Below are 111,641 nucleotides of genomic sequence, written 5' to 3' on the forward strand. Positions count from 1 at the left end.
GAAGCCGGATTCGAACCCCTTCTCCCGGTGACGGAGAAGGATGTCTTTCAGTTCTGTGAACGGCTCAGCTGACGTGAAGCCGATCTTATCTATACCGAGGGACGGCGCGGCTTCCACGATCTCTTGCTGTAGTTTTCTAATCTCTGTCTCTGATGCTGCGATGATGGAAACCGCCAAAACACCCTCACCTCTTTCATCTGTTCGTATTTACCTTACAGGTCTGCGGCCATTGAGAATGGCCACAGCACATACTCGGCCCGGCCTTGAATCAGGCTGGCCGGAACTTCCCCGAACCTGCGGCTGTCCGCACTCGCCGCCGCATGGCGGTTATCGCCCATCACGAAGACGCGGCCCTCCCCGATCTGCATCGGGCCGAAATCGCCGTCCTCGATGGGCGAGTCGGTATACGGCTCGTCGACTTTCTCGCCGTTCACATACAAAGCGCCGCCTCGGCCTTTCACCTCGTCGCCTCCAACGGCTACCACCCTTTTCACCAAAAAAGGATGGTGGGTAAAGGCATACTCCTCCGTCTCCTTCAGGATGACGATTTCACCGCGTTTAGGCGATTTGAAGTACGTAATCGCCTTGTTCACAAACAGCCATTCTCCCTCTTGCAGTGTTGGATCCATCGAATGTCCCCGAACCGTGGACAAGTTAAATCCGAATTGATGCACAAGAATAACGACAAGAAGAGCTACGAGGATGGATTTCGTCCAATCCCACAGCTCATGGGTAAGGCTCTTTACCTCTGTCTGTTTGACATTCCTGGACTGTGAAGCTGCTTGATTGGATTCATTACGGCCTACAAAGAAGCTCATTCATGCTCCTCCGTTCTTTTGCTTTTCCCACTGCTCGTAATAATGCATGACCAAGTCATCTTGAAATGGCGGCTTGTCCGTACTGGCCAGTTCCAAAATGGCGGCAAGCCCATCCTTCACTTTTGACTCAACAAGTGTTGAATAGTGATAATTCAGTTTATGACGTTCATATTCATCTTCATCTACAATATGCACGGAACGATCCGGCATTCGAATGACATCAAGGTCGTAGTCGATATAAGTAAGCACCTGCCCCGTCACATACATAGGAGACGCTACGTTGCAATAATATCTGACTCCAGTATCTTCAATAAGGGCAACAATATTAAACCATTGCTTGGGAATAAAAAAAGAAACGCCCGGAATACGGCTGACCCATTCCTTCCCGTCAGCTTCCTGAATCTTCGTCTGGCTGTTAATAAACACCATCATGTCTTGCTGGAGATGGTCGGCATGCATGACGTGCGGCGGCACTCGCCAATTCGTGAGCCACATCCGGTGTAAATGTCCGTCATGTTTGAAGCTTTTTATCACATACGGCGCGAAATTATCCATGTCTCAAAGCTCCTCTATTGATAGCTGCCGATAAGTTCCCCTATTATATAGAAAAGCATATCTGACCCCCAAATGCAATGGCGGCACAGATATGCTTCTCTAGCTTCAAATCTGTTCAATTTCACTCTCGTCACTGCCGTGACTACACGCTGACTTTCTTCACAATGCTCAAACGATGCGCAGCACGCGAAAAATCAGATGTACTATAACCCGCCGACTCATACACAGGGAGTACGACTTCATTATGGACGTCTACCGTTACCATAATTTTGTTCACGTTCCGTTGGAGGAACCTCATTTTCATCGCTTCGATCAAAGCTTTTCCGATACCTTTACGCTGATACTCTGTGGCAACTGCAATCCGATAGTAATAGCCATTGTTGTTATCGATGGTGCCAATAATCACGCCCACGATTTCTGATTCTTCTTGTGCAACCAGCACAAGCTCCGTATCCCAAGAAAGTTGACGAGCAAATGCTTCCATCGTTTCCTCATAGCAGATTTCCGACAAAACATCCTGTAAAAGTGATGTCACCGAAGACGTATCACCAAGCTGAAATGAACGAACATGCATACGGTTCTCTCCCAATCCCCTATTCATTTTCTAGGATTAATTTTATGGTAATTTAGTAAATACGACAAAAAAGGACGGAATCCTGCTGAAAATGTGTTAAAATTCACAAAAATCTTTGTTTTTTTCTAAAAACCTCTTGAAAGCGCTTAAATGCAAGCGTTTTCAACAAATTGCGCGTTAAGCATTCCGCCAGCCGCAACAAATAAAAGCCTGACGGATGAAATTCCGTCAGGCATCGATATTAGCTGCTAGGTAGCTTGCGACTCTTTCACTACCGCTTGCGGACCGCGATATTTGTAGAAAAATGCCACACCAATCAGGGCAAGCCCATTGATGGCAAAAACGAGAGGAATTCCGATCCAGCCGCCCAAGAAGCCGCCGATGATCGGACCGCTCATCGTCCCAAGCTGTGTAGCGGATTGGTTCAAGCTGAAGGCCCTGCCCCGAAAGCCGGGATCCGTAAATTTCACAATCAAAGCATTTAACGCCGGATAGACGGCTGCGAAGAACAGCCCGTAACTAAACCTCAATATGCCGAACGCCAGCAAATGATGAGTGCCCAGCTGCAGCAGATTGCCTATGCCTCCGCCTAACAGCCCGATGAACAACGTTTTGGAGTAGCTGATCTTTTGCCCAAGCTTGCCCCATCGAGGCGCGGCTATGACAGTGGCTACGCCAACCGCTGAGAAGATGATGCCTGAGCTTAGCGACGCCGAGCTTTGGGTGCCCCCCATTTGGAGCACATAGATGGTAAGCAGCGGCTCAACAATCATGACCGAGGTAGCCACCAGCATAGTGACGCCAAGGATCATCATGAAGGATCGGTTGTGCGCAGCCGATTTCAAGTCATCCCAAACGCTGGAACGCACGGCGGAGCGGTTGAAGTTTTTTTCCTTGGCCCCGAATAGGCCGATGAAAGCCGCCACCAAGACGACACAGCCGGAGACCAGAAAGGACTCCCTGTTCCCTACCCAATGGCTGACAAAACCGCCAACCAGCGGGCCGATCACGCTTCCTGCGGCTCCTGCGGTAGACATGACGCCAAGGGCATAACCGACTTCTTTCTCCGGAGTGTTCGTGGCAACCAGCGCAATGGACGCCGGAACGAAGCCGGCAAGCAGCCCCTGCATGATGCGTACAACTAAGAACAGATACGGATCATGTACGAAAAACGTCGCAAAATAAAGAACGCTTAAACTGAACCCTGAACGAATGAGCATCGGTTTGCGACCATATTTGTCAGCAAGCGATCCCCAGTAGGGTGCAATTAAAGCGCTGGCTAGAAAAGTAATGCCAAATGTGATACCCGACCATGCTTCGAGCCCTTTATCAATCCCAAGCTCCGTGTGCAGGAATATCGGCAAGAATGGAACCGATATGGTGTAGGCCATCCCGCAGAAAAAAACGCCGATCCATAATGTAACCAGATTTCGCTTCCAAGAAAATTCCATGTCATTTCCCCTCCTAATGCTTCTTTCTGCACATAAGTGCTCGTTCATTTCTCTTTCTCTCTCCCGATAACCGCGAAACGATAACCTTATTTTATCATCTTTCTCCCGATATTAGAAATTTTAAATCAAGAACATAAAAAGCCTAACGGTTTAGACACCGTCAGGCATTATATTTTCAGTGGCTCCTTGCTGCATATCCTCTCAATACTTTCTCTGTCGCATGATGAACAATGATGTACAGCGTAAACACGACAAGATAAACAAATGGTGAATACCACAGCTTCCATCCATTAAACGTAAAGACGTGACAAAGGCAGGCTAACCATTCAAAAAACACGGATACCCCCGAGAATAAGCCCACATAAAGGATTCGGACTATGCCTTTTAATTGCCATTTATCATAAAAATACAAAAAGATGTAGGTATACGGAGGATAGTTAAGATAATAAATGACAATGTCCATCACCTCATACTTGGAACTATCACTGACATCATACATATCGAAAGGTTTGACGGCAATCAATGAATCAACTGACTGTGAGATAAAAACGGTGAACACGGTATACACGGTAATCGCAACGGGAGAGAAACGTTTGGGCAGCAGAAATGCGAAGGTTACGATGACAGCGAGCGAAATCAAAGTAAACCACTCATTGATATCAAAGTGTTCAGGTGGGTAGAGGATCATGGCCATCACACTTTCCAAGCATTTTTCTGAAAACTAAACAGAAACAGGTTAACTCGAGCAAGGCGGTATACCAGATGACCATGGAATAACCGATATTCCACCCCGTTAAGGTCAGAATACCAAAGAACTGAAATAAGTGATAAGAACCGGTTAAGGCTGAAAACCAGATGCCTATATAGAGGATTTTGATCAGAAACCGTGTATTGGCTTGAAAAATAGGAACGAGCAGCCACAGGGTGCCAATCGGGAAAATAAGGATTTGATTGAGCTTATAAAAGTAAAAGGCCCAGAACGACTCTGCAAATTGTATCAATTTGAAATTATCGACAATCGCTGAATGCAGCTGTTCAATCGCAATTAAGATGACCATGTAGTACACCCATTTTTCGAAACGGTCAAACAGCTTTGGCATTTTGCCCAAGGAAACCACTGCGCCAACAGCAATCAAGGTCGTGCAAACATTTAATAAAAACACGATAGAAAAAACCTCCAATCGGGAAAAGTTTTACCTTACTATTCCCCGTTGAAGGCTCCGTATGCAATAAGCTATCCTATCGTGATCTTTCCTTCCGGGTAGCGGAAATGTTCTTTCTCCGGCAGCGGAATCAAAATGTAAGCGAGTGTAACGGGGCCAAGCCGTCCAATGAACATCAGTATAACAAGAAAGACTTTGCCGAATTCCGTCAGCTGTGAGGATAATCCCATCGACATCCCTGCTGTGGCATACGCCGATGTGACCTCAAACAATACGCCAAGAAACGGATAGCTCTCTGTTATGGTCAGAACAATGGTGGCAATGACAATCAATGAAAAAGAAAGCAGCGTGAACGTAATCGCCTTATAAATCCGATCTTTCGAAATGCGGCGGCGGAACAGCACGATTTCCTCTTGGCCCCGCATCATGGCGATCACCGCACCGACAAGGATGACGAAGGTCGTCACCTTGATGCCCCCTCCGGAGGAGCCGGGCGAAGCTCCGATAAACATCATAATAATGATGAAGAACTGCGTCGCCTGCCGCATCGATGGAATATCGATGGTGTTAATGCCTGCTGAACGCGATGAAACGGACTGCAGCAGCGAGCTGAGCAGCTTACCCATCGCGGAAAGCGGCTGCAGCGTATGCGTATTCGTGAACTCGAAGATAAGAATGACGAGAGCCCCGATGAAGATGAGCGCCGCAGAAGCGCTGAGCACCACCTTGCTGTGCAGGGTAAGCTTTTTATTCTTTGGATACGTTAGCAAATCGGAAATCACGATAAACCCAATTCCACCTAAAATGACTAGAAGCATAGAGACGATGTTCACGAAGGGATCTTCGACATAATGCATCAAACTTCCCGGCCGGTCAGGCATGCTGCCAAATAGATCGAACCCGGCATTGTTGAATATCGAGATGCTGTGAAATATGCCAAAGTATACGGCTTGGCCGATAGGCATCTCAAACGACCAACGGATTGCGTATAACACGGCGCCGGCCAGCTCAATGTAGAGCGCGTAAATCAAGACTTTTCGAACAAGCCGAACGATTCCTTCCGTAGACTCATGATTCATCGCCTCCTGCAGGATAAGACGCTCCTGGAAGGAGATGCGCCGCCGCAGAACGAGGGCAATAAGTGTGGACATGGTCATGAAACCAAGACCGCCGATTTGGACAAGAAAAATAAGTACAATTTCCCCAAAGGTTGATAAATGCGCGCCTGTATTAATCACGGATAACCCTGTTACGCAAGTGGCGGAGGTCGCCATAAATAGGGCATCGGTCCATGTCATTTGGCCCTCCCCCGCTATGGAAATGGGCAAAGACAGCAGAATCGATCCCGCGATAATGATCAAAATAAACCCGATAGCGAGCACTTGGGGAGGACTTAAGCGGAATCTCTTTTTCGAATTATGTATCATTGCGAGCAACCCCATACCTCCATACCTATAATGAGTTTGCGACAATTGTATAATTTGATAGAAGCAATGTAAAGAACTGTCAGATTAAGAGAGATTATCGCCTAGCACTGCGGCTTTCCGCCTAATTTAAATGCCGTATAGGCAGGAATAACCCCCTTTCTGGTAGAACACTTCAGTTGGAATCTTGAGTTAAGCCCTTAGCGGAGGTAGTTTTGTCCATGTCCATAGACCAAAGATTAATAAATGAATCTTTATTTATACAAGCTTTCAAATATGCTCCGATCGGCATGGTTCTTGTTTCATTGAATGGACGCTGTCTCAAAGCTAATCCGGCTATTTGCACCATATTGGGGTATTCGGAGTTGGAGTTGTCCTCCCTTACTTTTCAGGAGATCACCCATCCGGAGGACTTGATCCTTGATCTGCAATTAATGACTGAACTGCTTACTGGCAAACGGGATTCCTATCAAATGGAAAAAAGGTATATTCATAAGGACGGCCATACTGTATGGTGCCTCTTGGCTGTATCTCTTGCTCAGGATGAGGAGAGTCACAATCCGTTTTTCGTCTCTCAAATTATCGATATCAGCAATCAAAAACAAGCGGAAAACGAGCTGCGCGAGAAAGAACGCCTTCTCTATGAAAAAGACGTCCACTATCAGATCAGCATGACGAAACATTTGGAACAAATTCATGGGCTGTATCGTATGATTTCCGATCATGTTTTGGACATTATCTCCATTTCCTCACCGGAGGGCGTAACCCGTCATATTTCTCCGGCTGTTCGTAGCTTGCTAGGTTATGAAATGGATGAAATCGTAGGAACCAAAATGATGGATCTCTGGCATCCGGATGATTTGCTTGCTTGGGGTAAGCGCTGTCTGCTCGATAATCCGGATGTCAATATGTTTATATGCCGTATCCGCCATAAAGAGGGCCATTACGTTTGATTTGAAACAACGGTCAAAATGATTCGCAATAAAGAAGGCGAGGTCGAAAAAATCGTCGCTGTCGGCCGGGATATTACAAAACGCAAACAGGCCGAAGATGAGCTCTGCGCGACCAAGGAAAGACTGGAATCCTTCATCAAAAACAATGGGGACGCGATTTGGGTCATTGACCGTGACGAGAAGGTCGTTGAAACCAATGCCGCATTCGACAAGCTTTTTCAGTGGAAGTCCGAGGAAATCATCCATCAATTGCTGCCCATCACACCACCAAATCTCGCCCAGCAAACAAGAGAACTTCACGATCAGGTCCTATCCGGGCAATCGGTGATCGGTTTCGAAACGGTTAGATTGCGCAAAGACGGCTCGCTCGTTGATGTGAGCACAACATTATCTCCTATTCATGACACGACGGGTCATATTATTGGCATCGCTGGCACGTGTCACGATATTACAGAAAAGAAACAAGCCGAGCAAATGCTCATTAATTCAGAAAAACTTTCTATCGCCGGTCAATTAGCTGCCGGGATCGCCCATGAGATCCGGAATCCGATCACAGCGATTAAAGGTTTCATTCAGCTTATGAAATCAGGCGTTTCCGAGAAAAAATTGTATTATGAGATTATGTCCTCAGAAATTGAGCGCATCGAAATGATTCTCAGCGAGCTGCTGATTTTGGCTAAACCTCAGCTGATCCACTCGGATCGTAAAGATATTCGTAACATTTTATCTCAAGTAACTACGTTGCTGGAATCACAAGCGATTCTTAGTAATGTGGAAATTATCACGGAATGCGAACCCGATCTTCCCCCGATTTTGTGCGATCAAAATCAGTTAAAACAGGTTTGCATCAATTTCATTAAAAACGGCATAGAGGCTATGTCACTTGGCGGAACCCTTCTCATTCAAGTGAAAACACAGAACGAAAACAGCCTGATTCTCCGCTTTATCGATCAAGGCTGCGGAATTCCCGAGGACATTATAACTAAGCTTGGACAGCCTTTCTATACAACAAAGGAAAAAGGAACAGGCCTTGGATTCATGGTCAGCAAAAAGATTATTGAAAGCCATAACGGAACGATAAACGTGTTCAGCAAAGATAAAGAAGGAACAACCGTTGAGGTTTACCTTCCGACCTTTAATTAAAATAGAGCCATTCTGCCCATGCAGGATGGCTCTATTTCTGCTCTACCTTACTTCCCCTGCGTCCTTAAGTTGCGTATTTACATGCACATTTACTTCCGCTTTGGCAAACGCCTCGCCCCATCGATCGTCCACCTTCTTCCATGCTTCATACTGATGAGCACGTGCGAACAAGCCTAAACCGATCGGGTCAATCTCGTGCTTCTGAAACTTGTCAATGAGTTCCTTAAATTGTTTGTCCAACTGAGTCGTAATCATCTCTTCCAGCTTCTTGCCTTCCTTATCTACATCCAAAGTGAATAACTTTTCCGTCATAAAAATAGGCAGATTTAACGCGACATCAAAATGAAACTGATCTTGTGAATAAGTCACCTTCACTTTCCTTGTGAAATGCATGATATAAAAAGTGACCACTCCTTCGGAAAAAAGGTCGTCCTTGCTTTCTTCCGGCAATTGCACAGAATACGAAAGACTTCCTTCTATGCCTCCTTGAAGCAATAACAGAAGTTGATTTTCTCTCGTATTCAACTTCGCTACATATTTTCCTTTCTTATTCAGCAATGCAGTCCCCGTCGCGACAATTTCTACATTTTTGCGTAATTGCGGCAAGTATGGCGTTATTCCCTTTTCATATATCTGGGTGTGCAGATTATGAAGCGTTGTCGCCGAGATCAGATTTCTTTCTTTTGCTGTATCAATAAGCGTAGCCACATGCAGTGGAAGCCTTCGTTTATTCAAGGGCTTGAAGAACATAATGTCCTCGACAGGACCATCAACAGCAATAACCTTCGCCAAAATATTCGATTTGGAATCTCTGAAACAAATGTCCAGCATCTTAAGCCATCCCTCGTGCTCTAGAACACGTGATCCAACAAGAATACTTTGGACTTTACCGGAGCTTATTAGCGCTGAAACACGAGCATCCAATTCGTTTCTTGCTCCTCTCACCGTCTGGGAATACACCTTGCTTTGCTCATTTTTTTCCTTTGCCTCCTTGTTAAATACAGGACTTGAAGAATAGAATACAAGATTATTGTCCTTGTCCAGATCAATACCCAGCATAAGAAGAAGAGAGATGTCTTCCAAGTCAGTCCGATCATCACATCCTGGTTGTATCAACAGCACAACAATAAGGAGCAGGATTACTCTTCGAACCCGCCGCATTAATTCCGCCACCTCACGATCCAATTCTTCATGATAAGGAGTCCCCATATAAGAAAGGGAAGCAAGTACGCTACACCCACTCCAAGCTGATTAAAATACGCGATCCAAACTTTACTTTCATGCCAACTCAGATCCCAAATGAAGGTGATTGCGATCATCCCTGCCAACAGAACAATCATATGTGCATTCGTTTTCCCTTTTGCAATCAATTGCTCGGTGCATTGCACGGCAATATGAAGCGCAGGAAACCACGTTTTGCAAATGAGGAGTGTATACACAGATAAAAAAATAATATCGAATCTCTCCAGGAAACGATATTCAATGATTTTGGCAGCGGAAAGTGGTGCTAGTTGATATTGAGTGATTTCATCCGGGCTGAAGACAACAAAACAAATAATCGTCACAAACAAGTAAACCGCAAGAGTTAGGGTATTAGCGATTACCACGTTGGCCGAAGCTGTTTTCTTATTTTCCAAATAAGGGTAAAAAAACAGAACGCCTTCAAAACCCAAAAAAGAGAGGATCGTTGAGCTTACACTATGCCAGACTGGCATCCAACCCTCTTTTAGAACCGGAAGCAGGTTTATCCAATTTGCTTCCTTAAAAACATATAGCAGGATGAACGGCATCCATACAGTGCTTAGTATCACGACTTCTGCGAAGCGTCCTAAACTTCGAACGCCTCCCTTTACGACCATAAAGGCCGGCACAACAAATAACAACATAAGCACATAAGTATAAGATTGCTGCATAATCCAAGTTTTAATGATCAAAGCCATTCGGTCAAAAATTAAATAGGCGAACAGAATCATGTAGACAGCAAAAACGAGGGTCAAAAGGGTACCGGACCACTTGCCAAAGTAATGCTTCACCAGATGGATCACGGTCCCGCCAGGATATTTTTTCATGATTTGGATCATAGCCAGACTCGCCACAACCGAACATACCCAGCCCCCAAAAATCGCGATCCACCCATCCGTCCCACTAATTCCTGCCAAAGTGGATGGCATCGTTATCACGCCTACACCTACCTGCATCCCATGAATCAAAAAGATAAACTGTAAGCGCGTGATTTTGTTATTTTCATAGGTATTCCCTGTTTGTGGCATTAGCTGTCATCACCTTCTGCCCGTTTTGAGGTCATCTTCTTTTTCTGAAGAGTTCTAACGCTTTGGGGGCGCATAATCATCTTCCACAGTGGCAGACGTACAAAACCATCTTTCCAATCCCCTGGGCGTATGGGGGCAAGCGGTGAGGTGTAGGACTGGCCAAGTGACTTTAAATTAATGAGGTGCGCAATCAAAACCATGTACCCGGCTACGATTCCGACAATGCCGAAAATAGATGCAATAATCATCATAGGAAACCGGATTAACCGAATGGACGAGGCCATGTCATAGTTGGGCAGGATGAAAGAAGCCACCGCCGTAGAGGCTACGATTACGACCATAAGATTGCTGACAATGCCCGCTTGAACAGCCGCTTGCCCGATAACGATCCCGCCTACAATGCCTACCGTCTGTCCTACGGGAGCTGGCAAGCGAATGCCGGCTTCACGAAGCATTTCGAGCATAATCTCCATGATTAAAGCTTCGATAAGCGGCGGATATGGAACAACAGCTCTAAACTCACCGATAGATAAAATAAGATCTAGAGGAATTACTTCATGATTGAAGGAAATGCAGGCAATATAGATCCCCGGCAGGAAAGCGGCCACAAAACAGGCCAATATGCGCAGCAGCCGAAGGAAGGTCGCCACGGGCCAACGCATGCTGTAATCATCAATGCCTTGAAAAAAGGACACCAGATTCATAGGTGCAATCAACACGCTGGACGAACGATCGAGCACGACGCAAATTCTTCCCTGCAAAATTTGGGAGGCCGCTGTATCGGGCCGTTCCGTCGTAATAAATTGCGGAAACAAGGAGAAGGAGTTATCCTCGATATGTTCGGCAAGTTCTCCTGTATTTAATATGCAGTCTACATTTAACCCCGTAATCCTGTTCTCCAGTTCCTGTAAAAGTTCGGGCAACGCAACATCTTCCAAATATAAAAGGGAAACCTTGATTCTCGCTCTTCGGCCTATATAATACTCCTTGATTTTCAACTCCGTGCTGCTAATATACCGGCGAATTAACGCAATATTTTGAGCGTCCGTTTCGACAAATCCTTGGTGAGCTCCTTTTAATGAGGCCTCGATCTGTGAATCTGTAATCGCCCTTTGCGGCCAGCCCTGCGTATCCATGGCATAGGCATGTGGAAGCCCATCAACGAAGAGGACGCTATATCCGTGCAAGATAGAAGTCTCTATTTGCTCCCATGTCGCTATCGTGCTCATAAGTCCAAGCGTTACAGGCAGTTCACCCTCTGTTGTATCCGCATGGTGAAACATGAGCTGGCGCAAGACGTTGTTGTTGATCGCATTTTTATCGACAAGTCCGGACAGGTACACAAGTGCCGCTTGGCTATCCATTTGTTTATAAGTGAAGGTACGGACGACCAAATCTGGTGTTTTGTTAAAAAGTGCCTGCAGAAACTTTACATTCTCTGTAAGAGTCGTATGCAGCGAATTGCTCCCTGGCGTGAAATGATTGTTCTGCCCCGGTTCGGGCCCTTGAATGAATATCCGGTTCGTCCAGCGAAATAATCGGCGAACAAAACTCATCATGTACACCCTCTTACCTCATCCAATCTTGTCGTCTCATTTTCCCTTGAATTTCCACGGATTATTCATGGTTTTTTATCAGGGCCAGTGAAAATCAGCTTTTTGCGAATAGGCATGTATAAAAGGTGGAAAAATTTCGGATGTTATAGGAGGAATGCGAGGTGAAACCATGTCTACCCACGAGGAATCCAATTCAGAATATCCGCGGAAAATCCGCGACTTCCAGGTACTTAGCACAATGAAGCCCAGTGAATGGACGGAGATTGAACTCCAGAGCAGCCACAGGCAAATGAGCGACTTATCCCCTTGGCTTAATGAGCAGGGCACCCATATCCACAGTCAAATCATTCAGGAAATCGAACGTCGCGGCGTCTGACTTAGTAAACATAGATGTTGCTTTATTATCGAAATTCCTTCATAATGAAGAAGTTGAATCTACATAATTTTAGGAGGTATTTATACAATGGCACATCAACTACCAGCTCTTCCTTATGCGAACGATGCACTTGAGCCACACATCGATGCAAAAACGATGGAAATTCACCACGATCGTCACCATAACGCTTACGTGACGAACTTGAATGCAGCTTTGGACAAGCATCCTGCTCTGCACGATAAATCCCTTAATGACCTGATCGCTGACCTGAACAGCCTTCCTGAAGATATTCGCACTGCTGTTCGCAACAACGGTGGCGGACACGCGAACCACTCCCTGTTCTGGGAAGTTATCGCACCAAACGCTGGCGGAGCACCTACTGGCGCGCTTGCAGCAGCTATCGAGAGTGAGCTTGGCGGTTTTGACAAATTCAAAGCTGACTTCGCTGCTGCAGCAACAACACGCTTTGGTTCCGGCTGGGCTTTCCTAGCTGTTGACAAAGCTGGCAAATTGAAAGTATACAGCTTGCCTAACCAAGACAGCCCGATCATGGAAGGCGAAACGCCAATCCTTGGTCTTGATGTTTGGGAGCACGCTTACTACCTGAACTACCAAAACAAACGCCCTGACTACATCGCAGCGTTCTGGAACGTTGTGAACTGGGCTGAAGTTGGCAAGCGTTACGACGCTGCGAAATAAGCTAGCCATACAAGGAGCTGTCCATCGAGTAGATTTTTCTACTTGAGGGCAGCTCTTTTTTTTATTTGACCCCTGTGTGGCGACCTAGTGACATCCTCGGACATCCTCCTTTGGGACTATTAATGGTGGAAATTGTTTACGGTTTTTCGGGAAAGTAGTACGATAACGGTAACCAATATTATCCTGAAATGAGTTGAGAGCCCTGTGAAATCAATCGTCCCCCTACTTCAAAATGTTCCTCTTTTCCAAGAACTCTCACAAGCTGATTTATTAGGCATCTCGCCTTTGTTTATTGAAAAAAAAGTGAAGAAGGGCAGCATTCTATTCTTGGAAGGCGATGCAGGCGAGGAGTTATTCCTTATCAAATCGGGTGTCGTCAAAATATATCGGTTGGATGAAGCCAAGGAGATTATTCTGGCTTTGTTTCGGGACGGGGATTTTTTTGGTGAGATGTCTCTGATAAGCGCCGGTCTTACCCGATCGGCAACCGCTGAGACGCTGGAAGCCTGCACACTTTATGCGCTCAAACGCACTTCGTTCGTGCAATACATGGAAAAGAGCCCTAGGCTATGCCTAAAGCTCTTGGAAACAACGATGGGCCGATTGCGTCAGGCCAATGACCAGATCTATGATCTAACGTTTCTTGGCGTGCGCTCACGTATTATTAAAACCATTATTCGCCTATCCGAGCAGCATGGCATCCCTGCACAGGACGGTCTTCTGATTAATGTCAAATTGACGCATCAGCAGCTCGCCAATATGGTGGGCACTGTACGGGAGTCCGTTACCAAGGTGCTGCAAGAGCTCCAGGACGACGACCTCATACAAATTGATAAAAAGTTAATCACATTAAGAAATGTGGAAGCGATTAAAGCCGAAATTCGCTAATATCCGTGGATCAGGGAGCACCTACTCGTTGCTCTCCTGCCACTCTTTCATAATCCGAATGAACACATTCGGGAAAGCATACTGCTGCAGCTCATCCGGGCCTACCCAGCGGTAATGGAACGGGATCCATTCTCCCCCGTTGGTTGGGTGGCTCAAGCTAGTGAGCTTGGCGCGAAATACTTTCATTTTCCAGACAATATGGCTGAAAATATGCTCCGTATCCATGAACCACTCGCCAGGCTGGATCATGATTTGCTCTTGGTCGGCAAGCGCTTTGCGCAGCAAGTCCTTGTTCTCTTCGTCAGAGAGCCATCCCTCCGGCTCCCACGTCACATGCGGCAGCTCCCACATCCGGGCTAACAATCCTTCCTGCGGACGCTGTCTGATCAGCCATTTGCCTTCATTCTCACCCGTACCTTCGATCAAAGCCACTGCCCGCAGCTCATGACGAGGCGGTTTGGCTTTCTTTTTGATGGGCAAGCCTTCTTCCATCCCTGCTTCACGTGCCGAGCAATGGGCCATGACGGGACACGTCAAGCAGTGCGGTGACCGAGGCGTACATACCATAGCCCCAAGCTCCATCAACGCTTGATTAAAGTCACTCGCCGTTCCTTCCAGGATGAGCTCGCGCGCCAGCTTCTCCATACGGGTCCGAGTCGCCGGCTTCATGATATCTTCTTCAATGAGAAAATAACGCGACAACACGCGCATGACATTACCGTCTACAGCCGGCTCCGGCTTATTGTAGGCAATGCTTAGTACCGCTCCAGACGTATAGGGCCCGACACCTTTTAACGATGAAATCTCTTCTTTCGTCTGCGGAACGATGCCGCCATAACGCTCGTGCACTTCACGCACCGCTGTTTGAAGATTCCTTGCACGCGAATAATAGCCTAATCCCTCCCAGGCCTTCAGCACATTCTCCTCAGGTGCAGTCGCCAGGGCTTCTACCGTAGGGAATTGATCAATAAACCGATGGAAATAAGGAATAACCGTATCCACTCGGGTTTGCTGCAGCATGACTTCGGAAATCCATATATAATAAGGGTTTTTACTTCTTCGCCATGGTAAATCACGTTTGTGCGTATGGTACCAATCCAGTAAGTTTTTGGAAAAATAAAGCATTTGTTCTTGACTGTACATGAGCTCTCCTTCTCTATAGGGCGCGTTCCAGTTATAATGAATGAATGGACATGAGTCCATTATACGAGAATTGCGGAACATAAAACTAGAGGTGAATGTATGCAAAACGAGAAGCAAGTACATAAAAGGAAATTATGGATCGGCGAAGCGCGTGCTCTCCTCCCTCTGCTCTTCATCTGGGGCGCGGAGTGGATGTTCAGTGCGCTTATGGATATTGCGATCTATTGGCGCGACCTGGATTGGTTAAAACAAGCCGCCCTCCTTACCGCTGTCATAGCGAGCTTAGTGCAGCTGTGGAGCCTGCGGAAGGATTTCCGCGCTGGCGGAGAGGGCTTACAGGACCAAAGCGGCTGGGGGCATCCGGCTCTGCTGCTGCTGCCAGGCGTGATGCTGATTGCCGCTATCGCTTTGCTTGAGGCCATTGGCGCTATCGGTCCTTTATTCGCCCCTGTGCTGCGAGCTTTCATTCTCGCAATTGGATTTGTGCAGTTCGGGCTGCTGCTTGGCAGACCTTTGATTTATTTGGGACTGTGGCTGTTCGCCTTGTCCGCTGTGATGGGTGTATGGTATTTGGGCTATTCCGCCGTCATCCTCGAGGGCATGGGTGGTATCAGCCTCGTCGTATGCGGATATATGCTGCGCGTTTGGGGGCGGCAAAGCTAGGAAAGTGCAAGACATACATTCAGCGGCAAATAGGAGGACACTCACTATGAGGCAAAACAAAGAAACCATGCTGCGCACAGCATGGCGATGGAGAATCGGCGCACTCGTCCTTGCGCCGATGGTGCTCGCGTTAGCTGCATGCGGCGGGGCTTCCGGTGGCGAAGCCACACCGAAGCCTCCGGCCGCCACCGCAGCAAGCGAGAGCAACCCTGCGTTCGTGAAGGCGCAGGAGCTCTTCACAGCGAACAAGTGCATCAGCTGCCACGGCGTTGATCTGGCTGGCAGAGCCGGCGCCAAGACCAATTTGCAAAAGGTCGGCAGCCAAATGACCAAAGAACAAATTGCGAGCCAGATCAAAAACGGCGGCGGCGGTATGCCCGCTTATAGCACGAAGTTGTCCGAGGAAGAGGTCGGACAGCTGAGCGATTGGCTCAGCTCCAAAAAATAGCAGCCTTAGAGCTGCTCTACAATCGCATAGGCGGCAGCCATCGATTCCGTATGCGTAATGCTGATATGGATGCGCAGGCTGCCTATTAAGCCTGCCCGCTGCAGCGCTTCCTCGCGCACGTGGCATATCGGCTTGCCCAGTCCGTCAGGCAGCACCTCCACGTCCTGAAAGCCAATCTGCTTGCCGATACCGCAGCCAATCGCTTTCACAATCGCTTCCTTTGCCGCAAAACGGCCGGAAGCAAACTCCGCTAACCGCCCTCGGCGTTTTTGCGCAAGCTCTCTCTCCGGAGGCGTCATAATCCGCTCCAGAAACCTTTCACCCGCTGAACCTTCCAGCATCTTGCGCACTCGCGCAATTTCCACCAAATCCGTTCCGACGCCAATAATCATCGCTCGTGAGCACCACTTTTCTGCTGCGTTTTGCGTCCACTGTACACGATTCACTCTTCATGGTCAAGGGGACTGTTTGTTTACAGGGGCTATCAGTGGGCTATCAGTGGGCTATTAGCGGGCTTCCGGGAAACTCCCAAAAGACTTCTAGTTACTTCCAGGTAAGTAAGTTACCCTATTTTCAGTTCTTATGCCACGCAGGAACTAGGCGTATACTGGACTTAGATTAAAAGCTGGGAGGCCTACATAAATGAGAATCATGCCACTTGAAAAACGTGGAATATCGAACAGCCGAATTGCTTTTGGATGTATGGGCATTGGCGGGGACTGGACGGCAGCTCCCTTGACCAAGGAAGATTATATCATTGCCGAGAAAGCTGTAGAAGCTGCGCTTTCCATTGGCATCACCATGTTCGATCATGCCGATATTTATAAAAGAGGAAAGTCGGAAATTGTTTTCGGCGAAGTCCTGAAGAAAAGACCTGATCTTCGCGATCAAATCATCCTTCAATCCAAAGTGGGCATCCGTTTCCAGGATGATGTGAATCCACAGCGCTTTGATTTTAGCAAAAATCACATGATTCCCGCAGTTGATGGCATCCTCAGCCGTCTAGGCGTGGAGCATCTGGATGTTCTGCTGCTTCACCGCCCAGATCCGCTTATGGAACCGGAAGAGATCGCAGAAGCCTTCAATATATTGCGTTCTGCCGGCAAAGTGCGCCACTTCGGCGTCTCCAATATGACCGCTGCGCAAATGCGCTTCATTCAAAATTCGTTGCCGGAGCCGCTTGTGGTGAACCAGCTGGAATTGAGCCTGGCTCGCCTGGACTGGATTGAACAAGGCATCCTTGTCAATCAAAAAGCCGGCGTAGGCGTCAATTTCGCCGATGGCATCCTGGAACACTGCCAGATGGCGGACATCCAAATCCAGGCTTGGGGCCCGCTGGCCAAAGGCATCTTCTCTGGCAAAGTTTTGGAGGATGCGCCAGATAACATCGTAAAAACAGCAGCCCTCGTTAAGAAACTGGCTGCTGAGAAAGAAACAAGCTTGGAAGCCATCGTACTTGGCTGGTTAATGAAGCACCCGGCTCGCATTCAGCCGGTCATCGGCACTTCATCTGTCGAGCGTATCCATGCTTGCCAAGATGCGCTCCGCGTATCTGAAAATATGACACGCGAAGAGTGGTATACGCTGCTCGAAAGCTCACGCGGTGTGCGCGTTCCATAGGTTCGTAGGCTCGACACTCACTCTCCCATAAACAAGCAACCCCCGACCTGACAAGGCCGGGGGTTTTCATTAACGGGCTTAAATACCCGGAATCGGAATACGTTTATGCTCCGTTTTGAGATATTGCTTCTCCAGCTTCTCTTGCACAGCTGGATCAATTTGCTTGCCTTCCAAATAGTCGCTGTTATCGCCGTATGTAATGCCAAGCTCGTTCTCATCCGTCTGGCCGTCCCAGAGACCTGCGGTTGGGGCTTTGTCCAGCACGCTTTGCGGAACGCCCAGCTTCGCTGCAAGAGCTCGTACTTGCCGTTTATTCAGCGTGCTAAGCGGTGTGATGTCGACGGCACCGTCGCCATATTTCGTAAAGAATCCGGTAATCGCTTCGGAGGCATGGTCTGTGCCCACAACGATGAGGCCCAGTTCAAAAGCAAGGGCATACTGCATCACCATGCGCGTCCGCGCTTTGACGTTGCCTTTGCCGCCACGGCTCACATGCTGGTGAACGCCGATATGCTTGAGCCCATATTCGACTTCAATGGCGATTTCGTCGACAGCCTCTTCAATATTGTTTTCGATTTGATATTTCAAATCGAATGCTTTGGCCACCGCGTAGCTATCTTCGATATCTACTTGCTGACCGTAGGGTTGAAACACGCCGACCGTCTTGTACTCGGTGCCTTTCTCCGCAGTCAGCTCGTCCGTCGCCTGCTTGCACAAACCCGTCGCTACAGCGCTATCGATTCCGCCGCTGATTGCGATCAGCAGGCCGTTCGCTTTCGCGCCGAGCACATAATTTTTCAGAAAGTCCACACGTTTGCGGATTTCTTCGTCAATATCAATTTCCGGCTTCACGCCAAGCTTTGCGATAATTTCTGCTTGCAAACTCATGCCTCTCTCCACCTTTTCTACAGTGTAAAAACCAACCTTCTTTGAAATCTAGTATAGACTTTCACTCTCAAAATTTCAAAGAATAATCGCATTTTTCTGCCCATAAAAAGGAAAAGACCCGCCATGCATCAGCTGCAATAGCGAGTCATTATTCCTTATTTGCAATATTGATTGAAAGCACCGATCAAATCGCCTGCGATCATATCAGCGGAACGGTCTTCAATTTGGTGACGTTGGATGAAGTGAGCAAGCTCACCATCTTTGAACAATGCGATGGATGGGGATGATGGCGGGTATGGTGCCAAATATTCACGAGCCTTCGCTGTTGCATCCTTCTCTTGCCCTGCGAACACCGTGTATGTGTACGTTGGCAGTGTATCATTTTGAAGCGCTTTGGCTACGCCTGGACGACATTGACCTGCTGCGCATCCGCAAACGGAATTGATAACCAGCAGCATTGTGCCATCTTTGGATTTCTCCATCGCTTCGTTCACTTGCTCCGGAGTCAGAAGCTCCGTAATTCCCAGACGAGTCAAATCTTCCCTCATCGGTTTAACCATATCTTTCATGTAAGAATCAAAAGACATTGCCATATGTTCCACCCCTTAGGATTTAATAGTTACTCTCAAAACGTAATCGTTACAACTTATATTATACATCCGTTGGCGGTGAATGCAAAGTACCTATAGCCGGCTTCTGACACAAATAGAAATAAAGCGAAAGCTATTAAGCTTCCGCCTCATCCTTTTTCCTCGTACTAGAAGCCTCTCCCGGCTCAAAGGAAACATCTTTATCCGGATGCGTGAAAATCCCGCTTTGCGGCACGATGCCTTTTTCGAAATAGTCGCGATTCTCGGCGCTTTGAAAGCCGATGTCCTTATACGGGTGGACCCATTCATCGCCTGCCATGACTTCGGGATCGGTCTCAGCCGTCCACTGCTCCAGCGGGGAGTTGTCTGATTCGTATTCATGATCGCCGATGACGACACCATGTTCGTTCACGAACGCATCGCGCGGACCGCGCCCCTGCTCAAATTGCGGGAGAAAGTCGATCTCGAAAGGATCGAGATTGCTTTGGTCCTGAGCGGTTTGGGCTGTTTTCTTCGGATCTTTGCTCATGTCGACGGCCGGTTGGGTCCGTCCAGTTTTTTGTCCACGAAGCCCTCTTTACCTGCACCGGTTTGCGACTTCTCGCGCTCTTTGTTTTGCTGCTCTTGCTGGATTTGGGTCTTGGAATCGTTTTGACTCATTGCACTCAGCTCCCTTCTGCCAGTATTATGTGCCAAAGCAGGTAGAAGCATTCCAACGATGATCATGAAAAGAAAGATCAGCTGCGCCAAGCTTAAATAAAGCAGTTCAGGCTTCGCAGCGGCAAAAAAACTGGCTAACATTCCGCTGGCGCCACTGTACATCAGTGAGTATTTCAGTAAAATCCCGCTCCCGAAGCGGTTCCGACGCCCCTCATACCCAATCTGCCAAATAAGCAAAGGGAGGAGCAACAACGAGACATAGGCGTGAAAAGGATGAAAACGCGATATCGTACCTTCCACACGAATGCCCCATGGCCATGTAGTCGGCAATCCGTATCCCGGGATCAGCGCACAATATACAAATATGGCCGCAGTCAGACCAGCAGCCAATATATCTAGAAAAACGTACAGCGGTATCCGCTGTTTTCTTATTTGAACGTACATATAAACAGCAGCCAATAGCAGTCCAAGCATTATTTCTGTGCTAGAGCCTACTACCATAAGAAGTTTCAATGGACTTGTCCAGAGTATCGAGGGTTGTGTGACGATAATGCCAAGCTTCCATGTGATTAATACGATGATTGCACCAGCAAAAACGATATCATCAATCGGCTTAGACATCATGGCCTCTTCCCGACTACTTACTTGCCGCGCTGCCCTCCGAATCAACCATAAGCCTATAACGCAAGCCAAAAGCACCGCTACCAGCTTCCCTTGCAGCTGCAATGGCCCTAACTGAAATACATCCGGCATCCTATCGCCTCCCTCTCTCCATTACATCCATCGTAACGAGAGGAGACGCGATGTGCAACTATCAGGGCTCCAAGAACTGAAAGGTAAAGGAGGATTTCTGCAACTTGTCAAAACGGAAGCCTGCGGCTTTCAGCTTGCGAATCACAACAGGCAGCGCCTCTACAGTCGTGGTCTTATACGTGTTATCGTGCATCAGTACGATAATGCGCTTTTTCCCTTTGCTTGCGCTAAGCACAGAGTCGATGATCATGTCTCTATCCTGCACTGGGGCAGCAGCATCCGTCGAGCTAACGTTCCAGTCGAAATACTGGTAACCTTGTTCTTTTGCCTTGGCCGTCACCTGATTCATAATTCCCCTGCCGCCGGATTTACGGCTCACTTGATTGTTCGAACCGCCTGGAAACCTTAGAATCTCAGGTCGAAATCCGACCGTTTCCTCCAGAAGTCGATCCAACCTGCGCACATCTTTGATGAAAGCTTCTGGTGATTTATAAATACGGTTATAATCATGCGAATACGTATGATTCCCAAGTGCGTGTCCATCCGCTGCGATTTCTTTATAAAGCGATTTACCTTCACTCGTTTCTGTACCTATGACGAAGAAAGTTGCGGTTACCCCATTGGTTTTTAAAATATGTAAAATCTTCCTTGTACTATTTGACGGACCGTCATCAAAGGTCAAATAGGCGATTTTATTCCCTACCGGAGGTGGACTGTGATGTGGAGGGCCAGTATAGAAATGCCTCGTCTCCACAACCGTTATTTCTTTGTCATCATTCGGCGGGGCAGATGGGCTCACTTCTGTTACCTCACTAGCTATTTTCCCAGATAACTGTTTAGGTACTTGCGCCGCTTGCTCCGTATGTATTTGTTCGGTCCCACACCCTGCTGCACTGACGCTAATCATTAACCCTATTAAATAAACGCCTGCTCGTCGTTTCTGATCACCCATGGATGCTCCCCCTCTTCGTGCGTTTCCTGTGCCATTTTAGTATGGCTATCCGCGCATTCGACATTAAACCCAATATTTCCCGGGAAATCCGACAGGAACAGCCCCGTTTCTTCCTTTCACTCTAGTAGCAAAATAAAAAAGACCATCCACAGGTCAATTTCAACCTAAGGATGGTCCTTTTCTTGCAAACCGCTTACTCAGCAGCGCTGCCGTTTAATTTCTCTCTCAGCAGGTTCATCTGCTCATCAACCTTTGCTTGCTTCGCCACATCAACAGGTGTGTAGCTGCCTACCGTACCAGCGGGTACATATGGCTTGCGTGCGATTTCCGCTTCAACTTCCAGTTGAATGATTTTCTCTTCCATGCGTTGGAAGCCACGCGATGCGTTGCCGCTTTCGATTACGCCGTTGTAGGAAACTTGCGCCATTTGTTTTTTCGCTTTGGCAAGCTGAGCACGGGATACAAGCTCGTTGCGTTTGTTGCGCATTTTGTAGAACTCATCTTTCATTTCATGAAGCTGTTGTGTCAGCTCATCGGCATGCGCTTTGGCAGAAGCATATAAATCCGTGTACTCAACAATTTTATCTTCATGGTACAATTTTTCTTCAACCGCTTGGCGAGCGATGGCTTCTTGGCCGTTTTTGATTGCTGTGGAAGCTTTCGCTTCACGATCAGCTACTAGACGAACGGACTCCTCAAGGCGTTGTTTCAATTTGCGCTCACTTGCAATTTGCCGAGCCACTGTTACTTCAGCCTGGGCAATTTCTTGCTCCATGTCGCGCAGATACTGATTTAACATTACGATCGGATCCTCGATTTTATCCAATACCTCGTGAATTGATGCTTTTGTCATATCCTTCATTCTTGTAAATACTCCCATGGTTTACACGTCTCCTTTTTTAATATCAATTGGTTGTTGTTGTTCAAAACGAGCGACTTTAGCTCTTAGTTCTTCCACTTCTCTTTGCAGAGCTTTCTTCTCGATATCTTTCATCATTTCATCAATGTTATTGGTTTTGCTTGCCTCGTAAGGCGCGTTGTAGCCTGCATGATGCGGCGGCACGTGACCAGGGTGCGGCTTGTGAGCCGTCGTATTCCAACCACCGTTGTACGGAGGGCGGTTATACGAGCCAGCATAAGGATCAAAAGGCGGATGGTCGTAGCCAGGCTCCTTCGGAATCACAATAGCGGCGATAAAGTAGATGAAAATGACTGTTCCACCTGTGAAAAATGTTGTGATGACCACTAGCAGTCTTAGTAATGTAGCATCAACGTTCATAGCTTCGGCGAGTCCGCCGCAAAGACCAGTTACTTTTTTATCTCTTCGTGAGCGGTATATTTTGCTCATGATTGTTTGTTCCCTCCTGATTCAGCCTATTGCGTAGCGCCTCAAGCTCAGCGTCTACAGCCGGATTGCCCGCACCGTAGTAGCTTTCGCGGCCCATACGCCGTACATCTCGGAGCGTTCTTGCATGAAGCTCCATATCGGATACGCGCTCTTCCAAGCGGCCGAACATCCGTGGTGACGCATCCTGCGACACGCTGCTGCGAGCATGCAATCTCTGCTGCAAGCGAGCGGATTCCATTCGGGCCAGGTAGTAGCTGCGTTTATCTGCCACTTCTTTGTAATCTGCTTTGAGCTGCTGCAGCTCTTCATCCAAGTCCAGGATGGATTGCTTGGCTTGCTCATACAATTCGCGATATTGCTCGCTTTTCTCCTCAGCTTGCAGCTTCTCTTGAAGCACAATCCGCGCCATATGTTCTTCGCCGGCTTTCAAAGCCAAGAGCGCTTGCTGCTCGCGCTTCTCTTTGGTTTCTAACGCCGTCAGATATTGCTGCCTTAGCGAAGCTGCGTGAGTGACGCATTGCTGGTACAGCCTCTCGGATTGCTGAAGCTGTTCGCGCTGAGCAGCTAAGTATTGGTCGATCAAGCGGACCGGATCTTCGGACCGTTCCAAATGTTCATTCAGGGATGCTACGGTAATGTCTCTCATACGCCTCAATAGGCTCATCTCTCATACCACCTTTTCCACTCTGTTTTGCCATCCTATTTACACGGTTCTTCTTGTCAACATCGAAACCCCGTAACCAATCAATCCAATCGCCAGAAGAATAATGATCCAGCCGGCTAATTTGCCAACCAGGATAACACCGCCGATCCCTGCAATCAGCCAACCGAATTTATTGCCATTCTGAATGCCAATATATCCTAGACCGACCATACCAATCGGAATCAGGTATCCCATCACCGAACCGATAAAGGGTCCCATGTGAAGCCCCAACTTGTTAAGCAGAATCAGTGCGCCGAATGCGATTAGCAAAGCGGCTAAGCCTGTATTTCTTTTCATGATTTCGTCACCGCCTTTCGTTATGTGCTGTGCTCTTGTTCATGTCTTTATTCTAGGTAAAATCGAGCTTTTCCAAAACGGACCGCGGACGGTATTTCATACTAGACCTTAGTCGGGGCGCATCTACGACCTCTGTTCAGACCGGAAATATTACGGTGGCAGATAGGCTGCCGTGTACATACAATAACAAGTGATGGGGAAGGGGGCCGAACCAATGCCTTCAGTGGTCTATGGCGGTGTCAAAATTCTAAGTGTGAACTCGGGTTCGAATGTCCAGTTTGGGGATACCGCCTTAATACGGCTGTCGAGTAATTCCAAGATCTATGCGGGCGCCAACTCATTTTCTCCGGGGGATAGCTTCGGAAGTGTCCAGAATGTCCTAAACGGCAGTGCCAATACGAGTGATCCGGATCTTATTGATACGAATACGAATAATGTGGTGTAACGCACAATGAACCCGGGAACAAATTCCCGGGTTCATTTCCATTAAGCCGCTGCCCTGCGTAACAAACCATATGCTGCTAGCATATAAACAGCAACTAACGGCACCATCCACCAAAATAGCTCCAGATAATGTTGGCCGATCCATGAAAAAATACTTCCCCACATTCCAAATTGGGATAATAACATAGATCCACCAGTACCTATCAGAAAAGTTACAGCGAAAAAGATTAACATACCTAACGCTCCGAATCGCCTATGAATGCTGGAAGTAGCAAACCCCAGAAAGTACATTTGCAACAGGAGAATCAAATAAATACCGAAAACTGCAATGGGCGAAGTATCTCCCAAAAAAGCGATTTTGAAAATATGCAAACGAACTCCCCATCCACCGGTACTTTCTTCAATGAATGACAAAATCATAAGCAGGGCCGCAGTACAAATGCTGTAGAGGAAAGTCGTCAAAGCTGTTCCGACGAAGTAATCCTTCCTACGGATGCTGAGCCCCAAAGCAAAAGGGAATGTATCTTTGAGGGTTACGGCACCTGAAACTAACGTGTAAATGAATATGGAAGCAAGGCCGCCTGTGTTCATCGTTTCTCCCTCATTCAGGGATAATGCAATGAAAAAACTGATAACAAAGTTTAAGCCAAGAATGATCCATGGGACGACTAACCATGACATTTTATTCCGCATATGAAGCTTAATGACGTTACTTACTCGATTCATACCCGCTCAGACCCCTTCCCCACAAGTGGTGTACGTGTCAGATGCACAATGAGCTGCTGCAGAGATACCGGCGCAAACTCCAGCCCTAGCGACTCCGCTTCTCTCCGTTCATGATCCGTTAAAGCCCCCAGAATCGTGGCCGTTGCAGCAGCACCAATGTACTGACGCTCCAGCACTTCCTTGCCTCTTGAGAATGCGTCGATCGCCGTAGCCAACCCAGATACTGTGCAAGCGCGGCCGCGCAGCGCATCCGCATCTTCATCGAGAATCAACTGACCATTATCAATGACCAAAATATGCTCAAGCAGACGGCTTACTTCGTCGATCAAATGCGTAGACAAGATCACCGTACGCGGATACTCCGCATAATCCTCCAGCAAGCGATCATAAAATAAAGCTCTTGCCACGGCATCCAAGCCTAAATACGGCTCATCAAATATGGTTAACGGTGCGCGGCTGGCCAAACCAACCACAATCCCCACGGAAGAAAGCATCCCTCTGGACAACTTTTTCACTCTTCTTTTCAAAGGCAACCGAAAATCTTCAATCAATGACTTGGCATACGTTTCGTCCCACTCCGGGTAAAGTGTTTTGGCAATCTCCATCACATCGGCAACACGATAACCCTCTGGATATCTCTGGCTTTCCTTAATGAAGCAAATTTGATTCAAAACACGGCTATTTTCATAGGGGTTTTCGCCAAATACCTTCAACTCGCCGCTGGTAGCAAACTGCTGGGCGGAAAGAATATGCATGATTGTAGTTTTCCCTGCACCGTTTCTACCCAGTAAACCATAGATTTTATTCGCTTCTATCTTGAAGCTGACCTGATCAACCGCCGTTACGTTCCCATAAGACTTCGTTAACCCGTTCACTTCCACGATGTGGGTCATCACACTTTCCCTCCTCTTCGCACCATTTCAGTTAGCTGTTCCACCGTAATACCTAGCTTTTCAGCTTCTTTCACCATCGCCACAACATACTGTTCATAAAATAATTCTTTTCTCTTCTCCATCAGCTTCGTTCGCGCTCCCTCCGCTACAAACATGCCAATCCCGCGTTTCTTATACAAAATGCCTTGGTCCACTAACAAATTAACGCCTTTCGCCGCGGTCGCCGGATTAATTTGATAAAAAGCTGCGAATTGATTCGTAGAAGGCACCTGCGATTCTTCCGGCATTCTTGCTTCAATAATGTCATCTTCAATCCGTTCCGCGATCTGCACAAAAATCGGGCGGCTATCGTCCATCGTCAAGCCCATTTCCTCACCACCACATTGGTTAGTTACTCATGTAATTAACCATACAACCAAAGGACTTCATTGTCAACAGGCATTGCTTATTTTGGGCACCCTTTCAAACATAAATCCCCTCCAAACTGGGAATACCACTAGAAACAAACTGTCATTCAACTACTCCATGAAAGGTAATCCGCCTATGTTTTTATCTAAAATACGTCTAACTTTCGCTGCCCTGCTGCTCGTATCAACGCCAGTCACCGCCTATGGTGCGGAGTCAAGGACACAAGACGCGCAGCGTACGAGCTACCTGGCCGAAAACCAAATAAATGAGGCTCCCTCTGCCCTGCAGGGAGCCCCACTATTTTCCTTCTCCGTGCTTAGCGATACTCATATCGTGAACACGGATCAAGTATCCCAGCTGCTGCTCAGCCGCGCGCTGGCCGATCACCACAAGCTGCGCCCGGAGAGCAAGCTGCTGGTGCTCAACGGCGACCTGACGGGTGGCACCGAAGGCGACTATCGCAGCTTAGTGGGGCTGCTCAGCAGCCAGCCACATGCTCCTGTGCACGCGACCATGGGCAACCACGACTACTACGGCGTATGGCGTACGCCGGAGGGTGGCATGGATACATTGAAGATGAATCCAGCCTGGTCCAGTAAACAAGCGATCGCGTTATTCGACCGCGTGTGGGGCTACGATAAGCCGTATCACGAGCTTATCGTGGAGGGTTACCGCTTCCTCTTCCTTAGCGGGGAAGCGTATCGTGACGTGAACGCCTCCTATAAGGAGGATGCGTTCCTCTCGGCCGAGCAGCTCGCTTGGCTGCGCGATCGGCTTGCCGTCGCGGGCACGGCGGATGCCGGCAAGCCCGTGTTCGTGTTCCTCCACCAGCCGCTGCCGCAGACACTGGATGGGACAGACCGGGAGCTGGGCGTCGTCCAGCACCAGGAGCTGCGGGCGCTGCTGGATGAGCACCCGAATGTTATTTTGTTCAGCGGCCATACCCACTGGAACCTGGAGACGACCAACCAAGTCAAGCAGCTGAAGTTTCTGGCCGCTTCCAGTGCTTCCATCCGCGAGGTATGGAACGCGCAGAACGAACCGGAGACGATTGGCGTCAGCCAGAGTCTCATCGTGGACGTCTACAAGGACCGCGTGGTGATCATGCGTCGTGAGCATACGACGAAACGCTGGATTGAGCCTTCCATCGCGAAAGGCTACGACGTCAAATAAAAAAAGCCGCACTCCCATGTCCCGAATTAACGGGAAAGGAGCGCGGCTTTTTTATTTGATTAGTTCGTTGCTGCTGAAGTAGCAGCTGCTGCTTCTTCTTTGGCAGGCTTGCCTTTAGGGCCAACAGGGCCTTTTTGCTCAACTTGTTTTTTGATGCTATCCGTCATGCTGTCTTTGATTTTGCTGATCAGATCATCTTCGCTGATGCCTTTGGTAGAAGCCACGTCAGCAATGGATTTCCCTGCTTCCAGCTCCGTTCTCAGTTCATCTTGAGTAATACCCAGAATCTGTGTCAGTGCTTCAGGGTTGCCGAACATTCCAGGACCTCCAGGACCGGCTGGACCGCGGTGATCCCCGCCTCTGCCTTCAGGTCCGCCTTCCGGACGAGTGTTCTGCACTTCTTTCGTAATACGGTCGGAAAGGTCAGCTAGCATTTTATCCGCTTGCTCTTGTGTCAACTTGCCAGCTGTAACTTCCGCGTTAATCGCTGTTGTTTCAGCTGCGACTAACTTCGCCACGAAGTCCGCTTCTGTCAGGCCTTTTTCAACTGCGAATGCTGATAAAGTCTTGCCTGCCTCTAAAGCTTCTTGCACAGCGCTTGGTTCAACGCTAAGGATGGTAGCCGTTTCCTCAACGAGTTTGTCGCCACCAGGTCCTCTTCCACCGCGGTCGCCGCCCGGGAAACCACCCTGGAAACCGCCTCCGAAGCCGCCTTTGAACCCTGTTCCGTCGATTTGCTTCGTTAATCGGTCAGAGAGACCGGAGATAATTTTGTCCGCTTGCTCTTGTGTCAGTTTACCCGCAGTTACTTGATCCGTGATGGATGTTGTCTCCGCTGCGACCAGCTTTTGCAAGTAGTCTTCTTTCGTCAGGCCTTTCTCTTCTGCGAATGCAGCCAATGTTTTGCCTGCTTTCAATGCCTCTTGCACAGCGCTTTCCTCAACACCCAGGATAGTTGCTGTTTCTTTCAGCACATTCCCGCCGCGGAAGCCGCCGCGATCTCCGAACCCTTTTCCTCCTTTGCCAAAGCCTGCTTTTTGACTCATGTCGTTTGCGGAAGGGCTTATCGTATCTGCATAGGCTTGATTATGTAGGGCTCCAACAAAACCAACACCAAGTACAAAAGAAGCGATCAATGAACCTGTAAGAATTTTTCTGGAGATATTTTTCATCGTGTGTTCCACCTTTTCTTTCAATTATTTTTTTGTTTGTTCCTTACAAAACCTAGTATAGATGCCTTACCTGAATTACATCTGAGTACAAACTGAATGTTGGTTGAGAAGTATCTGAGAATTGGCTGAAAAAGGAAACTGAGCGCCGCATGCTCATTTGGTAAAAAAATGCATGGGCAAACTCTGTAGGGGAACTACAGGGCGCTATTCTGCGTGGAATTCGTGTTTTGACTAGTCAAAGGGAACCAGGGGGCGCTATTTTAGCGATATCGGCTTGTAGGTAAGCTTTTGAGGGGAAATAGAGCCCTGTAGTTCCTTCAAAAGCTGGAATGAGTTCATTTCGGTCAATTAAGGCCCTGTAGTTCCCTTCGTTTCAAGCGCGGGGCTGCTAGCGAGGGCGAGGTTCTGGTTCTGGTTCTGGTTCTGGCTTAGGCTCAGGCTCGTGTGCGACCCACATCGCGGATTGGAGGAGTTTCAGGGGGAGTGGGCGTTAGTTGGTGAGCGGCTATTGGTGAGATTCAGGTACTTAACTAGTTGGCTACTTTTGATGGAGTTCGGGTACTTTAACTAGCCGGCTACTTTGGGTGAGATTCAGGTACTTTAACTAATTAGCTACTTTTGGTTCGGTTCAGGTACTTTAACTAGTTAGCTACTTTTGGAGTGTTCATGTTACTACAACCATCAGGTCACCGATTTGTGAGGAGTATCTCTCTCTGCTAACGGACTCACATGCCGCTAATCGCAATGAAATGGCCTTAAAACAGCTCCAAACCAATAGATAGCGGCTCCTCAGTCCGTTAGCTTCCCAAATCCACTCAAAAAGGCATAATAACGGCCGCTGAGTCCGTTAAAAGTAATCTGCCGTAAAATCGAGAGATCACATCCGGGTCATGCCCCTCGTAACAACAAAAAACCTATCCCGGCATCAGCCGAGATAGGTTCTTTTTATTTCTCCGCAGGAAGAATCACCTTAAAAGTGGTTCCCACTCCCACGATACTATGCACTTCAATCAGTCCGCCGTGAAGCTGGACAATGGAATGTGTGATCGATAAGCCTAGACCGGCGCCGCCGTTCCGTCTTGTCCGTGAAGTGTCGATACGGTAAAACCGGTCAAACAGATGAGGTAGGTGCTCGGGGGCAATCCCCTCACCGTTGTCATGGATCGCAATCTCCACGCCAGATGGCGTTTGGGCTAGCGTGAGCCCGACCTCCCCCGTCAGCGGGTGCGTATGCTGGACGGCATTGTGGAACAGGTTGAGCACAACCTGCTTGATTTTATCCGGATCATACAGATACCGGGTCTGGGGAGCCAGGTGGAAGGTCACCTTTCTGTCTCCTGCCAGTAGACGAAGCTGCGGTTCCATCTCATGCAGCATCTCATCTAACACACCTTCCATCTTCTGAAAAGAAGGAGAACGGTCAAGCCGCGCTAGCATAAGGAGGTCCTCGACAAGTTTGTTAATTCTTACGGATTCGCCATGCATGCTTTTCAGTGCTTTCAGCAATGGCTCCGGCTGTTGATACGCTCCGCGAAGCAGCACCTCCAAGAAGCCGTGTATGGACGTGAGCGGTGTGCGAAGCTCATGCGAAGCATCCGCTGCAAAACGGCGCATCTGCTCTTTGGCTTCTTTTTCCGCCTCGAAAGATATCTCCAACCGTTCCAGCATCCCATTAAATGAGGTGGCCAGACGATCGATTTCCACCTGTCCTTGATGCGCGGGGAATCGTTCGTTCAGGTTACCTGCATCAATCTGCTTGACCGTATCCACCATTTTCGAGAGCGGTACCAGCGTTCGGCGCAAGACGGGAAGGAAGCCCAGAAGACCGAACACCATCGCTAACAAGGATAGAAAGATAAAAGTAAGCAACTGCTGAACCAACACATCCCGAATCGGTGCAACACTGGTGCTGGCTTGAATAATACCCTGGAAACCTGGCCCGCCGGGACCGCCCCGGGACCGTTCAGGCTCTCCGCCAATCTGATGAAAAACCACAAGCTGATCATTGCCCTTCTCATCTTTGACGATGCGGTGCTCCAGCTTCGTTTTCTTCTTTGCCTGAAGACTCAGATACTCCTCTTGGCTTAGCTGTGGAGCTGGCTGCTCATAAGGGGAGGAGATCAGCTTATAATTTCCTTTTTCATCAATAAAAGCAATGGATAACTCCGATACGAAAATCCGCTCCTGCTCACCAGCAAAACCAGGCCGGTTCTCGCGGTTTGAAGGAAATACGGGGGTCTGCCCGTCGCCAGCTCCCATACCCAAACGCAGCATATTCGGGGGCAGCGCAGCAAGCTGATTGCGGATGGTCTCCGCTTTATTTTGATACATGAACCGCTGCATAACGACATATTGAAACACGCCAATGAGCAGCAGCAGTACGGATAGCACTAATAAAGTTCTAGAAAGCAGTTGAAATTTCAGAGAGCCCGTTACAAAAAGATCGGCAAACCGGCCCTTCCTTTTCATGTCAAATCCATCCGGTAGCCGGCTCCGCGAATCGTGCGAATCAGCTTATGTTCCTTATCGTTCAGCTTATCGCGCAAGGACCGAATGTACACCTCCACGATATTCTCTTCGCCTCCGAAATCATATCCCCAAACTTTATCGAGAATCATCGATTTACTGAGCACAAGTCCATGATTAATCGCCATAAATTTGAGCAGCTCATACTCGGTTGGGGATAACTCCAGTACTCTGTCATGCAGGCTAATCTCTTTCCGACGGTCATCCATGCGAAGCGGTCCAATCACAACCTCGCCGAACAGGTTTGGAAAATGATTGCGTATCCGCGCATAGATGCGGGCAAGCAGCTCTTCAAAGCTGAACGGTTTGACCATATAATCGTCCGCGCCGATCGTAAGCCCCTTCACCCGGTCATCGATTTCGTCCTTGGCTGTCAGCATGATGACGGCGATGTTTTCCGTCTTTTTGATCATACGGCAAACTTCAAATCCGTCCATTCCTGGCATCATCACATCCAATATCGCAATATGCGGCTGAAATTTATTGCATGTCGTGATGGCGGAAAGTCCATCCGTTGCCGTCATCACCTCGAAGCCTTCATTCGTCAGGCCTAATTCTAAAAATTCCAAAATATGAGGCTCGTCATCTACGAGCAGAATTTTGATTCCTTTTAACTGGCGCATGGGGTCGTTCCTCCCGGGTTCAATTCAATACAACACACTTTACAGACATTTTCTATAGTCAGTATCCCATATCCTGCCTAAAAGCAACCTGAGCAAAAGCTGAAAGGTTGCTGAATGCTATCACTTTTCAGTAATTTTTCAGCTAACTATCAATTGAATCTCAGGTAATGCTTCTATAATTAGACCAACATCATAAGGACACCAAAGAAAAGAGGAAACACTTATGGAGCCATTTGCCCCTTCCTTTCATTCGTTCCATTTCCAATCGCTCAAGGCTGAGATCGAATTATTGCTCCGCTGTGACGATAAAGAGCGTACGCTCATAACGCAATTAACTGATGATTGGTTTCGCAATGTCGACAAGCGTTTCAGCCCGGCTCTTGCCGACAGTGAAATTTCTCTATTAAATACATTAGCCGGGGAAAATTGCATGGTTTCTAATACCATGCTGGAAGTACTTTTTTTAGCCGAAATGTACCAAGCTGTAACCGATGGCTATTATAATCCGCTTCATGCAGAAGGCGTGCAGGCCGCCGCCCTTTTGGAATGGGAAGTAGATCCCTCCATGAAATCGATTAAGCTCCCCCATAATGCCAACATTCATTTGAGAGGGCTGGAGCAGAGTTGGGCCGTCAAACGATTAGCTGAATATATGCAGAAACAGCTTTCCCTGGAGCAAGGGTTAATCCTCGCCGGAGGAGAGATCACGGTATGGGGTCGAAGTTCGCTGGGCATTGATCCTTGGATTATCGGCATTCAGAACCCCTGGCATGCCAACACCAAGCTAGGTGCCATCGCTTTACCAGAAGGTTCCCTTTCGACATACAGCCAATTCGAAGATCCGAGTGCCGGCTCGGTCCATGATGTCGTGCAGTGCACGGTTGCCGGCGAAGATCTTGTGGAATGCCAAGTATGGGCCAGGACGCTCGCAAGACTTGGTGTTCATGAAGGGCTGGCGCTGCTGGCCAAGCGCACCTCCGTGTGTGAAGCGGTTGTGATTACCGCGGAACAGGAGCTTCACTATTTCGGGAAAAAAGCCTCTCTCCAACGAAGATGGCTGGATATGCGAATCGACCATTATCACTTTCAGGATAAGGTATCTTAAGTCGTTGGAACCTTTATCCACATACTTGCGCACATTATCCACATATTTCGGATGGTTTACCCACAAGGTTGGTTATTTTATCAACAAGTTATCCACAGGTTGTTAGTAAGAACGAAAACATGATACAATTTTTCAAAAATGAACTAGAGGTATCGTATGAAGTATGATGTCATTGTCATCGGCGGAGGTTCGGCTGGCCTGATGGCCAGTATTGCCGCAAGCCGCCAAGGCGCCAAGGTTCTCCTCCTCGACAAAGGGGATAAGCTCGGCCGTAAGCTTGGCATCTCCGGAGGCGGCAGGTGCAACGTTACGAATAACAAAGACATGGATGAGCTTATTCAGCATATCCCGGGCAACGGGCGCTTCCTATACAGTGCTTTGACGCAGTTCGGCAACAAGCACATTATCGAGTTTTTTGAAAATCTCGGGATTCGTCTGAAAGAAGAGGATAACGGGCGTATGTTTCCCGTCAGCGACAAGGCCAAAACCGTCGTAGACGCGTTGATCGGCCAAGTTCGCAAGCAGGGTGTGGAGATCCGGACGAACAGTCCGGTCAAAAGGGTCCTGTTCCAGGACGGCAGCGTCCAAGGCGTCCAGCTCCACTCCGGCGAGAAGATGGACAGCCGCGCTGTCATCATCGCCTCGGGCGGATGCTCCGTACCGCATACCGGCTCCACAGGAGACGGATATGCGTGGGCGGAAGCTGGCGGGCATACGATCACGCAGCTTTTTCCAACCGAGGTCCCGCTGACCTCGAAGGAGGCCTGGATCCGCGGCCGCGAGCTGCAGGGGCTTTCTTTGCGCGACGTGACACTTTCCGTGTGGAACGCCAAAGGAAAGGCTGTCATCTCCCACAGGGGAGACATGCTGTTCACGCACTTCGGGCTGTCCGGCCCCATCGCCCTGCGCTGCAGCCAGTTCGTCGTCAAGGAGCTAGCCAAAACCGAGCGGAAGGAAGTCCTTCTTACCGTGGATCTTTTCCCTGATCTGAGCATGGATGAGCTGTACAAAGAAAGCATGGCACTCACGAAAGCTGAAGCTAAGAAAGCAATTAAGAACGTTCTGAAGCCTCTCCTGTCCGAGCGTCTGATTCCTATGGTGTTGGAGCGATCTGGTCTGGACGAGCAGCTTACGCACGATAACATTCCAAAGCAAAAATGGCTCGACATGTGCAAGCTTATGAAGGCTTTTCCCGTGCGCATTCACGGGACGCTTTCTATTGAAGAAGCCTTCGTTACGGGCGGCGGCGTGCACCTCAAAGAGGTCGACCCCAGTACGATGGAGTCGAAGTTGGTGAATGGCCTTTACTTCTGCGGAGAAGTCCTGGATATTCACGGCTATACAGGCGGTTATAATATCACCGCTGCATTCTCCACCGGCTATATGGCCGGTCAAAGCGCGGCGCAGCAGTAGATTGCCCCCCTGCTCCAACTAAAAAGGACCTACATCCAGCGGATGCAGGTCCTTCTTCATTTTACAAGAGATTAAGCTGTTACTGCTTCAAGATCATCTTCCTCGTCACGGTCAAATGCCGCACGATCGAATTCGCCTTCGGACTCAGCTACAAGCAAAGCTGTAACGGTTGTACCTGTTGCGTTAACGGCAGTACGACCCATGTCGATCAACGCCTCGACGCCAAGTACAAGACCCATACCTTCCAGAGGCAAACCAAGAGCTGTCAATACAACGGTCGTCGAAATCGCAGCAGGTCCCGGAACACCGGCAACACCAATGGAGGAAATTACGCTTACTAAGATAAGGATAAAGTAGTCAGATCCACTAAGTGGAAGATTGTAAACTTTCGCTACGAAAATCGCTACAACCGCCGGCCATACACCACCGCAACCGTTGAAGTTCATTGTCGCGCCGAGAGGTGCTACGAAGCTGGCAATACGCGGTGAAATGCGTAGACGCTTCGTGATAACTTCCAAGTTCACCGGCAGCGTTGCATAACTGCTTCGTGTTGTGAATGCAACAGCGATCGTCGGATACGCTTTTTTGAAAAACTTAATAGGGTTAACTTTCGCGATAAGTAGGACTAAACCACCGAAAATCAAGACGAAATGAATGATAAGTGCTACATAAGAAGTTAAGATAATTTTGGCAAGCGGTGCAAGGGTTTCAAGACCATATTTCGCCGCCATACCTGCGATCAATGCATATACACCATAAGGTGTCAGACGAATAACATACTTAACAACTTGGTGAATCACAGCAGTTGCTGATGTAATAAACGCTTTAACAGCTGCTACGCTCTCAGGCTTCTTGGAACCAACGTGTACAATAGCTACAGCCACGAAGATCGCGAAGATCAGAACGGGTACCACTTTCCCTGTCGCCATATCGTTAATCGGATTAGATGGCACCAGATCCAGAATAACTTGGGAGAACGTTGGAATTTCTTTTGCTTTAAAATCTTTCGGTACAGCCTGCGCAATCCCGTTACCCGGATCGAACGCCAGGGCAATAACCAAACCGATCACAGATGCAATCCCTGTTGTTAGCAAAAACCAGCCGATTGTTTTCAGACCGAGTTTACGAAGCTGACCTAGACTGGATAAAGAGGAAATACTGTTAATAACTAAGATAAGGACCAGAGGCATAACGAGCATTTTAATCAAGTTAACATAAATCGTTCCGATCGTACTTACGCTTTTGTACTCCAAATGTAATTGGTTAAACGCTATCCCGGCTACGAGACCAAGACCCAAGCCGATGAAAACGCGGTTACCAAAGCTTACTCTTTTTCTCCCCAAGAAAACGAGCAAACCAATAATTAATATTGATACGACTAAGCTGACCCAGTTCGATGTGAATGCGGTGACCAGGTTATTTTTCACTAGAATCATCTCCTTAATTCCTACGATCTTACTTGGTTTAATGGAATTAGAATATGACATTAGAAGTTACATGTCAATGGTTAATTTAAAATAATGCAAAAAAACCGAATTTTATGCTCGTTAATCCGAGATAAAATGCGGTTTTTTCTCACAATATTTGTGTAATTACGAACGAAATTTACAAAGCATGCCTTAAATGGGGCTAATCCATCTGCCTTAAATCCGTATGCCGGCGTTGAAGTGATTATAGTCGTCAGAAGACGGGTCAAAAGCCGCTTCTTCCTCGCTAGGCACGGCATCGGAATCACGCGCCGAGGCGTAATTGTCCGGCCAATCCTCATTCACGGTGTGAGCCGGGATACGGATGGAGCCCTCCAGATCATACGCCATTGCGTAGGTATCCGGCTCGGACTGAGTGGGCTGCCGTTCTACCAGACGCCCGCCGTGTGCCTGCGCGATCTCGAGCGCTGAGGTCATTTCCTGGTCGTCGAGATGGATGTGCAGCGTCGTCCTCTCCCCTTCCAGCAGCTCCGGCTTGTAGCCAAGCTCCTCCAATGTATCCAGCGCAAGCAGCGCATCCCGCTCCTTATCAAAACCAAAAAAGATAGGAACAAAGTTCTTCATCGCATAGCATCCTTTCTTCCTCCAAATGAAAAGTCTGCCATTAGCTTCTGCAACTTGTTCCCTGCCTATTCTACTTCGTGGCTTCCTGCACGATTTTGAGCAGCTCCGCATGATAGGCGGGCACTGCAGCGACGATATAAGCCGGATTCCCGTCGCCAGACCCAGATCCAGACTCAGACACAGATCCAGTTCCGCCGCCAAGCAGAGCAAGCGAATTGCCGTCAAAGTCCGTCACCTTCACGCCCGCCTCCTGCGCCAGTAGCAACCCCGCGTACAAATCCTCCCCTTCGGAGTTGTACAGGACAATCCCATGCAGATCGCCTCTGGCCAGCATCGCCCATGTCAAAGACGGCGCCCACATGCGCAGCACCCTTTTTACCGAATGCTCCAGATGATGCCGGAGCCCCAGCGCCCCTTGATCATTTTTGCCAACGGCATGGCCCTGAATCCATGAGATGGTGGATTTGACAAGCGCTCCGCTGGGCTCTGCCGCAAGCCTTCTGCCATCCTGCCAAGCGCCATCCCCCTGCAGGGCGGCATAATTAAGCCCAAGTGCCGAATCGTGGATCACGCCGAGTATAATCCGCCCCTGATAGCTTAAGGAGATGGAGACTCCGTAAAGCGGTATGCCGAGGGCGAAATTATTCGTTCCATCCAGCGGATCAACGTGCCAAACACATTCGCTTGCCGCACCGCCTTCACCGGCTTCTTCACTATAGATACGATGAGTTGGGAACACCGCCATGATCTCATCAACAATGAGTCGATCCGCCCTCACATCGACCTCGGTCACCAAGTCGCCACGCTCGTCCTTGTGCTGAATATTCAACTTACTGCCGAAGTGCTCTCTTGCCAATTCTCCCGCCTTGGACGCTGCTTTCACAGCAACTTCTCTGGCCAATAGCCGTTCCTTACGATCCATATTCCCTATCCCCTTTGTGGAAACATTCATTAGATGTAGTCATTTTACCATATGTTCCCTAAGAAAGTTGACTTGTGTGAAGCCACTTACATTGACAAGCAGCCTCTTCATAAGTGATAATATAGCAAAATATTAAGCGATATGAGCAGTCGAAAGGGGCATTACGAGCATGGTAAAGCATCATCAACACAAGATTTTGGATTGTACGATTCGGGACGGCGGTTTGGTGAACGACTGGGATTTTAGCGTGGAGTTTGTCCAAGACATGTATCGCGGTTTAAGTGCAGCCGGCGTAGAGTATATGGAGATCGGCTACAAAAACTCGGAGAAACTGCTGAAAGGCGGAGCATCCGGTCCATGGAGATTTTTAAATGAGGCTTTTCTGCGTGATGTCATTACCAAAAAGACAGATACCAAGCTATCTGCGCTCGTAGATATCGGCCGTGTCGATGAGAAAGACATTTTACCCCGTGAAGACAGCTTGCTTGATCTGATCCGCGTGGCTTGTTATATCAAAGATGTGGACAAAGGTCTAGAGCTTGTTCAAAAGTTCCACGATATGGGCTACGAAACATCCTTGAACATTATGGCGCTTTCCCACGTGATGGAAAATGAGCTGATCGAAGCATTCGAAGAAATTAACAAAAGCCCCGTTGACGTTGTCTATATCGTAGACTCCTACGGCAGCATGGCTCCTAAGGATATTGATTACCTGGTAACGAAGTTCCAACGCCTGCTTCCTGAGAAAGAGCTTGGCTTGCATATGCATAACAACATGCAGCTTGCTTTTGCTAACACAATTACTGGCGCATCCAGCGGTGTAACCTTCCTGGATTCCTCCGTATACGGTATGGGTCGCGCTGCAGGAAACTGTACGACGGAATTGCTGCTCAGCCATTTGAAAGGCGCGCGCTACGATATTCGTCCTGTACTCGAAATCATTGAAAAACACATGATCACGATGCGCGAGAAATGGGATTGGGGCTACCTCATTCCTTACATGGTCGTAGGTGCGCTTGATGAGCACCCACGCACAGCCATGGCGCTTCTGAGCTCAGCAGAAAGAAATAACTTCGTAGATTTCTACGACCGTTTGACTTCCGTTGAGACCGTACCTGCTTCACACAAAGGCTAAATTCCGATCAAAGAACCCCCTGTCAACTTGTTCGTAAGGCATTGCCTGCGAATGAGCGACAAGGGGTTTTTCTTATGGCCACGAAAAAGAAACGGAAACTTATTTGATGATTTTGGCTGAAACCACGTAATCCTCGGCAAATTCCCGGTCAATAAGGAATGTGAAGTCCTCTTCCTCCCGGCGAGCGCTTCCCCTTTTCCGGAACACCTCGATATATTCACTGTCTATCAGTTGCGTGCAATCCTCATCGGCATAAATCAGGCCGCCGTCCAAACGTTTGATTGCTTCAACCATCGCTTCACGCGATTTTAACCCACCCTCAATTCGTACATACACTCTTCCTGTCGCATCATGGTCCTGCAGTAAAATGACTACTTTCTGTACCGTCTTGGCGCGGACTTTCTTTTCGGGTGATATGCTCATCTGTTCGGCTCCTTTATCAGCATTCTCTGTGCTAGTTTATGTCACGAAGGTTAAACGCGGACTAGGCTAATGATCACTCTATGAAAGACTGGGCAGCTTCGGCACTAGCGTTCATGTATGTAAAAGCACCTTACCTGAGAAACTAAGACGATGAATTGACGCCGCTGTTCTGGCGGGAGCTGGGAGTGAATATTTTTCCGAATGAGCCGCATATTGCTGATCGAGGATGAAGAACGCATCGCCCGCGTGTTGAAGCTGGAGCTTGAGCATGAGGGCTATGAAGTACATACGAAGCCAGACGGGCGCGCAGGACTGGATGCCGCTCTGTCTGAAACCGAGTGGGATCTTATTTTATTGGACGTCATGCTGCCGGAACTAAGCGGACTGGAAGTGCTGCGCCGCGTTCGCCAAGTTAACGCTACACTGCCTATTATTCTGCTGACGGCAAGGGATGCTGTGTCTGACAGGGTCAGCGGGCTGGATCAAGGCGCTAACGATTATGTGACGAAGCCTTTTGCCACAATTGAACTGTTGGCGCGCATACGCAGCTTGCTCAGACAGCGGAATCTGCAGGACCAGCCGGCAGAGCAGCCTCATTTGCTGAAAATCGATGATTTGACCATGGATATGAAAAGCAGATCCGTAGTTCGAGAGGGAACCACTATTGAGCTTACGCCAACTGAGTTTGAACTGCTGCGCTTCCTGATTCAGCATCGAGATGAAGTCATGACGAGGGAACAGATTATTTCCGAGGTTTGGGGCTATGATTTTGTAGGGGATACAAACGTCGTTGATGTTTATATTCGTTATCTTCGGCAGAAAGTGGATAAGCCCTTTTCCTCCAAGCTTATCCAAACGATCCGCGGAGTCGGTTATCTGATTAAGGTCGATGCGGCGCAAGCATCCAAAGAAGCAGAAGAAGCATCGGGTACAGCGGCCCCCAAAGAAAAACCTTTATGAGTCTAAAGCTGAAAATTACACTGGGCGTTGCCGTCGGTCTCATGCTGATCCTTTTTATCAGCTTTACTTTTGCCTACTACATGTTCATTCGGGTTACCACCAATGGCGAAGCTGATTTGCTCAAAGAGAAGGCGAGGACGCTGCTGTTAAAAGATTTGCCCAATCATCCTGAGTATTGGCAGGACAATTCCTCGATGGAAGAACTCCTCATCCCCCAGGAAATGCTGCGTTATATTGGACCGGATTCCAAGGTCATTTATCAAATTTATTCCGATGAGACGCTAACTCGCTATCCCGTCACCTATGTGAATAAAGATACCGTTACGGTAGAAACGGCTTCAGACGGTATCTATGTCTTTGTGAAAATGCCCGTTTTTAAAGAGGGCCATCAGCTTGCCACGCTTGAAATTGGCCGCAGCCTGCGGAGATTGGGCCAATATGCGGACATGCTCATCTCTGTGCTGCTCTTGACCTCAACGGGAACACTGATTCTCGCTCTGATCGGGGGATATTTCTATACGAACGTCCTCTTCCGCCCGCTTCAGGACTTCGTCTGCACGATGCAGAACATCGAACAGAGCGGCTCCTTCCGGCACATCAACCTGCCAGCGAAGGATACGAACGATGAACTGGTGATCCTTGGCGCGACATTCAACCGAATGATCGACAGGCTGCAGGATATGTTTCAAAAGCAGGAACAATTCCTTGCCGATGCTTCCCACGAGCTGCGCACACCCCTGACCATCATCGAGAGCTATGCGAGCTTGCTAAGAAGGTGGGCGTTCCATGATGAAAAGCTGCGGGAGGAGGCGCTCGAAGCGATTATTTCCGAATCCGCTCAGTTGAAGCAGCTAACTCAGAACCTGCTTTCTCTCACGGATGTCGTCCGGGAGAACTGTGAGCAGGACGTCGATTTCGACCTGCTTCCTCTCGCCCGTCAAACCGCGGCTTCTCTTCGCATGACATCCGGGAGAGAAATTGACGTGGAGCTAACTTCGGAACAGCAAGAACTTCTGATGAGCGGTGATTCTTATAAAATAAAGCAGCTGCTTATTATCTTGCTAGATAATGCGCTGAAATACAGCCAGCAAAAGATCACCATGCACATCGAACTCACCGAGGATCATTGGGTCATTCTGAAAGTCATCGATCAGGGCATTGGCATCGCTGAAGGCGATATCCCCCATCTCTTCGATAGGTTCTACCGCAGCGATAAAGCAAGGAATCGCAAACAAGGCGGCGTGGGTCTGGGACTGGCCATAGCCCTGCATATCGTGCAGAAGCATAAAGGCACTATTGAGATTCAAAGCCGTTTGGGAGAAGGGACTACAGTGATTGTCAAACTACCGACAACCTGTCAATAAGAACATTTTCATAGGATTTTCATCGTTCTCTCAGAAAACGAAGCAAATCCAGCGCTAGCACAGTGAAAGGGGTTTCAAGGTAAACCACGAATTCAACCATGCAGGCATCGGCCACAGCAACCTCCCGTGCGAACAGCGTCATCAGCATCGGGAAAAACTACTTGGGCACACCTTACCAATTCGGTGCAAAAGCAGGCCAAACGAACACGTTCGACTGCTCGTCCTTCACGCAATATGTCTTCAAGCGCGTAGGCGTCAACCTGCCGCGTACATCCAAGAATCAAGCTCATGTGGGCAGCTATGTGTCTAGAAGCAACCTTCGCACAGGCGATCTTGTGTTTTTCTTGAATCCGGGCAAGCCGGGGGTCATTAACCACGTAGCCATCTACATGGGGAATGGCAACCTCCTGCAAACTTACGGGGCAGGCGGCGTACGCATTACGAACATTCATAGCGGAACTTGGTCCTCCCGTTACATGACAGCCCGTCGCGTATTGTAAGGATGCCCACTCGGCTCAAATAGCGCCCCACAGTTCCTCAGCGCATACGCATATACCAAAACCGTTCCTTCGTAAAATGGCGGGTCCCTTAGGTCCCCCACCCACTACGATAGGAACGGTTTTTTATGTGTCTTCGCCGCCGCTAATAACGAATATAGGCTTCCGTATAGTTCTCCTTTAACCCTCTTTTACGCACCTTTATCTGGAGTAAGCGCTGCTTGTAACTGACTCTCGCCGATCTGGGAAGCACAAGCGTCGGAAATTTAATAATTCGGCCCTTCCCGCTAGTGAATCCGGTGAGCTTCATCTGATTCGATTTTACAAATACGCGAAGTGCCCTTGGATCTTCGCCTTTGGCGATTTTTACTTTGATAATGACATGTTCATGCGTTTCAAAGATTTCGGCGCCGGACGCTCCTTGCGTAGAAATGCTTGCGTCCATGCCCGGCATTGCTTTTTTCAGCATGTCCTGTACATATCCCTCAACCCACGTCATATTATCTAGAAAGGTCTGCCCTTTTTCAGCGAAAGGCAGCTTTTGCCCGAGAAACTTCTCTACATGATCCCATTTCAGCCAAGGATGGCGATTAAACCCGCTCAAGCCTATCACCTCGTTTTCTCTTGCAGTATATGTGCCTACGCCCTGATGTGACACCAATCTGAAAAACAGATCACCTCTGGGCGAATACCCTCATATACTGAAGGTGTGAGAAGCCTGAAGTCAGGGAGGCCGAAATATGCCATCTATTGTAGGGAACGTGAAAATTATCAGCGTTGGTTCCAGCTCAGTTGTCCACTTCGGCGATACCTTCATCATCGCACCTACCAGCTCTTCCAAAACATTCGCAGGAGCAGGCTCCTTTAATACGGGTGATTTCCCTCGTGTCTATAATGCATACAGCACTACCGTCACTAATGATTCGGATCTTATCGAAGCGAACGCCACCAGCGGAGTGATCGTCTAACAAGCGCGATGTCAAACACAGCGAGGTGTTCCTCATGAACATGATCATTCACCAAACCATCATGATTCAGCAGCTAAAAGTGAACTCCGTTGCCAACTCCTCCGTCCTTCAAATCGGCACCGCAGGTTCCATCCGTTCCTTGTCAAACCTCTATAATACAGGCGGTTTTGTTGAACCTACGCCAGCGCTTGGTTCGAGTGAAGTAAATCCCGTTTCGCTCGTTCGATTGCCGCCGCCTACCTGATCGCCGCCAATGAAATGACCACCATGCTGGTCATGCAAGGTTTTTAATGAAAACGGAAGGAGGTGCCATATATGCATAATTCAATCACGTGGCAGCAATGGGCCCAGCAGCTTTCCGCCTATATTGAAATGCAGAAGCAGCGTATCGATAAACTGGAAGAAACCGTTAAGAAACTGCAGTCCGACCTCGATGCTCTCAAAGTTGAGAAACGATTCCATATCGATAAAATCGAATATAATTTCGACCAACTGAAGGTTGAGAAATTGGACGGAACTTTGACCATAGGCATCAGCCCGAGCTCGCTGGATAACGTCGACGATTTCACAGTCAATGGCGCCTCAGTAGGTAAAGATGCCGGGCAAAATCAAAATCAAAATCAAGATCAGAATCCGTTCGCCCAGGGACAAGGACAAGGGATGGGGATGGGAACAGGGCAAGAATTCGGAATTGGACCTATGAACACCGAGAATATGAGAAAGCAGCAAGGCACGGAGGGGCAAGCCCCTTCAGGATCTGCGATGCAGCACGACGTTTCGAAAGGCATTGCGCATTATCTGCAATATGGGCTCCAATCCGATATGTTGAATCTGGAAAACAAATACCAGTACCATTTGGACGAAGATTACAAAGACCTTATCATAGACGATATTCGCAAACAATTGGATGCTCGCATTCAGCATTATGTCAATCAATACCGCGGTGTAGGCTTTAAAGAACCAATGGAAGCTGTAACGACAAGTATCATTGATAAAACAAAACAGGACATTATCAGCGCAGTCGAAAGCTACATATCCAGTCTGCCAAGAAATGAGGGTTAACTATGATGAACTTGAATGTGGAAAACAAGCAAATTTTCGTAGGGGATGTACGCATCGTCGGGGTTTCCAGCTCCTCGGTTTTTCTTATTGGCGATACAGAGGTCATCTCCTTGTCTTCGATGTTCGACACGCCTCCGGAGGCCGTCATCATCTCACCATTCGTCCCGCTCCCACCTGAGGCTTAAGGATGGCGCGCCTCTCCATTGTCGGCTATGTCTATGTGCTTGAAATTGGCGCAAGCAGTGTCATGCAGGTCGGAGATAACGTCACTACCGCGCTGGATACCAACGTCTTCGCTGTGCAGCGCGAAGTGCCGATTTATTATGGGAATGAAGGGAGCTTCAAGGCCTATCCCTTCTTTCAGCGTCCTATTCCCACACCTCAGCCACCGGAGCCATTTACAATGTGTGTGGATAACTTAGGCTCCTATATCCGGGTGCGGGGAATCAAAATTCTAGGCGTTGGTTCGACCTCCGTGCTCCAGATCGGCAGCAACCGTGTAATTGGAAGCGAAGCCCGAATCAAGAACATCCGTCAATTCGTTACCGACAAGCCCGGTCCTCATGGGCAGCAAACCTTTATCAAGCTAGGCAAAGAGGACGTGATCGGCGACGTTCTGCCAGCAATCAAGCCGCCGCCTGGCTTGTAGATCCATAAACCAAAGAACCGCCCCACCCTCATCGGTGGAAGCGGTTCTTTGGCGTGCTCACTTCGTGAGCAGCGGCTGCGCGCGGTTTAGCAGCGCAGCCATCTCCGCGCGCGTCAAGGACGCGCCGGGGCGGAACGTGCCGTTCGCATAGCCGTCGACAAGGCCATTGCTGCTCATAGCAGCAATGGCCTCCGCCGACCAGCTGCCTGCCGGCACGTCAGAGAAGCTCTTTGCAGCGGCTGAGCCGCCCTGCGAAGTCAAGTGCAAGGCGCGGGAGAGCAGCATGCTCATCTCCTCCCGCGTGATGATCTGATCCGGCGCGAAGCGCTCGTCGCTGATCCCTTGGATCAGCCCGCTGCTCTTCGCGATCCGGATATCCTGCGAGGCCCAGTGGCTCGCAGGCACGTCCGTGAACGAGGCGCTGCCAGCGGCCTCGCCTTGCAAGCCGAGCGCGCGCACGATGATCGTCGCGGCTTCGGCTCTCGTGAGCGCCGCGTCCGGCGCGAACCGGTCTGCGGCTGTGCCTAGCATCCAGCCGTTGTTCGCTGCGGCGAGGATGTCTTCTTTGGCCCAGTGCTGCTGCACGTCTGTGAAATAGAAGCCATCCGCCCACAAGCCGTAATAATCCCAGGTATCGGCTGTTTCCTGGTTCAAACTCCAGCTTCCCGTACCTTTCAAGTTGTACTTGCTGACCAGCTTCAACTTTTCCTTCAGCGACTGTTCGTTCTCAAACCAAACCGTATAATCGCCAGGTACCAGACTGTTGCCGTTGATACTAAACGATTCATCCGTTGGGAGAATAGTAAAAGAGGCAACAGGAGACTGGCTAGCCGTATCATAACGAACGGTTCCCCCATATTTTTGGATTAGCTTGCTAAGGGTTTGAGCGGACACACCTGCTCCGTTATCCGCTGCATTTTGATTCCAGTACCTTCCGTAAAACGGAATCCCCAAGACAACCTTATCCGCAGGCGCCTGTGAAATTGCATATTGAATCGATTTCTCTACAAAGGGCAAACTAGCTACAGGTCCTGGCGTCGTATCGCCGGGATAGCTTTCGTCATAAGCCATGACCATCAAGTAATCAGTAACTGCGGCTAAGGCCTTATAGTCATACAAACCTGTCCACCCCTGTGTTGTACCGGTTGGATTGGCTGCCACCGCGACGGAGACTTCCTTGTCGCTGCCTAGTTTATTACGAATGATTTTCACCAGATCCGTGTATTTATCCCGGTAAGCGGCATCCACATTTTCGATATCAAATTGAATGCCATCGAGGTTGTTATCTTGAATTGCCTTCACAATTTGATCCGCCAGCGCTTCGCGATTATCAATCGCTTTTTCTCCAAGTGACCGATCAAAATCATTGCTAAGAAACGGTACAACCCGTTTTCCCCTTTGATGCATGTCTGCAATGAAAGAAGCTAGCAGAGAATCGGATAGTTCCAAGTTGCCGTTTGCATCGATATGAAAATAACTCGGTGCCACGACATCGAGCGTTTGTCCGCTTTTATCCACTTGGGTTGTATACGAACTCGGGCTCCCAAAATACATGTAAGACATATTGAACTTCCCCTGCGCTGAACTAGCTTGGGCTAGAGCGTCATGAGGTTCCGAGCTTGTTGCTATCGTCAGTATCCCCGCTGCCGCTAAGGCAACAAAGATTTTACGCCATCGCTTGTTCGTCGGCATTTACACTCATTCCCTTCTCTAGCATTCTCCGAGACTACCATTCCTCTATCATCTTAGAATGCGTATGAAATCGCTAGTTGTAAATATTGGTGAACGCAAAAAAACCGCTATACAGCGGGCTTTAGATCCCCTATAACGGTTAGTTGATAACTGGCTATGCATCTATTTTTCTTGATAAAATTGGAAGTGATTTCGCCCCTTGCCTTTCACTTGATAGAGAGCTAGATCCACTTCTTTCATCATATGTGATGCTTCTGTCTGGTCTTGGTTATACATCGTAATTCCCATGCTGACCGTGGCCCTGAACAGATGGCCTTGAACCTCCCACGGCTGATCCACACAATGCAGGATTCGCTTAGCCACACTATTCACATGCTCTTCGCAATCTACGGATGGCAGAAGAATGGTGAACTCATCGCCGCCCATCCGGGCAAACAAATCGACCTCGCGGAGACAGTCTTGAATGCGGTGGGCAAAATCCTGCAGGAAAGCATCCCCCACATCGTGCCCCATCGTGTCATTAATCATTTTAAAATCATCGATATCCACATATAACAGCGCAAAAGGCCTGTTCGTTCGTTTGGCCTGCATAAACATCTGCTGCAACTGCTCCTTGAACAGCCGCCGGTTCGGCAAACCGGTTAATGGATCATGGAAAGCCATCGCGATTAGCCTGCTCTCGTGATTCTTGCGCAGCGTAATATCATTAAGTACAAAACAAATCTCTGAGAGATTTCCTTCTCCATTACAGATCGGCATTGCGGTACATTCAAACCAGTTGAAACTCTCGCTGCTCCCTTTCATACGAAGCTCCAGCTTACTGCTGCTGCTCGTCTGCAAGGTTTTGATAAACATTTTATGTATATCCATCCGGTATTCGGAATCGATAAAGTCTACAATTTGCTGAAAATCTTCAGGGATAAGGCCAATCACGGGGTTAAAACTCTTGGACGCGTAGGTTAAATTTCCATGTACATCGAAAATACAAAACAAATCCCAAGCCTGCTCAATGAATTGGCGTACGAAGTTATCCTTCTGCAACCATGGATGTGTGACGGGATTCAAATCAGCCGAATGACTCATTACTTTCGTCGCCCCCTTCTCTACTCATGCATAGAGACAAGGGTAGATTAGCATGGGAACATAAAGATTTCATAAAGCTCACCTAAAGTTTGCGTCAAATAAAGTCCTTTTCCGTCTAATTTCTTCCTATTTCGCTAAAGTTCTAGGTCAGCAATAGGGCATAGTACCCAATTTATACTGTAAACAGTACCAAATCTAGCGATCTGTCAATAAAAGGATAGAAATTTTTAGGAGAATCGTTCTATAATGAAGGTAATATTTGTGAGCGGGTTCTCCGCTCCCATCATGAGCCGTTCCGTTACTGAGGAGGATTTCTAGTATGGCAGGAGAAACAATTTTAGTCGTGGATGATGAACAAGAAATTGTCCAACTAATCCAACTCTATCTAGCGAGAGAAGGATACAAAGTCATCAGTGCCAACAATGGACAAGATGTTTTTGAAATCGTCAAGGAACACAAGCCCGATCTTATTGTTCTGGACATACTGCTGCCAGGACTTGATGGCATAGAAGTTTGCCGCCAGCTCCGCAAAACCAGCAATACGCCAATTCTGTTCATCTCCTGTAAAAGCGAGGATATCGATATCATTCTCGGATTGAGCATGGGCGGCGACGATTATATGACGAAACCTTTCAGCCCTAGTCAGCTTGTTGCAAGGGTGAAGGCCCTTCTACGCCGGAATTCGATCCGCGAACAACATCAGGATGACCCGCAGCTGGTGAAGTTTCCGGGTCTTGAGATTGATCTGGTCAGCCACATCGTTCGCGTGAATGGGCAGACCATTTCGCTATCGGCCAAAGAATTTGATTTACTTTCCCTTATGGCCAAAACCCCTAATCGGGTTTACAAAATCGAGCATTTGTTTGAGCTTATCTGGAGCCTGGATAGTATGGGCGATCCACGAACACTCATTGTACATATCAGCAATCTCCGCAAGAAAATTGAAATGAATCCGGCCGAACCTCGGTACATTATCACGGTGCGCGGTGTCGGCTATAAATTTAACGGTTCTGCGGTTTAGAACAATCGCTCCCACCAAGCGGAGATATGATGCTGCAAAGGCACAGCGGCTGCCGCTATAACTAGTGCCGGCAGCATATTGGCGACATTGATTTTCCTGATTTGCAGAATATTGATGCCTACGCCAATCACCAGAATACCACCAACGGCTGTAATTTGAATGATCATCGCGTCCAGCGACGCTTGGCTGAATGCCATGGCGATCAAAGTTGCAGCCAGTGCAATCGTTCCCTGCATGATGAAAACAGACACGGCTGAGAAGATTACGCCTACACCTAAAGTTGAAGCGAAAATAATGGATAAGAACCCATCCAGCAGCGATTTCGTGTACAAAATATCATGATTATGCCGCAGGCCGCTGTCCAGCGGACCTAGAATCGCCATAGCTCCGATGCAGTAGATCAGCGTACAAGTCACGAAGCCCTCCGAGACGCTGCCTTGATGCTGTGAGGAGGTTTTGCGCATTTGGGCTTGCAGCCAGTCACCGAGCTGACCTAGCCGGTATTCGATGCGGAGCAGCTCTCCGAGGATGCCTCCGATGACGACGCTCAAAATAACTAGGACAATTTGACTCGATTTCAGAGCCATTGTAATCCCCAGCACAGTAATTGCGAGCCCCAGGCCCTGCATGACTGTGCTTTTTATGCCTTCCGAGATGCGCGGCAGAAGCAGCCCCAATAATCCCCCAATAATGATAGCGGCAGCATTCACGATCGTTCCCCATAATGCCATTTTGTTCATTTCCTTTCTAGCCTGACCCAAGTATGTATTCCGTATATGACAACCTTATCATTCTACATGATTCTATTCATAATTTCCTCCACGCTTGGAAATGGTATGGATAAGCAACAGGAAAGGAGGAATACGGCATGGCGAAAGACAAATCAATGGAACCGATGACAGGCGATATTGTAGAGACAGACGGAATTTATGCCAATGAGGCAGGGCAAGAGGTTACCCTCAAACGCGGTGATGAATTTCCTGCGGACCTCGTGCTGGGCAGAACGACATGGGAGTTGCAGGGCTTCGCGGAAGAAGCCGAGATTGATCACGATCAAACGGAGCTTAATCCTATGCGCAAGCGCGCTGATAATCGAACTTAATCTTAGAACCGGGCTGCTGGGATGCAGCTCGGTTTTTTGCCTCAATATGGTATACTAAGGGGATGATAATAAGCGCTGGGGGAACAAGCATGAACGGGAAACGAATAATTATTGTAACTGGCGGCACGCTTGGCGATTGGGCGCTGGGGGTCATTCAAGAGAATGATGTATTGGTCGGCTCAGACCGGGGTGCCCTGTATTTGATTCAGCATGGCTATAAACCTCATATTTCACTAGGGGATTTCGATTCGGTAACGGCTGAAGAGTTAAGCCTTATTCGTTCTTCAAGCGTATCGTTTATCGAATGCGATCCTATCCATAAAGATTTGACCGATACAGAGATGGCCTTTAATTGGGCTCTTGCCGAGCAGCCTGAGCAGATCATCCTGCTGGGTGCCCTAGGCACTCGCTTCGATCATTCGTTAGCCAATGTGCATCTGCTGCGCAAAGGAACGGAGCTGGGCATTGCCTGCTCCATTATCGATGCCAATAACCAAATCATCGTTATGAATCAAACGACTCGCATTGAGCGTGGGCGCTATTCGCATATCTCTTTACTTCCGCTTAGCCTGGAAGTTACAGGTATTACACTCCACGGCTTTGCGTATCCGCTACATCAAGCGACGTTACAAATCGGCCAATCCCTCGGGATCAGTAATATCCTTAACGAACCGGAAGGTCTCATCGAGCTGCAGACGGGTCTCCTCTTGGTTATTCAAAGCAAAGATTAACTACAAAGCTCCATATTTCCAGTAATCTCTTCTTTGGATTAGGTATAATTCTTCCAACCATTGCTTACAAATAGAGTAATAGACTATTCCTCTAGAAATGGTTGGTGAGCCTATGAGTTTTCGAAGAAAGGGAATCCTGTCGTTTGCGTTATTTATCGGGATTATCACGATAGTGCTGCTGCTCTTAGTCAGCTGCCTTCCCTCTGCGGAGTATGGAACTGAGGAGGAGGCTGACGCAGCGGCCCCTTACCTCATTACGGCTGACGGTGGGCAGCAGGAGCTTCCTGCTGTACAAGTGGACGAGCTTCCGGCAGAAGCAGAACCGGTTACGGTGCCTGCTGCTGTGCCTATCGATGCACCTGAAGCTGTACCTGATGCGGTACCTAATGCGGTACCTGGCGCTGAACCAGAGCAAGATTCCAACGTAGGGACCACCCTGTTTCATCCACTCTCTGAGGACACGAAACCGGTTCCCTCTTCTGTTACCACGAATACTTATGTCCCTATCGTTCCGCCAAAGAACACGGGCAAGACTTCGTCCAAAGTCAGCATCCCTGTGCTCAACTACCACAGTGTAGCGATAGATCCAGGGAATATTGTCGTCATTTCTCCGGATAAGCTGGAAGAACAAATGGCGTATTTGCACGACCACGGATACACACCGCTCTCACTCGATGCGTTTATACGTCTCCTGGAAGGAGACACATCCGAGAAAGCCCCGGAGAAGCCGATACTGCTGACATTCGATGACGGCTATATTGATAATTATGAGCAGGCGATGCCGATTCTCGCGAAATACGGGTTCCCTGCCACACTCTTCGTCTCCCCTGGCATGACGGAGCAGGACGGCTATCTCAACTGGGACCAAATCAAGAAGATGCAAGCCGGAGGCTGGGACATTCAGCCACATGGCATGTCGCATCCTCACCTCCCCAAGCTGACGGCGGATGAACAAGCGTACGAAATCGTGGAAGCCAGAAAGCTGATTGAGGAGCATCTGGGCACCAAAGCCGATATCTTTTGCTATCCGTATGGCGAACGCAACAAAACAACGTTGAAGCTGCTTAAGCAGCACGGATTTCGATATGCTTTTACCATCGATCAAGGTTATGCTACAAACGAGCAGTCCCCTTTCCTGCTGAAACGACTTTTTGTTAATGGCGAGGAAGATTTGCACGCATTCGAAACTCAGCTCCTTAAGCGTAAATAAGGGGCTTTTCTTTTTGATATATGGTTCAAAATATCTACTTTCATAGTATAATATGCCTATTAATGAAGAGGAGCCTCTCCATGTCACAACCAAATAAACGCTCCAGTTTCAGGCTGCATCTCCAAATACCTTTAACCGCCCTGTTCAAGATTATAGGGATCAAAAATAAAGCTGCCGACACGAAGCATTCCAAAATCATGATAAGGGACATCAGCGCAGGGGGCATTCGTATGCATACGCCCTTGAATCTCCCTACCGAGATGAGCTTGCTATTGGAATTTACGTTTCATCTCTTCCATCAAGAAATGAAAATACTAGGCATCATTAAACGAAAAACGATGCTGAAGCCCTCCCTCTATGAATACGGGATTGAATTCAGCATCGCAGATAAAGCGATCGAACAGCAGCTGACTAGCCACCTGATTATGTTGGGTTCTCGATTGAGACACACCAACGTCTTGGCAAGCTGCAGCTTTTGTTCCGATGAAGATATGAATGATATTTATGCCATGACTTATGACCTTACATAGCTGCAGCTAGAGCTTGCACGAACTGCTCCAAATAACGCTGATCGAGTTCATCAAAACGGTTCAGGCTAGGGCTATCGATATCCAGCACACCGATCAACTCGCCCCCGCTAAGGATCGGAACGACGATTTCCGATTGCGAAGCGGCATCGCAGGCGATATGGCCCGGGAATGCATGAACGTCGGGTACTAGCACCGTTTCCCGAAGCTGCGCGGACGTGCCGCAAACGCCTTTACCCAGCGGGATCCGAACGCATGCCGGCAATCCTTGGAAAGGGCCCAGAACAAGCTCTTCCTTCTCTTGAGCTTTGTCCACCAGATAGAAACCTACCCAATTTACATCGGTCAAAAACTGTCCGAGCAGCGCCGCTGCATTGGATAAATTGGCAATTCGGTTCGGTTCATCATGTATCAATGCTTTAACCTGCTGAATCAGCAAGGTATAATTCTCTTCTCTTGTTCCTTCATAACCTGACTTCGCAAACATGGTCTATCATCCTTCTTCCCCTTAACATTCTTGCTTTCTCATCATACCAAAAAGTGTACATTTCCGCCAAAGGATAAGATTTACCTGTTACTTCCCTATCTGATTACAAAAAAGACAGCCGCACTCGTCGAGATGCCGGCTGTCTTTTATTTATTTTTGCCCGTAATAGGCATTAACGCCGTGCTTTCTCAGAAAGTGCCGATCCAGCAGCGTTTGATCCATAGGCTGGATCGCTGAATTCAACTCGAAGGTGCGATAACCGATCTTCGCGACCTCCTCTAGAACGACTGCGTTATGCACCGCATTGTGCGGGTCCTTCCCCCAACTGAAAGGGGCATGGCAGTTCACCAGCACGCCCGGTACCATCGCCGGGTCGAGATCACGGAACGTCTCGATGATGACGTTGCCCGTCTCCAGCTCGTAGGCTCCTTTAATCTCAGCCTCCGTCATGAGACGCGTGCAAGGGACTTCGCCGTAGAAGTAGTCCGCGTGTGTTGTGCCCAGGGCAGGGATGCCTCTTCCGGCCTGCGCCCAGCTTGTCGCCCATGGCGAATGCGTGTGCACGATCCCGCCAATGGCCGGGAAAGCGCGGTACAACGCCAAATGCGTCGGCGTGTCCGAGGAAGGCTTCAACGTGCCTTCTACGACTCGGCCTTCCAGATCGACGACCACGAGATCTTCGGCCTTCAAGTCCTCGTAAGGCACACCGCTAGGCTTGATCACGACAAGCCCTTGCTCCCGGTCAATCCCGCTGACATTGCCCCACGTAAATGTGACGAGCTGATATTTCGGCAAATCCAAATTTGCTTCCAGTACCGCTTGTTTCAAATTCTCCAGCACGTGTACTCAACACCTTCCGATATGAATGTACATATAATGTACTATTATACACTTGTACGTACATGTTATCTAGATAGTGGAGATATAAAGTTTGAGGTGTACAACTTGTATGTACACCTCACTTTTTAATGCTATTAATGATTAAGCATGTATAATTGAAAAAACAAGGGTCTTGCCATCCGGCTCAAGCCGCGTCTCCACGGAGAAGCTGCCAATCTGCTTCGTCGTTGTTTCCAGTACGCCCTTCGCTGCGGCGCGCTCACACGTATCCGTAAAGTGGCGATAGAAGATATCCGCATCATAACCAAATAGGAAATCCGTAAACTTGCGAATGCTTTCCATATTGCGCGCCAGCGTCCCATCCTCCAGGCGAACCGTTACGCCATAGGTCAAAAATTGAGGATCAAGCCACAACGATGCTTCATTACTGTTACGTATAGCCGCTGTTGCCCCGTTCACGGCAAGCGCTTTGGCATCCGCATCGCGGAACAGGCGGAGCGTTGTTTCTTCCAAGTCATAATTCGTCCCCCGCAGCTTGCCTGCCTCCTCCATTATGCTATAAGCATCGAGCATGCGCTGATCAGGGAAGATGAGCTTTTTATAGCTGCCATCCTTGGTAGGTACAACTTTAATGAAAGCGTCTCCCTCGTTTTTCACATTGATCCTCTTGGACTTCGTCTGCAAGCGGGTAATGATTTGCAAGGCTTCCGCACGGGTAACATCTCGTCCCACACCGAAATACCCGTTCGGGTATCCTTCCATAATCCCCTTCGTCATCGCTTCGCCGATAAATTTCTGCTGTCTGGACGTTGCGCTTTGCAAATCACCGAATTGGGAAGCCGCTTTGAGGCTGTATACCTCATCTTCCAAATACTCGGTTTCCTTCAGCAAGTAATACAAAATCTCGGCTACGTCTTCACGTTTCAGCTTCGCCTTATAATCCGTGAACTGCCCTTTACTAATGAAATGAAGATCGCTGGCCAAATCCAGGTACGGCTTCGCCCAATATCCGACCGTGCTTGGCTTAAAGGTGAAATCCCGGTAATCCTGTTTCAAAATGCTCTGATTCCCCGCGCTTAGCGCCTGCAGGAAGCTTGTTTTCCAGTTGCGCTCACCGTTCGGAAACTTATCCGTAAAGGCAAGCAAAACGATTTTCACAAATTGGTCAGCCGTTACCGCATCATCTGGTCGAAACGTTCCGTCCGGGAAGCCGTCCAGCAGCCCTTGCTGCGCCATCTGGGTAATCGTCTGTTCTGCCCAGTGCCCGCGTATGTCCGACATCGTAGCCGCTTCGCTTTTTGTTTGTCCAACCCCTATGGTTATTACACAGCAAGCCACTGCTATGGCTATCCATTTATTCAACTGCCCCATGTTAAGACTCTCCGCCCTCTACAAATTTTTGATACCAACTTGTACCATTCTCTAGGATAAAGCTTCTATTAACCTTTGAGAACAGCCTTAAAGCCTAGTAAGAGAGGAGTGCCAAGCACTAGCAGGATTGGGTCTATAGCCGCAGGGGCGGGCTTTCATCCATGATGCTGATTCCGTCTTTCTACGATTAAAAAGGACCACACCCTCTACAAATGTAGAAAGTATAGTCCTATTATTCCGGCACTCAGCCTAACTTTCTGCCTGCGCCAACGGTTTTCATTGAATTGTAGTAACGGAGCCAATCTGTTATGTATAACATTTTCGTTAGGAAATCCGGTGCACTCCCCTGAAGGTAGGCATATTTCTCCTGCTGCAGCAGCTGATGCATCTCAAAGCTTTTCTGAAATACGGCTTTCACAAAGGCCTCTTCTGTTTGCGGCTTGTGGAGATCCGTTCCCCGAGAGAGTTCAACTTCCTCAAAAATCACGCCTCTATAGTAAGGATGCACATTGATCTGTCGCCCCATATCCACGTACGCAAGACCTGTATACTCAAAAGGCAGCCAAATTAAATTCGTCTTCTTATCTTCCAGTTTAACGGTATACACTAAGCCCATATTCAAAGCAACTGGCTGAGGGTAATTGTTAATGACTCCGGAACGCAGGTGATCCATGACATGCTCAACGAAATTCATTGTGTTCTTCCTCTCCAAAGGACCTGATTTACATGCAGTATCCTTCCTACATATTGCGTGCTAATACCTTCTATTGTCAAGGCTGCAATTCGCATTCTTCCTATTATTTGCATAAAAAATACCAATAGCTGCGATACTAATCCAAAGACATTTTGAAGTGAAGAGGACGGGTTTCCTTTGCCAACACATTCCCCCCCCCGATGGACAATGGCTGCTGTCAGAAGGTTCGATATTATCTACGCCCAGCGCCGCAACCCCTTCATGGTTGCCTGGTGGTCGGCTTCCTTCCCTGGCTTTGGGCATCTGCTTATGTACAAAAATACAACAGGTGTTCTGTTAACGCTTTCTGAAGTCATTATTAATTCATTGGCCAAAATCAATCTGGCTATGGTGTATTCGTTTAGCGGCAATTTCGCGATGGCGAAGCAAGTTTTGCATCCCAATTGGCTATTCGGTTATATGTTTATTTATTTTTTTGCGATCTGGGACAGCTATCGATGCTCCATTGAAGCGAATAAGCACTACGAACTGGCAATGCTGGAAAACGGACGAATCCCCGTACATCTCATGCGTTCAACCGGCATCCAGTTTCTTGAGAAGAAGAGACCTCTTATCGCCGCTTACTGCTCATTTCTTTTTCCGGGTCTTGGACAGCTTTACAACAAGCACATTTGGCTTGGCTTTTACGGCATTTTCTGGTGGTGGATTTATCTCACATTTTCTCACTTCTATGAAGCGCTTATGGCTCTCATCCTCGGTCATAACCGTATGGTTATCAGTATTCTGAACCCTCAATGGCTCATGTTTATGCCTTCCGTTCTAGGAGGTGCCATGTACCATTCTTATACCAGCTCGATTGAACAAAATCGGCTTTTCCGCATTACCCAGCGTCAGCATTTAACCGATTATTATGAGAAAGCCAGGATCGCATCGATGAATGGAACCGAGACGAACTCCCCTTTGTGGATGATTGGCACATTTGAGCATTGTACGGAGTTAGAGCAAGCTTTGAGCATGTTGGAGCACAGCGGTATTCATCCAGCCCGCATTCGCCCCGTCCTCATGGACGTCCATGCAGATAAATCATTATCTATTGTTGATCAACGCTTTGATCGTACAGCTAAATCCGTTGAAATCGGCTTTGCCAGCGCAACAGCTTGCAGTGTCTTTGGGATTAGCCTAGGCTTCATCCTGGAATGGGGTCCTATCATTTGGGGACTTATCTACGGTTTTGGCGGCTTCCTGCTCGGGTTTGGCATCGGACTCCTTATCAAATCCAAACATTCCCTCCCTCATCAAAAGCATAAGCTTCCGGAAGTGACGGTGCTGGTTCAGTATCTAAATGAGGAGGAGGCTGAGCTCATTCATGAAACGTTCTGGCGTTATAAAGCTATCACCGTGGGTAGAATCGATCGCCAGCACGCTAATCCTGCACTTTAAACGGCTGAACAACACGTTGGAACGCTTCAGCCGTCTCAGCTAGACGGATAATCGACGTACAATTTCTATATATAGGATCCTTTCTCTTCCCCGGCTCAAAACTCCTCCAGAATCCGACCTACTTCTTTTCTGCAAATTTAACTTCAAACTCCGACTCTTGCGGCAATATCCTTTCGAATTATTTAAGTATGGGATGATGCCGCGAAATATTTTTTGGGCGTTTTGCGAACTTTTTGGAACCTGCAAACGTCTAATTCAGAGAGGTGAGAGAATGGAGACGACCGGTGTCCATGTATTTGAGTATTTAAAGTACGTATCTGAAACAACAGATCAAAAAGTCATTCTTCGCAATTTGATGGAGACCTACGGAAATGATGTTTGGAATTACGCTTTCAGCATTTGCCGCAACTCAGACTTAGCTGATGATATTGCCCAAGATGCCTTCCTAAAAGTTTATCGCAATCTTACTACATTCCGCGGCGAAGCTTCGGTTAAGACCTGGCTTCTTACGATTACACGCAATACGACTTATGACTATTTACGCAAAGCCTTCTGGCGCAAAGTGACCCTTGTTGGCTTCATTCAATCTACTGGTACATCGAGTTCCGCCGAAACAGAAGCCATGGAGAAATTGTATGCCAGCGACATTTGGAAAAAAGTTATTTCCCTTCCACCGAAATATAGGGAAATTCTGATTTTGCATGCCCACTATCAGCTCTCAACGAAAGAAATGGCGTCTATCCTTAACATATCGGAGGGAACCGTTAAATCACGGCTTCATCACGCCAGACTCAAGGTGGTCAAATTGAAGGAGCGTGAGGCTCTTGAAGAATCCTGATCCGGATGATTTACGCAAACAATTGGAATCAGGACCGCTTGAGCGCCCCGGCTTTACTTCCAAGCTTCAGCGCGAGATTGAAGAAGCGGTTGAACGCAAAGAACGAACGAAGCCAAGGATCAAGCCCGTGCTTTGCTTCGCCGGTGTCGGTGCAATCGTGGCCGCGATCTTGCTTTTCCCTTGGAACACGCTACATACCCAAAGTGATGCCGCACCTGTGGCAGATACAGCAATCACAGCAACAACAGCGTCCTTAAACCTCTCTCCTACGCCGATTACCACGGCTCTGCTGATTGGCTTAAGGACCGAGCATGAACCTGCCAACGAGCCTGGGCGCGCGCTGAAACCTATGCGTTATAGTACCTATCGCACGATGCTGATCGCACCTGTTCGCGGACAGCTGCAGAAGACGTCCGAAGGCTCGGGGATTCTTATGCCTTATAAGCAAAACTTCTGGAAAATCGACTCGCTGGTCCATCGAACGAAAACGGATGAGTTCCACTACTTATCCGCTCATTTGGCGGATCAGCCTGTGAAACCGGAAGCTTTCCCGGATGATGAAAGCGAACAGCTCAATCGGACAGAAACCCTCCTATTTGCGGGGAATCAATATGTGTCTATTGGCGAGGCGGAACAGACCGTGCGAGGCGGTGCGCCCTATCAGGCAGATCGCATCTGGGTCCGTACCCTGCCGCAATTAAAAGAAGGCCACACCGTACAGTTTTACAACAAGCCGGTGGACAAGAATCATGTGTCAATCGCTGATGTCTACGGCACGAACACCAATATCAGCGGTGTGCTCGCCAGTATATCCAGCAGTTTGCGCGGCGAGGTATCCGGCGAGAGCTGGACGGTTCAGCGCGAACCAGGGCACTGGGTTGGCAAGGTCGCTGAAACGCCGCGTGTTACAACCACGGCGGCAGTACCCGACAGCTATGCGCTGCATGATTTCCCGCGAGAGCTGCCCGATAAAGTCGTCAACCACGACGATCTGTGCTGCAACTGGAACGCCATTCGGTCCTCCTGGCCGCAAGCGACCGATGCTTTAACTTCGCCGATGAACGATATGCTCGTTATCTTCGAGAACGGCAAGCTCAAGTTCTATCCCTACGGCCAGGCACCCGGCAGTGATCCACAGCTTGTGCTGAATCTGCTCCCCGGTGAGCAGCTTGTCATGGCACAGTGGGCCACAGATCATTATGTCGAGGAATGGATTGATAAGGTTGGCCGGTATTTAGCACCAGAGACGGATAAACGTGTGCCGTCGATTGAATAAACATAGGTAGGGTCCGTTCTCCAGTTGTTGGGAATGGACTCTTTTTTTCATTGTCATTTGCTTCATGTCCTGAATACAATGTTACAGCTGAATGCCTAAGCCTAAAGAGCTTAAGACGAAAGGATGACGATAAAGCACAATGAAAAGATCATATAAGCTCACCGAAATCGCCGGAAAAATCGGAAAAACACGTGCATCTGTGGTCGAATGGTCCAATCACTTCCGCGAATTTCTTCCGATCGTAGCTGTTGACGGATCACTCAGATACACGGAAGAGGCCATCGAAATGTTTCGCGCCATCGCCAGGATGAAAGACGCCAATAAGCCACTTAAGTTCATCAAAGAACAGTTACAGGAAATGCGTGATAAGGAAGCTCTTTCGCCGCCTAAAGAAATACAAACCACGCCGCCTGAAACTCCGGCTTCTCCAGCTTCTTCTACAGCTCCTGCTATTTCCGGCTCCAATTTGCCCCCGCTGGCTGTTAACAAATCAAACGCGCAATTTAGTAATGATACGATCGAATTACGTAACTCGGTACAGCTCCTCAAGCAAAAGATAGAATCGAACAAAACACCAGAGAAGTTAAAGGACTACACAGATAACCTGAATCAAAAAGCCAGTATAGCATCAGTTACAGCTGGCAGAGCTTCATCACCTGCTTTGGATCCCTCCAACTTTCAGTTAGATCTTTTAACACATAAATTCACAGAGCTAAGCGCCATGGTCCACTCTCTCATGCAGAAGGTCATAAAAACACCGGAACAAACAAGTAAGGAAGAAAGTTTGGTAACCACCGTTGAGGCATTGGATACGCGATATCATAGCGTTTCGGATGAAATAGCGGACCTACGTAATGAAATCCAGGGTCTCGCACAAGCGCAAGAACAAGCACAAAAGCAAGCACAAGAACTAGCGCAAGAACAAGCTCAAGTTCAAGCTCAAGTTCAAGCACAAGTTCAAGCACAAGTTCAAGATCAACCCGAGATTTCGGAGGCTGACCTCAAAAATGAGATACTGTCCGCTGCCACAGAGTTGCTGAGACCACAAGTCGAAGGTGTTTCGGAGGAAGTACAAATGCTGGGCAACCGATGTGATGCCCTTACGGAGGAAGTAACGGAACTGAGCAGCGTCAATCAGATTCTCGTTAACAAGATAGCTGAGCTCATTGAACAGGACATCCGCAGTGAAATCGCTACAACCATTGAATTGTTACACAGACAATTTGAAGGTGCTTCTCTGAAAGTGAAAGGACTTCAGAACGTCATCCAGGCTATTCAACAGCAGATCCAAGAAGCTTCTGAACAAGACGTCAAAGGTGAACTGCTTATTGCCACAACGGAGCTGCTGAACCAGCAGTATGAAGGCGTTACCGGGGAAGTGAACCAACTTAAAGAAGAATGGAACAAAAAATACGATGACATGTTTCAAAAAATGACGGCACAGCAACGATTGCTTGATAAAATTGCCGAATTTTTAGGCTATCCGGTCATCAATTAATCGTCATTGATTGCATAAATAATAGGCCTTCCTTCACGCAGCAGTGGGCTCTATTATTTATGCATTTGCTGTTTCATGCGGTCAGCTAACCTGTGACGTCTTCTTCTCATGGTTCGAGCTCATGAGAACATCAATAAACGTCTGCGCATAGCGGGGGTCCCACTGCGTCCCCTTGCCCTCCGCGAGAATGGCCATCGCCTTCTCGACTGCCATCCCCTTCCGATAAGGACGATCGGAGGTCATGGCATCGAACGCATCGGCTACCGCGATGATGCGCCCAAATTCCGGGATCTCCTGGCCTTTCAGGCCGTCCGGATATCCCTTGCCGTCATAGCGCTCATGATGTGAGCGCACGCCCGGAAGCAAAGGCGCCATCGCCTCCGCCGGCTCAATTTGCTTCAGGATCGATTCGCCCAACACCGGATGCAGCTTGATTTTCTCAAACTCCTCATCCGTCAATCGGCCCTCCTTCAGCAATACATTGTCGCGAACGCCAATCTTCCCTATGTCATGCAGCAGGGCTGTTTTTTTCAACAGATCGAGTTCCTGTTCACTTAAAGCCACAGCTTTTCCAATCAGAAGAGAATACTGAGCAACGCGTGTAGAATGCCCTGCCGTATAGGCATCTCTAGCGTCAAGAGCAGCAGCTAATGTGGAATAATAACTCTGCAACAGCTGATTATTCATGCTCTCGCGCGCTTCAAGCCCTTTGACCATATGATTAAAGCCTGCAACCAATCTTGAAAATTCATCTGAATATAAATCCGAAGCCCTAACCTGCAAATCCCCGGATTGCACGTCTCTCATCGCTTGGTACAAGTCTCCGATAGGCTGTTGAATATCTCTGGCCAGCATCCGTGCCCCAAGAGAGGAAAACCCCACGCCAAGCAGCAGAATGATACCTGCCCACTTCCAATAATCCACCGTAAAATCCGATGGCTGTGAAAGAAGGCGAATTTGCGTGGCTAAGCTGAAAAGAAACAGCGGCATCGTTCCAATCAGGAACGCGCTTAGCTGGAATTTGCGTTGAATGGAAACAATCACACGCCCATCCAAAGAGACGTCCTCCCCATAAAGACGCTGGCCTACCTCGCGGATATGGATAAGAACCGGCCGGATCGCCCGGGCTGTCGTGAAAAATTCAAGCAAAGCATGCATGCTCGCCACAAGCACAGCGCCAATTCCAGCAAGCCCGATATAATAAGCCGGAAGTGAAAGCCAGCCCATCGCAATCCCAATGGACGCCATCGTCATGGCTGGAAGGGACAAGCCAAGAAAATGAGGACCCAAAATCCGTTTCACGGAGAGCGCTGGAAAGCGGTGCGTCTGCAAATAAGCGTCCCGAATGGACGTTAAACCAGGCGCCTCCTGCTCCAGCAGAACCCGAATGGGCTGCATGTGCCGGCGAAACACCCACAGCTCCGCCAACAGCATGACCCCCAGGGAAATGGTCATAATGAAGAAAATACGCACCATTTCTGCATTCGAAATGGACAAGGTCGTTGAAATAATGACCCCGCCAACCACAACAACAGCAATACCCGAACCTATGATATAATTACGAATCAAATCTCGCAGAAACCTTTGGTAAATAACCATGACGGCTGCCTCATTTCACACTAAACTTAGTCCCTATTGTATAGCAATTCGCCCTTTTACGCTTATAAAAAAAGCCCTCAGCCCAAGGGGCCAAGGACATTTACTTAGATTCATTCCGTTTCTTTATTCACATTAGGGACATTAGGCACATTGTCCTTGCCGAGGAAGGCGCGTGCAAGCTCTGTAACACTCTGGCCTGTTAATGTCTGCGTAATTTCAGGCACTTGGGCAATCATTTTGACGATATCGCCTGTCACCTTGTTCACGCCGGATGTCGCACCGTCTTGGGAGATCACCGTGATTTTGTCCACGTTGCTCAGTGGCGCCGCAATCTTCTCCGCTAACTCCGGCAGAATGCGAAGGATTTCCACCGTCACCGCTGCCTGCGTGTACTGCTTGTAGGCTTCCGCTTTCTTCTCCAATGCCTCCGCTTCAGCAAGCCCCGCCAAGCGAACGACTTCCGCATTCGCTTTCCCTTTGGCAAGCTCCGCCTCGGCTGTCGCTTCACCGCGCTTTCTCGTCGACTCAGCATCCGCCTCGGCTTCGAGAATTTGCCGCTGCTTGCTCACTTCGGCGCGCATAATCGCAGCCTGCTTCTCCGCTTCGGCAGGCTTAATGACCGACGCCTCGAGTTCCTTTTGCTTCAGCTCAACTTCAATCTGCCGTACGGTCTTGTTCGCTTCAGCTTCCATCTGCCTGATTCTCACCTGCTCCGTCACGAGTGACTGCTGAATCTGCTTCTGCTTCAGCTCATAAGCCAAGTCCGCTTCCGCCTGTCGGCTCGTCGTTTCCTGCTTAAACTCCGCTTCCCGCATGCTTAGCTCCTTGCGGTACTGCGCTTCTTTGGCCGATGCGACCGTTTCAGCTTCGACCTTCAGCTGGTGCGCTTCTGCTTTGCGAATCGCCGATTCTTTTTCCGTATCCGCTTGTCGGATCTGGATGTCCCGTTCGACCTCGGCTCTGGCAATGCTGGCGCTTTTGCGGATGCGCTCCACTTCCGGTACTCCAAGGTTCTCAATGTAACCTTGATCATCTGCTACACGCTTGAGGACGAAGGAGATCAGGCTTAGCCCCATTTTATCCAAATCCTCCGAGCACGTTTCCCTCATCTTGCTGTTTAACTCATCCGGATTCTTAAGAATAGCTTCTACCGTTAATTGTCCAACCAACCCGCGCAGATGTCCCTCAACGGAATGAAGAATCATCATTTCACGCTCCAGCAGCGTGTGGTCCAGAAACTGCTCGGAAGCCGTGGCGATGGCGATAGGGTCGCTTTGAATTTTAATCTGGGCAACCGCCTCGATCTTAAGCCGTATCCCCTGTTGGGAGAACATTGGCTGATCTGGCTTGACGTCGAAGCTCATGAGCATCATCGAAATGGTTTTGTAGCTCTGAAAGCCCGGAATGACGAACGTCCCTCCGCCCTGCACGACGCGTTTGCCGCCCAAACCGAACACAATCATCGCCTCATTCGGCGGAACTTTCTTATAGGCTCTTACAATGGTAGTAAGTAAAATGAAAACAACAAGTACAATCGCAACAACCGTATACAAAATCGTTAACGTCATCAAATAACCTCCCGGAAGTTAGTAGTACCTTCAAGCTCAGTCACTAAATTGACTTACTGTAGCGACGCCTTTGTCCATGTGAAGAATGACCACCCTTGCTCCTTTGGGTATCGATTCTCCAAGTTCGGATCGCGCGCTGATGGACCGTTTGGTCCCTTGCATTACAATCACCATCTCGCCGATTCCCTTCCCGTTAATGGGCACAATCAGCTTCCCTAACTGTCCATTGAGTTCAAAATCGCTTTCCCTCATGCTGTCATCATGCTTATAGATGACTTTGGCATAGAAAAGGAAGAACAGCCACCCCACAAAAAGCCCGGCGCCAATAGCAATAAGCAGGATGAATAAACTGCTGGTCATTCCTACCTCACTCAGCATATACCCCATCCCGCCGAATACCGTTAAGCTCGCTAAAAGGGAAGACAAGTTGAAAAAGGACGGCCCCCCATGGCCATGAGCTCCTCCGGTATCTCCGTGGACTTCAAAGAAGTCGCCTCCAAAAAATGTAACAAGAACAGTTAACACAAGGCCTACAAAAAAACATACCGCAAACAATGTCATCATAGACGTCACCTCCTTGTGGCCTCCTTCAGGAAGCATAGTCCGTCTAATAAATATATACGAAATTGGTAATAAAAGGTTGCGGTCAAAAAATAATCCGTTTGCACGCGAATCCTTCTTTGGTGCATCGCGTATAATCATTGGACGTCTTTTTGTTAATTCTATTAAAACTAAGGAGTAGATTAGCACATGTACAAAAAGAAAATGACTTGGTGGGTATCCGCCGCCATGGTGTTCCTGCTGCTTGCGCTGACAGGCTGCCAAGCTGTACAAGGTTTAGACCTCGCTGAAGCGATTAAAAACAGTGCAACCGTGAAGTCCTCCGAATCCAAAGGCACCTTGCAGATTGAGTTCGTTCCCGGCGACACCTCCAAGCTGACAGCTGATGAGCAGAAGTCGCTCAGCGCTCTCCAAAATGTAAAAGTTGAGCTTACGAACGTGAAAACACAGAACGCACAACAGACATCTGCAGAAGGTACAATTACATACGGGAAGGGCTCCATCCCCTTTAAGCTCGCTACAAAAGGCACGAAAATTATTTTGAGTATCGAAGGCGCGAAAAAACCGATTGTTTATGATGTCTTAGGCGCATCGGATGCAACGGTCACCAAAATGCTGCCAACCGTCATTCAGGAACAGTTCGGAAACAAACTAGCCGAGATTAAATCTTCGGTTATTGGACTTATTTTAGCGAATACGGCAAATCCTTCGAATATTTCGGTCACATCGGTTACGGACAAAGTTAACGGTGCCGACCTTTCTCTCCAGCAAGCACATATTGAACTGAACGGCACTGAGCTAGCCACCCTGCTCCAGAAACTGTTCAGCAATATCTTGGCGGACGAAGCTGGTTTAAAAGACCTGCTGAGCCAATTCTACGATGCTTTGTCACCTGTAATTGAAGAACAAGTCAAGGCCGGTTCCGCAGACTTCGCCCTGACGATTTTGAGTAATAAACAATTAGCCATCGGGCTTGTGTATGAGCCTATCCGTGATTTTCTGGAGAAAACGGCTGCCTCTTTCGAAGAAGCCATTGCCGGGAATGCCGAGCAGGGTGTAATGCCCATTAAAGGTTTGTTTGACGCTAAGTCCACACTGCAGGCTGATCTTTATATTGATGCTGATAAATTCATTCGTAAGCAAACACTTGCGGCCAACATCCCGCTTCCGGATAAAGGAACTGGCGCTGCAGGGCTTAAAATCTCCTTCACAAGTGAAACTTGGAATATGGATAAGCCGGTTACAGCCGAGACCATTGATATCTCCGGCGGTGCCGTGCAAGTTGGAAAGGATGCTTCCTCCATTTATCGCGTGCTGGATAACTTGGATAAACAGTCTACTTTCTACAAACTGCTTCGCGAAGATATGAAAGTAACGAAGAAGGAAGTTAATTTAAAGCTGGCGGATGGCGATGCTGGCTCAACGAGCGATACACCGCAGCCATTCATTAATGCAGATAACAAAACCATGGTGCCGGTGCGTTTTATCTCCGAAAAGCTTGGTGCTGAGGTTGGCTGGAACGGCGACTTGCAGGAAGTTACTATTAAAGACTTGTTAAGCGGTAAAACGATTGTGCTGAAACTCGATAGTAAGATGGCTACGGTTGACGGTGCTTCCATCGAGTTGGAAAGTGCTGCAACGCTCCATAATGGATCTACCTTCGTGCCGATTCGTTTCATCGCAGAGTCGCTTGGCGGTAAAGTATCCTTTGATGATGAGACTCGCGTCGTGACAATTAAACGCGATTAGTATCTTGGAATAAACGCATAGGCAAATGCACCTTTTTCGGGCGGTTGAATAGTCTGTAGTGAACCTAGGCAATAAGCCTACCGCTGCGCACAGCCGCACGAAAAAGGAGCGAAAGCTATGTATACGAATCCGTCGCAACACCCCGGACATCATGGATCGCAAGTTCTTTATCAAGCAGAACCAAACTGGCAGCATCAAATGATGCACAAGCGAAACGCAATTATGGGAGCTGTTCACCCCCATGTCGGTCGTACGATTCGCGTCACAACCATAGACGGGCAAACGCATGAAGGCGTACTGGTGAATGTGGATGGGCACCACGCTTATCTGCATGTTACCCCGCATGCTCAGCCTTACGGGCACCATAGACCTATCTACACGCCTGCTCAGTACAATCAAATTTTGACGTTAGTTCTGTTCGAACTGCTAGTCATTTTATTGCTTGCTTAAAAGGAAAGTTCGCCCTCTCTTGGTCTGTATAGGCCTTGCGTGAGGTGCGGGCTTTTTTCGTTCTCTTACTGTTGCATAAAACGTTCGAACGATGCTTGGCAGTCCATCGCAAGCCGGTCCTCATCCTCTCCAACAAGCCTGCCGTTCTCGACGACGACTTTCCCATCCACGATGGTATAATCCACTGGTCTCTTAAGGCCGACCGTTGCGAGCCAGGATTTGGGGTCGGTCTGCGTCCCTACAGCGTCAATATGGTCCACACGAACCATGAACAAGTCCGCTGCCTTCCCTACCTCAAGCGATCCGATATCGGATCTGCCTAAGATTTCAGCGCCGCCTCTGGTGGCGATTTTCAATAAATCATAACCGCTGGGCGCCTGGGCGCTGGATTGCAGTCTGTGCAGCAAATACGCTACCCTAAGCTCCTCAAGCAGGTTCGATCCGTCATTGGATGCACTGCCATCCACCGCCAAGCCTACGGGAATTCCCATGCTCAGCATTTCCGGCACTCTTGCGATACCGGACGAAAGCTTCATGTTGGAAATCGGGCAATGGGCGACGCCGGTTTTGGTTAACGCGAGCAGCCTCATTTCCTCATCGTTAAAATGAATGCCATGGGCATACCACACGTCTGCCCCTAACCAGTCCAGGCTTTCCATGTAAGCCAGCGGTCTCATCCCAAACCTTTCAAGCGTATAGGCCTCTTCATTCTTCGTCTCAGCCAGATGCGTGTGAAGCCGCACGCCCTTGGCTCTGGCCAGCTTCGCAGACTCCCGCATCAGATCGGCGGAGACGCTGAATGGTGAGCAGGGTGCCAGCACCACTTGACGCATCGAGCCTGCACTGGCATCGTGATAACGATCAATCAGCCGCTCACTGTCAGCAAGGATCGTATCCAGGTCCTGCACGACGCTCATAGGAGGTAAGCCTCCTTGATCCTTGCCAAGCGTCATGGACCCTCTGGAAGCTACGAAGCGAATGCCTAGGCGCTCAGCCACCTCGAATTGTTTATCGATGAAATGAGCGCTATTTTGCTGCGGAAATACATAATGATGGTCGAAAACGGTGGTACACCCATTTTTCATGAGATCGGCAATACCTGTTAGGGAGCTGTGATACACGGTATCAGGCGTGATCCCCTTCCAAATTTCGTATAGATAGCGGAGCCAATCAAATAACTCCAGCTTTTGCACCTGCGGCAAATTGCGCGTAAACGTCTGATACAGATGATGGTGCACGTTAACCAAGCCTGGGTATACAAACATTTGCGAGGCATCGACAACCCTGTCTGCTTCATACATGTCTTTCCCCATCTTCGTAATCCGATTCCCTTCGATCAGGATATTCGCCCCTTCCAACACACGATCCCCGGCATCCACCGTAACAATAGCTTTCGCATTGCGAATCAATAATGAACTCATCCTTCATTCCTCCTCAACGTAAAAAAATCCTAACCAACAAACACAATATATAAGCATATATTGTGTTCGTAGTTAGGATTTAGGTTCCCAGTAGAGCCCCCGAACCAAATTATCGAGGTTATACGAACTATGAAATTGTGATGTAAAGCCATATTTAGCCTCAGTATAGGCAACTTTTGGCAGCGCGTCAATCGGTTTGAAATGAATTTTCATGAAATTGGAATAAGCTCCCTTCGAATTGGATATATTATCAAAGCTGCGTTAACAAGCTGTCAGGTTCTGAATGATCCAAGAGCAACACGCAGGAACAAATTATTGGAGGTTTATGTCTACATGGAAACAGGTACGGTAAAATGGTTTAATGCAGAAAAAGGATTTGGTTTTATCGAAATGGAAGGCGGCAATGATGTGTTCGTTCACTTCAGCGCTATTACGGGGGAAGGTTTCAAAAGCTTGGATGAAGGCCAACGCGTACAATTTGAAGTTGTTCAAGGTAACCGCGGACCGCAAGCTGAAAATGTAGTCAAGCTGTAGTCCTTACCACATATTGCTATACACTGCTTGCGAGTCTGAGGCTGAGTCTATTATGACAAGGAGGAGTTCACATGTACTTTTCAAAGAAATCGATGGAACCTGTGCCCGAAGAGCAAACGAACATTTGGACCTGCAGCACGGAACAGTGCTCATGTTGGATGAGAGATAACTTTTCATTCGACGAAAGTCCGGAATGTCCGATTTGTCATTCTGCCATGGTCAAGGATTCAAAGATGCTCCCAACCTTATCGAACACAAGCAGCAGGCGATAATTAGTAATACAGCCTACGGTAGTACCCGAAGCCCTTATTGTCTCCGAAAATGGAGATAATAAGGGCTTTGCTATTCTTTGAGCTATGAGCAAAATAATGGTTGAGCTTTCGCTCAACCAAAAACATATAAATTCTTATCTTTTGAAAAAGGGCCTATTTCAATGAAATGGTGCCCAGTAGTTCCTCGTTGAGGAGAAAGGACCGTTGGGGGAGTTAATTTCCCTCCGTAGTTTAGCTTGTTAAGAGCCCGGTGGGAGTGAATTTTGGAGGTGGAGCACACCCAACGCCGCTAAAAATTCAGCGTTACTGAGACATTTGGCAGAGGGGGCATCCTCATAGGAGAGGTAAGCTGGCTGGCTACTTTGAGAACTACAGGGCGCTACTCTAACAAATTAAGCCCGTTTCCGCATTCAAGCGGAACTGCAGGGCCCTATTTGACCGCCTAACCCGATTTCTTCAAGAAAACGGACAAATAGAGGACGTCAGTTCCCCTCCACGTGAATAGGAGCCTATTTCGCTGAAATAGAGCCCTGTAGTTCCCCTCAGGGAGGAACCACTGGAGTGATCGCAGCGACTGTGACAGACAGCTATGTTGTACTTTGCGCAACCATTTGGCCGTAAAGGGGCCTCACTTCGCCTCTATATTGCACTTCATACAACGAATGTTGCATTTAAACCGCTAACAATTCACCTTTTGCAACAAATGGTTGTATGATGTGCAACGAAAGACCGCAATCGCGGTCTAATCACACCATTACGTTGTATGTAATGCAACGTAGCCCTTCAACTTTGCTGCACAGCCATATTTTTTCTTATCTACGGAAAAAAGAGACCCGCGAAGGAGTCTCCCCTATCCATTTTTATAAAATCGTACGCTGAAAATCTGCTTCATCATAGGCTTGATACTCGCTGGACGGCTTCGCCAGGACAAGGATTTTCCCCCGATCCAGCTCACCTTCCAAACGACTGGCCTCTACATCAGGCACGCCGAGAGCCTTCATCTTCGCCCTAAGCTCATCGCCGCGGGAACGGAAAAGATTCGCGATAGCCGTCAGCATGCCCTCCTCCTGCACGGTAATTTGCTCTGCACCCGTATAATTTGCTACGAAATCGGTACCTTCAGCACTGTGCGTCAGCACATAAATGTGTTCCCTCGAAAAGCCTTCCCTGTACAATTGCTGTACTTTCTCCTGCGCTTCTTGAAGATTGGTTGTCACACTCACTCTTGTGTAAGTACTCATGGTAATTCCTCCTCTTTCGATTGATTTTATAGGGTAAAGCGATTGTTACTGCGGGTTCATGTAGCTAGTTGCGGACTAGATGCCTCGGCGTCTGCCGAAAATCAGCGATACGACAAACATGATCAGGAATACGAAGAACAGTACTTTGGCAATTCCTACTGCCGCTGAAACAATTCCAAAAAATCCGAATACACCAGCTACGAGAGCAATGATTAGAAACATGACAGCCCAGCCTAACATAGGAAACACCCTCTTTTCATCAGTAATTTGTGTTGCTTGGCTATGATATCTATTAACCGCTTGTCCTTAAAATGAAACATTTTATCGGTGGAAAATCTCCCGCTCCATTCTCTCCAGCCTCTGATCCATCCGTTCGAGCAGTTCCTTCATCTCCATATTCTCTTGTTCAGCTCGATAATTAATGGCAAAATCCAGGATGGCCTCCTGCTTATCTCGATTCGCCTGACGATTCTGGCTCATGAGGATAACCGGCGCTTGAAAAGCTGATATGCACGATAGTATCAAATTCAGCAAAATGAACGGCGGCTTATCGTAGGCAAAACGCGTCAGATTGAGCAGCATCCAGCTCACCAGAAAAAGAGCGAACAGCATGATAAACGTCCAGCTTCCGCCGAATACCGCGATGCGATCGGCAATGCGGTCAGCCCAGGACGACTTTTTGGCCTGCTGCTGCGTCAAATGCGACTTGATATTCCCTTGATACTCTCTGACCATTGCGGTAATGCGGGTCAACTGCTCGATATTAAGTTTGGCATGTGTATCGCGCTCCAGCTCTTGAATCAGCTTATCGGGTATGCGCTCATTCGGAGACTGCTGCTCATCTACTGTGCTCATTGTAATCTCCTTCTTTCTGGTGATTTATAAACATTGTTAACCGCTGCCGCTGCGGGCGAAACAAGGGGGAAAAATAGAGGCCCCCAGTTCCCTTAAGATACACCTATGCAGCGTTCTCCCTGGTTTCTTCTGTTCCTTAACGATGCAGTTCCCTCCCCGCAGCTAACAACAAAAAACCACTTGAGACAACGATACCCTCATCGTCTCAAGTGGTTTTATCTCTTACGGTATATTCGTTCCTGCGGAACGTACTCCTCATAATGCACGCCTTCCGGCACGAAAAGGATGGACTCCTTTTTGCCTAATCCCAAGTACCCTCCGCCGACTAAACTGCCGTGAAACAAGCTGTGTACCTGGGTCTGCAGCTTGTGATCAAAGTAGATCAAGACATTGCGGCACAAGATCACATGGAATTCGTTAAAGGAGCCGTCCGTGGCCAAATTGTGCTGCGCAAACATCAAGTTATCCTTCATGACCGGCTGGAAGTACGCGTACTGATGATCCGTTGTGTAATATTCGGAGAAAGCTTTGGTCCCGCCGGAATCCAAATAATTTTTGGTGAAATATTGCATCTGCTTAAGCGGGAATGCCCCTTTTTGCGCGGCATCAATCGCTTTCTCATTCATATCCGTTGCGTAGATCTTCGTTCTCTCCGCCAAGCCCTCCTCCTGCATCAGGATCGCCATGGAGTACACTTCCTCCCCCGTCGCGCAGCCGGCATGCCAGATGCGAATCTCGGGGTACTTCCTGAGCTCGGGCACGACCAGATTGCGAAAAGCACGGAAAAAGCTGGGATCTCGGAACATCTCGGTAACGCGGATCGACATGTCATTGAGCAAGCGATCCACGAAGCCAGGTTCATGAAGAACCTTTTCCAATAGGGCGGTGACGTTCGGCAGCTTCTCTGCTTTCATGCGATTCAGAACACGCCTCCGTAAGGAAGAACGGACATAGTGGCGGAAATCAAACCCGTACATTTGATACAGGCCTTCTAAGAGGAGATTAATCTCAATGTTTTGTCGTTCATCCTCATAAGGCGGGTTCTCCAAGTCGACGGGCTCCTCCACAGGCTTACGATTCAATGTTTTTTCACCTGCTTCGTTAGCCATACACGCATGAGCGAAAATAGCTGATCCATATTTAGCGGCTTCGTAATATAGTCGGAAGCGCCGGCTTCCAAGCATTTCTCTTTCTCACTTTTCATCGCTTTGGCCGTAAGGGCAATGATCGGCAGCTCGTGCATATGCAGTTCTCCTCGAATCGCCTGCATGGCCTCATAACCGTCCATGACCGGCATCATGATGTCCATTAAGATGAGATCGTACTCGGCGCCTGCGCCTAACATCTCCAAGGCATCTTTCCCGTGATCCGCTACATCCACGGTGACTCCCTTCGTCTCCAGCGCAGTAACGAGCGCGAAAACGTTGCGCGCATCATCGTCCACGAGCAGCACTCTTTTACCTTGGAACAGCTGCGCATCCGAATGAATGACTTCCGCGTCCGATATCACCGTTTCGACCGATGAAACGGCAGACGGCTCAACGGCTTGGGTAGAAATAATCGTTCGCTCTTCCACGGCTGCAGCAATTTCCCCTCCATGAGAGTCATTGCCAGGCGTCTCCTGATCCTGCTCCGCTTCAATTGCGTTAGGCACGTAGAGCGTAAATGTGCTGCCTTTGTGCACCTCACTTTTCACAACAATGGAGCCCCCGAGCAGACGCGTAAACTCGCGGCAAATGGATAAACCAAGCCCTGTTCCGCCGAACTGCCGGTTGGTTGTGCCATCCACCTGACGGAACGCTTCGAAAATGACCTGCTGCTTGTCGATGGGAATCCCGATACCGGTATCTGCAATCGAGATGGCAAGCACTTTTTCTGCCGGATCTCTGTGCAGGAGTTCCTTCACACGGGCCGGGTCGGCAAGCGCTATTTTCATCATGACAGAACCTTTTTCGGTAAATTTAAACGCGTTGGAAAGCAGATTCTTCAATATTTGCTGTAGACGCTGGCCGTCCGTCTGAATGACATTCGGCACATCCGGTTCCAGGACGATGTCAAAGTCGAGCCCTTTTTTCTCCGCGACCGGAGCAAACATCAGTTTCATCAATTGCGGCAGTTCGGTCACATTGAAATCGTCCGTCATGATTTCTATTTTGCCCGCCTCGACTTTGGATAAATCCAGGATATCGTCGATCAGCGCCAGCAAATCCTTCCCTGCGGCATTCACCACACGCGAATACTCCACAATCTCTGACATTTGCAAATCGCCGTTATTTTCCGCCAGCATCTGGGACAAAATCATGATACTGTTCAGCGGTGTGCGCAGCTCATGCGACATATTGGCAAGAAAATCGGATTTGTACTGGGAGCTCGTCTCCAGCTTTAATGAATAATCTTCCAGCTCGTCTTTGGCCTTCTTTAATTCCAACGCCTTTTGCTCAGAGAAATGATTCTGCTCTTCTAAAAATTCGTTGGTCATGCGCAGCTGTTCCTGCTGCATTTGCAGCTCTTCCGACTGCGCCTGCAGCTCCTCGGATTGCGCTTGAAGCTCTTCCGTCAATATTTGAGACTCGGATAGCAAGCGCTCTACTTCCATGCGGCTGCGCACATTCGTGATGGCCGAACCAAACTTCTCCTGCAGCGAGTCAACCAAGGTCAAATGCTGAGCCTGGAACGGATGAAGAGACGCTAACTCGATGACAGCCTCTGTGTGGCCATCCACAAGAATTGGCGCTACCAGTAAGGTACGAGGGACCGAAGCACCTAAACCAGACGTCAGTTTCACATGATTTTCCGGCAGGTTATCGATAAGGAAAATACGCTGATCCACCGCACATTGGCCAACCAGACCTTCTCCCAACCGGAAAACAGCCGCAGCGGGATCTTTCCCGGACGCCGCATACCCTGCTATTTTCACATAGCGAGTTTCTTCCCCGACGTTTTCACGAAGGTAGACAACCCCATAGACGCTATCCAGCATTGGCGCCAATTTGCTGATAAAAGTTCCACCCAAACACCCAATATCATTAATTCCCTGATACAAAGTGGCGACTTCGGCGATATTCGTTTGAATCCAGTTTTGCTTCTCCAAATCTCCCAACATCTCATTGGTTGCCTCAGCCAATTCCCTTATTTCATCATGGCTCGTCAGTTCAATTCTTGACGTCAGATTTCCTTCGGAAGATGTAATATAGCGAATCATTCTGGTAACTTGCTTGATCGTACTCGTAATAGAATTAGATAAGACCAGTGCTACGATAATTGCAAAAATAGAAATGATGCCCAATAGGGTGAACAGCACAATTTTAAGGCTTTTATTACTTTGAGCAAGCTGCTCGGCTCTAGCCGTCGTCAGCTGCTTTTCTGCCGCAAGAAAAGAATCGAATTGGGTACGCAGTTGATCCATCAATTTTTTTCCTGAATTTTGCCTAAAATAATCGTCAATTGCCGCCTGTTTGTTTTCTTTCTTCAGCAGAATCACATTATCACCAGCCGTGCGGATCCAACTTTGGATCGTCGGCTTAATACGCTCCAAACTCTCCTTCTGGGCGGGGGTAGAACTGACTAACTGCAGAAGCTTATTATAATTATCGAGCCATGTTTTGTTGGCTGTATCGTAGGGATCCAAGTATTGAACGTCTCCAGTAATGATGTAGCCTCGCATGCCGGTTTCCATATCAACCATGTTTTTCTGTATGGCGTTGATAAGATCATGCGCTTCCAAATCATGACTGGAGACAAAATCCACTTCCTTCTGCAGCGCACTGACACGGCTGCTCACAATAAGAAGAGCAATTCCTAAGCATATGATAATAAATACATATCCCATGATTATTTTTGCACGTATATTCGCACGAAAAAATTTGCCCATAGCTGCCTCCTAGTACAGTTTTATAGAGAACGTTAGTTAACATTCTACTATTCTAACTATACCATAGTTACGGAGGTAGAGAGTAAAACTACGCCTATTCCTGTAGTTTTTCTAGTATTTTACCGAGCTCCGGGTCCGATTCCGGAAATGCTAGATTCATGCTCTCTAGCGCTTCTACAGCGATTTGCAGCACAGCCCAATCTCGGTACCATCGATGATTGGCTGGCACAATGTACCAAGGTGCTGATTCAGAGCTGCAGTGCTTAAATACCGCTTCATAGGCTTCCTCATACTCAGCCCATGACTCCCGCTCTACCAAATCATTTTTGTCAAATTTCCAATGCTTCGTAGGATCTGTCAGTCGATTCCGCAGTCTCGCAAGTTGGAAATCTTTCGAGATATGGAGGAAAATCTTCACGATTTTCACGCCACCGCTCTCTAACAATTTCTCAAAGCGGTTAATATGCTTGAATCTGCTCTTCACTTCCGCCCCGTCAATCCAATGATGGACTCTCGTGATGAGCACATCTTCGTAATACGAACGAATGAAGGCTCCGATCATCCCTTTGGCCGGTGCAATCTGGTGGGCGCGCCATAAGAAATCATGAGCCGCTTCCTCTTCCGTTGGCGCACGAAAGCTGTTCACTCTGAACCCCTGCGGATGCAAGCCGCCAAGGGCATGCTTAACGACGCCGTCTTTCCCGCTGCAATCCATCCCCTGTATAACAAAGAGAACGGATTGCTTCTTCTCGGCGTACAGCTTATTTTGCAGAGCTTCCAGCTGCTCTTTCAAGCGTTCCACCTCAGCTTCTACCTCTTCCCTGTCATGGACGGCTCCGGTATCGTTGGGATCGATATTGGCTAAACGAAATTTTTTTCCATATTCCAATTTAAAATGCTTGACTGGCATAGGCCGGCCTCCTCTAAGGATTGGGTGTAAGAACTGCCTTCAATTTCAGTATTGCCCGCTTCTGAATACGGGAAACACTCATCTGGGATATCCCTAGCTGATCCGCAATTTGACGCTGTGAGAGCCCTTCCTGATAAATAAGATGAATGACTTTCCTCTCTTCCTCTTTCAAGCAGGTCATCGCTTCTTCCAAGTCCATTCGTCTCTCCAGGGATTGATACTCGTCGGTTGACCCGGCAATCATATCGCCAATCGTCGCACTATCCCCTTCACTATTCAGCGGCGTATCCAGCGAAGTGTAATGATAATAGTCTCGGCCAGCCAATATTTCGATGGTCTCTTCCGCGCTAAGCTCCAAATAAGCCGCCATCTCATCGATATTTGGCGAACGTTCGAGCTTGACGGTAAGCTCATCCAGGGCTCTCTGAACGAGGGCTCCCTTCTCCTTAATTCGTCGCGGAACCTGTATGTACCATGACTTGTCACGCAAATAGTTCTTCAGGTGACCAATCAAGCTTTTCATCGCATAGGCTTCAAAAGGAGTATCCAGTGTACTATCGTATTGGGTGAACAGCCGCAGCAAAGACATCTGCCCGACCTGATACAGATCTTCATATAGATCAGGACGGCTCCGTGACATCTTGCCGACTGCCATACGAACGATAGGTTCATAGTGCAGCAGCAATGCCGTAGCCGTCTCTTGGCAAGCCGTCTCTTTATAAATTTTCATTTTCACATACATGTCATAGAGAGGCTTGTTGGATGATGCATTCACATTCATACCATTTCCTCTTTTCTATTCATCTGCCCTGTTAGCTGCTTCTTCAAAACAACCTGAGTGCCTTTGCCGCTTTCCGTCAACACCTGCACATCGTCCATCAAAGCCTGCATGAGGAATAATCCTAACCCTCCTACCGCCGCTTCACTAATGGATTTATGATGCAGCGCAACCGTATCGGATTCGGCTTGCACATAATGAAAGCTGTTCCCTTCATCCCTAACGCTAATTTGCAAAAATCCGTCCTGTTGCTCGTACTGAATCTCAATGGTTCCAGGCTGCCCCTGCTCATAAGCATGTAGAATGGCATTATTGCAAGCTTCTGCTACAGCTACCTTCATATCTTCAATATCTTCAAATGAGAAGCCCGCTTTCGAGGCTACACCGTATAAGGTAAGTCGGACAATATCCAGGTATTCCGCCTGTGCCGGGATCGTAAGGCCGATGTATGGGTTCATATGATTTCTTCTTTCCTTTCTGCTCTGCCTTGATTATGAATTTGCAGTTCTCCGTCCACCAAGTAGCGAGCAACGCCTGTGATTTCGAATAAACGTTGAATTCTCACGGGAATATGCTGAATACGGAAGGATGCGCCCATCGCAGCTCTTACTTTGAGCACCGAGACAATTAAACCGATCCCCGTGCTGTCAATATAACGCAGCTCTTTCAAGTCTAAAGTTAATTGCTGATCGCCTTGGGAAACGACAGAATCCAGGACGGCCGCAAGCTCGGAGGCTGCTGATAAATCAAGTTCCCCGCTTAAGTATATAATATTTTCTTCCCCATTCGATTGCTTATAAACCGTAAATTTGCGTATGTTCACAAAGATAGCTCCTTCCTATTTCATGCTGCCCATATGAGGCGTTTTTTTGGATTTAAACTTCTTCCACATCTCGACCGAGACGGCCGCTCCCTGCAAAATCGTTTGCCATCTGCCGCTTAATGACGGCGTATCTTTCGGCAACCGCGTTTGTTTCACCGCGTCAATGAAGCCTGTGGCTGATTGTTTCATCGAAGAGGTAAGTTCGTGGACGACTTGACCGACGTCGTTCACGGAGCTGAACAGATGATTCAACTTTGCCAGCTTCGCACGAACATCTATAGCCATCTCATTGGTATTGAGAATAACGTCCTGTACTTCGGAAGAAATCTGCGTGACTTCGTCCTTCATTTGCCCCATCGTCAGAGTGATCTGATCCAAGGACAGCTTCAGTGATTTCAAGGTTTGAATCAAATAGAAGACAAGGAATACGAAAGCTATGGCAGCAAGGACTGCGCTAAGTTCGACTAACATGATAATCACCCCTGTTCGCTTGATTAATTGCTTGATTACTTATCGTTACCCGCCTTATCAGGAAGTGAAACAGCCTTTCACGAATTTCCAGATGTTTCTATGCCATGTTTCAAAAGAGAACCTCCCGGGTAAAGACAAGATAGAAACAATGAAACAATCCTATAAATTGAATGGAGGAATTTCACATGGTGAAAACCGCATTGAAGGAAAATGCCATTACCGAAACGTTGGACAAGCAAGTAGCGAACTTCTCAATTCTATATATGAAACTGCATAACTATCACTGGTATGTAAAAGGTGAAAATTTCTTCACGCTGCATCTAAAATTCGAAGAGTTGTACACGGAGGCCGCGCTGCATCTGGACGTTATCGCTGAGCGAATGCTTTCGCTGCGCGCCGTGCCAACGGCTACCCTGCAGGAGCATCTGGAGCTTGCTTCTATTAAAGAAGCAAGCAAGGGAGCTTCCGCAGCGGAGATGGTGAAGCAATTGGCAAGCGACTTCACCCTCATCTGCTCGGAGATGACCGAGGGGATCGCGCTTGCCGAAGAAAGCAAGGATCAGCCGACGGCTGACATGCTGATCGGGATTCGTGCTTCGCTTGAGAAGCACAGCTGGATGCTGGAATCTTTCCTTGGCCGCTAAGCGGCTGGGGGCTGGCCTGGTCTTTCAGTCGGGCTCGGCCGGGGCGGATCAGACTTAGGGTTGACCAGGCTAGACTCAGCCGCGGGTTGAGTTGGGCTCGGCCGTGTTGGACTCAGCCCGCTCGGACTTGGCCGGGGCTGGCCGCAGGTTGAGCGAAGGGGAACTACAGGCCCTTATCCGAGCTAAATCACCTGCTTTCGGGTCCAAACGGAACTACAGGGCGCTATTCGCTCCAAAAAGCTCACATTCGAGCTTATTGCGATAAAATAGAGGACCGTAGTTCCCACTCCCCGATCGAAGCATCGATTTTCGTGAGAATAGAGGATCATAGTTCCCTTAACCACAAAAGGCTATCTCCATAGGTCATGCCTGACCTTAGAGATAGCCTTTTTTTATACATATTTAACGAGCGTGACTTCCGTCCCTTGCTCGGTGTTCACCGTCACCTCGTCCATCAGCGCTTGCATGAGATACATGCCAAGGCCTCCAGACTGCAGTTCGCCAAGTGTCCGGCCATCCGGAGGTTCCGACTGCGCTTGCTGACTTTGGTAATCAAAGCCAGGGCCGTCATCTTTCACTTTCACAATCAGCTTGCCTTCACCAAGCTCAAAGCTGATTTGGATTTGCCCCAGCATAGCCGACGTCTCCCCATGAAGCACCGCATTGTTGCAGGCTTCCGAAACTGCTACTTTCATATCCTCGATATCCTCATAGGAAAACCCCAGCTTAGAGGCAACCCCGTAGAGACTAAGCCTGACGAGGTCCAGGTACTCCGCTGCTGCGGGTATGTGCAGACGAACGACGTTCATGCGGTCCCTTCGATCCCTTCGTTAAGAAATCCGGAAATGCCTGTAAGGTCAAACAGCCTTTTAATACCGGATGGAATATGGCGTACGGCAAACGGCGCTTTCAACTCATCGCGTATTTTCAAAGCAGAGACCACAATACCGATCCCCGTGCTATCGATGTATGTTAACTTACCTACGTCTAGAATTAACGCTTTATCGGTTCTATGAACAACCGCTTCGAGCGCATGGCGGAACGTTAAAGCTGCTGCCAAATCGAGTTCACCGCGGATATGAAGCAGTATAGATGTTTCCAATTCTTCTTGCTCAACCTGGAACTTTTCTACGGACATGAGCCACACTCCTTCTATCTGATTTGCTCTTTCAAGTGTAACAAGTGCCTAGCCTTTACACAAGGTTTACAGCCAAAAGCCTGATCTGCCGGGCCTTTCCGGACATGCAACGAAGCCGGCCAATCCGGCCAGCCTCCACTTACAACACTCCGCTCTTCTCCGCTACGAATGGATGGGCGTACTCGCCGCAAATGACCGCTCCCTGCTCCACCATGACCTGTTTGTCCAAAATAACCCGGTCCAAATAGGCGCCTGCCTGGATCATGCAATCCTGCATGATCACGCTATTTTTGACGTGCGCTCCCGCATGAACAGCAACCCCGGGGAACAAGATGCTGTTCTCCACAAAGCCTTCTATTCGGCAGCCGGGCGCAACGAACGCATTGCGGATCAAAGCTTGCTGATGACATGCGATCGCAGTCTCGTCTTCTTTTCGCGTATACACAGACTCTTGATGCTCCATGAACTGCCTCCATCCATGTGGCTGCAGCAGCTGCATGCTATGCGCATAGTAACTGTCAACGGAATCCATAATCGCCATATAGCCATGATTGGCATAACCTTGTACATGAAGGTGGTCCAGCTGCTCCCATACCGCCTGTTTCAGATCCATGGCTTTTCCGGGCTTCAGGCTCGTCTCAATGAGATCAATCAGCAGCTTGCGCTCCAGAACCATCGTATCCAGATCAATATTTTGCGGAGAGAGACTTGGCAGCGCATGGTAGGTGGGAGCGGCGCCAACAACCCGGCCTTGATCATTTATATTTAAGCTGTAAGCATGTCCAATATGCGCATGACGGTCCATCTCCGTCAAATGTTTGAAGAGTACCGTAATGTCCGCTCCACTATTGTGATGGTAATCCATCATTTGATCATAATGAGAATGATAAATAATACGGCTGGGTGCAAGCAAAACATACTTCTCCGCTCTGGATTTCAAGTAGTCCAGAGGATAATCCAACTGAAGCTCATCGTCATGTTGGGCGGCTAGGGTGTGCAGCGCCTCTAACCCATAGTGCCGACCGTTTCCGATATGCTGAAGCAGCGACTCCGCCTTCGGAGCCGCTAGCACCACCACCTCTTGAATGCCGGCATTGCTCATATTGGAAAGCGCAAAATCCGCTAACCGGTACCGGCCGGCAAAAGGCACCGCCCCCACGCACCGGTCACGGGTAAGTGTGGATAAATCGTTTTGTTCATTGATGAGATTAATGATACCAAGAACATTTTCCATACCGCATTCCTCCTCTGGGCTTACACGAAATTCAGCCGCGTACCGGTCAATGGAGCAGGTATAGAGGCTGGATAATGACGTCCAATCACGGATTTCTCACCGACGACGGTGATGCCCGGATTCCCTGGTTTGCCTACTATAGCGCCGTCTTTGATAATCGATCCTTCCCCGATAATCGCGTTAAGAATAAGAGCGTGCTCCCCGATCTGAACGCCGGGCATAATAACGCTGTTCAGCACCCGGCTATGCTTGCCGACCGTCACACCATCGAATAGAACCGAGTGACTGACGTTCCCGTAAACAGAGACACCATCCCCGATTTCGGCGTTATTAACCCGTGCGTCAAGCGCCACTTGGCTTCTGGAGAAGTTCCTTTTGGCTGTCAGCACAGGCCATGCCTCCTGATCCATCTGCAGCCTCGGATCATAACCTAGCAAATCCATATGAGATTCCCACAGGCTTTCAATCGTGCCGACATCCTTCCAGTATCCTTCAAACGGATAAGCTGATACATGTGCACCCGCAGCCAACAGCCCGGGAATAATGTCATGGCCAAAATCATGGCTCGAAGCCGGATGATCCGCATCCTGCTCCAGACAGGACTTCAGGAACTCCCAGTTAAATATGTAGATCCCCATAGAGGCCAAATTGCTGGCAGGTCTGAACGGCTTTTCCGCAAAAGCGGTAATCCGATGCTGCTCATCTGCGCTAACAATCCCGAACCGGCTGGTTTCCTCCCATTTCACCGGCATAACCGAAATCGTGGCATCCGCGCCGGTTGCCTGATGATGTTCCAGCATCGTCCGATAATCCATGTTATAAATATGATCGCCAGAGAGGATCAGCACATAACTCGGGTTATGCTCCTGCAGATAAGCCAGGTTCTGATAAACGGCATCTGCAGTTCCCTTATATGCATTAGGTGCTCCGGCCTGCCGTTCCAGAAGCGAAATGCCGCTGCCGCCGCCTTCCACCTGCCAAACATCCCCGGTTCCAATGTGCGCATGCAAAACGGCCGGTTTATACTGCGTCAGCACGCCAATCGTACCGATTCCTGAATTGCGGCAATTGCTCAAGGCAAAGTCAATCATCCGATACTTCGCTCCAAAATGAACCGCCGGTTTCGCCATATACCTCGTTAACGGACGAAGCCGGCTGCCCTCTCCGCCAGCCAACAGCATAGCTACACATTCCTGCTTTTCCATCATCATCTCATCCTTCCTTTTGGTTTTTTTTGAAAATGACAGCCGCCAGTGGCGGTATCGTTACCTGAATACTGTAAGGTTGATTCTGACACGACCACTCTTCCGCAGTCTTTGCAGACTCATTCATCACACCCGATCCGCCGAATTCTGGGCGATCACTGTTAAATACTTCTTCGTATTGCCCAAGCTCTTTCACTCCGATACGGTAACCTTCGTGTGTTTCGGGTTTGAAATTGCAAACCATGAGGAGATCTTCATTCTCTTCGCCTTTCCGGCCAAATAACACCAGACCGTCCGCCGTATCCTCAAAATCAATCCCTTCAAACCCATCAGGCGCATAATCCCGCTCCCACAGAGCCTTCTCCGAGATATAGAAATGATTCAACGACTTCACATAATGTTGATACTGTTGATGTTCACGATCCTGCAGCACGTCCCACGTGAGTGCCGTTTCCGAGTCCCAATCCTGCTCCTGGCCGAATTCGCTGCCCATGAACAGGAGCTTTTTGCCGGGATGCCCGATTAGATAGGCGTACAGCACACGCAGATTGGCAAACCGCTGCCAACTGTCGCTTCCCGACATTTTACCCAGCAGAGACTTATCCGGATTGGCCATCTCGTCATGCGCATAAGGGAGGATGTAATTCTCATCCCAAGCCTGCTGCAGCGATCTCGTCAATTGCGGCTCCAGACCGCTGCGCTGCTCTTGATTCTTTTTCATATAGTCGAGTGTGTTCCACGTAAAGCTTAAATTCCATTTATAATTAAAACCCAGCCCTCCCTGTTCAACCGGCTTGGTTACGCCCGGGTATGAACTGGAATCCTCCGCCATCATTAAGGCGTTCGGGTATCTGGCGAATATGACGGCATTCAGCTTTTGGAGAAAAGCAATGCCCTCCAAATTTTCCTCGCCACCCTCGTTATTCTTGATGCAGTCACCTTCCGACCTGTCGAAATTCAGCGTCAACATGCTATACACCGCGTCGACACGCAAGCCGTCAATATGATAAACATCCATCCAGAACAACGCATTGGAAATTAAAAAGCTATGCACTTCGGGTTTCCCATAATCAAAAATGTAGGTCCCCCATGTCGGATGCTCGCCTTTACGGCTGTCCGCATATTCGTACAGCGGTTTGCCGTCGAATCGGGCCAATCCGTGAGCGTCTTTGCAGAAATGCGCCGGCACCCAATCCATAATGACGCCAATCCCCTTCTGATGACAGCGATCAACCAGATACATGAACTCCTGCGGCGTTCCGAAACGGCTCGTCACCGAGTAATAGCCCGTTATCTGATAGCCCCATGATTTATCCAGCGGATGCTCCATAAGCGGCATAAGCTCAATGTGCGTAAAGCCATGGGCAACGACATAATCGACCAACTCGTCGGCTAATTCCCCATAGCTGTAGAAACCGCCGTCTTCCTTGCGCTTCCAGCTGCCCAGATGCACTTCATAAACCAGAAGCGGCTGCTGTAGAAATTGGTGGGACGTCTTCCCTGCAAGCCACTCTCCATCCTGCCAATCATAACCTTCCAAGGAAGTCACGATGGAAGCGGTTCCGGGTCTAAGTTCAGAAGAAAACGCATAAGGGTCTGACTTCAAATAACAGTCATCCTCTGATGTAATGATTTCATATTTGTATAAGGTACCTTCCTGCAATTCGGGGATAAAAAGCGTCCACACGCCGTCCGACACCGTCATGCCATGATTCCGGCCATCCCAACCGTTGAAGCTGCCCGATACGTTCACTTGCTTTGCATTTGGTGCCCACACGGCAAATTGGACGCCCTTCACAGCATCTCTTTCCTCCAAGTGAGAGCCCAGAAACCGATAACTTTGGTACTGCGTACCCTCATGCAATAAATATAGAGCGTCTGAACCCGGTGACGATGTCATCGTTGTCATCCATTTTCCTCCCCGCCATTGATTAACTTCATGCCTTGTATTACCCCCGTTAACGCCTCTTGAAACAAAAAATGCACAAGCCGCCCAATTTTTGGGACGAACCTGTGCATGTATCCATTTTTTATCAATGAGTGCCAATTACGAAATGCTAATCATGACCAGGCACATATCGTCCTGTGGAGCCTCGCTTTTGTCATGCGGATAAATCCGCTCCACCAGCTCCTCTGGATCATGTGTGCTGCCAGAAGACTGCAGGCCTTGCCGTATTTTTGAGATACCGTCCTGTTCCTCATCATCCAGCCATTCCGATAGACCGTCCGTAAATAAGACAATACGCGCCTCTTGCTCATAACGGATTACGCCTTTGGTCACTTCAATATCCTCAAAAAAACCAATGGCGCAGCAGCCTTCCGTCAGCAGCTTCACCTCGCCATCCAACTCCGCAATGCCTGCCGGGTGCCCCGCATTCACATACTCAATCGTTTGTTTCTCCGTATCCAGCACCAAGTAGATCGCCGTAAAATAATAATTGATCAAACTGTCCGATTGATGCAGCTGATTCATCCTGCCATTCAGCTCGCGCATCACACCCTCCGGATCGCAAATATGCGTGATCGTATCCTTCAAAGCCGAGTAAATATACATACACACCAGGGAAGACGAAATACCGTGCCCCATCATATCCAGCAAAATAACACCATACCGATTCGGTCCGATCGGATACCACGCGTAGAAGTCCCCCGCCAATTCCGACGATGGCTTATAAACGGCAGAGATTCGGATATTTTCCTCCTCTATAGGGTTGCTAAGCACGCTGCGCTGTACCTGTTTCGCCAAATCCAGCTCGTATTTAATCCGCTTATCTCGCTCTTTGTGCCAATCCTTCTCATATTTCAAACGGAGCGTCGCACGGATTCGGGCGAGCAGCTCCACCTTATTAATCGGCTTCATCACATAATCAAGCGCCCCTGCATCCAAAGCCTCAGCGAGCTTATTCGAATCCCCCATCGCCGTCACGAAAATAATCGGGATATCCCGCAGCCTCTCATTTGCTTGAATCGTGCGGCAGGCCTCTACGCCATCGATCTCCGGCATCATCATATCCATTAAGATGAGATCTACCGGCACCTCCGCCGGACTGGGGGAATGCATATCTAATAACTGATACAGCTCTTTCGCCGAGGACACCATTTGGAGATCCGTGTATCCCGCTTTAAGCAATATTTTTTCAATAATTAGTAAATTTGTTGCGTTATCGTCCACAATGACAATGCTCATCGCCATAACCCCTTTCGGGTAAAAGTTAACTGGAACCCTCATCTAGTTTACCATAGTTCAAAAACAAAGAGCTTCTCTATGTACTACCCGCCTGCGAAAATTTCAATCATTGTCAACGGACAACTATGCACAAAAAAATGCCCTACCTGTTTCAAAACAATGGAATAGGGTTACAACCTAGTATAACGCATGACCCACTATACCCCAATTGAAGGAGAGATGACTCATGAGTGAAACTGTCGAAACAAACAGAAGCGGACTATTGTTAGGCCTGGTAATCGGTGGTGCGATAGGCGCTGTAGCCTCATTGTTATTAGCCCCGAAAAAGGGAGCAGAACTGCGAGACAACCTCACAACGACATATCGAAACTTATCCGATAAAACAAACCAATTCGCCGCAGCCCTAGGGCAAAAAACAAAGGAAATGGCCGCCAAAACCGGTGATAAAACGGAAGAGATGGCGGAAAAGCTGAGCGATAAAACGCAGGACTTAGCCGAAATGGCGAGCGATAAGGTGCAAGCGTTTGGTGAAAAGGCTAGTGAGAAAGCAAAGGACATTGGTGAGAAGGCTAGTGCCAAGGTTCAGGAGATTGCCGAGCCTTTGCAGTCGGCCAAACCAGAGTACTCAAATAATCGGCACTAGAAGAGTAAGCCATCATTTTTGAAAGGAGTAGTTTGATATGGATAAAAACATGCTGCATCGACAGCTAACCGATCTAGGTTTAGAACGTGTGGATTATACGGAGAAAGCCGTCTATCAATATAATATCTATAGTGAGGCTACAGCTGCCTCCTATCCGCTTACCTTGACGACGTTCACCTCCGAGCATGGGAATACGATCGTGCACTTCCATGAGGCAGGCTTTCCGGACAATCGATTCGTTCCATTGGAGGTTCGCCGGGCCGCGCTGGACAAGCTGATCGAATTAGAACGGCTGTGCAACGGCCCCTCCGGTAAAACCTTGGAGGAAGCCAACAACAGCTCCATGGCGCAAGATTTGGACGAGATCAAGAAACTCGGCAATGAAATGAAGCACATGAAAACCAACAGCGAGCTGATCGAGAAAAATTTGATCCCGGATCCGATTCAATAAAAAAAGGTTGGACAGGAGAAACTTCCTGTTCAACCTTTTTTGCGTTCACACATCATTCCGTCAATGGAGTGAGCTTCCCGTGTATGACTAATCTTCCCTCTTTGGAATCAAGTGTGTAGTCGCAGGTAGAGAGCGTAAGAATGGAGTCGCTTGCGGTTAACGCTTCATTAGTCTCATAGATAGAGCGGTTCTGAATCGCATGCAAGAATGATGCGTATTCATCGTCATCGCCAAAATCGGTTTGAATATAGTTAAATTCAGTCGTCGTATAGTACACTGCAAAAATGTCCACCCGATAGAATTGATGTAAGCTTTCATAAAAAAACGTCCGGTGAGATTGAAAAAATGCCGGGTCCAAATATTTTTTTAAATCCCCGAACATGGAACCATTCTTCATCCGGTGGCCATAAATAATGGTATGGCGTTCGTCCCCGCTCGCATGGTTCCGGAAATCCATAAATATACTTCCGGTTTCCATGGGTTCCCGCTCGTAGTTTCTGCTCAAATAGTAATCGTTATCCGATGCTTGCACGACAGGATAATCAATTTGAGTATCGCCTATTTGCAGCCAGCCAACCGTATCCGGGTTTTTCTCAAGCAAGCGATCGAATTTGGTAGGCTTCGGCTTCGAATCCTGTCCAGACGTCAGCGCAAGCTGAGCCAAGGGCCAGCTTCCAGACTTATACAGCTCCCGCGCCTCGTTCATCACTTTGTTATTCTCCGAGTTAGCTAACACATAGGTAGCTAGCTTGAACGCAGAACCAATAAAAACGACTAAACAGAGAAGCGTCACAAGATTAGACCACAGGCTTTTCTTGCTTAATTTCCTAAATCCCGACAGGCACCATGTATAAACCCGTATCTTGATCATGTTTTACGATGACGTCAACTCCATAAACTGATTTGATCATCGACTCCGTCATAATGTCATGCGGAGCGCCTTCCATAAACAATTGCCCGTTCTTCATGACAATGAGCCGATCGCTGTAGCGAATAGCCTGATTCATATCGTGAAGTACCATAACAATCGTCAATCCATGATCGACATTTAACTTCTTGATTAACTCCAAAATTTCGATCTGATAATACATATCCAGGAATGTCGTAGGTTCATCCAGAAATAAAATGGAAGTGCGCTGAGCAATCGCCATAGCGATCCAGACACGCTGCCTTTCCCCACCCGACAATTGTTGCAGGGTCTTGGTACGTTTGTCCTGCAGATTCGTGCAAGTCAGCGCCCACTCAATTGCCTCTTCGTCTTCCTTTCGCTCTTGAGCGAATAAGGTTCTATGAGGCAACCGTCCAAAGCTTGTTAACTTTTCAACTGTTAAATCGGAAGGAGCCTCATTGCTCTGGTGGACAACAGCCAGCTTTTTGGCCAAATCCTTTGTTCTATACATGTTTAGCTCTTTGCCATCGAGAACAACCTGACCGGTATGAGGCGTATAATTGTTCGACATCACACCAAGAAGCGTTGACTTGCCACAACCATTGGGGCCAATGATGGTCGTAATTTTACCCATAACGATCTCGCTCGTTACGGATTTCAATTGATCGTTCTTTTTATCATAGGAAAAAGAGATATTGTTAATTTCCACGAATCTGATCACTCTTTCTCAGCATGAAGATTAAAAACGGCCCGCCAATCACAGCCATGATAATGGAGGCGGGAATTTCCGAAGGTGCAAGCACCGTGCGCCCCAGCGTATCAGCAGATAAAATTAACAGCGCCCCGCCCAAAGCCGAGAAAGGAATCAAAATCTTATGATCCGAACCTACCAGCAGACGAGCGATGTGAGGAACCAGCAAGCCGACAAAAGCGATCATTCCGCCAATAGCGGTCGCTACCGCAGCGAGCATTACAGCCACTACAGAGATAATTAAACGTGCTCGAGTTACTCTTAACCCCAAGTTTTGGGCCGATTTATCCTGAAGCGACAGCATATTGCACCAAGAATATAATAAGAAGGCTACTACTAAACCGATTGTCCCGTAGATGAGCATCACTTGCACGTCATTCCATGTTTTCATCGTAAAAATCGAGGTGACGGCCTGATTGATGCTGGTAACCGCATAGCTTCCGCGATAATTAAACGATTGTCCCAATCCTGTAAAAGTAGCGTTGATGGCGAGACCTACCAAGATAATACGGATCGGACTCAGACCGGACTTCCAGGAGAAGGAATAGACCAGGAAACACGCCAGCGCTCCTCCAAAAAAGGCGAACATCGGCAGCCAGTAAAACAGCTGCGGAAACAGCGTAACGAACAGCAGCGAAACGACGCCCGCTCCGGAGGAGATGCCGATCACCCCGGCGTCAGCCAAAGGGTTTCTCATGACAGCTTGCAGCAGAACACCGGAAACGGCTAGTGTTGCTCCAACGAATAGAGCCACTATAATTCGCGGTAAACGCAAATCCTTAATAATCTCTACTTTCTTATTGGTCCCCGTGAAAAGGCCTTGAATAAATTCAAGACTGCCGACCTTAATGCTTCCTGTGGTTATGGATACTAAAGTTACGATGACGAGCAGGAGGATAACGAAAACCAAGCTCCATCCAATTCTATTCATGTATTCTCTTCCTTTATTCATTCCTAATTTGTTGAATACAGCATTTTCACAAGCTCATCAAGGGCTTCCGTAGCGGCAAGATTACCTGTTGTTCCGAACAAATCCTCCTGCAAATCATAAACCCGTTTATGCTGAACCGCCTCAAAATGCTTCCATATATCATTTTTCTGAAATTCCTTATCGAACATTTTGATAACTTCATCCGGCAGGCCATGAGCCGCTCGTAAAATAATGTCCGGATTCGCCTGCTGCAAATATTCGGTGTTCGACGCCAAATATTCAACTTTCTGCCCTTGCACCACATTGATGCCACCGGCCAGCTTAACAAGATCCCCAATGTAAGAGTTCTCCGTGGCTACCAGATAACTTCCCGGCACACCAAGCAAAATCAGCACGCTTGGCTGCTTCTTGCCGGCAATTTTCTGATTGATTTCCTTTTGCTTATCTTGATACTTTGCGACAATTGCCTGCGCCTGCTTCTGACGATTATATTTATCACCAAGCGCGATAATTTCCTTATTCATTTTCTCGAGACTTGTGAGATTAAGGAAAGTCGCATCGACAGCAGCATTTTTAAGTACCGGGGCCAAATCATATTCTAATGTCGTCACTGACAGTACGTCTGTCGGATCCAATGATTTCACGACCTCCATATTGGGACTCATCGGATTCCCGACTTTGGTTGCCCCATCATAACGCTTGGGAAGCTCCTTCGTGCTAGTAGGGACGCCGACCAAGTCCATCTCCAATGCATCCATAATTTGCGCAGCCGCAACCGTAGTCGCAATAACCCGCTTCTCGTTCTGCACATCCGCAGCCGGAGCCGCTGTCTGAGAAGCAGCAGCGTTGCTGTCCGAGGGCGTTCCCGATGAGCAGGCCGCTGTCATGACCAACATACCGGCAAGCAGTATGGCTCCCATTCGTTTATTCATGCCCGGTTCCACATCCTTCCCCTTAAAAATTACAGAGGACACCAGTAAACTGGTATCCCCTTTCTTACTTCATTCTCTTGATTACTTGGATTCTGCTTGTTTCAGCATCGCTAGAACCAAAGTAACGGCTTCCGCCCGGCTAGCGCTCAAGTTCGGAGCAAACGTATTGTTCTCACGGCCGCTAACCAATCCCAGACGGTAGGCTTCCGCTACAGCGGATTGTGCCCACTGCGGGATTTCATCAGCATCCGTAAAGGTTAACGCAGCATTTCCTGCTGTAGACAAACCTAATGCACGAACAATCATAACAACCAATTCAGAACGGTTAATGTTTTGTCCAGCGCGGAACGAACCATCTTCATAGCCATTAATGATTTGCAATCCGGCTATTGCTGACAAGCTTGGCTTCACCCAAGCAGGAATTTGCTCAAGGTCACTGAATGCGAGCGAACCGTCCGCTGCTTTCAACTTCAACGCGTTGCCCAGCATCACGGCAAATTCAGCACGTGTCACTTGACCGTTAGGACGGAATTGACCATCCTCATAACCGCTGACGATACCTAGATCAATCGCTTTCTCAATAGCGGCTTTAGCCCAGTGGCCTTGAATATCCGCCCACTTCTTCACTTCCGGCTGACTGCCATTCGTTTCATCGTCTTTCTTGACGTAAGGTTTGATGTTGTTTCCATCAAATACGAACTGCACATCGTAATCCCCTGTATAATGACCTGCCCAGTCCATTTTGACCTGAGCATAAATCTTAGTTTCCGGAGCAAAGTCCTTCACAGCAAATCGGATAACTCTACTATTGTCAGCATCATTCGTACTAACAATCTCTGCATCCGCAAGCGTTCCATCTTCCAGCTGAATTTTAAAGCCCGGCGCCTCTTTGCTCTTCGTTACGTTGAGATACACGTAGCTTTTACCATCAACAATCTTCAAAATAGCTGGATGCTTCACGAACTCATTTGTAATAGACTTCTGAGTACTTCCACGCAGTAAGATGTCGAAGTCAACCGAATAGTCGCCAGGCATATAGGCTACACTTAACGGTTTTACAACAACCGGTTTAACTTCGCCAGGTGATTGTACGCGTACAATACTGGATTTATCAAATGTAAGATCAACATCGTAAGAATGGTTATAGTTAAGTTCCGCCCAATTTACTTTTACCCAACCCATGGTTCTGACCGTTAAATCAGCGACAGGGAATCGGATAACACGCGTATTTTTAGCGTCATCTGTGCTTATAACATCGGTATCTCTTAAGCTTCCATCATACTGCACTTGGAAATCAGTCGTTTCTTTGCTTTGTTTCAGCGTGAACGACACGAACATCTTACCGCTGCTCACGGTTAACGTACCAGGTGTTACAACATAGTCCTGCATAACCGATTTTTCCGTAGTGCCATATTTCAAAATTTTATAGTCGATGCTGTATGTGCCGTCTGCAATCCCATGGATATTGGAAGGTACAGATGGCGTAGAAGGACCTGTACCTGTGCCGGGAGACGTCCCAGGATCAACAGGGTCTACTGGGTCCACTGGATCTACAGGATCAGTACCTGCGGACGTAGCATCGCTAAAGCTGATTTGATAACTTGGATTTACGATCTGACCGTTCTGTGTTGCGGATAAAAACAGGTTATAGGCCGATGTTAAATTCGGCAGTTCGTATTTTGCTTCTTGGGAAGTCGACAAAATGGTAATAAGGTCTGAACTTTTCATTGCCACTGCAGGCAAAATGTCCTCTGTAGTTTGATCCGGACGTACCAATTGCAGTTTCGTAATCGATGTTCCGTTTTTCAGTTTAAAGAACATCACATTTTTGCCGTTCTGTACAGTTAATCTGCTCGTGTTATCAAGATAGGAACTTACCGGAGCTTGAGCACCGCCGAGCGCGCTGCCGTTCAGACTTACATTGTAATTGCCTTCCGGAAGCGGCTGATCGAGAGGCAAGATTGGTGTCAGGCTGCTCGCATCAAAAGCAATTTGCAAAGGTTGCTCTTCGCGAACAACGCCTGTCACATCAACCACGACTCTTGCGTTCAGCTTCACTGATAAATCGTTAACTTCAAATTGAACCGTTCTTGTATCCTCGGATGGATTGGAGTTAAGTGTCGTTGTCTCCACCAGAGTTCCGTTTAGTTCCGTTTTGAAAGACGTGATCCAAGAGCTGTTCTTCAGCGTAAAGGAGATCGTCTTTTTCCCATTCTGAACTTTCAAACGTCCACTCGTTAAATCAGTGTAATTCTCCATCATTGACGTTTCATTCGATCCGTATTTATACAGATTAAATTTAATTTTGTAGGATTCGTCTTCAGGTTGACCAGGCTGTGTCGGCTTGGGATTGTTTGTAATCACCGAAGCATCAAAAGCTGTAACTGCCGTTTGCAGTTCAGTTAGGGCATCATCCACTTGCTTTTGCGTTGCATCTGTATTATTAGCAATAACCTGCGCTGTCGCGATTGCGGTTTGCAGAGCGCTTATCGCACTAGCCGGGAATTGGCCGTTATAAATACCTTCCTCCGCTGTGTCATGCTTATTTTGAGCGCCTGCAAGCGCTAGATTCAGCTTCGTTTTATTCGCTGGAACGATGGTAATGTAATAGGAAGTATCCGTTACTTCTAACTTGCTACCCTCGCCGTTCACAAGCCCGATATCCGTCAATGCCACTGGTGTATAAGTGGATTGGGTGACCGACTTGGCTTTGAATTCAAGCATCAGATACGTATTGTTGGCATCAAAGCTTTTTCCGCTTGCGCCTGTTAAAGTCAGCTTCAGCTGTCCGTCAGCTTGATCGGTATACCCTAAGGAGAAATTATCAATCAGCGACTTGGATTTCGTTTGATCAAGCTCAAGCAGGTTCGAATCGTACGTCAGCGTCATCACTTGACTATATACCTGTTGATAGACGCTTTGGCTCACGCCTGTAACTCTGAAATTCAGATCCAACACTTGCTTCGGCTCCACAGTTGGTGCGCCGATTAATTCAGCTTTCTGCGGCACCATCCCGTTAGGATCAAATTTAAATAAGAAATTATTGCCGGCATATTGCGGCGGCGCTATCGTGTTATGTACGTAAGCAAGGATATTGGTCGAGAGATCCCTCACTTCAAACTCAATGATCCTCGTGTTGGCTGCTGTATCCTGGCTTTTAACCACGGCATCAACCATCTGTCCACTCAGTTGTGTCTGAATAACATCTGTATCCGTGCTCTTCAGCACCGTCAAAATCACTTTTCTTTTCCCTTGCTGAACCGATAAGGTACCAGGGTTTACAAAATAGCTTTTCATGCTGGATTCTTTGCTTGGGTTTGTTGCGTTTAACGCTTGAAAAGGAATGCTGTATACGCCATCTGCGATAAACGGAACGATACTGCCAGTATCGAATTTAAACTGGAAGTCGTTTGTAGCGTATTGCGGCGGTGCTATCGTGTTATGTACTCTGGCAGCTACATTTTGAGTCAAATCGGCTATCTCAAACTCAACTTCTCTTGTGTTCGCTGCCTTATTCGTGCTAACAACGTTCATTTCCACGTACTGTCCATTCTGATCCTTCGTTTTCAGCGAGTCCGTATCCGTGCTCTTAACCACAGTGAAACGAATCGTCGTCTTCCCATTCTCGTCCACCGTCAATCTGGCCGGTTTCACGAAGTAAGCTTCCATCGAAGACGTTTTTGTCGGATCCGTTGCATTTAATGCCGAAAAATAAATGTGATAAACGCCAGCACTCACAGCACCTGGCTTTGGATTATTAGTTATCACGGAGGCATCAAAGGCCGTAACGGCTGTTTGCAGCTTGCCCAAAGCATCGTTTACTTGAGCCTGCGTAGCGTTCGCATTCTCAGTCACTGCCTTCGCCGCAGTAATCTCAGCCAGCAATGCGCTTATCGCATTAGCCGGATATTGGCCGTTATAGATGCCTTCTTTCGCTGCATCTTTTTTCGCTTGCGCTGTAACAATCAATTGATTCAGGTTTGTTTTATCAACGGGCGTTTGTTCGGGTGGCGTGATACCTTCTGTATCAAAACCGATTTGCAAAGGCTGGTCTTCATGGATATTAAACTCGGGTACATCCACTTTGACTCTGGCATCCAGTCGGAGCGACAAGTCCGCTACTGCAAATTGAACCGTTCTCGTGTTTTCTGCCTGATTAGACTCGAGTGTAGCAGCTTCAACCAGGCTGCCATTCAACGCAGTCATAAACGATGTAATCCATGAGCTGTGATTTAATGTGAAAGAAGCCTTCACTGCTCCGTCTTTCACCGTTAAACGTCCGCTATTGGAGTCGGCATAACTCTGCATCATCGACGGTTCATTCGTACCGTCTTTGTATAAAGTAAATTTGACAGGGTAATCTCCGTCTGGAAGATTTATATTACTGGCGGCCGCATGAGCTACAGAGTCTTGGCTTAGCGGGAAATGAAAGGTGCTTAACAGCACAAAAAACATAAGAAAGATCGTTCCGACTTTCCTTAATCGATTCTTCAAAATGAATACTCTCCTTCGTCCTAAAATCATGATTGATGAGTTAAGGCTTTACGAACTTGCGGATTAAAATAAATGATGAGATCACCAACAGGGCAACCAGCACAGTAACTGGAGTCGTGTCCCCGGTTTGCGGATTCACTACCGCAGACTTCTTATGCTCTGTATGAACAGCGGGTGCTGCTGCGGGAGCCGGGCTGTCACCTTTCGCTTTCGGCGTTACGTTTGCAGCCGTGTCGGACTTTGCTTCAGCGGTGCTCAGTGTTTTCATGCTCTTCGCGTCAAAAGCAAAGCGAATCGTATAATCATGATCGTAGTCGACGGATTTCACCGTCACATGGATTTTGGCCTTGAGCGGGCTCGATACATCCTTCACTTTAAACTGAACCATACGCGTATCATCGGCACTATCGCTTTTTACCACTTGGGTATCCGTGAATCCCCCGTCATTGTCCACTTTGAAAACCGTGACCCATGAACTGTGATTCAATGTCATTTGCATGGTCATTTCCCCATTTTTCACAAGGAAAATCGCTGGCTTTTCCCAGTAATCGTTAGCCATGGAAGCAGAGTCATTATCTCCTTGAAGAACCGTATATCCAATAGTGTACGTCCCGTCTGCAAGAGCAGCAGCCTTCGATACAGGCACGTTAATGAGCATTACGAAGATTAGCATCATCAACAGTGAAGTCGAGATGGATAAGCATTTTTTCATGTTCCTTTCCCTCCTTTCATCATCCATACAGATGCAGATAAAGATAATGATAATCATTATCAGTAAACAGCAAAAAAAAGAATAGACCTTCTATTCTATTGCTTCACACATACTCCATTTGCAAGCCGCATGCTAAAGACAGCAGAAGTCGCTCGCTCATAGAGAATGATAATCATTATTAATTGGTCTACGGTTTAATCTTAGCCTAGCCTAATGAAAATTGTCAATACATACTCCCCCGCTAGATTTATTATAAAAATTACGATTGACATTTGATAATGATTTTCATTATCATTTTAATGGTGCTGTCATATGGATCGGTCACATTATTTTTTCAAGATATCTGGAGGTCATCTTTTTATGAAAAAAATTCATTTTATTTTATTAAGCACACTGTTGGCTGGCATGTTAGCGGGTTGTTCCGCCTCTCCCCCGCAGACTTCGGATACCAACCAGCAAGCGAGTAACGGCTCCCTTTCCGTAACAGATTTTTCCGGCCGTAAAGTGACTTTCTCCAAGGTTCCGACGAAAATTGCCGCTCTTAGCAACGGTGAAATGGATATTGTATACGCGCTAGGCGGCGAATTAGTAGGCAGACCTACTTCCGCTGCTCCTCTTGCCAACAAAGAAGCAGCTAAAGCCGAACAGATCGGTACGCCTCATGGCATGGACATGGAGAAAGTGGCACTCGTCCAGCCGGATGTCGTTCTCGGCAATAACCCATTGAACCTGAAAGACGTGCCTGCCGTCGAGGCGCTCGGCTCCAAGGTGATTTTGACGGATGCCAACAGTGTCGCGGAGATAAAAAAACAAATCGGCCTTTTCGGCGAAGTGCTGGGCAAGAAAACGCGTGCCGACGAGCAAATTCAGGCCATTGATAAGAAAATTAGTGAGCTGCAAAAAAATCAGCCTGCATCAAAGGTACGCGCCCTGCTTGTTTACGGTGCTCCTGGCACCTATATGGCTGCTCTTAACAATTCACTGAGCGGTGATATTCTCTCGATTGCAGGTGGAGAGAACATTGCGTCAGACTATCCAAGCCTGGATAAATATCCGCAATATGCGCAGCTGAATACCGAAAAAATTATGAAATCGAACCCGCAGGTCATTTTCTTTATGGCGCATGGAGATACAGACAAAGTGAAGGAGGGTTTTCTGAAGGAGATGCAGATGAATGCGGCATGGAACAGTTTGGACGCCGTTAAAAATAATCGCATTGAAGTGCTGCCATCGGATCTGTTCGGCTCCAATCCGGGAACACGCGTCATGGAATCCCTTGCGTTGATGCAGAAGCTTCTCCTTTCTGTTAAATAACTATGAACATACAGCAGCGTAATACTAGAAGAAAACTAAGTTTTGTTGTCGCTCCCATCCTCGTTGCACTCGTCTCCATCTATGGGCTCACTTACGGCTCCGTCCATATCTCGCTTAGAGAAATCTGGGCCGTCTTCATGGCGGAGGGATCGCCTCTACATGAGAAAATCGTTATGAATCTCCGACTTCCAAGGGTGCTCATTGGATTGCTCGTCGGTGCATGCTTGGCTGCGTCCGGTGCCTTGCTCCAAGGCGCTATGAAAAATCCGTTATCCGACCCAGGGGTCATTGGCGTCTCGGCAGGCGGAGGTCTTGCTGCTGTTGTCACGATGATTATTTTTCCGCAATACAGCTATTTGCTGCCAATTGCCGCTTTTCTCGGAGCCTTCGTCACCTCCATTTTCATTTATTTGCTGGCATGGGATAAAGGTTCCTCGCCACTGAAAATTATTTTGGCCGGAGTCGCCATCAATGCTCTGCTAGGGGCTGCTACAAGCGGAGTCATGGTCGTATTCAGCGACCGTGTTCAGGCTATTTTGCCTTGGTTGGCGGGTGGACTGAGCGGGAGAAGCTGGCATCACTTAGCATTCATGGCCCCTTATGCGCTCATTGGTCTCGGTTTGTCCGCCTTGATGATCAAACCCTCCAATCTACTGCAGTTGGGTGATCATACTGCGCAGCTATTAGGCCAGAAAGTCGAACTTCAGCGGCTCCTTATCATCCTGTTGTCTTCGTTATTAGCGGGTGCTGCTGTCAGCGTAGCAGGCTTAGTGGGCTTCGTCGGTTTGATTGTTCCTCATGCCATTCGCCTGCTGATTGGGGATGATTATCGGTTTTTACTCCCGTTATCCATTCTGGGCGGAGCGACCCTCGTCGTTCTTGCTGATACGGTGGCGCGATCGTGGTTTGATCCGATTGAGCTTCCTGTCGGCATTTTGCTTGCGGGGCTGGGTGCGCCATTCTTTTTATACTTGTTGAAGAAGCGGAGGATTATGTGATGTCTGCCATTGAAACGAGACAGGTGCACCTCCATGTTGGCGGTTTTCAACTTCAGCATGTGACGCTTTCCATTCCTTCCGAAAAAATCACAGCCATCGTAGGGCCTAACGGCTCCGGCAAATCAACTTTACTGCAAGCCATGACCCGTCTATTGACGCCTGATCAGGGAGAAGTTTTTGTACAGAATAAGCCCCTGCAGCGTTATAAAACGATTGAACTTGCGCAAACCATCGCGCTCATGACGCAATCCAAACATACGATACCGAATCTAACCGTAGGTGAACTCGTCGCGTATGGCCGCTCGCCATACAAACGATTATTTGACCATATGAATCCGGAAGATCGAGATATTGTTCAATGGGCCATGGAGGTCACGCATACGCTGAGGCATGAAAACCGCATGTTCCACACCCTGTCGGGAGGCGAACAGCAAAAGGCGCGGATTGCAATGGCACTCGCTCAAAAAACGACGATTATTTTACTCGATGAACCGACTACCTTCCTTGATATCGCCCATCAGCTAGATGTGATGGAAATGCTCGTGAAGATCAACGAAGCTTATCGGATAACGATTGTCATGGTTCTTCATGATCTTCAGCAAGCTGCGAATTACTGCCATTACCTCGTCGCAATGAAAAGAGGCGAAATCCAGCAAACAGGCAATCCCAAGGAAGTCATAACGGCCGAATTTCTTAAAGATATTTACCAGATCGAAGCCAAGGTTAGGTTCGAAGATAACTACGTCAACATTATGCCTATTCGTAAATTGTAAAAAAAGGTTGAGCAGCACACAAAGTGCTGCTCAACCTTTTTTATTTCGGCTGCACCATATCTTCCGGCCGCACGTAAGTATCAAACTGCTCCGCCGTCAAGTAGCCGCTGCGTACAGCTGACTCTTTCAACGTCAGCCCTTCCTTGTGGGCTTGCTTCGCAATGCTGGCCGCTTTCTCATACCCGATATACGGGTTGAGCGCCGTAACCAGCATGAGCGATTGCTCGAGATTGCGCTGAATCACCTGGCGATTCGGCTCCATTCCCACGAGGCAGTTATCGTTGAACGAGCGCATGCTATCAGCCAGCAGTCGGACAGACTGCAGGAAGTTGTGGATGATAACGGGCTTAAACACGTTCAGCTCGAAGTTGCCCTGGCTGGAGGCGAAGCCGATGGCCGCATCGTTGCCCATGACCTGGCACACGACCATCGTCATCGCTTCGCTCTGGGTCGGGTTCACCTTGCCCGGCATAATCGAAGAGCCGGGCTCGTTCTCCGGGATCGTGATTTCGCCGATCCCGCAACGGGGACCGCTCGATAGCCACCGCACGTCGTTGGCTATCTTCATCAAGTTCGCCGCGAGCGCCTTCAGCGCGCCGTGAGCGTACACGATCTGATCATGGCTGGTCAGCGCATGAAACTTGTTTGCCGCCGAGACGAAGCTCGTGCCAGTCTCGCTGGAGAGCTGCTCGGCAACGCGCGCGCCGAATTCCGGATGCGCGTTCAGCCCGGTGCCCACCGCGGTACCGCCAATGGCCAGCTCGCGCATCGTATCCACGCTGCTGCGCACCATGCGCGCGCTCTGCTCCAGCATCGCCCACCAGCCGCTGATCTCCTGCCCCAGCGTCAGCGGGGTGGCGTCCTGCAGGTGGGTGCGGCCGATTTTGACGATGGAGGCATAGGCCTCCATCTTGCTGTGCAGCGTAGCCTGCAATAGCTCTAGCGCAGGCAGCAGCTCTTGCTCCACCGCGAGAACGCCGGCCACGTGCATCGCGGTAGGGAAGGTATCGTTCGAGCTCTGCGAACGATTCACGTCGTCATTGGGATGGATGCGTGCTCCATCCCCGAGCAATTCGCTGCCGCGATGCGCAATCACCTCGTTGACGTTCATATTCGACTGCGTCCCGCTGCCGGTCTGCCAGACCACGAGCGGGAACTCGCCGCTCCAGCGGCCCTGCACGATTTCGTCCGCCGCCTGCGCGATGGCGTCTGCTTTCCCCGGCGTTAACCCGCCAAGCTCACGGTTGACAATAGCGGCCGCTTTTTTCAATAAAGCAAAAGCAGCAATTAACCGCTCCGGCATCCGCTCGGTCCCAATCTTGAAATTCTCAAAGCTGCGCTGCGTCTGAGCGCCCCACAACTTATCCACAGGTACTCTGATTTCCCCCATGGTATCTCGTTCAATCCGGAATTGCTGCTCCAAACCAATCATCCTCCTATGTAGGCGCTGACCGCCAATACCTTCTGTTAACCAGCCAATGGCTAGGGTCAAACACATAAAGCATAGTTTGCCCAAATGATGGAACGCTATGAGCCATAAACTGGTTTTCTCCCTTGCAAACAAGCTATAATCAAGGATAACTAACAAAACATGTGCCCTGTACAGGGTATCCAAAGGAGCTCTCGCGCATGGAATCCAGACTTGCTATCATCGTCCGTTCAACGGAAATCGATGTGAACGGCCACGTCAATAACGCCAAATATTTGGAGTATCTGGAGTGGGGCCGTGAGGAATGGTACGAACTTTCCCAACTGTCCTACGAGACCTTCGGCTCGATGGGCATCCAAACCGTAACGGTGAACATCAACATTAATTACAAAAAAGAATGCAAGCAAGGCGAACACCTCACCATTACCTGCCGCCCGGATAAAATGGGACGCTCCAGCTACGTGCTGAAGCAAGAAATTTATAACGAGCGCGGAGAACTATGCGCAGATGCTCTGGTAACCAGTGTGACGATGGACAGCACGACACGCAAAAGCGTGGAAGCGCCCGAAGCGCTGCGGAAACATTTTAGCTGAAAAAGAGAAAATTAATGGTTCCCTGTGGATAACTTTTCCCCGAGCGTTGTCTGCATGCCGTCCATACTGACCATATTTTTCTCCTGCCAATACGCCAACAGACCTTCTTCCCCTTTATTTACAGCCCATTTCTGCAGCGTATTCCGCTCACCCTCATAATTGTAAAAGGGCACGCTGAAACCGCAGGAGGTCTTGACCTCATGGACTTTGACCACGATGATTTGCCGGGCTCCAGGCAGCATAGTGAACATGGGGGCTAACGCCTCCCATTCCGGGGTTTCCGGCAGAATGACGCGCCCCTGCCCGTATAAGCGCAGAATCATTGGCGGTCCCTCGAATGCCGTAAACATAAGCGTTATCCTTCCATTCTCTTCGAGATGCGCGCTCGTTTCGTTCCCGCTCCCCGTTAAATCCAAATAGGCCACTTCATTCGCATTGATAATGCGCAGAACGTCATGGCCTTTCGGTGATAAATTCACATGCCCATCCCCTGACAGTGGGGCCGATCCTACGAAAAAGATGTGCTGCTTGGCAATAAACGCCTCATGTTCCGGCAGCATGGCCTCAAATGATTTCCCCATTGCGCTCTCCACCTTTCCATTTTCTTCTATTATGCTCCTCCTTACTCTATTTGTGAAATATATTTCTTTAGCATACTTTATAGTTATTGCCTATGGTTAATCGCCAGTTAGCATGGTTCCGTTCGACTTTCTTGTTTCACAAAAATCGACAGAACCGCCCGAAAGTATCATTGCTCCACACAATATGGTCTTTACGAGACCAAAACGCCATTCGATCCCTCTCAACGCGCGCAGTAACGCGTGCTTTGCTTTCGATTCATTACAAGTGCCAGCGCATACGCATTGCCGACAACGTTCTAAGTCAAGGTCTGCACATTTATTTTTGACTCCGGCAGATCATCAGACTATGCATAGACGCAATTTTGCCAAGTGAACCACGAAGTCACTGGATCAACTAAAAACACTCATTATTTATTCTATAATATGGTTATATTACCATTTAAAGTTTCCCATACAGATCATTCATCGTTATAATAAGTTCTGAATATTATAACATGGAGAGGGGGTTACATCTTATAAGGTATAAATTTTTTGACAATTTACATCTTATAAGATATAATCAATTATGAGTACCAATTATATAATTTTTGCTAAGGATTCCTCTGGATCCGTACCTGTAGAAGATGGAATTATTCAAATCGCAAGCTTGGGGATATCAGGAGAAAAAAAATATCAGGAATTATCAAAGTATATTGCACAAGCACTTGATTATCTAAAAAATATTGAAATACCGAAATTAGACAAAGAGTATTTATTGCGTTGGGACACTCATGATATTAATGATGAGAGTCGTCCATTGTCATTCAAAATCGTATTGAAAGCAACTTCTGTTACTCATGTTTACGAATTTCGAATTAATTGGGAAGAATTATACTACCGCGCACTTTTTTTTGTTTATGATCAAACCGCCAAGAGACAATTTAAAATATTTACTAAATCTTTGCTTAAAGCAGAAAAAAATCCTCCAGAACTACAAAAAGCAATTAATGAGACCCAACAAATAGCGATAGACTTTTTTCAGAACCCATCTCATTTTTTAAAGGAGTGGTCAGAATGAGTGAAATCTATGATAAAAAGTTCAATAAAATTATGGATCTGCTAAAAAATGTTCCTGGCGTCAATGAACATTTAGAGAGTCTACAAGTACAAATGGGTAAGCAAATTTTAAAACGTAGATTAGAATTAGGTTATACTCAAGAACAAATTGTTGAAGAATGCCGTCAAAAAGGAACTCTTCTAACACAAGCTACTTTATCTAAAATTGAATCTGGAGTTAAAAATATCGAATCAAGTACGTATCAAGCTGTTCTCGATGCATTAGGTGGACTTCAAAAATTAGACATGATATTCGGTGAACTCCCAAATGAAAAAAAAACCACTAGTGTCCACTAATTAAAAAAATCCATAATAAAACAATTTATAATACAAAAACCGATTTTTGCCTATAAAAAGGCTTTAAACGGTTTTTTTTATGTAAAATTTCATATCGATCATATAACCTAAACAGTTCTCAATAAAGACAGATAAGTGCCGCTGAGTCGCCTCGAGGATACGTTCACACCTATAAAATATCCACAACAAATAAATCTAAGTAGTAACATAATAGGAAAAATCAAAAAGGTACATAAAAAAGAGACCTTAGATAAATACATATAAAAAGATGGAAATTATTTGTATAATTCAGAAACCCTGGAGGCATACTTAGTTGGTTGAAAAATGAGGAGGTGAGTGTTCATGTCAACGAACAATCAAAACGATGTGGTAAGCCACGCCATCAACGCAGCTCAAGCCAATGCGGAAGACAGCCAAGCGCAGCAGCAGGTGGAAGAGCTAAGCTCCATGCTGCAAAGCTCAACAGCCGATGCCAATGTGGATACGTCCTCTGAAGAGTAGTGTTTGCCCTTAGGGACAAACACAAAAAGAGCTTTCCCGACAGGTCAATCTGGACCTGGGGAGAGCTCTTTTTATATCCAACAGGACTGGTTTCTCTACCTCGTCCCCATGAACCAAACGCCCATCCACCGAATAAATTGTAGCAAAAACGTTAGGGATGGATGTTAAGCATGGACGGATTAGATTACCCTGTAAGTATACAAACCTACCAGATGCTCCACGATAAATTAAAGCTGCTTTACCCCGCCGTTATTCATCACACGCCTTATACTGCGGAACGCGCCATGAACATTGCCATTGTTAATGCCGTTAACAAGCAGCTTCACGAGCAAGGCTACCCCCAAAATCCGAAGACAGACGTTACCGCCTACTACGAACTGAAAAACAATCAGCGAGCGGTGCTCAGCCTAACCTTATGGAATTATGCGTTTTCCGGCGGCGCTCATGGCCTTACAATTCAAAACGCTCTTACTTTCAATACAGAAACTGGTCAGACTTATGCGCTAAAAGATTTGTTTAAGCCAGGCAGCGATTATGTCGGCAAGCTCAGCGAAATGATTAAAGCTGAAATTAAGCTGCGGGATATTCCCCTGCTGGTTGACTTTAAAGCGATTCGGCCGGATCAGGATTTTTATATTGCGGATAAAGCCCTCGTCATCTATTTTCAAGTTTACGAACTGGCCGCATATGTCTACGGTTTTCTTTATTTCCCTATTTCTGTGTATGCCCTTCAAGACATCATTGCTGAGGAGGGGCCGCTGGGTAAAATGTTTAGTTAACCGCAGACGATAATTTGTCGGCTAAACTTTCCTTTGTTGACTGCGCAGCGGTCTGCTATGTGAAAGCCCGCCTGCTCGATCAGCGGATCAATCTGCTCCGTCGTAATAATCACCGCACGCTGCGCCAAGCGTCGAGCTGACTGCAGCATCTGCAGCTGCTCATCCTCCGGCAGCTTCGAGCATAGGTTGTACGGCATGTCGAGGATGAGCGCGTCATAACGGCTCTCTGCAGTTCCAGCAGCTGGTGTAGCGGCTGGGGCTGGGGCAGCAGCTGGGACAGCAGAGACATGGGAGGCCGCTGGCAGGCCCAACGACAGCATGTCTCCTAGCGTGACCACGTTCGGCATGCCGAAGTGGGCCAGATTCACCCGCACGCCGCGCACCGCCAGCGGGTTCATGTCGTTGCCGACGATGTCGATGCCCATCGACATCGCTTCCACCAGCACCGTGCCGATGCCGCAGCACGGGTCAATGACCCGCGTGCCCTCGGTGACGGGCACGGCGATGTTCACCACCGCCCGCGCTACGCGCGTACTCAAGGCGGTGGAGTAGTTCTGCGGCTTCTGCTGATGCAGAAGCCAGACGGCTTCGCCGTAGGAGCAGTCGCCGAACAACCAGCGGTCCCCCAGCTGCGTCACGGCGAACCACTGCTCCGGCTTCCTCATCTCGGCTTTGCCGCGGAGATGCCGGCCTAGTTCGCGTTCGACGTCCCGCCGCTGGTCGTAGCTGACCGGCGTATCCGTCTCCGCGAACACAACCTTGAACGTTGACCCGCCTACGGTCAACGTCTCGACCTGCGAGGCCAGTGCCGGCAGGTTGCCGGCCTCGTAGCGAACATCCAGCCGCAGCTTCAGGAACGGGCTGCGGCTTGGTTCCACCCTGCGCGGGCTGACGGCGTAGCCCGCGCCGAGCACGGTTCCTGCGCCCAGTAAGGTGCGCAGCTCTAACTGACATAGCGCCTGCTCTTCTTCATGGCAGGCGTAAATATAGATGTGTTCCATTGATCGGTATCCCTCATTTTAAATGTGAATCTGTGTTATGAAGTAACATCTTTGCTTTCGCTTAGGAATTGCTGTGTGACTTGCTTCATGAAGGTTTTGGTCGTCTGGCACAAGAACATGTCCTTGCGATATACGATGCCAACATCCTTTTGCGGCACGGGGTCCATAATCGGAATGCAGCGGATCTCGTTGCTCTGAATGCCTTCCACGTAGGAGCCGGGTAAAACCGCGCCGCACACATGATTTTTGGCCATTTGCAGCAAAGATTCCAAAGTGGACAGCTCCAACACCGGCTTACATAACAAATCTGACTGCTCGCAGCATGCCTCTATCATATGCCGGACATAAAATTTTTTAGGCAGCATGGCGACTGGCTGCTGCACAAGATCCTCCAGCCGGATCGCTTCGGCGTCAGACAGTGGATGATCTTTGGAGACAACTAGCAGCAGTTTTTCCTTATACAAGGGAATCCGAACCAGCTGCTCATCCTCATCCGGCAAAAACACAACGCCTAAATCCAGCTGATTGTTCAGCAACCCATCTATCGTCTCTTCGGTGGCCAGTTCAGCTACTGACAGCTCTATTTTCGGATACGCGGCATGAAAAGCCATAATCGTAGCCGTTAGCAGATGATTGCCCGAGCAGCCAATTCGCAGCCGCCCCCGCTGCATACCTTGTATCTCGTTGAAAGCAGCCTGCGCTTGCTCCAGCTCATGAAAAATATTCCGGCTGTGCTTAAGCAGAATCTCTCCCGCCTCCGTCACATAAACCTTTTTCCCGATGCGCTGAAAAAGAGGCGAACCGATCCGCTGCTCCAAGATGCGAATTTGCTGGCTTAATGTGGGCTGGCTGATGCCCAGCTTCTCTGCGGCTTTTGTGAAATGCAGTTCCTCGCAAACGGCCAAAAAATAGGCCAATAACCGATAATCCATCCTCTGAGCCCCCGTTCATAGCGATTAACTATGATCGTAATTGATATTTCCCAATTGATCAATGATTGTTATTTTTCTATAGTATAGAATAACGATTAAGATCGTAAACGAAAGGTGGTTACTTGCCATGTATGGACAAATTCGATTTGAACGCAATCCTCACCTCAAAACAAAACCAGGCGTCCAGGATGACCTAGGCTTTGGGCGTATCTTTACAGACCATATGTTTGTGCTGGACTACGTCGAAGGACAAGGTTGGCACGATCCGCGGATCGTTCCTTATGCCCCGCTCTCCTATGACCCTGCTGCGATGATTTTTCATTATGGGCAAGCTGTTTTTGAGGGGTTAAAAGCATTTCGTACCGAAAGCGGAGAGATTCAAATTTTCCGTCCCGACCAAAATGCCAAACGGCTCAACCGTTCCAGTGAACGGCTTAACATGCCCCCGATCGATGAGAATTTCATCGTAAACGCTATTCAGGAGCTCGTGCGTGTCGATGCTGACTGGGTACCAAGCAAACAGGGTGCGTCCCTCTATATTCGTCCCTTCGTAATTGCTACTGAAGCCGGCCTAGGCGTGCGCCCATCTTCGCGCTATTCCTTCGTTGTCATTATGTCGCCGGTAGGCGCTTACTATGAGGAAGGGCTTCAGCCTGTCAAAATCCTCGTAGAAAGCCACTACGCCAGAGCCGTTCAAGGCGGTACTGGCGGTGCCAAAGCTGCTGGGAACTACGCAGCAAGCTTGAAAGCGCAAGTGCTCGCTAAAGAGCATGACTGTGCGCAGGTGCTGTGGCTGGACGCTATCGACAAGAAAAGCTTGGAGGAAGTCGGCAGCATGAACGTCTTTTTCAAAATTGGCGGGGAAGTTGTGACGCCAAGCCTCAGCGGCTCGATCTTGGAGGGCATTACCCGCAAAAGCATTATCCACTTGCTGAACGATTGGGGCATCCCTGTCATCGAGCGGAAAATCTCCATCGACGAAATCGTGCAAGCGTATGAAAATGGCACGTTGGAAGAGGCCTTCGGCACAGGCACAGCCGCCGTTGTTTCGCCTATCGGCAGCCTGCTGTGGCAGGGCACTCCGATGGTCATTAACAATGGCCAGATCGGCGAGCTTGTCCACAAGCTCTACGACACGATTACTGGTATCCAGTATGGCCGTATCGCGGATAAACATAGTTGGATGGTAACTTGCTAATCGCATCCGGTATATTGAAGAACCTTTCCTTCACTTAGGTGGTTGGAAAGGTTCTTTTTCGTTTCACCAGCCAAACAAAATAAGAGTTAAGCTATCGCTTAACTCTTAGATCAGTGCATCACCGGTTATTTATGATACGGTGCGGCTAGCTACCGTTAACGGCAAGTTTTCAACTAAACCAAGCGCCCGTGCTGTTGAAGAATCAATTTGTTTAATTAGCTCAGGGTTTTTCAATAAGGAAACGCCAAATGAAGGAATCATTTCCTTGATTTTCGGTTCCCACGCTTTGACCTGTTGCGGGAAGCATTTTTTGATTAAGTCAAGCATAACGGAAACGGCTGTCGATGCCCCTGGAGAAGCACCAAGCAAAGCTGCAATTGAACCATCAGCGGCGCTAACAAGCTCAGTACCGAATTGAAGCGTTCCTTTGCCGGCAGCTGTATCTTTGATAACCTGCACGCGTTGGCCAGCGACCACCAAGTCCCAGTCCTCGCTTTTGGCGTTAGGGACAAACTCACGCAAAGCTTCCATACGCTGCTCTTTGGATAACATAACTTCCTTGATCAGGTATTTGGTCAATGACATGTTTTTGCTGCCTGCCGCGAGCATCGTGACAAGGTTATCCGTTTTGACAGAAGTGATTAAGTCAAACATGGAGCCCGTTTTTAAGAACTTCGGCGAGAAGCCGGCAAACGGTCCAAAGAACAATGATTTTCTCTTATCGATAAATCGTGTATCCAAATGCGGAACCGACATCGGAGGAGCACCAACCGGCGCCTTGCCGTATACTTTTGCAAAATGCTGCTCGACAATTTCCGGTTTCTGACACACCATGAATATGCCGCTTACCGGGAATCCGCCGATTCCTCTTCCTTCCGGAATACCGGATTTTTGCAGCAAATGTAGACTTCCTCCGCCTGCGCCGATAAAGACGAATTTGGCCGAGTGGTGATCGACGCTGCCGCTATCGAGATTCCGTACTTTAAGCTCCCATGAGCCGTCACTCGCACGTTTGATATCATCCACGCTATGTTTGTACAAGATATCGGCGTTTTGATCCTTTAGGTGAGCAAACAAGTTACGCGTTAACGCGCCAAAGTTGACATCAGTGCCTGATTCAATTCTTGTTGCTGCGATAGGTTCATTCAATTCCCGATCTTTCATAATAAGTGGAATCCATTCCGCTAATTTAGCCGGGTCATCGGAGTATTCCATCCCTTGAAACAATGGATTGTCCGTTAGTGCTTCAAAACGTTTTTTCAAAAATGCTACATTTTGCGCCCCTTGTACTAGACTCATATGAGGCAGCGGTGAGATAAAGTCTTGCGGATTGCGGATCAGCTTGCTATTGACCAGATAAGACCAGAACTGTTTGGAAACTTGAAACTCTTCATTCGTTTTGATAGCTTTGCTGATATCTATGGATCCGTCCGATTTTTCGACGGTGTAGTTAAGCTCGCATAATGAAGAATGTCCCGTTCCCGCATTATTCCACTCGTTAGAGCTTTCCTCGCCAGCGCTTGCGAGCTTCTCAATCACTGTAATTTTCCATTCCGGCACTAACTCTTTCAACAGTGACCCCAAGGTCGCACTCATGATTCCGGCACCAATTAAGATAACATCTGTTTTCATTTGTCTGTTGCTCATTTTAACCGTCCTTATACCCTAAGATTTGCAGAAAGGATGTAGGCGTTCTTGGTAAGACGCTACAGCAAGCCAGGGAGCAAGCTAGTCACACATCTTTTCTGGATCAAAACTAACCCTATTTATAAAATATTTATTTAACTATTATATGATAGTTATAAGCTGTACGACAAGAAGTAAGGCGAAGAAGCCTTGCAGGTTATTCCTTACATCATGCGGAGAAGCTTCCACGAAAGCAGTTTCTGAACCAATTATGCCTATCTTTACATCTTGCATGAAACTAAATGATAGTATTTGGCCCCACAGCCATAGTCTGCGGGGCGCTTTCTGTTAGATCAACATGAACTCGTCTCACTTCTGCTCAGGTGCTTCTTCTTTTTTCTGATCAGCCACCAGCTTACCATCAATATCGATAATATCTTTGGATTTCACGGCTTCATCTCCGAAAAAATCCCTCAGCTTGCTCTTGGCCTTGAGCTTTACATCGTCGTCAATATTTTTGGCGACGACGGCAAGAGCTAATCCAAGCGCGCTCAAATCATCGACATAACCGACAATCGGCAGCAAATCAGGGATAAGATCCAGCGGCAGAATGAGATAGCCGAGTGTCCCATAGATTTGTACTTTCGCTTTTAGCGGTGTTCGCGGACTCTCGACGGCATAATAAAGCAACAAGCAACTGTAAATCACTTTGCTTCCTGCCTTTTTAGCACCCTTTTTCAATTTGGACCAGAAATCATCCCGATTAAAATACTTTTGAAATTTAGAAGCGTCCATTTCGCGATCACTCCATTCTTAACTCCATTATACCACTATCGATGGAGATGAGCTAAATCGCATCCCCTCGCACCCGCAAGACAAAAGGCTACCCCCCAAGGAGCAGCCCAACAATGGCTACAAGGCCGAATATGGTTAAAATGACACCCGATATCCGGTTAATCCAGCGATACACAGAAACATGGATACGATCGCGAAACATCCCGATCACGAAGCTAAGCGCCAGCCACCATAAGGCAGAACCGGCGAATACGCCAATCACCAGAGCGATGGCCGCAGCCATGCCGCTTTGCGCGCCAGCCATGCCTAAACCAGCAAAAGCGCCGAGGAAAGACATGATGGTCATCGGGTTGGTGATGGTGAGCATGAGGGTCGACGCATACGATTTGAGCAGCGTGTCACCAGAAGCTCTGGCCGCTTCCGTAGCAGGCCGAGAACGAAAGGTTTGCACACCCAAGTAGATCAGGAACAAACCGCCTACCGCTTGCAACAGCACCTTTTGGTCAAGAAGAAAGCCGGTGACCAGCGTCAGACCGAATCCGGCAATGAAGCCGTAGAAGGCGTCAGCTGTCGCAGCTCCCAGCCCTGACAAGAAGCCATGCAAGCGGCCCAAGGTAATGGTTCTTCGAATGCACAAAATACCAATGGGCCCGACCGGCGCTGCGATCGAGAGCCCAAGTAGAATACCTTTCAACAAGGGAATGAGCATAAATTACAGCACCTGATCTCCATCATAGGTCGCAATTTTTTTGTAAAGATCCGGACGACGGTCGCGGAAAATACCCCATTCGATCCGTTGAATTTCCAACTGATCCAAATCGAATTCGGCAACAAGCACCGTTTCTTCCGTGCGGCCAGCTTCTTCGATCATGTTGCCCTGCGGACCGGCAATGAATGAAGAGCCATAGAAGTCGATGCTGGAATCTTCGTCTACTTCTTTCCCAATGCGGTTCGAAGCAATAACCGGCATCAGGTTCGACGCGGCGTGTCCACGCATGCACATTTGCCAGTGATCTTTGGAATCAATGGAGCCATCTTGCGGCTCAGAGCCGATTGCCGTTGGGTAGAACAGAAGCTCAGCGCCCATCAATGCCATTACTCTTGCAGCTTCCGGGTACCACTGGTCCCAACATACGCCTACGCCGATTTTGGCGTAACGGGTTTTCCATACTTTGAAGCCGGTGTCGCCAGGATTGAAATAAAACTTCTCTTCATACCCCGGACCGTCCGGAATGTGGCTTTTGCGGTAAGTGCCGAGCACTTGGCCATCGGCGTCAATAACGGCAAGCGAATTGTAGCGAGCATAATTTTTTTTCTCATAAAAAGAAATCGGCAGCACGACGTTAAGCTCTTTGGCAATCTCACGGAAATGATTAATGGCTTTATTATTCTCGAGTTCTGTCGCGTACACGTAGTAATCGGACTTTTCTTTTTGGCAGAAATAAGGCGTCTCGAAAAGCTCTTGAATCAAAATGATTTGCGCGCCCTTCGCAGCCGCTTGGCGAACCAAAGCTTCTGCTTTGCGAATGTTTTCATCAATGTTTGTGGTACAGCTCATTTGTGTGGCTGCTACTTTAACGTTTCTCACGTTATATCACCCTTTCCGGCTTGCTGGCATTTGCTGCGTTGTGCAGTGGACGTTGCCGCCCTCTTTGATAATGGACATGCCATTGATTTTACGGATTCTGCGGTCCGGGAATGCTGCGCTCAGCACTTCCTCCGCTTTGCGATCCGTCTCCTCGGCTGTACCGCCGAACACCGGCAAAATGATGCCGCCATTCACGAAATAAAAGTTCAAATAACTAAGCGTTAAACGCTGCTCTTCAAAGAAAGTAAGTGGTGGCTGTTCGATTTGGATAATCTCGAAAGAACGGCCTTTGGCATCTGTCGCCTTGCGCAGAATCTCCAGATTTTCCTGTGTGATCGCATAATTCGCATCGGAAGGATCGTTGCACACTTGCAAAATGACTTTGCCCGGGGCAGCGAAGCAAGCGATATTATCGACATGGCCGTCCGTCTCGTCGCCGTCGAGCCCTTTGTTCAGCCAAATAATTTTCTCGACATTCACGAAGTTCTTCACGAGTTCTTCAATCGCTTCCCGGCTCAACTCCGGATTACGGTTCGTATTAAGTAAACATTCTTCCGTGGTCAGAAGCGTGCCTTCACCATCGACATGAATGGAGCCGCCCTCCATCACTAACGGAGCGTCAAAACGCTTCACGCCATGGTGCTCCAAAATTTGCGGAGCCACGTTATCATCTAGATCCCAAGGTGCATATTTGCCGCCCCATGCATTGAACTTCCAGTTCACCGCGGCGATTTCTTGCTCCTCGTTCAGCAAAAAGGTAGGGCCATTATCACGGAACCAAGCATCGTTATGTTCAATGGTTAAGAAGTCAACGTTAGGCTCAGTAAACATCGCCTTCACTTGTTCGGCATCCGCAGGGTTAACAACGACCGTCACAGGCTCGAATTCCGCGATGGCTTTGACCAAATCCGCGTAGCCTTTTGTTACAACAGCGTGATCCTCTGGGTACACCATAGAATCTTGAACAGGCCACGAAATGAAAGTCCGTTCATGAGTTGTCCACTCCGCAGGCATTTTATAGCCTAAATCCTTAGGTTTCATCAATTCATCCATCTCACTTTATATAAAATTTATATTCGCATTTTTGAGGGCCCAAAAAGCACCGTCTTTCATCATATACCAAAAGGAGCCTCCACTCAATGTACAGAGGTTTACAATTTTGAGAACGATCTGCTATCCAACTCTAGCAAGACCTAAAAGCCATCCAGAATTAGCATCGTATAGTTTGCTTCCGATTTATGAACATTAAAAAAGGCTTGAACAACGCACAACACATTAGGGAGGATGACCGAATTTGGCAACTATTTTACACATTACCGCACACCCTCACGATCATCAGACTTCCTACAGTATGGCTGTAGGGAAAAGCTTTATCGATGCTTATCGTGAGGCTAATCCGAACGACGAAGTGATTCCCATCGACTTGTACAAAATCTCGGTACCGCACATTGACGCCGATGTATTCAGCGGATGGGGCAAATTACGGAGCGGCCAAGAATTTGCTTCGCTAAGCAAAGAAGAACAGGCCAAGGTAGCTCGCCTCGGTGAATTAACCGACCAGTTTGTCG

122 protein-coding genes and 1 riboswitch (2 of these 123 cut by a window edge) are annotated in these 111,641 nt (G+C 48.3%); of the genes, 47 read left to right on the forward strand and 75 right to left on the reverse strand.

Annotated elements, in window-relative coordinates:
* The 8 genes from queG to GON05_RS26570 all read right to left on the reverse strand — a co-directional run.
* Positions 1-165, reverse strand: the 5' end (the start) of a protein-coding gene (queG, locus tag GON05_RS26535; protein ID WP_397370864.1) for a tRNA epoxyqueuosine(34) reductase QueG. The gene continues 1,029 nt to the left of window position 1, outside the view; the window shows 165 of its 1,194 coding nt (coding positions 1-165); the start codon lies at positions 163-165; the stop codon falls past the left edge of the window.
* Between the two features lie 47 nt (positions 166-212).
* Positions 213-818 carry a signal peptidase I gene (gene lepB, locus GON05_RS26540; RefSeq protein WP_127455055.1) on the reverse strand — a complete coding sequence of 202 codons (606 nt, stop codon included), beginning with the start codon at positions 816-818 and terminating at the stop codon, positions 213-215.
* Complete coding sequence (locus GON05_RS26545) at positions 819-1,373, reverse strand: DUF402 domain-containing protein (protein WP_157323431.1); 555 nt, start codon at positions 1,371-1,373, stop codon at positions 819-821.
* Positions 1,374-1,515: 142 nt separating this feature from the next.
* On the reverse strand, positions 1,516-1,947 hold the full coding sequence (locus GON05_RS26550; RefSeq protein ID WP_127455051.1) for a GNAT family N-acetyltransferase: 432 nt from the start codon (positions 1,945-1,947) through the stop codon (positions 1,516-1,518).
* Positions 1,948-2,195: 248 nt separating this feature from the next.
* On the reverse strand, positions 2,196-3,398 hold the full coding sequence (locus GON05_RS26555) for an MFS transporter (protein ID WP_157323432.1): 1,203 nt from the start codon (positions 3,396-3,398) through the stop codon (positions 2,196-2,198).
* Positions 3,399-3,573: 175 nt separating this feature from the next.
* On the reverse strand, positions 3,574-4,095 hold the full coding sequence (locus GON05_RS26560) for a hypothetical protein (RefSeq protein ID WP_221435266.1): 522 nt from the start codon (positions 4,093-4,095) through the stop codon (positions 3,574-3,576).
* Positions 4,067-4,561: a hypothetical protein gene (locus GON05_RS26565; protein WP_157323436.1), complete on the reverse strand. Its 495-nt coding sequence runs from the start codon at positions 4,559-4,561 to the stop codon at positions 4,067-4,069. Before GON05_RS26565 ends, GON05_RS26560 begins: the two co-directional genes overlap by 29 nt.
* Before the next feature lie 71 nt (positions 4,562-4,632).
* A complete protein-coding gene (locus GON05_RS26570; RefSeq protein ID WP_397370775.1) occupies positions 4,633-6,003 on the reverse strand; it encodes a TrkH family potassium uptake protein in 1,371 nt (456 codons plus the stop codon).
* A gap of 203 nt (positions 6,004-6,206) precedes the next feature.
* Here GON05_RS26570 and GON05_RS26575 point away from each other — a divergent pair, with 203 nt between their 5' ends.
* Together GON05_RS26575 and GON05_RS26580 are read left to right on the forward strand one after the other, a co-directional pair.
* Positions 6,207-6,938: a PAS domain S-box protein gene (locus GON05_RS26575; RefSeq protein ID WP_157323438.1), complete on the forward strand. Its 732-nt coding sequence runs from the start codon at positions 6,207-6,209 to the stop codon at positions 6,936-6,938.
* 18 nt (positions 6,939-6,956) lie between these two features.
* A complete protein-coding gene (locus GON05_RS26580) occupies positions 6,957-8,081 on the forward strand; it encodes a PAS domain S-box protein (RefSeq protein ID WP_157323440.1) in 1,125 nt (374 codons plus the stop codon).
* A 42-nt stretch (positions 8,082-8,123) separates the two neighbouring features.
* On the opposite strand, the gene GON05_RS26585 is transcribed toward GON05_RS26580, so the two are convergent.
* The 3 genes from GON05_RS26585 to GON05_RS26595 are packed head-to-tail and all read right to left on the reverse strand — an operon-like array spanning position 8,124 to position 11,907.
* Positions 8,124-9,242 carry a Ger(x)C family spore germination protein gene (locus GON05_RS26585; RefSeq protein WP_157323442.1) on the reverse strand — a complete coding sequence of 373 codons (1,119 nt, stop codon included), beginning with the start codon at positions 9,240-9,242 and terminating at the stop codon, positions 8,124-8,126.
* Complete coding sequence (locus GON05_RS26590) at positions 9,242-10,351, reverse strand: GerAB/ArcD/ProY family transporter (protein ID WP_157323444.1); 1,110 nt, start codon at positions 10,349-10,351, stop codon at positions 9,242-9,244. Before GON05_RS26590 ends, GON05_RS26585 begins: the two co-directional genes overlap by 1 nt.
* A complete protein-coding gene (locus tag GON05_RS26595) occupies positions 10,351-11,907 on the reverse strand; it encodes a spore germination protein (RefSeq protein ID WP_157323768.1) in 1,557 nt (518 codons plus the stop codon). The genes GON05_RS26590 and GON05_RS26595 overlap by 1 nt, the downstream gene beginning before the upstream one ends.
* A 154-nt stretch (positions 11,908-12,061) precedes the next feature.
* Here GON05_RS26595 and GON05_RS26600 point away from each other — a divergent pair, with 154 nt between their 5' ends.
* The 3 genes from GON05_RS26600 (at position 12,062) to GON05_RS26610 (ending at position 13,870) form a co-directional block, all read left to right on the forward strand.
* A complete protein-coding gene (locus tag GON05_RS26600) occupies positions 12,062-12,283 on the forward strand; it encodes a hypothetical protein (protein WP_246239483.1) in 222 nt (73 codons plus the stop codon).
* A gap of 87 nt (positions 12,284-12,370) precedes the next feature.
* Complete coding sequence (locus tag GON05_RS26605) at positions 12,371-12,982, forward strand: superoxide dismutase (protein WP_157323446.1); 612 nt, start codon at positions 12,371-12,373, stop codon at positions 12,980-12,982.
* 285 nt (positions 12,983-13,267) lie between these two features.
* Positions 13,268-13,870 carry a Crp/Fnr family transcriptional regulator gene (locus tag GON05_RS26610; RefSeq protein WP_157323772.1) on the forward strand — a complete coding sequence of 201 codons (603 nt, stop codon included), beginning with the start codon at positions 13,268-13,270 and terminating at the stop codon, positions 13,868-13,870.
* A gap of 21 nt (positions 13,871-13,891) precedes the next feature.
* Here the strand turns inward: GON05_RS26610 and mutY are convergent, their stop codons facing one another.
* Positions 13,892-15,013: an A/G-specific adenine glycosylase gene (gene mutY / locus GON05_RS26615; protein WP_157323448.1), complete on the reverse strand. Its 1,122-nt coding sequence runs from the start codon at positions 15,011-15,013 to the stop codon at positions 13,892-13,894.
* Positions 15,014-15,112: 99 nt separating this feature from the next.
* Here mutY and GON05_RS26620 point away from each other — a divergent pair, with 99 nt between their 5' ends.
* Together GON05_RS26620 and GON05_RS26625 are read left to right on the forward strand one after the other, a co-directional pair.
* The gene (locus GON05_RS26620; protein ID WP_157323450.1) at positions 15,113-15,676 is read left to right on the forward strand and encodes a hypothetical protein; all 564 of its coding nucleotides are present in this window, start codon (positions 15,113-15,115) and stop codon (positions 15,674-15,676) included.
* A gap of 46 nt (positions 15,677-15,722) precedes the next feature.
* Positions 15,723-16,124: a c-type cytochrome gene (locus tag GON05_RS26625; protein WP_246239485.1), complete on the forward strand. Its 402-nt coding sequence runs from the start codon at positions 15,723-15,725 to the stop codon at positions 16,122-16,124.
* 5 nt (positions 16,125-16,129) lie between these two features.
* Here GON05_RS26625 and acpS read toward each other — a convergent pair whose 3' ends face one another.
* A complete protein-coding gene (acpS, locus tag GON05_RS26630; RefSeq protein WP_127455025.1) occupies positions 16,130-16,516 on the reverse strand; it encodes a holo-ACP synthase in 387 nt (128 codons plus the stop codon).
* A 250-nt stretch (positions 16,517-16,766) separates the two neighbouring features.
* Here acpS and GON05_RS26635 point away from each other — a divergent pair, with 250 nt between their 5' ends.
* The gene (locus tag GON05_RS26635) at positions 16,767-17,744 is read left to right on the forward strand and encodes an aldo/keto reductase (protein WP_157323452.1); all 978 of its coding nucleotides are present in this window, start codon (positions 16,767-16,769) and stop codon (positions 17,742-17,744) included.
* 78 nt (positions 17,745-17,822) lie between these two features.
* Here the strand turns inward: GON05_RS26635 and nadE are convergent, their stop codons facing one another.
* The 9 genes from nadE to GON05_RS26680 all read right to left on the reverse strand — a co-directional run bounded on the left by nadE (position 17,823) and on the right by GON05_RS26680 (position 23,935).
* On the reverse strand, positions 17,823-18,632 hold the full coding sequence (nadE, locus tag GON05_RS26640; protein WP_157323460.1) for an ammonia-dependent NAD(+) synthetase: 810 nt from the start codon (positions 18,630-18,632) through the stop codon (positions 17,823-17,825).
* A 155-nt stretch (positions 18,633-18,787) separates the two neighbouring features.
* Entirely contained in the window at positions 18,788-19,225 is a 438-nt protein-coding gene (locus GON05_RS26645; RefSeq protein WP_127455019.1) for a BrxA/BrxB family bacilliredoxin, read from the reverse strand.
* A gap of 133 nt (positions 19,226-19,358) precedes the next feature.
* Positions 19,359-19,751 (reverse strand): DUF3905 domain-containing protein, encoded by a 393-nt coding sequence (locus GON05_RS26650; protein WP_157323462.1) that lies wholly within the window; start codon positions 19,749-19,751, stop codon positions 19,359-19,361.
* Positions 19,748-20,635 (reverse strand): prolipoprotein diacylglyceryl transferase family protein, encoded by an 888-nt coding sequence (locus GON05_RS26655; protein WP_157323464.1) that lies wholly within the window; start codon positions 20,633-20,635, stop codon positions 19,748-19,750. Before GON05_RS26655 ends, GON05_RS26650 begins: the two co-directional genes overlap by 4 nt.
* 61 nt (positions 20,636-20,696) lie before the next feature.
* A complete protein-coding gene (locus GON05_RS26660) occupies positions 20,697-21,587 on the reverse strand; it encodes a polysaccharide deacetylase family protein (RefSeq protein ID WP_157323466.1) in 891 nt (296 codons plus the stop codon).
* 193 nt (positions 21,588-21,780) lie between these two features.
* Positions 21,781-22,467, reverse strand: coding sequence for a PspA/IM30 family protein (locus tag GON05_RS26665; protein WP_157323468.1), 687 nt, complete (start codon positions 22,465-22,467; stop codon positions 21,781-21,783).
* A 3-nt stretch (positions 22,468-22,470) separates the two neighbouring features.
* Entirely contained in the window at positions 22,471-22,935 is a 465-nt protein-coding gene (locus GON05_RS26670) for a PspC domain-containing protein (RefSeq protein WP_157323470.1), read from the reverse strand.
* A complete protein-coding gene (locus GON05_RS26675) occupies positions 22,904-23,599 on the reverse strand; it encodes a PspA/IM30 family protein (protein WP_127458722.1) in 696 nt (231 codons plus the stop codon). The genes GON05_RS26670 and GON05_RS26675 overlap by 32 nt, the downstream gene beginning before the upstream one ends.
* Before the next feature lie 39 nt (positions 23,600-23,638).
* The gene (locus GON05_RS26680; protein ID WP_127458721.1) at positions 23,639-23,935 is read right to left on the reverse strand and encodes a LiaF transmembrane domain-containing protein; all 297 of its coding nucleotides are present in this window, start codon (positions 23,933-23,935) and stop codon (positions 23,639-23,641) included.
* Between the two features lie 214 nt (positions 23,936-24,149).
* Between GON05_RS26680 and GON05_RS26685 the strand changes: the two genes are divergently transcribed.
* On the forward strand, positions 24,150-24,380 hold the full coding sequence (locus GON05_RS26685) for a spore germination protein (protein WP_127458720.1): 231 nt from the start codon (positions 24,150-24,152) through the stop codon (positions 24,378-24,380).
* Positions 24,381-24,421: 41 nt separating this feature from the next.
* On the opposite strand, the gene GON05_RS26690 is transcribed toward GON05_RS26685, so the two are convergent.
* The 3 genes from GON05_RS26690 to GON05_RS26700 are packed head-to-tail and all read right to left on the reverse strand — an operon-like array spanning position 24,422 to position 26,366.
* Positions 24,422-25,105, reverse strand: a complete 684-nt coding sequence (locus GON05_RS26690) for a hypothetical protein (RefSeq protein ID WP_157323472.1) — start codon at positions 25,103-25,105, stop codon at positions 24,422-24,424.
* Complete coding sequence (locus tag GON05_RS26695; RefSeq protein WP_157323474.1) at positions 25,102-25,998, reverse strand: ABC transporter ATP-binding protein; 897 nt, start codon at positions 25,996-25,998, stop codon at positions 25,102-25,104. Before GON05_RS26695 ends, GON05_RS26690 begins: the two co-directional genes overlap by 4 nt.
* On the reverse strand, positions 25,998-26,366 hold the full coding sequence (locus tag GON05_RS26700; protein ID WP_127458717.1) for a GntR family transcriptional regulator: 369 nt from the start codon (positions 26,364-26,366) through the stop codon (positions 25,998-26,000). The genes GON05_RS26695 and GON05_RS26700 overlap by 1 nt, the downstream gene beginning before the upstream one ends.
* Before the next feature lie 157 nt (positions 26,367-26,523).
* Here GON05_RS26700 and GON05_RS26705 point away from each other — a divergent pair, with 157 nt between their 5' ends.
* Positions 26,524-27,579, forward strand: coding sequence for a metallophosphoesterase family protein (locus GON05_RS26705; RefSeq protein WP_221435268.1), 1,056 nt, complete (start codon positions 26,524-26,526; stop codon positions 27,577-27,579).
* A 59-nt stretch (positions 27,580-27,638) separates the two neighbouring features.
* Here GON05_RS26705 and GON05_RS26710 read toward each other — a convergent pair whose 3' ends face one another.
* From GON05_RS26710 to GON05_RS26720, 3 genes are all read right to left on the reverse strand, one after another.
* Positions 27,639-28,751: a hypothetical protein gene (locus GON05_RS26710; protein WP_157323477.1), complete on the reverse strand. Its 1,113-nt coding sequence runs from the start codon at positions 28,749-28,751 to the stop codon at positions 27,639-27,641.
* 945 nt (positions 28,752-29,696) lie between these two features.
* Complete coding sequence (locus GON05_RS26715; protein WP_157323478.1) at positions 29,697-31,220, reverse strand: sensor histidine kinase; 1,524 nt, start codon at positions 31,218-31,220, stop codon at positions 29,697-29,699.
* On the reverse strand, positions 31,217-31,900 hold the full coding sequence (locus GON05_RS26720; protein ID WP_127458044.1) for a response regulator transcription factor: 684 nt from the start codon (positions 31,898-31,900) through the stop codon (positions 31,217-31,219). The genes GON05_RS26715 and GON05_RS26720 overlap by 4 nt, the downstream gene beginning before the upstream one ends.
* Before the next feature lie 223 nt (positions 31,901-32,123).
* Between GON05_RS26720 and GON05_RS26725 the strand changes: the two genes are divergently transcribed.
* Entirely contained in the window at positions 32,124-33,005 is an 882-nt protein-coding gene (locus GON05_RS26725) for an FAD:protein FMN transferase (RefSeq protein WP_157323480.1), read from the forward strand.
* 156 nt (positions 33,006-33,161) lie between these two features.
* Complete coding sequence (locus tag GON05_RS26730; protein WP_157323482.1) at positions 33,162-34,418, forward strand: BaiN/RdsA family NAD(P)/FAD-dependent oxidoreductase; 1,257 nt, start codon at positions 33,162-33,164, stop codon at positions 34,416-34,418.
* A 71-nt stretch (positions 34,419-34,489) separates the two neighbouring features.
* Here GON05_RS26730 and GON05_RS26735 read toward each other — a convergent pair whose 3' ends face one another.
* The 3 genes from GON05_RS26735 to GON05_RS26745 all read right to left on the reverse strand — a co-directional run bounded on the left by GON05_RS26735 (position 34,490) and on the right by GON05_RS26745 (position 37,391).
* Positions 34,490-35,845, reverse strand: a complete 1,356-nt coding sequence (locus GON05_RS26735; protein WP_181646597.1) for a dicarboxylate/amino acid:cation symporter — start codon at positions 35,843-35,845, stop codon at positions 34,490-34,492.
* A gap of 216 nt (positions 35,846-36,061) precedes the next feature.
* On the reverse strand, positions 36,062-36,580 hold the full coding sequence (locus GON05_RS26740) for a hypothetical protein (RefSeq protein WP_246239487.1): 519 nt from the start codon (positions 36,578-36,580) through the stop codon (positions 36,062-36,064).
* The gene (locus tag GON05_RS26745; protein WP_157323486.1) at positions 36,540-37,391 is read right to left on the reverse strand and encodes an inositol monophosphatase family protein; all 852 of its coding nucleotides are present in this window, start codon (positions 37,389-37,391) and stop codon (positions 36,540-36,542) included. Before GON05_RS26745 ends, GON05_RS26740 begins: the two co-directional genes overlap by 41 nt.
* Before the next feature lie 169 nt (positions 37,392-37,560).
* On the opposite strand from GON05_RS26745, the gene GON05_RS26750 reads away from it, so the two are divergent.
* Positions 37,561-38,526, forward strand: a complete 966-nt coding sequence (locus GON05_RS26750) for an aldolase catalytic domain-containing protein (protein WP_157323488.1) — start codon at positions 37,561-37,563, stop codon at positions 38,524-38,526.
* A 99-nt stretch (positions 38,527-38,625) separates the two neighbouring features.
* Here the strand turns inward: GON05_RS26750 and GON05_RS26755 are convergent, their stop codons facing one another.
* On the reverse strand, positions 38,626-38,949 hold the full coding sequence (locus tag GON05_RS26755) for a hypothetical protein (protein ID WP_157323489.1): 324 nt from the start codon (positions 38,947-38,949) through the stop codon (positions 38,626-38,628).
* Between the two features lie 201 nt (positions 38,950-39,150).
* Here GON05_RS26755 and GON05_RS26760 point away from each other — a divergent pair, with 201 nt between their 5' ends.
* From GON05_RS26760 to GON05_RS26770, 3 genes are all read left to right on the forward strand, one after another.
* A complete protein-coding gene (locus tag GON05_RS26760; protein ID WP_157323491.1) occupies positions 39,151-39,909 on the forward strand; it encodes a response regulator transcription factor in 759 nt (252 codons plus the stop codon).
* Complete coding sequence (locus GON05_RS26765) at positions 39,906-41,273, forward strand: sensor histidine kinase (RefSeq protein WP_157323493.1); 1,368 nt, start codon at positions 39,906-39,908, stop codon at positions 41,271-41,273. The genes GON05_RS26760 and GON05_RS26765 overlap by 4 nt, the downstream gene beginning before the upstream one ends.
* A gap of 98 nt (positions 41,274-41,371) precedes the next feature.
* A complete protein-coding gene (locus tag GON05_RS26770) occupies positions 41,372-41,773 on the forward strand; it encodes a C40 family peptidase (protein ID WP_157323495.1) in 402 nt (133 codons plus the stop codon).
* 142 nt (positions 41,774-41,915) lie between these two features.
* On the opposite strand, the gene GON05_RS26775 is transcribed toward GON05_RS26770, so the two are convergent.
* Positions 41,916-42,374 carry an Hsp20/alpha crystallin family protein gene (locus GON05_RS26775; RefSeq protein ID WP_157323497.1) on the reverse strand — a complete coding sequence of 153 codons (459 nt, stop codon included), beginning with the start codon at positions 42,372-42,374 and terminating at the stop codon, positions 41,916-41,918.
* Between the two features lie 136 nt (positions 42,375-42,510).
* On the opposite strand from GON05_RS26775, the gene GON05_RS26780 reads away from it, so the two are divergent.
* The 5 genes from GON05_RS26780 (at position 42,511) to GON05_RS26800 (ending at position 44,449) form a co-directional block, all read left to right on the forward strand.
* Positions 42,511-42,738, forward strand: coding sequence for a spore germination protein (locus GON05_RS26780; RefSeq protein WP_127457737.1), 228 nt, complete (start codon positions 42,511-42,513; stop codon positions 42,736-42,738).
* Between the two features lie 34 nt (positions 42,739-42,772).
* Positions 42,773-42,982: a spore germination protein GerPB gene (locus GON05_RS26785; protein WP_157323498.1), complete on the forward strand. Its 210-nt coding sequence runs from the start codon at positions 42,773-42,775 to the stop codon at positions 42,980-42,982.
* Between the two features lie 71 nt (positions 42,983-43,053).
* The gene (gene gerPC, locus GON05_RS26790; protein WP_157323500.1) at positions 43,054-43,800 is read left to right on the forward strand and encodes a spore germination protein GerPC; all 747 of its coding nucleotides are present in this window, start codon (positions 43,054-43,056) and stop codon (positions 43,798-43,800) included.
* A gap of 5 nt (positions 43,801-43,805) precedes the next feature.
* Positions 43,806-43,985, forward strand: coding sequence for a spore gernimation protein GerPD (locus GON05_RS26795; RefSeq protein WP_157323778.1), 180 nt, complete (start codon positions 43,806-43,808; stop codon positions 43,983-43,985).
* A 2-nt stretch (positions 43,986-43,987) separates the two neighbouring features.
* Positions 43,988-44,449 (forward strand): spore germination protein GerPE, encoded by a 462-nt coding sequence (locus tag GON05_RS26800; protein ID WP_157323502.1) that lies wholly within the window; start codon positions 43,988-43,990, stop codon positions 44,447-44,449.
* A gap of 57 nt (positions 44,450-44,506) precedes the next feature.
* Here GON05_RS26800 and GON05_RS26805 read toward each other — a convergent pair whose 3' ends face one another.
* Both GON05_RS26805 and GON05_RS26810 read right to left on the reverse strand, forming a co-directional pair.
* Positions 44,507-46,141, reverse strand: a complete 1,635-nt coding sequence (locus GON05_RS26805; protein ID WP_157323504.1) for an S-layer homology domain-containing protein — start codon at positions 46,139-46,141, stop codon at positions 44,507-44,509.
* 162 nt (positions 46,142-46,303) lie between these two features.
* Complete coding sequence (locus tag GON05_RS26810) at positions 46,304-47,224, reverse strand: GGDEF domain-containing protein (protein WP_157323513.1); 921 nt, start codon at positions 47,222-47,224, stop codon at positions 46,304-46,306.
* 319 nt (positions 47,225-47,543) lie between these two features.
* Here GON05_RS26810 and GON05_RS26815 point away from each other — a divergent pair, with 319 nt between their 5' ends.
* Positions 47,544-48,245: a response regulator transcription factor gene (locus tag GON05_RS26815; protein WP_127457744.1), complete on the forward strand. Its 702-nt coding sequence runs from the start codon at positions 47,544-47,546 to the stop codon at positions 48,243-48,245.
* On the opposite strand, the gene GON05_RS26820 is transcribed toward GON05_RS26815, so the two are convergent.
* Entirely contained in the window at positions 48,242-48,976 is a 735-nt protein-coding gene (locus GON05_RS26820; protein ID WP_157323781.1) for a DUF554 domain-containing protein, read from the reverse strand. The two genes, GON05_RS26815 and GON05_RS26820, sit on opposite strands and share 4 nt — an antisense overlap.
* Positions 48,977-49,113: 137 nt before the next feature.
* Here GON05_RS26820 and GON05_RS26825 point away from each other — a divergent pair, with 137 nt between their 5' ends.
* From GON05_RS26825 to GON05_RS26840, 4 genes are all read left to right on the forward strand, one after another.
* On the forward strand, positions 49,114-49,347 hold the full coding sequence (locus GON05_RS26825) for a hypothetical protein (RefSeq protein WP_127457745.1): 234 nt from the start codon (positions 49,114-49,116) through the stop codon (positions 49,345-49,347).
* An 89-nt stretch (positions 49,348-49,436) separates the two neighbouring features.
* Positions 49,437-50,078 carry a thiamine diphosphokinase gene (locus tag GON05_RS26830; protein WP_157323515.1) on the forward strand — a complete coding sequence of 214 codons (642 nt, stop codon included), beginning with the start codon at positions 49,437-49,439 and terminating at the stop codon, positions 50,076-50,078.
* 112 nt (positions 50,079-50,190) lie between these two features.
* Positions 50,191-51,288, forward strand: coding sequence for a polysaccharide deacetylase family protein (locus GON05_RS39470; protein ID WP_246239488.1), 1,098 nt, complete (start codon positions 50,191-50,193; stop codon positions 51,286-51,288).
* 80 nt (positions 51,289-51,368) lie between these two features.
* Positions 51,369-51,818, forward strand: a complete 450-nt coding sequence (locus GON05_RS26840) for a PilZ domain-containing protein (protein WP_157323518.1) — start codon at positions 51,369-51,371, stop codon at positions 51,816-51,818.
* Here GON05_RS26840 and GON05_RS26845 read toward each other — a convergent pair.
* The 4 genes from GON05_RS26845 to GON05_RS26860 form a co-directional block, all read right to left on the reverse strand.
* Entirely contained in the window at positions 51,811-52,302 is a 492-nt protein-coding gene (locus tag GON05_RS26845) for a GAF domain-containing protein (protein WP_127457748.1), read from the reverse strand. The two genes, GON05_RS26840 and GON05_RS26845, sit on opposite strands and share 8 nt — an antisense overlap.
* Positions 52,303-52,452: 150 nt before the next feature.
* Positions 52,453-53,142: an L-ribulose-5-phosphate 4-epimerase gene (gene araD, locus GON05_RS26850; RefSeq protein WP_309492452.1), complete on the reverse strand. Its 690-nt coding sequence runs from the start codon at positions 53,140-53,142 to the stop codon at positions 52,453-52,455.
* Positions 53,143-53,283: 141 nt separating this feature from the next.
* Positions 53,284-54,513: an S-layer homology domain-containing protein gene (locus GON05_RS26855; protein ID WP_127457750.1), complete on the reverse strand. Its 1,230-nt coding sequence runs from the start codon at positions 54,511-54,513 to the stop codon at positions 53,284-53,286.
* Positions 54,514-54,757: 244 nt separating this feature from the next.
* A complete protein-coding gene (locus GON05_RS26860; protein WP_246239494.1) occupies positions 54,758-55,207 on the reverse strand; it encodes a hypothetical protein in 450 nt (149 codons plus the stop codon).
* A 207-nt stretch (positions 55,208-55,414) separates the two neighbouring features.
* Between GON05_RS26860 and GON05_RS38885 the strand changes: the two genes are divergently transcribed.
* From GON05_RS38885 to GON05_RS26880, 4 genes are all read left to right on the forward strand, one after another.
* Entirely contained in the window at positions 55,415-56,647 is a 1,233-nt protein-coding gene (locus GON05_RS38885) for a hypothetical protein (RefSeq protein WP_185157252.1), read from the forward strand.
* A gap of 271 nt (positions 56,648-56,918) precedes the next feature.
* The gene (locus GON05_RS26870; RefSeq protein WP_127457751.1) at positions 56,919-57,485 is read left to right on the forward strand and encodes an RNA polymerase sigma factor; all 567 of its coding nucleotides are present in this window, start codon (positions 56,919-56,921) and stop codon (positions 57,483-57,485) included.
* Positions 57,472-58,761: a hypothetical protein gene (locus GON05_RS26875; RefSeq protein ID WP_157323520.1), complete on the forward strand. Its 1,290-nt coding sequence runs from the start codon at positions 57,472-57,474 to the stop codon at positions 58,759-58,761. The genes GON05_RS26870 and GON05_RS26875 overlap by 14 nt, the downstream gene beginning before the upstream one ends.
* A 139-nt stretch (positions 58,762-58,900) precedes the next feature.
* Positions 58,901-60,259 carry a MerR family transcriptional regulator gene (locus GON05_RS26880; RefSeq protein ID WP_157323522.1) on the forward strand — a complete coding sequence of 453 codons (1,359 nt, stop codon included), beginning with the start codon at positions 58,901-58,903 and terminating at the stop codon, positions 60,257-60,259.
* Positions 60,260-60,340: 81 nt separating this feature from the next.
* Here GON05_RS26880 and GON05_RS26885 read toward each other — a convergent pair whose 3' ends face one another.
* The 3 genes from GON05_RS26885 to GON05_RS26895 form a co-directional block, all read right to left on the reverse strand.
* Positions 60,341-61,858: an HD domain-containing phosphohydrolase gene (locus GON05_RS26885; RefSeq protein WP_157323524.1), complete on the reverse strand. Its 1,518-nt coding sequence runs from the start codon at positions 61,856-61,858 to the stop codon at positions 60,341-60,343.
* A 110-nt stretch (positions 61,859-61,968) separates the two neighbouring features.
* Positions 61,969-63,426, reverse strand: a complete 1,458-nt coding sequence (locus GON05_RS26890; protein WP_157323525.1) for a flotillin family protein — start codon at positions 63,424-63,426, stop codon at positions 61,969-61,971.
* A gap of 36 nt (positions 63,427-63,462) precedes the next feature.
* Positions 63,463-63,990, reverse strand: a complete 528-nt coding sequence (locus GON05_RS26895; RefSeq protein ID WP_157323527.1) for an NfeD family protein — start codon at positions 63,988-63,990, stop codon at positions 63,463-63,465.
* 186 nt (positions 63,991-64,176) lie between these two features.
* On the opposite strand from GON05_RS26895, the gene GON05_RS26900 reads away from it, so the two are divergent.
* Positions 64,177-65,736 carry a copper amine oxidase N-terminal domain-containing protein gene (locus tag GON05_RS26900; RefSeq protein WP_157323529.1) on the forward strand — a complete coding sequence of 520 codons (1,560 nt, stop codon included), beginning with the start codon at positions 64,177-64,179 and terminating at the stop codon, positions 65,734-65,736.
* Between the two features lie 117 nt (positions 65,737-65,853).
* Complete coding sequence (locus GON05_RS26905; RefSeq protein ID WP_157323531.1) at positions 65,854-66,186, forward strand: LSm family protein; 333 nt, start codon at positions 65,854-65,856, stop codon at positions 66,184-66,186.
* Between the two features lie 65 nt (positions 66,187-66,251).
* On the opposite strand, the gene GON05_RS26910 is transcribed toward GON05_RS26905, so the two are convergent.
* Positions 66,252-67,607: an 8-oxoguanine deaminase gene (locus GON05_RS26910; RefSeq protein WP_157323533.1), complete on the reverse strand. Its 1,356-nt coding sequence runs from the start codon at positions 67,605-67,607 to the stop codon at positions 66,252-66,254.
* A gap of 49 nt (positions 67,608-67,656) precedes the next feature.
* Positions 67,657-67,753, reverse strand: a riboswitch (purine riboswitch).
* A gap of 187 nt (positions 67,754-67,940) precedes the next feature.
* Between GON05_RS26910 and GON05_RS26915 the strand changes: the two genes are divergently transcribed.
* Positions 67,941-68,141: a cold-shock protein gene (locus GON05_RS26915; RefSeq protein WP_028555458.1), complete on the forward strand. Its 201-nt coding sequence runs from the start codon at positions 67,941-67,943 to the stop codon at positions 68,139-68,141.
* Positions 68,142-68,212: 71 nt separating this feature from the next.
* Positions 68,213-68,413, forward strand: a complete 201-nt coding sequence (locus GON05_RS26920) for a cold-shock protein (protein ID WP_127457760.1) — start codon at positions 68,213-68,215, stop codon at positions 68,411-68,413.
* An 860-nt stretch (positions 68,414-69,273) separates the two neighbouring features.
* On the opposite strand, the gene GON05_RS26925 is transcribed toward GON05_RS26920, so the two are convergent.
* The 10 genes from GON05_RS26925 to GON05_RS26970 all read right to left on the reverse strand — a co-directional run bounded on the left by GON05_RS26925 (position 69,274) and on the right by GON05_RS26970 (position 77,362).
* Positions 69,274-69,654, reverse strand: coding sequence for a YflT domain-containing protein (locus tag GON05_RS26925; RefSeq protein WP_127458159.1), 381 nt, complete (start codon positions 69,652-69,654; stop codon positions 69,274-69,276).
* A 75-nt stretch (positions 69,655-69,729) separates the two neighbouring features.
* Complete coding sequence (locus GON05_RS26930) at positions 69,730-69,894, reverse strand: DUF1328 domain-containing protein (protein ID WP_127458160.1); 165 nt, start codon at positions 69,892-69,894, stop codon at positions 69,730-69,732.
* 81 nt (positions 69,895-69,975) lie between these two features.
* Positions 69,976-70,509, reverse strand: coding sequence for a DUF1003 domain-containing protein (locus GON05_RS26935; RefSeq protein WP_157323535.1), 534 nt, complete (start codon positions 70,507-70,509; stop codon positions 69,976-69,978).
* A gap of 215 nt (positions 70,510-70,724) precedes the next feature.
* On the reverse strand, positions 70,725-71,618 hold the full coding sequence (locus tag GON05_RS26940) for a CheR family methyltransferase (protein ID WP_127458191.1): 894 nt from the start codon (positions 71,616-71,618) through the stop codon (positions 70,725-70,727).
* The gene (locus GON05_RS26945) at positions 71,588-74,380 is read right to left on the reverse strand and encodes a CHASE3 domain-containing protein (RefSeq protein ID WP_157323537.1); all 2,793 of its coding nucleotides are present in this window, start codon (positions 74,378-74,380) and stop codon (positions 71,588-71,590) included. Before GON05_RS26945 ends, GON05_RS26940 begins: the two co-directional genes overlap by 31 nt.
* Before the next feature lie 94 nt (positions 74,381-74,474).
* Complete coding sequence (locus GON05_RS26950) at positions 74,475-75,290, reverse strand: PPK2 family polyphosphate kinase (protein WP_157323539.1); 816 nt, start codon at positions 75,288-75,290, stop codon at positions 74,475-74,477.
* A 13-nt stretch (positions 75,291-75,303) separates the two neighbouring features.
* Positions 75,304-76,071 carry a sigma-70 family RNA polymerase sigma factor gene (locus GON05_RS26955; protein WP_157323541.1) on the reverse strand — a complete coding sequence of 256 codons (768 nt, stop codon included), beginning with the start codon at positions 76,069-76,071 and terminating at the stop codon, positions 75,304-75,306.
* The gene (rsbW, locus tag GON05_RS26960) at positions 76,068-76,526 is read right to left on the reverse strand and encodes an anti-sigma B factor RsbW (RefSeq protein WP_157323543.1); all 459 of its coding nucleotides are present in this window, start codon (positions 76,524-76,526) and stop codon (positions 76,068-76,070) included. The genes GON05_RS26955 and rsbW (GON05_RS26960) overlap by 4 nt, the downstream gene beginning before the upstream one ends.
* Positions 76,523-76,891: an STAS domain-containing protein gene (locus GON05_RS26965; RefSeq protein ID WP_181646599.1), complete on the reverse strand. Its 369-nt coding sequence runs from the start codon at positions 76,889-76,891 to the stop codon at positions 76,523-76,525. Before GON05_RS26965 ends, rsbW (GON05_RS26960) begins: the two co-directional genes overlap by 4 nt.
* Before the next feature lie 15 nt (positions 76,892-76,906).
* On the reverse strand, positions 76,907-77,362 hold the full coding sequence (locus GON05_RS26970) for a DUF948 domain-containing protein (protein WP_157323545.1): 456 nt from the start codon (positions 77,360-77,362) through the stop codon (positions 76,907-76,909).
* A 185-nt stretch (positions 77,363-77,547) separates the two neighbouring features.
* On the opposite strand from GON05_RS26970, the gene GON05_RS26975 reads away from it, so the two are divergent.
* Positions 77,548-78,006: a Dps family protein gene (locus GON05_RS26975; RefSeq protein WP_157323547.1), complete on the forward strand. Its 459-nt coding sequence runs from the start codon at positions 77,548-77,550 to the stop codon at positions 78,004-78,006.
* Positions 78,007-78,398: 392 nt separating this feature from the next.
* Here GON05_RS26975 and rsbW (GON05_RS26980) read toward each other — a convergent pair whose 3' ends face one another.
* The 6 genes from rsbW (GON05_RS26980) to GON05_RS27005 all read right to left on the reverse strand — a co-directional run bounded on the left by rsbW (GON05_RS26980) (position 78,399) and on the right by GON05_RS27005 (position 84,770).
* On the reverse strand, positions 78,399-78,815 hold the full coding sequence (gene rsbW / locus GON05_RS26980; protein WP_157323549.1) for an anti-sigma B factor RsbW: 417 nt from the start codon (positions 78,813-78,815) through the stop codon (positions 78,399-78,401).
* Complete coding sequence (locus GON05_RS26985; RefSeq protein WP_157323550.1) at positions 78,812-79,144, reverse strand: STAS domain-containing protein; 333 nt, start codon at positions 79,142-79,144, stop codon at positions 78,812-78,814. The genes rsbW (GON05_RS26980) and GON05_RS26985 overlap by 4 nt, the downstream gene beginning before the upstream one ends.
* Before the next feature lie 139 nt (positions 79,145-79,283).
* The gene (gene glgD / locus GON05_RS26990) at positions 79,284-80,378 is read right to left on the reverse strand and encodes a glucose-1-phosphate adenylyltransferase subunit GlgD (protein ID WP_157323553.1); all 1,095 of its coding nucleotides are present in this window, start codon (positions 80,376-80,378) and stop codon (positions 79,284-79,286) included.
* A 20-nt stretch (positions 80,379-80,398) separates the two neighbouring features.
* Positions 80,399-81,589, reverse strand: a complete 1,191-nt coding sequence (locus GON05_RS26995) for a glucose-1-phosphate adenylyltransferase (RefSeq protein WP_276509713.1) — start codon at positions 81,587-81,589, stop codon at positions 80,399-80,401.
* Position 81,590: 1 nt separating this feature from the next.
* On the reverse strand, positions 81,591-83,492 hold the full coding sequence (gene glgB, locus GON05_RS27000; RefSeq protein WP_157323555.1) for a 1,4-alpha-glucan branching protein GlgB: 1,902 nt from the start codon (positions 83,490-83,492) through the stop codon (positions 81,591-81,593).
* Between the two features lie 138 nt (positions 83,493-83,630).
* Positions 83,631-84,770 (reverse strand): SpoIIE family protein phosphatase, encoded by a 1,140-nt coding sequence (locus GON05_RS27005; RefSeq protein ID WP_157323557.1) that lies wholly within the window; start codon positions 84,768-84,770, stop codon positions 83,631-83,633.
* Between the two features lie 226 nt (positions 84,771-84,996).
* Here GON05_RS27005 and GON05_RS27010 point away from each other — a divergent pair, with 226 nt between their 5' ends.
* Positions 84,997-85,413, forward strand: coding sequence for a YtxH domain-containing protein (locus tag GON05_RS27010; RefSeq protein ID WP_157323558.1), 417 nt, complete (start codon positions 84,997-84,999; stop codon positions 85,411-85,413).
* A gap of 37 nt (positions 85,414-85,450) precedes the next feature.
* Positions 85,451-85,864 carry a hypothetical protein gene (locus GON05_RS27015; RefSeq protein WP_157323560.1) on the forward strand — a complete coding sequence of 138 codons (414 nt, stop codon included), beginning with the start codon at positions 85,451-85,453 and terminating at the stop codon, positions 85,862-85,864.
* A 52-nt stretch (positions 85,865-85,916) separates the two neighbouring features.
* Here the strand turns inward: GON05_RS27015 and srtB are convergent, their stop codons facing one another.
* The 6 genes from srtB to isdC all read right to left on the reverse strand — a co-directional run bounded on the left by srtB (position 85,917) and on the right by isdC (position 94,573).
* Positions 85,917-86,657: a class B sortase gene (srtB, locus tag GON05_RS27020; protein ID WP_338114197.1), complete on the reverse strand. Its 741-nt coding sequence runs from the start codon at positions 86,655-86,657 to the stop codon at positions 85,917-85,919.
* Between the two features lie 34 nt (positions 86,658-86,691).
* Complete coding sequence (locus tag GON05_RS27025; RefSeq protein WP_181646600.1) at positions 86,692-87,462, reverse strand: ABC transporter ATP-binding protein; 771 nt, start codon at positions 87,460-87,462, stop codon at positions 86,692-86,694.
* Positions 87,452-88,435 carry a FecCD family ABC transporter permease gene (locus GON05_RS27030; protein ID WP_157323564.1) on the reverse strand — a complete coding sequence of 328 codons (984 nt, stop codon included), beginning with the start codon at positions 88,433-88,435 and terminating at the stop codon, positions 87,452-87,454. Before GON05_RS27030 ends, GON05_RS27025 begins: the two co-directional genes overlap by 11 nt.
* Positions 88,436-88,458: 23 nt before the next feature.
* On the reverse strand, positions 88,459-89,367 hold the full coding sequence (gene isdE, locus GON05_RS27035) for a heme ABC transporter substrate-binding protein IsdE (RefSeq protein ID WP_157323566.1): 909 nt from the start codon (positions 89,365-89,367) through the stop codon (positions 88,459-88,461).
* Between the two features lie 81 nt (positions 89,368-89,448).
* Positions 89,449-93,861 carry an NEAT domain-containing protein gene (locus GON05_RS27040; RefSeq protein ID WP_181646601.1) on the reverse strand — a complete coding sequence of 1,471 codons (4,413 nt, stop codon included), beginning with the start codon at positions 93,859-93,861 and terminating at the stop codon, positions 89,449-89,451.
* 40 nt (positions 93,862-93,901) lie between these two features.
* Complete coding sequence (isdC, locus tag GON05_RS27045; RefSeq protein WP_157323570.1) at positions 93,902-94,573, reverse strand: heme uptake protein IsdC; 672 nt, start codon at positions 94,571-94,573, stop codon at positions 93,902-93,904.
* A gap of 360 nt (positions 94,574-94,933) precedes the next feature.
* Here isdC and GON05_RS27050 point away from each other — a divergent pair, with 360 nt between their 5' ends.
* Genes GON05_RS27050 through GON05_RS27060 form a run of 3 tightly spaced genes read left to right on the forward strand, consistent with a single transcriptional unit; the run spans position 94,934 to position 97,658 of the window.
* Complete coding sequence (locus tag GON05_RS27050; protein ID WP_157323572.1) at positions 94,934-95,887, forward strand: ABC transporter substrate-binding protein; 954 nt, start codon at positions 94,934-94,936, stop codon at positions 95,885-95,887.
* Positions 95,888-95,889: 2 nt separating this feature from the next.
* On the forward strand, positions 95,890-96,885 hold the full coding sequence (locus GON05_RS27055) for a FecCD family ABC transporter permease (protein ID WP_157323574.1): 996 nt from the start codon (positions 95,890-95,892) through the stop codon (positions 96,883-96,885).
* Positions 96,885-97,658 (forward strand): ABC transporter ATP-binding protein, encoded by a 774-nt coding sequence (locus GON05_RS27060; RefSeq protein WP_157323576.1) that lies wholly within the window; start codon positions 96,885-96,887, stop codon positions 97,656-97,658. Before GON05_RS27055 ends, GON05_RS27060 begins: the two co-directional genes overlap by 1 nt.
* A gap of 40 nt (positions 97,659-97,698) precedes the next feature.
* On the opposite strand, the gene fumC is transcribed toward GON05_RS27060, so the two are convergent.
* The gene (gene fumC, locus GON05_RS27065; protein ID WP_258567631.1) at positions 97,699-99,081 is read right to left on the reverse strand and encodes a class II fumarate hydratase; all 1,383 of its coding nucleotides are present in this window, start codon (positions 99,079-99,081) and stop codon (positions 97,699-97,701) included.
* A gap of 206 nt (positions 99,082-99,287) precedes the next feature.
* On the opposite strand from fumC, the gene GON05_RS27070 reads away from it, so the two are divergent.
* Positions 99,288-99,680, forward strand: coding sequence for an acyl-CoA thioesterase (locus GON05_RS27070; RefSeq protein WP_127458178.1), 393 nt, complete (start codon positions 99,288-99,290; stop codon positions 99,678-99,680).
* 11 nt (positions 99,681-99,691) lie between these two features.
* Here GON05_RS27070 and GON05_RS27075 read toward each other — a convergent pair whose 3' ends face one another.
* Positions 99,692-100,261 (reverse strand): pyridoxamine 5'-phosphate oxidase family protein, encoded by a 570-nt coding sequence (locus tag GON05_RS27075; RefSeq protein ID WP_157323579.1) that lies wholly within the window; start codon positions 100,259-100,261, stop codon positions 99,692-99,694.
* Between the two features lie 565 nt (positions 100,262-100,826).
* Between GON05_RS27075 and GON05_RS27080 the strand changes: the two genes are divergently transcribed.
* The 4 genes from GON05_RS27080 (at position 100,827) to GON05_RS27095 (ending at position 102,933) form a co-directional block, all read left to right on the forward strand.
* Positions 100,827-101,318 carry a hypothetical protein gene (locus GON05_RS27080; RefSeq protein ID WP_157323581.1) on the forward strand — a complete coding sequence of 164 codons (492 nt, stop codon included), beginning with the start codon at positions 100,827-100,829 and terminating at the stop codon, positions 101,316-101,318.
* On the forward strand, positions 101,315-101,653 hold the full coding sequence (locus tag GON05_RS27085) for a helix-turn-helix domain-containing protein (RefSeq protein ID WP_157323583.1): 339 nt from the start codon (positions 101,315-101,317) through the stop codon (positions 101,651-101,653). The genes GON05_RS27080 and GON05_RS27085 overlap by 4 nt, the downstream gene beginning before the upstream one ends.
* 342 nt (positions 101,654-101,995) lie before the next feature.
* On the forward strand, positions 101,996-102,154 hold the full coding sequence (locus GON05_RS27090; RefSeq protein ID WP_157323585.1) for a hypothetical protein: 159 nt from the start codon (positions 101,996-101,998) through the stop codon (positions 102,152-102,154).
* A 170-nt stretch (positions 102,155-102,324) separates the two neighbouring features.
* Complete coding sequence (locus GON05_RS27095; RefSeq protein ID WP_157323587.1) at positions 102,325-102,933, forward strand: DUF3298 and DUF4163 domain-containing protein; 609 nt, start codon at positions 102,325-102,327, stop codon at positions 102,931-102,933.
* Here GON05_RS27095 and GON05_RS27100 read toward each other — a convergent pair.
* Positions 102,930-103,934 (reverse strand): TRM11 family SAM-dependent methyltransferase, encoded by a 1,005-nt coding sequence (locus GON05_RS27100; protein WP_157323589.1) that lies wholly within the window; start codon positions 103,932-103,934, stop codon positions 102,930-102,932. The two genes, GON05_RS27095 and GON05_RS27100, sit on opposite strands and share 4 nt — an antisense overlap.
* Positions 103,935-103,969: 35 nt before the next feature.
* A complete protein-coding gene (locus GON05_RS27105; RefSeq protein WP_157323591.1) occupies positions 103,970-104,866 on the reverse strand; it encodes a LysR family transcriptional regulator in 897 nt (298 codons plus the stop codon).
* A gap of 127 nt (positions 104,867-104,993) precedes the next feature.
* Between GON05_RS27105 and GON05_RS27110 the strand changes: the two genes are divergently transcribed.
* Entirely contained in the window at positions 104,994-106,064 is a 1,071-nt protein-coding gene (locus GON05_RS27110) for a branched-chain amino acid aminotransferase (RefSeq protein ID WP_157323593.1), read from the forward strand.
* A gap of 129 nt (positions 106,065-106,193) precedes the next feature.
* Here the strand turns inward: GON05_RS27110 and GON05_RS27115 are convergent, their stop codons facing one another.
* From GON05_RS27115 to GON05_RS27135, 5 genes are all read right to left on the reverse strand, one after another.
* Positions 106,194-107,711 carry a malate:quinone oxidoreductase gene (locus tag GON05_RS27115; RefSeq protein ID WP_157323595.1) on the reverse strand — a complete coding sequence of 506 codons (1,518 nt, stop codon included), beginning with the start codon at positions 107,709-107,711 and terminating at the stop codon, positions 106,194-106,196.
* A gap of 348 nt (positions 107,712-108,059) precedes the next feature.
* Positions 108,060-108,485 carry a YkvA family protein gene (locus GON05_RS27120; RefSeq protein WP_157323597.1) on the reverse strand — a complete coding sequence of 142 codons (426 nt, stop codon included), beginning with the start codon at positions 108,483-108,485 and terminating at the stop codon, positions 108,060-108,062.
* Positions 108,486-108,573: 88 nt separating this feature from the next.
* A complete protein-coding gene (locus GON05_RS27125) occupies positions 108,574-109,194 on the reverse strand; it encodes a LysE/ArgO family amino acid transporter (protein WP_157323599.1) in 621 nt (206 codons plus the stop codon).
* A gap of 3 nt (positions 109,195-109,197) precedes the next feature.
* Positions 109,198-110,073, reverse strand: a complete 876-nt coding sequence (gene aguB / locus GON05_RS27130) for an N-carbamoylputrescine amidase (protein WP_181646602.1) — start codon at positions 110,071-110,073, stop codon at positions 109,198-109,200.
* Between the two features lie 6 nt (positions 110,074-110,079).
* On the reverse strand, positions 110,080-111,114 hold the full coding sequence (locus GON05_RS27135) for an agmatine deiminase family protein (protein ID WP_157323601.1): 1,035 nt from the start codon (positions 111,112-111,114) through the stop codon (positions 110,080-110,082).
* Positions 111,115-111,367: 253 nt separating this feature from the next.
* Here GON05_RS27135 and GON05_RS27140 point away from each other — a divergent pair, with 253 nt between their 5' ends.
* Positions 111,368-111,641, forward strand: the start of a protein-coding gene (locus GON05_RS27140; RefSeq protein WP_157323603.1) for an FMN-dependent NADH-azoreductase. It continues 362 nt past the right edge of the window; only the first 274 of its 636 coding nucleotides appear in the window; the start codon lies at positions 111,368-111,370; its stop codon lies off the right edge, out of view.

It is taken from the genome of Paenibacillus anseongensis, assembly GCF_009757995.1.
Classification (GTDB): Bacteria; Bacillota; Bacilli; order Paenibacillales; family NBRC-103111; genus Paenibacillus_E; species Paenibacillus_E chondroitinus.

What these genes read in the sequence shown, in the direction of transcription:
- GON05_RS26975 (WP_157323547.1), top strand. Translation starts at nt 77,548, where the DNA reads ATGGTGAAAACCGCATTGAAGGAAAATGCCATTACCGAAACGTTGGAC.
- GON05_RS26895 (WP_157323527.1), bottom strand. Translation starts at nt 63,990, where the DNA reads ATGATGACATTGTTTGCGGTATGTTTTTTTGTAGGCCTTGTGTTAACT.
- GON05_RS26650 (WP_157323462.1), bottom strand. Translation starts at nt 19,751, where the DNA reads ATGAGCAAAGATCCGAAGAAAACAGCCCAAACCGCTCAGGACCAAAGC.
- GON05_RS26695 (WP_157323474.1), bottom strand. Translation starts at nt 25,998, where the DNA reads ATGACCCACATCGTGGAAGTGAACGGGTTAACGAAGTCTTATGGGAAC.
- GON05_RS26805 (WP_157323504.1), bottom strand. Translation starts at nt 46,141, where the DNA reads ATGCCGACGAACAAGCGATGGCGTAAAATCTTTGTTGCCTTAGCGGCA.
- GON05_RS26945 (WP_157323537.1), bottom strand. Translation starts at nt 74,380, where the DNA reads ATGGGCAAATTTTTTCGTGCGAATATACGTGCAAAAATAATCATGGGA.
- GON05_RS26685 (WP_127458720.1), top strand. Translation starts at nt 24,150, where the DNA reads ATGCCTTCAGTGGTCTATGGCGGTGTCAAAATTCTAAGTGTGAACTCG.
- GON05_RS27115 (WP_157323595.1), bottom strand. Translation starts at nt 107,711, where the DNA reads ATGAGCAACAGACAAATGAAAACAGATGTTATCTTAATTGGTGCCGGA.
- GON05_RS26625 (WP_246239485.1), top strand. Translation starts at nt 15,723, where the DNA reads ATGAGGCAAAACAAAGAAACCATGCTGCGCACAGCATGGCGATGGAGA.
- GON05_RS26570 (WP_397370775.1), bottom strand. Translation starts at nt 6,003, where the DNA reads ATGGGGTTGCTCGCAATGATACATAATTCGAAAAAGAGATTCCGCTTA.
- GON05_RS26670 (WP_157323470.1), bottom strand. Translation starts at nt 22,935, where the DNA reads ATGAGCAAAATATACCGCTCACGAAGAGATAAAAAAGTAACTGGTCTT.
- GON05_RS27070 (WP_127458178.1), top strand. Translation starts at nt 99,288, where the DNA reads ATGGAATCCAGACTTGCTATCATCGTCCGTTCAACGGAAATCGATGTG.
- rsbW (WP_157323543.1), bottom strand. Translation starts at nt 76,526, where the DNA reads ATGAACCCATACATCGGCCTTACGATCCCGGCACAGGCGGAATACCTG.
- GON05_RS27120 (WP_157323597.1), bottom strand. Translation starts at nt 108,485, where the DNA reads ATGGACGCTTCTAAATTTCAAAAGTATTTTAATCGGGATGATTTCTGG.
- GON05_RS26995 (WP_276509713.1), bottom strand. Translation starts at nt 81,589, where the DNA reads ATGATGATGGAAAAGCAGGAATGTGTAGCTATGCTGTTGGCTGGCGGA.
- GON05_RS27125 (WP_157323599.1), bottom strand. Translation starts at nt 109,194, where the DNA reads ATGCTCATTCCCTTGTTGAAAGGTATTCTACTTGGGCTCTCGATCGCA.
- GON05_RS26900 (WP_157323529.1), top strand. Translation starts at nt 64,177, where the DNA reads ATGTACAAAAAGAAAATGACTTGGTGGGTATCCGCCGCCATGGTGTTC.
- GON05_RS26575 (WP_157323438.1), top strand. Translation starts at nt 6,207, where the DNA reads ATGTCCATAGACCAAAGATTAATAAATGAATCTTTATTTATACAAGCT.
- GON05_RS27050 (WP_157323572.1), top strand. Translation starts at nt 94,934, where the DNA reads ATGAAAAAAATTCATTTTATTTTATTAAGCACACTGTTGGCTGGCATG.
- GON05_RS26645 (WP_127455019.1), bottom strand. Translation starts at nt 19,225, where the DNA reads ATGGCAATGTCTTTTGATTCTTACATGAAAGATATGGTTAAACCGATG.
- GON05_RS27135 (WP_157323601.1), bottom strand. Translation starts at nt 111,114, where the DNA reads ATGAAACCTAAGGATTTAGGCTATAAAATGCCTGCGGAGTGGACAACT.
- GON05_RS26795 (WP_157323778.1), top strand. Translation starts at nt 43,806, where the DNA reads ATGAACTTGAATGTGGAAAACAAGCAAATTTTCGTAGGGGATGTACGC.
- GON05_RS26860 (WP_246239494.1), bottom strand. Translation starts at nt 55,207, where the DNA reads ATGAATTTCGTTGAGCATGTCATGGATCACCTGCGTTCCGGAGTCATT.
- acpS (WP_127455025.1), bottom strand. Translation starts at nt 16,516, where the DNA reads ATGATTATTGGCGTCGGAACGGATTTGGTGGAAATTGCGCGAGTGCGC.
- GON05_RS26725 (WP_157323480.1), top strand. Translation starts at nt 32,124, where the DNA reads ATGGAGCCATTTGCCCCTTCCTTTCATTCGTTCCATTTCCAATCGCTC.
- GON05_RS26680 (WP_127458721.1), bottom strand. Translation starts at nt 23,935, where the DNA reads ATGAAAAGAAATACAGGCTTAGCCGCTTTGCTAATCGCATTCGGCGCA.
- GON05_RS26810 (WP_157323513.1), bottom strand. Translation starts at nt 47,224, where the DNA reads ATGAGTCATTCGGCTGATTTGAATCCCGTCACACATCCATGGTTGCAG.
- GON05_RS26800 (WP_157323502.1), top strand. Translation starts at nt 43,988, where the DNA reads ATGGCGCGCCTCTCCATTGTCGGCTATGTCTATGTGCTTGAAATTGGC.
- GON05_RS26720 (WP_127458044.1), bottom strand. Translation starts at nt 31,900, where the DNA reads ATGCGCCAGTTAAAAGGAATCAAAATTCTGCTCGTAGATGACGAGCCT.
- GON05_RS26785 (WP_157323498.1), top strand. Translation starts at nt 42,773, where the DNA reads ATGAACATGATCATTCACCAAACCATCATGATTCAGCAGCTAAAAGTG.
- GON05_RS26660 (WP_157323466.1), bottom strand. Translation starts at nt 21,587, where the DNA reads ATGGGTGATCAGAAACGACGAGCAGGCGTTTATTTAATAGGGTTAATG.
- GON05_RS26970 (WP_157323545.1), bottom strand. Translation starts at nt 77,362, where the DNA reads ATGTTAGTCGAACTTAGCGCAGTCCTTGCTGCCATAGCTTTCGTATTC.
- GON05_RS27085 (WP_157323583.1), top strand. Translation starts at nt 101,315, where the DNA reads ATGAGTGAAATCTATGATAAAAAGTTCAATAAAATTATGGATCTGCTA.
- GON05_RS27110 (WP_157323593.1), top strand. Translation starts at nt 104,994, where the DNA reads ATGTATGGACAAATTCGATTTGAACGCAATCCTCACCTCAAAACAAAA.
- GON05_RS26920 (WP_127457760.1), top strand. Translation starts at nt 68,213, where the DNA reads ATGTACTTTTCAAAGAAATCGATGGAACCTGTGCCCGAAGAGCAAACG.
- GON05_RS26745 (WP_157323486.1), bottom strand. Translation starts at nt 37,391, where the DNA reads ATGGATCGTAAGGAACGGCTATTGGCCAGAGAAGTTGCTGTGAAAGCA.
- GON05_RS26605 (WP_157323446.1), top strand. Translation starts at nt 12,371, where the DNA reads ATGGCACATCAACTACCAGCTCTTCCTTATGCGAACGATGCACTTGAG.
- GON05_RS26755 (WP_157323489.1), bottom strand. Translation starts at nt 38,949, where the DNA reads ATGAGCATATCACCCGAAAAGAAAGTCCGCGCCAAGACGGTACAGAAA.
- GON05_RS27100 (WP_157323589.1), bottom strand. Translation starts at nt 103,934, where the DNA reads ATGGAACACATCTATATTTACGCCTGCCATGAAGAAGAGCAGGCGCTA.
- GON05_RS27055 (WP_157323574.1), top strand. Translation starts at nt 95,890, where the DNA reads ATGAACATACAGCAGCGTAATACTAGAAGAAAACTAAGTTTTGTTGTC.
- lepB (WP_127455055.1), bottom strand. Translation starts at nt 818, where the DNA reads ATGAGCTTCTTTGTAGGCCGTAATGAATCCAATCAAGCAGCTTCACAG.
- GON05_RS26550 (WP_127455051.1), bottom strand. Translation starts at nt 1,947, where the DNA reads ATGCATGTTCGTTCATTTCAGCTTGGTGATACGTCTTCGGTGACATCA.
- GON05_RS26585 (WP_157323442.1), bottom strand. Translation starts at nt 9,242, where the DNA reads ATGCGGCGGGTTCGAAGAGTAATCCTGCTCCTTATTGTTGTGCTGTTG.
- GON05_RS27080 (WP_157323581.1), top strand. Translation starts at nt 100,827, where the DNA reads ATGAGTACCAATTATATAATTTTTGCTAAGGATTCCTCTGGATCCGTA.
- GON05_RS26940 (WP_127458191.1), bottom strand. Translation starts at nt 71,618, where the DNA reads ATGGCTAACGAAGCAGGTGAAAAAACATTGAATCGTAAGCCTGTGGAG.
- GON05_RS26545 (WP_157323431.1), bottom strand. Translation starts at nt 1,373, where the DNA reads ATGGATAATTTCGCGCCGTATGTGATAAAAAGCTTCAAACATGACGGA.
- GON05_RS26825 (WP_127457745.1), top strand. Translation starts at nt 49,114, where the DNA reads ATGGCGAAAGACAAATCAATGGAACCGATGACAGGCGATATTGTAGAG.
- GON05_RS27105 (WP_157323591.1), bottom strand. Translation starts at nt 104,866, where the DNA reads ATGGATTATCGGTTATTGGCCTATTTTTTGGCCGTTTGCGAGGAACTG.
- GON05_RS26705 (WP_221435268.1), top strand. Translation starts at nt 26,524, where the DNA reads ATGAAAGGTAATCCGCCTATGTTTTTATCTAAAATACGTCTAACTTTC.
- isdE (WP_157323566.1), bottom strand. Translation starts at nt 89,367, where the DNA reads ATGAATAAACGAATGGGAGCCATACTGCTTGCCGGTATGTTGGTCATG.
- GON05_RS26635 (WP_157323452.1), top strand. Translation starts at nt 16,767, where the DNA reads ATGAGAATCATGCCACTTGAAAAACGTGGAATATCGAACAGCCGAATT.
- nadE (WP_157323460.1), bottom strand. Translation starts at nt 18,632, where the DNA reads ATGAGTTTGCAAGCAGAAATTATCGCAAAGCTTGGCGTGAAGCCGGAA.
- GON05_RS26890 (WP_157323525.1), bottom strand. Translation starts at nt 63,426, where the DNA reads ATGACGTTAACGATTTTGTATACGGTTGTTGCGATTGTACTTGTTGTT.
- GON05_RS26885 (WP_157323524.1), bottom strand. Translation starts at nt 61,858, where the DNA reads ATGGTTATTTACCAAAGGTTTCTGCGAGATTTGATTCGTAATTATATC.
- GON05_RS26780 (WP_127457737.1), top strand. Translation starts at nt 42,511, where the DNA reads ATGCCATCTATTGTAGGGAACGTGAAAATTATCAGCGTTGGTTCCAGC.
- GON05_RS27010 (WP_157323558.1), top strand. Translation starts at nt 84,997, where the DNA reads ATGAGTGAAACTGTCGAAACAAACAGAAGCGGACTATTGTTAGGCCTG.
- GON05_RS26690 (WP_157323472.1), bottom strand. Translation starts at nt 25,105, where the DNA reads ATGAATCGAGTAAGTAACGTCATTAAGCTTCATATGCGGAATAAAATG.
- GON05_RS26950 (WP_157323539.1), bottom strand. Translation starts at nt 75,290, where the DNA reads ATGCCAGTCAAGCATTTTAAATTGGAATATGGAAAAAAATTTCGTTTA.
- GON05_RS26840 (WP_157323518.1), top strand. Translation starts at nt 51,369, where the DNA reads ATGTCACAACCAAATAAACGCTCCAGTTTCAGGCTGCATCTCCAAATA.
- GON05_RS26935 (WP_157323535.1), bottom strand. Translation starts at nt 70,509, where the DNA reads ATGAGCACAGTAGATGAGCAGCAGTCTCCGAATGAGCGCATACCCGAT.
- GON05_RS27005 (WP_157323557.1), bottom strand. Translation starts at nt 84,770, where the DNA reads ATGAGCATTGTCATTGTGGACGATAACGCAACAAATTTACTAATTATT.
- GON05_RS27015 (WP_157323560.1), top strand. Translation starts at nt 85,451, where the DNA reads ATGGATAAAAACATGCTGCATCGACAGCTAACCGATCTAGGTTTAGAA.
- GON05_RS26730 (WP_157323482.1), top strand. Translation starts at nt 33,162, where the DNA reads ATGAAGTATGATGTCATTGTCATCGGCGGAGGTTCGGCTGGCCTGATG.
- GON05_RS27060 (WP_157323576.1), top strand. Translation starts at nt 96,885, where the DNA reads ATGTCTGCCATTGAAACGAGACAGGTGCACCTCCATGTTGGCGGTTTT.
- GON05_RS26740 (WP_246239487.1), bottom strand. Translation starts at nt 36,580, where the DNA reads ATGCGGAGCTGCTCAAAATCGTGCAGGAAGCCACGAAGTAGAATAGGC.
- GON05_RS26910 (WP_157323533.1), bottom strand. Translation starts at nt 67,607, where the DNA reads ATGAGTTCATTATTGATTCGCAATGCGAAAGCTATTGTTACGGTGGAT.
- GON05_RS27075 (WP_157323579.1), bottom strand. Translation starts at nt 100,261, where the DNA reads ATGGGGAAATCATTTGAGGCCATGCTGCCGGAACATGAGGCGTTTATT.
- GON05_RS26715 (WP_157323478.1), bottom strand. Translation starts at nt 31,220, where the DNA reads ATGAAAAGGAAGGGCCGGTTTGCCGATCTTTTTGTAACGGGCTCTCTG.
- isdC (WP_157323570.1), bottom strand. Translation starts at nt 94,573, where the DNA reads ATGAAAAAATGCTTATCCATCTCGACTTCACTGTTGATGATGCTAATC.
- GON05_RS26955 (WP_157323541.1), bottom strand. Translation starts at nt 76,071, where the DNA reads ATGAATGTGAATGCATCATCCAACAAGCCTCTCTATGACATGTATGTG.
- GON05_RS26820 (WP_157323781.1), bottom strand. Translation starts at nt 48,976, where the DNA reads ATGGCATTATGGGGAACGATCGTGAATGCTGCCGCTATCATTATTGGG.
- glgD (WP_157323553.1), bottom strand. Translation starts at nt 80,378, where the DNA reads ATGGAAAATGTTCTTGGTATCATTAATCTCATCAATGAACAAAACGAT.
- GON05_RS26700 (WP_127458717.1), bottom strand. Translation starts at nt 26,366, where the DNA reads ATGGGCTTGACGATGGACGATAGCCGCCCGATTTTTGTGCAGATCGCG.
- GON05_RS26905 (WP_157323531.1), top strand. Translation starts at nt 65,854, where the DNA reads ATGTATACGAATCCGTCGCAACACCCCGGACATCATGGATCGCAAGTT.
- GON05_RS26915 (WP_028555458.1), top strand. Translation starts at nt 67,941, where the DNA reads ATGGAAACAGGTACGGTAAAATGGTTTAATGCAGAAAAAGGATTTGGT.
- GON05_RS26830 (WP_157323515.1), top strand. Translation starts at nt 49,437, where the DNA reads ATGAACGGGAAACGAATAATTATTGTAACTGGCGGCACGCTTGGCGAT.
- GON05_RS26555 (WP_157323432.1), bottom strand. Translation starts at nt 3,398, where the DNA reads ATGGAATTTTCTTGGAAGCGAAATCTGGTTACATTATGGATCGGCGTT.
- GON05_RS26710 (WP_157323477.1), bottom strand. Translation starts at nt 28,751, where the DNA reads ATGAAAAATATCTCCAGAAAAATTCTTACAGGTTCATTGATCGCTTCT.
- GON05_RS26590 (WP_157323444.1), bottom strand. Translation starts at nt 10,351, where the DNA reads ATGCCACAAACAGGGAATACCTATGAAAATAACAAAATCACGCGCTTA.
- GON05_RS26855 (WP_127457750.1), bottom strand. Translation starts at nt 54,513, where the DNA reads ATGGGGCAGTTGAATAAATGGATAGCCATAGCAGTGGCTTGCTGTGTA.
- gerPC (WP_157323500.1), top strand. Translation starts at nt 43,054, where the DNA reads ATGCATAATTCAATCACGTGGCAGCAATGGGCCCAGCAGCTTTCCGCC.
- mutY (WP_157323448.1), bottom strand. Translation starts at nt 15,013, where the DNA reads ATGTACAGTCAAGAACAAATGCTTTATTTTTCCAAAAACTTACTGGAT.
- GON05_RS27090 (WP_157323585.1), top strand. Translation starts at nt 101,996, where the DNA reads ATGTCAACGAACAATCAAAACGATGTGGTAAGCCACGCCATCAACGCA.
- GON05_RS39470 (WP_246239488.1), top strand. Translation starts at nt 50,191, where the DNA reads ATGAGTTTTCGAAGAAAGGGAATCCTGTCGTTTGCGTTATTTATCGGG.
- GON05_RS38885 (WP_185157252.1), top strand. Translation starts at nt 55,415, where the DNA reads ATGGCTGCTGTCAGAAGGTTCGATATTATCTACGCCCAGCGCCGCAAC.
- GON05_RS26655 (WP_157323464.1), bottom strand. Translation starts at nt 20,635, where the DNA reads ATGCCGGATGTATTTCAGTTAGGGCCATTGCAGCTGCAAGGGAAGCTG.
- GON05_RS27030 (WP_157323564.1), bottom strand. Translation starts at nt 88,435, where the DNA reads ATGAATAGAATTGGATGGAGCTTGGTTTTCGTTATCCTCCTGCTCGTC.
- GON05_RS26760 (WP_157323491.1), top strand. Translation starts at nt 39,151, where the DNA reads ATGAGCCGCATATTGCTGATCGAGGATGAAGAACGCATCGCCCGCGTG.
- GON05_RS26985 (WP_157323550.1), bottom strand. Translation starts at nt 79,144, where the DNA reads ATGTCCGTAGAAAAGTTCCAGGTTGAGCAAGAAGAATTGGAAACATCT.
- glgB (WP_157323555.1), bottom strand. Translation starts at nt 83,492, where the DNA reads ATGACAACGATGACATCGTCACCGGGTTCAGACGCTCTATATTTATTG.
- GON05_RS26815 (WP_127457744.1), top strand. Translation starts at nt 47,544, where the DNA reads ATGGCAGGAGAAACAATTTTAGTCGTGGATGATGAACAAGAAATTGTC.
- GON05_RS26665 (WP_157323468.1), bottom strand. Translation starts at nt 22,467, where the DNA reads ATGGGAGTATTTACAAGAATGAAGGATATGACAAAAGCATCAATTCAC.
- GON05_RS26595 (WP_157323768.1), bottom strand. Translation starts at nt 11,907, where the DNA reads ATGAGTTTTGTTCGCCGATTATTTCGCTGGACGAACCGGATATTCATT.
- GON05_RS26600 (WP_246239483.1), top strand. Translation starts at nt 12,062, where the DNA reads ATGCGAGGTGAAACCATGTCTACCCACGAGGAATCCAATTCAGAATAT.
- GON05_RS27095 (WP_157323587.1), top strand. Translation starts at nt 102,325, where the DNA reads ATGGACGGATTAGATTACCCTGTAAGTATACAAACCTACCAGATGCTC.
- GON05_RS26870 (WP_127457751.1), top strand. Translation starts at nt 56,919, where the DNA reads ATGGAGACGACCGGTGTCCATGTATTTGAGTATTTAAAGTACGTATCT.
- rsbW (WP_157323549.1), bottom strand. Translation starts at nt 78,815, where the DNA reads ATGAACGTCGTTCGTCTGCACATACCCGCAGCAGCGGAGTACCTGGAC.
- GON05_RS26930 (WP_127458160.1), bottom strand. Translation starts at nt 69,894, where the DNA reads ATGTTAGGCTGGGCTGTCATGTTTCTAATCATTGCTCTCGTAGCTGGT.
- GON05_RS26620 (WP_157323450.1), top strand. Translation starts at nt 15,113, where the DNA reads ATGCAAAACGAGAAGCAAGTACATAAAAGGAAATTATGGATCGGCGAA.
- GON05_RS26925 (WP_127458159.1), bottom strand. Translation starts at nt 69,654, where the DNA reads ATGAGTACTTACACAAGAGTGAGTGTGACAACCAATCTTCAAGAAGCG.
- GON05_RS26750 (WP_157323488.1), top strand. Translation starts at nt 37,561, where the DNA reads ATGGTAAAGCATCATCAACACAAGATTTTGGATTGTACGATTCGGGAC.
- GON05_RS26845 (WP_127457748.1), bottom strand. Translation starts at nt 52,302, where the DNA reads ATGTTTGCGAAGTCAGGTTATGAAGGAACAAGAGAAGAGAATTATACC.
- GON05_RS26765 (WP_157323493.1), top strand. Translation starts at nt 39,906, where the DNA reads ATGAGTCTAAAGCTGAAAATTACACTGGGCGTTGCCGTCGGTCTCATG.
- GON05_RS26580 (WP_157323440.1), top strand. Translation starts at nt 6,957, where the DNA reads ATGATTCGCAATAAAGAAGGCGAGGTCGAAAAAATCGTCGCTGTCGGC.
- GON05_RS26880 (WP_157323522.1), top strand. Translation starts at nt 58,901, where the DNA reads ATGAAAAGATCATATAAGCTCACCGAAATCGCCGGAAAAATCGGAAAA.
- GON05_RS26675 (WP_127458722.1), bottom strand. Translation starts at nt 23,599, where the DNA reads ATGAGCCTATTGAGGCGTATGAGAGACATTACCGTAGCATCCCTGAAT.
- GON05_RS26770 (WP_157323495.1), top strand. Translation starts at nt 41,372, where the DNA reads ATGCAGGCATCGGCCACAGCAACCTCCCGTGCGAACAGCGTCATCAGC.